The 115,343-nt window shown below is 28.7% G+C and carries 115 protein-coding genes and 3 pseudogenes (2 of these 118 running past the window's edge); 94 read left to right on the top strand and 24 right to left on the bottom strand.

What is annotated here, in order from left to right; all coding sequences use genetic code 11:
- From AB8B22_RS06795 to AB8B22_RS06780, 4 genes are all read left to right on the top strand, one after another.
- On the top strand, positions 1-680 hold the 3' end of the coding sequence (locus AB8B22_RS06795) for a glycoside hydrolase family 32 protein (RefSeq protein WP_369710543.1). The gene continues 781 nt to the left of window position 1, outside the view; 680 of the gene's 1,461 nt are visible here — the last part of the coding sequence; the start codon falls outside the window, past its left edge; it ends in the stop codon at positions 678-680.
- Between the two features lie 134 nt (positions 681-814).
- A complete protein-coding gene (rsmB, locus tag AB8B22_RS06790) occupies positions 815-2,143 on the top strand; it encodes a 16S rRNA (cytosine(967)-C(5))-methyltransferase RsmB (RefSeq protein ID WP_369710542.1) in 1,329 nt (442 codons plus the stop codon).
- Between the two features lie 27 nt (positions 2,144-2,170).
- Positions 2,171-3,940 carry an NUDIX domain-containing protein gene (locus tag AB8B22_RS06785; protein ID WP_369710541.1) on the top strand — a complete coding sequence of 590 codons (1,770 nt, stop codon included), beginning with the start codon at positions 2,171-2,173 and terminating at the stop codon, positions 3,938-3,940.
- Positions 3,941-3,943: 3 nt separating this feature from the next.
- On the top strand, positions 3,944-4,645 hold the full coding sequence (locus AB8B22_RS06780) for a M48 family metallopeptidase (RefSeq protein WP_369710540.1): 702 nt from the start codon (positions 3,944-3,946) through the stop codon (positions 4,643-4,645).
- A gap of 100 nt (positions 4,646-4,745) precedes the next feature.
- On the opposite strand, the gene AB8B22_RS06775 is transcribed toward AB8B22_RS06780, so the two are convergent.
- From AB8B22_RS06775 to AB8B22_RS06765, 3 genes are all read right to left on the bottom strand, one after another.
- Entirely contained in the window at positions 4,746-5,126 is a 381-nt protein-coding gene (locus tag AB8B22_RS06775) for a carbonic anhydrase (protein ID WP_237048590.1), read from the bottom strand.
- A 61-nt stretch (positions 5,127-5,187) separates the two neighbouring features.
- The gene (locus tag AB8B22_RS06770) at positions 5,188-5,418 is read right to left on the bottom strand and encodes a hypothetical protein (protein WP_369710539.1); all 231 of its coding nucleotides are present in this window, start codon (positions 5,416-5,418) and stop codon (positions 5,188-5,190) included.
- Positions 5,387-5,947: a molybdopterin-binding protein gene (locus tag AB8B22_RS06765; RefSeq protein WP_369710538.1), complete on the bottom strand. Its 561-nt coding sequence runs from the start codon at positions 5,945-5,947 to the stop codon at positions 5,387-5,389. Before AB8B22_RS06765 ends, AB8B22_RS06770 begins: the two co-directional genes overlap by 32 nt.
- 217 nt (positions 5,948-6,164) lie before the next feature.
- On the opposite strand from AB8B22_RS06765, the gene AB8B22_RS06760 reads away from it, so the two are divergent.
- The 30 genes from AB8B22_RS06760 to hpf all read left to right on the top strand — a co-directional run bounded on the left by AB8B22_RS06760 (position 6,165) and on the right by hpf (position 35,543).
- A complete protein-coding gene (locus AB8B22_RS06760; protein ID WP_094080133.1) occupies positions 6,165-7,082 on the top strand; it encodes a LysR family transcriptional regulator in 918 nt (305 codons plus the stop codon).
- Between the two features lie 159 nt (positions 7,083-7,241).
- Positions 7,242-7,826, top strand: coding sequence for a D-sedoheptulose 7-phosphate isomerase (gmhA, locus tag AB8B22_RS06755; protein ID WP_369710537.1), 585 nt, complete (start codon positions 7,242-7,244; stop codon positions 7,824-7,826).
- Between the two features lie 360 nt (positions 7,827-8,186).
- Positions 8,187-9,236 (top strand): N-acetyl-gamma-glutamyl-phosphate reductase, encoded by a 1,050-nt coding sequence (gene argC, locus AB8B22_RS06750; RefSeq protein WP_369710536.1) that lies wholly within the window; start codon positions 8,187-8,189, stop codon positions 9,234-9,236.
- Positions 9,237-9,350: 114 nt separating this feature from the next.
- Entirely contained in the window at positions 9,351-10,571 is a 1,221-nt protein-coding gene (argJ, locus tag AB8B22_RS06745; RefSeq protein WP_369710535.1) for a bifunctional glutamate N-acetyltransferase/amino-acid acetyltransferase ArgJ, read from the top strand.
- Between the two features lie 144 nt (positions 10,572-10,715).
- Complete coding sequence (argB, locus tag AB8B22_RS06740) at positions 10,716-11,606, top strand: acetylglutamate kinase (RefSeq protein ID WP_369710534.1); 891 nt, start codon at positions 10,716-10,718, stop codon at positions 11,604-11,606.
- A gap of 97 nt (positions 11,607-11,703) precedes the next feature.
- Positions 11,704-12,891, top strand: a complete 1,188-nt coding sequence (locus tag AB8B22_RS06735) for an aspartate aminotransferase family protein (protein ID WP_369710533.1) — start codon at positions 11,704-11,706, stop codon at positions 12,889-12,891.
- A 253-nt stretch (positions 12,892-13,144) separates the two neighbouring features.
- Positions 13,145-13,687 carry a hypothetical protein gene (locus AB8B22_RS06730; protein ID WP_369710532.1) on the top strand — a complete coding sequence of 181 codons (543 nt, stop codon included), beginning with the start codon at positions 13,145-13,147 and terminating at the stop codon, positions 13,685-13,687.
- 97 nt (positions 13,688-13,784) lie between these two features.
- Entirely contained in the window at positions 13,785-14,786 is a 1,002-nt protein-coding gene (gene argF / locus AB8B22_RS06725) for an ornithine carbamoyltransferase (protein WP_369710531.1), read from the top strand.
- Positions 14,787-15,145: 359 nt separating this feature from the next.
- The gene (locus AB8B22_RS06720; protein ID WP_094080140.1) at positions 15,146-15,412 is read left to right on the top strand and encodes a scabin-related ADP-ribosyltransferase; all 267 of its coding nucleotides are present in this window, start codon (positions 15,146-15,148) and stop codon (positions 15,410-15,412) included.
- Between the two features lie 102 nt (positions 15,413-15,514).
- On the top strand, positions 15,515-15,940 hold the full coding sequence (locus tag AB8B22_RS06715; RefSeq protein ID WP_369710530.1) for a hypothetical protein: 426 nt from the start codon (positions 15,515-15,517) through the stop codon (positions 15,938-15,940).
- A gap of 169 nt (positions 15,941-16,109) precedes the next feature.
- Positions 16,110-16,430, top strand: a complete 321-nt coding sequence (locus AB8B22_RS06710; protein WP_369710529.1) for a hypothetical protein — start codon at positions 16,110-16,112, stop codon at positions 16,428-16,430.
- Positions 16,431-16,667: 237 nt separating this feature from the next.
- Positions 16,668-17,183: a hypothetical protein gene (locus AB8B22_RS06705; RefSeq protein WP_369710528.1), complete on the top strand. Its 516-nt coding sequence runs from the start codon at positions 16,668-16,670 to the stop codon at positions 17,181-17,183.
- Positions 17,184-17,237: 54 nt separating this feature from the next.
- The gene (locus tag AB8B22_RS06700) at positions 17,238-17,393 is read left to right on the top strand and encodes a hypothetical protein (RefSeq protein WP_369710527.1); all 156 of its coding nucleotides are present in this window, start codon (positions 17,238-17,240) and stop codon (positions 17,391-17,393) included.
- Positions 17,394-17,398: 5 nt separating this feature from the next.
- The gene (locus AB8B22_RS06695) at positions 17,399-17,956 is read left to right on the top strand and encodes a hypothetical protein (RefSeq protein ID WP_021746559.1); all 558 of its coding nucleotides are present in this window, start codon (positions 17,399-17,401) and stop codon (positions 17,954-17,956) included.
- A complete protein-coding gene (locus AB8B22_RS06690; RefSeq protein WP_369710526.1) occupies positions 17,953-18,546 on the top strand; it encodes a DUF4291 domain-containing protein in 594 nt (197 codons plus the stop codon). Before AB8B22_RS06695 ends, AB8B22_RS06690 begins: the two co-directional genes overlap by 4 nt.
- 385 nt (positions 18,547-18,931) lie before the next feature.
- Positions 18,932-19,810, top strand: coding sequence for an RNase adapter RapZ (gene rapZ, locus AB8B22_RS06685; RefSeq protein ID WP_094080207.1), 879 nt, complete (start codon positions 18,932-18,934; stop codon positions 19,808-19,810).
- 169 nt (positions 19,811-19,979) lie between these two features.
- Complete coding sequence (gene uvrC, locus AB8B22_RS06680; protein ID WP_369711934.1) at positions 19,980-21,761, top strand: excinuclease ABC subunit UvrC; 1,782 nt, start codon at positions 19,980-19,982, stop codon at positions 21,759-21,761.
- Between the two features lie 30 nt (positions 21,762-21,791).
- On the top strand, positions 21,792-22,853 hold the full coding sequence (locus AB8B22_RS06675) for a hypothetical protein (RefSeq protein WP_094080208.1): 1,062 nt from the start codon (positions 21,792-21,794) through the stop codon (positions 22,851-22,853).
- A gap of 46 nt (positions 22,854-22,899) precedes the next feature.
- A complete protein-coding gene (locus tag AB8B22_RS06670; RefSeq protein ID WP_314080889.1) occupies positions 22,900-24,438 on the top strand; it encodes an ABC transporter ATP-binding protein in 1,539 nt (512 codons plus the stop codon).
- Positions 24,425-25,504, top strand: coding sequence for an ABC transporter permease (locus AB8B22_RS06665; protein ID WP_231724692.1), 1,080 nt, complete (start codon positions 24,425-24,427; stop codon positions 25,502-25,504). Before AB8B22_RS06670 ends, AB8B22_RS06665 begins: the two co-directional genes overlap by 14 nt.
- 55 nt (positions 25,505-25,559) lie before the next feature.
- A complete protein-coding gene (locus AB8B22_RS06660; protein ID WP_068157324.1) occupies positions 25,560-26,438 on the top strand; it encodes an ABC transporter permease in 879 nt (292 codons plus the stop codon).
- 30 nt (positions 26,439-26,468) lie between these two features.
- Complete coding sequence (locus tag AB8B22_RS06655) at positions 26,469-26,921, top strand: bactofilin family protein (protein WP_314080893.1); 453 nt, start codon at positions 26,469-26,471, stop codon at positions 26,919-26,921.
- A gap of 115 nt (positions 26,922-27,036) precedes the next feature.
- Positions 27,037-27,576: a DUF2716 domain-containing protein gene (locus AB8B22_RS06650; protein ID WP_369710525.1), complete on the top strand. Its 540-nt coding sequence runs from the start codon at positions 27,037-27,039 to the stop codon at positions 27,574-27,576.
- A gap of 18 nt (positions 27,577-27,594) precedes the next feature.
- Positions 27,595-30,420 carry an excinuclease ABC subunit UvrA gene (uvrA, locus tag AB8B22_RS06645; RefSeq protein ID WP_369710524.1) on the top strand — a complete coding sequence of 942 codons (2,826 nt, stop codon included), beginning with the start codon at positions 27,595-27,597 and terminating at the stop codon, positions 30,418-30,420.
- A 140-nt stretch (positions 30,421-30,560) separates the two neighbouring features.
- Positions 30,561-31,076 (top strand): DUF1439 domain-containing protein, encoded by a 516-nt coding sequence (locus AB8B22_RS06640; protein ID WP_369710523.1) that lies wholly within the window; start codon positions 30,561-30,563, stop codon positions 31,074-31,076.
- Positions 31,077-31,207: 131 nt separating this feature from the next.
- Complete coding sequence (locus AB8B22_RS06635; protein ID WP_369710522.1) at positions 31,208-32,494, top strand: TIGR00341 family protein; 1,287 nt, start codon at positions 31,208-31,210, stop codon at positions 32,492-32,494.
- Positions 32,495-32,802: 308 nt separating this feature from the next.
- Positions 32,803-33,312 carry a DUF1439 domain-containing protein gene (locus AB8B22_RS06630; RefSeq protein WP_094080214.1) on the top strand — a complete coding sequence of 170 codons (510 nt, stop codon included), beginning with the start codon at positions 32,803-32,805 and terminating at the stop codon, positions 33,310-33,312.
- Positions 33,313-33,827: 515 nt separating this feature from the next.
- Positions 33,828-34,553 carry an endonuclease/exonuclease/phosphatase family protein gene (locus AB8B22_RS06625; protein ID WP_369710521.1) on the top strand — a complete coding sequence of 242 codons (726 nt, stop codon included), beginning with the start codon at positions 33,828-33,830 and terminating at the stop codon, positions 34,551-34,553.
- A 79-nt stretch (positions 34,554-34,632) separates the two neighbouring features.
- A complete protein-coding gene (locus AB8B22_RS06620; RefSeq protein WP_369710520.1) occupies positions 34,633-35,118 on the top strand; it encodes a GNAT family N-acetyltransferase in 486 nt (161 codons plus the stop codon).
- Positions 35,119-35,222: 104 nt separating this feature from the next.
- Complete coding sequence (gene hpf, locus AB8B22_RS06615) at positions 35,223-35,543, top strand: ribosome hibernation-promoting factor, HPF/YfiA family (RefSeq protein WP_094080217.1); 321 nt, start codon at positions 35,223-35,225, stop codon at positions 35,541-35,543.
- 93 nt (positions 35,544-35,636) lie between these two features.
- Here hpf and rnmV read toward each other — a convergent pair whose 3' ends face one another.
- From rnmV to deoD, 4 genes are all read right to left on the bottom strand, one after another.
- Positions 35,637-36,188, bottom strand: a complete 552-nt coding sequence (rnmV, locus tag AB8B22_RS06610; protein WP_369710519.1) for a ribonuclease M5 — start codon at positions 36,186-36,188, stop codon at positions 35,637-35,639.
- Between the two features lie 72 nt (positions 36,189-36,260).
- A complete protein-coding gene (locus tag AB8B22_RS06605; protein WP_369710518.1) occupies positions 36,261-37,733 on the bottom strand; it encodes an aminoacyl-histidine dipeptidase in 1,473 nt (490 codons plus the stop codon).
- A 30-nt stretch (positions 37,734-37,763) separates the two neighbouring features.
- Positions 37,764-37,913: a hypothetical protein gene (locus AB8B22_RS06600; RefSeq protein ID WP_172826466.1), complete on the bottom strand. Its 150-nt coding sequence runs from the start codon at positions 37,911-37,913 to the stop codon at positions 37,764-37,766.
- A gap of 9 nt (positions 37,914-37,922) precedes the next feature.
- Entirely contained in the window at positions 37,923-38,633 is a 711-nt protein-coding gene (deoD, locus tag AB8B22_RS06595) for a purine-nucleoside phosphorylase (RefSeq protein WP_369710517.1), read from the bottom strand.
- A 757-nt stretch (positions 38,634-39,390) separates the two neighbouring features.
- Here deoD and AB8B22_RS06590 point away from each other — a divergent pair.
- From AB8B22_RS06590 to AB8B22_RS06415, 36 genes and pseudogenes are all read left to right on the top strand, one after another.
- Positions 39,391-43,201, top strand: a pseudogene (locus AB8B22_RS06590) (phosphoribosylformylglycinamidine synthase).
- A 20-nt stretch (positions 43,202-43,221) separates the two neighbouring features.
- Positions 43,222-43,701 (top strand): 5-(carboxyamino)imidazole ribonucleotide mutase, encoded by a 480-nt coding sequence (purE, locus tag AB8B22_RS06585; protein ID WP_018497852.1) that lies wholly within the window; start codon positions 43,222-43,224, stop codon positions 43,699-43,701.
- 172 nt (positions 43,702-43,873) lie between these two features.
- Complete coding sequence (purC, locus tag AB8B22_RS06580; protein WP_369710516.1) at positions 43,874-44,593, top strand: phosphoribosylaminoimidazolesuccinocarboxamide synthase; 720 nt, start codon at positions 43,874-43,876, stop codon at positions 44,591-44,593.
- 178 nt (positions 44,594-44,771) lie between these two features.
- Positions 44,772-46,223, top strand: coding sequence for an amidophosphoribosyltransferase (gene purF / locus AB8B22_RS06575; protein ID WP_369710515.1), 1,452 nt, complete (start codon positions 44,772-44,774; stop codon positions 46,221-46,223).
- A 24-nt stretch (positions 46,224-46,247) separates the two neighbouring features.
- A complete protein-coding gene (locus AB8B22_RS06570; protein ID WP_060918356.1) occupies positions 46,248-46,535 on the top strand; it encodes a YciI family protein in 288 nt (95 codons plus the stop codon).
- Positions 46,536-46,570: 35 nt separating this feature from the next.
- Positions 46,571-47,569 carry a phosphoribosylformylglycinamidine cyclo-ligase gene (gene purM, locus AB8B22_RS06565; protein ID WP_369710514.1) on the top strand — a complete coding sequence of 333 codons (999 nt, stop codon included), beginning with the start codon at positions 46,571-46,573 and terminating at the stop codon, positions 47,567-47,569.
- 174 nt (positions 47,570-47,743) lie between these two features.
- Positions 47,744-48,337: a phosphoribosylglycinamide formyltransferase gene (purN, locus tag AB8B22_RS06560; protein ID WP_369710513.1), complete on the top strand. Its 594-nt coding sequence runs from the start codon at positions 47,744-47,746 to the stop codon at positions 48,335-48,337.
- 30 nt (positions 48,338-48,367) lie between these two features.
- Positions 48,368-49,309 (top strand): cold-shock protein, encoded by a 942-nt coding sequence (locus tag AB8B22_RS06555; protein ID WP_369710512.1) that lies wholly within the window; start codon positions 48,368-48,370, stop codon positions 49,307-49,309.
- A 22-nt stretch (positions 49,310-49,331) separates the two neighbouring features.
- Positions 49,332-50,855, top strand: a complete 1,524-nt coding sequence (gene purH, locus AB8B22_RS06550; RefSeq protein WP_369710511.1) for a bifunctional phosphoribosylaminoimidazolecarboxamide formyltransferase/IMP cyclohydrolase — start codon at positions 49,332-49,334, stop codon at positions 50,853-50,855.
- Positions 50,856-50,995: 140 nt separating this feature from the next.
- Positions 50,996-51,772, top strand: a complete 777-nt coding sequence (locus AB8B22_RS06545; protein ID WP_369710510.1) for a nucleotidyltransferase domain-containing protein — start codon at positions 50,996-50,998, stop codon at positions 51,770-51,772.
- Positions 51,773-51,784: 12 nt separating this feature from the next.
- Complete coding sequence (locus tag AB8B22_RS06540) at positions 51,785-52,147, top strand: PH domain-containing protein (protein WP_094080230.1); 363 nt, start codon at positions 51,785-51,787, stop codon at positions 52,145-52,147.
- A 74-nt stretch (positions 52,148-52,221) separates the two neighbouring features.
- A complete protein-coding gene (purD, locus tag AB8B22_RS06535) occupies positions 52,222-53,484 on the top strand; it encodes a phosphoribosylamine--glycine ligase (RefSeq protein WP_369710509.1) in 1,263 nt (420 codons plus the stop codon).
- 147 nt (positions 53,485-53,631) lie between these two features.
- On the top strand, positions 53,632-54,639 hold the full coding sequence (locus tag AB8B22_RS06530; RefSeq protein WP_094080232.1) for a hypothetical protein: 1,008 nt from the start codon (positions 53,632-53,634) through the stop codon (positions 54,637-54,639).
- 136 nt (positions 54,640-54,775) lie between these two features.
- Positions 54,776-55,723, top strand: a complete 948-nt coding sequence (mltG, locus tag AB8B22_RS06525) for an endolytic transglycosylase MltG (protein ID WP_094080233.1) — start codon at positions 54,776-54,778, stop codon at positions 55,721-55,723.
- 55 nt (positions 55,724-55,778) lie between these two features.
- Positions 55,779-56,882, top strand: coding sequence for a tRNA lysidine(34) synthetase TilS (tilS, locus tag AB8B22_RS06520; protein WP_369710508.1), 1,104 nt, complete (start codon positions 55,779-55,781; stop codon positions 56,880-56,882).
- Positions 56,843-56,947 (top strand): annotated as a pseudogene (locus tag AB8B22_RS06515) (hypothetical protein); the annotation flags it as partial. The gene tilS and the pseudogene AB8B22_RS06515, both read left to right, overlap by 40 nt.
- A gap of 60 nt (positions 56,948-57,007) precedes the next feature.
- Entirely contained in the window at positions 57,008-57,178 is a 171-nt protein-coding gene (locus AB8B22_RS06510) for a hypothetical protein (protein ID WP_369710507.1), read from the top strand.
- Positions 57,151-59,466, top strand: a complete 2,316-nt coding sequence (gene ftsH / locus AB8B22_RS06505) for an ATP-dependent zinc metalloprotease FtsH (RefSeq protein ID WP_369710506.1) — start codon at positions 57,151-57,153, stop codon at positions 59,464-59,466. Before AB8B22_RS06510 ends, ftsH begins: the two co-directional genes overlap by 28 nt.
- A gap of 304 nt (positions 59,467-59,770) precedes the next feature.
- Positions 59,771-60,316 (top strand): ankyrin repeat domain-containing protein, encoded by a 546-nt coding sequence (locus AB8B22_RS06500; RefSeq protein WP_369710505.1) that lies wholly within the window; start codon positions 59,771-59,773, stop codon positions 60,314-60,316.
- 55 nt (positions 60,317-60,371) lie between these two features.
- Positions 60,372-62,078 (top strand): phosphoenolpyruvate--protein phosphotransferase, encoded by a 1,707-nt coding sequence (ptsP, locus tag AB8B22_RS06495; protein ID WP_369710504.1) that lies wholly within the window; start codon positions 60,372-60,374, stop codon positions 62,076-62,078.
- A gap of 87 nt (positions 62,079-62,165) precedes the next feature.
- Positions 62,166-62,732 carry a DJ-1 family glyoxalase III gene (locus tag AB8B22_RS06490; protein WP_369710503.1) on the top strand — a complete coding sequence of 189 codons (567 nt, stop codon included), beginning with the start codon at positions 62,166-62,168 and terminating at the stop codon, positions 62,730-62,732.
- Between the two features lie 270 nt (positions 62,733-63,002).
- A complete protein-coding gene (gene rsmH / locus AB8B22_RS06485) occupies positions 63,003-63,929 on the top strand; it encodes a 16S rRNA (cytosine(1402)-N(4))-methyltransferase RsmH (protein ID WP_369710502.1) in 927 nt (308 codons plus the stop codon).
- A gap of 118 nt (positions 63,930-64,047) precedes the next feature.
- On the top strand, positions 64,048-64,353 hold the full coding sequence (locus tag AB8B22_RS06480) for a hypothetical protein (protein ID WP_369710501.1): 306 nt from the start codon (positions 64,048-64,050) through the stop codon (positions 64,351-64,353).
- 164 nt (positions 64,354-64,517) lie between these two features.
- Positions 64,518-64,919, top strand: a complete 402-nt coding sequence (locus tag AB8B22_RS06475) for a hypothetical protein (RefSeq protein WP_314080971.1) — start codon at positions 64,518-64,520, stop codon at positions 64,917-64,919.
- Between the two features lie 12 nt (positions 64,920-64,931).
- Positions 64,932-66,509 (top strand): annotated as a pseudogene (gene rny, locus AB8B22_RS06470) (ribonuclease Y).
- 109 nt (positions 66,510-66,618) lie between these two features.
- Positions 66,619-67,095 carry a GNAT family N-acetyltransferase gene (locus AB8B22_RS06465; RefSeq protein WP_369710500.1) on the top strand — a complete coding sequence of 159 codons (477 nt, stop codon included), beginning with the start codon at positions 66,619-66,621 and terminating at the stop codon, positions 67,093-67,095.
- A gap of 18 nt (positions 67,096-67,113) precedes the next feature.
- Positions 67,114-67,893 carry a TIGR00282 family metallophosphoesterase gene (locus AB8B22_RS06460; RefSeq protein ID WP_314080978.1) on the top strand — a complete coding sequence of 260 codons (780 nt, stop codon included), beginning with the start codon at positions 67,114-67,116 and terminating at the stop codon, positions 67,891-67,893.
- Positions 67,894-67,958: 65 nt separating this feature from the next.
- Complete coding sequence (gene prmA, locus AB8B22_RS06455) at positions 67,959-68,891, top strand: 50S ribosomal protein L11 methyltransferase (protein WP_369710499.1); 933 nt, start codon at positions 67,959-67,961, stop codon at positions 68,889-68,891.
- 14 nt (positions 68,892-68,905) lie between these two features.
- Entirely contained in the window at positions 68,906-69,613 is a 708-nt protein-coding gene (gene cmk, locus AB8B22_RS06450) for a (d)CMP kinase (RefSeq protein WP_314080984.1), read from the top strand.
- Between the two features lie 152 nt (positions 69,614-69,765).
- Positions 69,766-70,047, top strand: a complete 282-nt coding sequence (locus AB8B22_RS06445; RefSeq protein WP_314080986.1) for an HU family DNA-binding protein — start codon at positions 69,766-69,768, stop codon at positions 70,045-70,047.
- A 90-nt stretch (positions 70,048-70,137) separates the two neighbouring features.
- Positions 70,138-71,370, top strand: coding sequence for a 3-deoxy-D-manno-octulosonic acid transferase (locus tag AB8B22_RS06440; RefSeq protein WP_369710498.1), 1,233 nt, complete (start codon positions 70,138-70,140; stop codon positions 71,368-71,370).
- A gap of 233 nt (positions 71,371-71,603) precedes the next feature.
- Positions 71,604-72,227 carry a tRNA (guanosine(46)-N7)-methyltransferase TrmB gene (gene trmB, locus AB8B22_RS06435; protein ID WP_369710497.1) on the top strand — a complete coding sequence of 208 codons (624 nt, stop codon included), beginning with the start codon at positions 71,604-71,606 and terminating at the stop codon, positions 72,225-72,227.
- A gap of 161 nt (positions 72,228-72,388) precedes the next feature.
- Positions 72,389-73,018 (top strand): hypothetical protein, encoded by a 630-nt coding sequence (locus AB8B22_RS06430; RefSeq protein ID WP_369710496.1) that lies wholly within the window; start codon positions 72,389-72,391, stop codon positions 73,016-73,018.
- 176 nt (positions 73,019-73,194) lie between these two features.
- Positions 73,195-73,458, top strand: coding sequence for a co-chaperone GroES (locus tag AB8B22_RS06425; RefSeq protein ID WP_094080249.1), 264 nt, complete (start codon positions 73,195-73,197; stop codon positions 73,456-73,458).
- Between the two features lie 63 nt (positions 73,459-73,521).
- On the top strand, positions 73,522-75,147 hold the full coding sequence (groL, locus tag AB8B22_RS06420) for a chaperonin GroEL (RefSeq protein WP_094080250.1): 1,626 nt from the start codon (positions 73,522-73,524) through the stop codon (positions 75,145-75,147).
- Positions 75,148-75,382: 235 nt separating this feature from the next.
- On the top strand, positions 75,383-75,619 hold the full coding sequence (locus AB8B22_RS06415) for a hypothetical protein (protein WP_369710495.1): 237 nt from the start codon (positions 75,383-75,385) through the stop codon (positions 75,617-75,619).
- A 53-nt stretch (positions 75,620-75,672) separates the two neighbouring features.
- Here AB8B22_RS06415 and AB8B22_RS06410 read toward each other — a convergent pair whose 3' ends face one another.
- From AB8B22_RS06410 to AB8B22_RS06370, 9 genes are all read right to left on the bottom strand, one after another.
- Entirely contained in the window at positions 75,673-76,965 is a 1,293-nt protein-coding gene (locus tag AB8B22_RS06410) for a hydroxymethylglutaryl-CoA reductase, degradative (protein ID WP_369710494.1), read from the bottom strand.
- A 98-nt stretch (positions 76,966-77,063) separates the two neighbouring features.
- Positions 77,064-77,654 (bottom strand): sugar O-acetyltransferase, encoded by a 591-nt coding sequence (locus tag AB8B22_RS06405; RefSeq protein WP_369710493.1) that lies wholly within the window; start codon positions 77,652-77,654, stop codon positions 77,064-77,066.
- A gap of 25 nt (positions 77,655-77,679) precedes the next feature.
- Positions 77,680-78,855 carry a hydroxymethylglutaryl-CoA synthase gene (locus tag AB8B22_RS06400; protein WP_369710492.1) on the bottom strand — a complete coding sequence of 392 codons (1,176 nt, stop codon included), beginning with the start codon at positions 78,853-78,855 and terminating at the stop codon, positions 77,680-77,682.
- A gap of 327 nt (positions 78,856-79,182) precedes the next feature.
- Entirely contained in the window at positions 79,183-80,859 is a 1,677-nt protein-coding gene (locus AB8B22_RS06395) for a sensor histidine kinase (protein ID WP_369710491.1), read from the bottom strand.
- Entirely contained in the window at positions 80,856-81,638 is a 783-nt protein-coding gene (locus tag AB8B22_RS06390) for a response regulator transcription factor (RefSeq protein ID WP_369710490.1), read from the bottom strand. Before AB8B22_RS06390 ends, AB8B22_RS06395 begins: the two co-directional genes overlap by 4 nt.
- On the bottom strand, positions 81,639-82,109 hold the full coding sequence (locus tag AB8B22_RS06385) for a redoxin family protein (RefSeq protein ID WP_094080257.1): 471 nt from the start codon (positions 82,107-82,109) through the stop codon (positions 81,639-81,641).
- A 108-nt stretch (positions 82,110-82,217) separates the two neighbouring features.
- Positions 82,218-82,856, bottom strand: a complete 639-nt coding sequence (locus AB8B22_RS06380; protein WP_094080258.1) for a cytochrome c biogenesis protein CcdA — start codon at positions 82,854-82,856, stop codon at positions 82,218-82,220.
- Positions 82,857-82,880: 24 nt separating this feature from the next.
- Positions 82,881-83,960 carry a peptide-methionine (R)-S-oxide reductase MsrB gene (msrB, locus tag AB8B22_RS06375; RefSeq protein WP_369710489.1) on the bottom strand — a complete coding sequence of 360 codons (1,080 nt, stop codon included), beginning with the start codon at positions 83,958-83,960 and terminating at the stop codon, positions 82,881-82,883.
- 347 nt (positions 83,961-84,307) lie between these two features.
- Positions 84,308-84,715 (bottom strand): PhzF family phenazine biosynthesis protein, encoded by a 408-nt coding sequence (locus AB8B22_RS06370; RefSeq protein WP_369710488.1) that lies wholly within the window; start codon positions 84,713-84,715, stop codon positions 84,308-84,310.
- Positions 84,716-84,969: 254 nt separating this feature from the next.
- Here AB8B22_RS06370 and AB8B22_RS06365 point away from each other — a divergent pair, with 254 nt between their 5' ends.
- Positions 84,970-85,401, top strand: a complete 432-nt coding sequence (locus tag AB8B22_RS06365; protein WP_369710487.1) for a MarR family winged helix-turn-helix transcriptional regulator — start codon at positions 84,970-84,972, stop codon at positions 85,399-85,401.
- Positions 85,402-85,546: 145 nt separating this feature from the next.
- On the top strand, positions 85,547-86,104 hold the full coding sequence (locus tag AB8B22_RS06360) for an NADPH-dependent FMN reductase (RefSeq protein ID WP_369710486.1): 558 nt from the start codon (positions 85,547-85,549) through the stop codon (positions 86,102-86,104).
- A gap of 93 nt (positions 86,105-86,197) precedes the next feature.
- Here AB8B22_RS06360 and AB8B22_RS06355 read toward each other — a convergent pair whose 3' ends face one another.
- Positions 86,198-87,640 (bottom strand): acyl-CoA dehydrogenase family protein, encoded by a 1,443-nt coding sequence (locus AB8B22_RS06355; RefSeq protein WP_369710485.1) that lies wholly within the window; start codon positions 87,638-87,640, stop codon positions 86,198-86,200.
- Positions 87,641-88,118: 478 nt separating this feature from the next.
- Between AB8B22_RS06355 and AB8B22_RS06350 the strand changes: the two genes are divergently transcribed.
- From AB8B22_RS06350 to AB8B22_RS06335, 4 genes are all read left to right on the top strand, one after another.
- Positions 88,119-89,255, top strand: coding sequence for a hypothetical protein (locus AB8B22_RS06350; RefSeq protein ID WP_369710484.1), 1,137 nt, complete (start codon positions 88,119-88,121; stop codon positions 89,253-89,255).
- Between the two features lie 66 nt (positions 89,256-89,321).
- Complete coding sequence (locus AB8B22_RS06345; protein WP_369710483.1) at positions 89,322-90,263, top strand: helix-turn-helix transcriptional regulator; 942 nt, start codon at positions 89,322-89,324, stop codon at positions 90,261-90,263.
- A gap of 123 nt (positions 90,264-90,386) precedes the next feature.
- The gene (locus AB8B22_RS06340) at positions 90,387-90,974 is read left to right on the top strand and encodes a hypothetical protein (RefSeq protein WP_369710482.1); all 588 of its coding nucleotides are present in this window, start codon (positions 90,387-90,389) and stop codon (positions 90,972-90,974) included.
- A 345-nt stretch (positions 90,975-91,319) separates the two neighbouring features.
- Positions 91,320-92,354, top strand: a complete 1,035-nt coding sequence (locus tag AB8B22_RS06335; RefSeq protein ID WP_369710481.1) for a hypothetical protein — start codon at positions 91,320-91,322, stop codon at positions 92,352-92,354.
- A 373-nt stretch (positions 92,355-92,727) separates the two neighbouring features.
- Here AB8B22_RS06335 and pcp read toward each other — a convergent pair whose 3' ends face one another.
- From pcp to AB8B22_RS06320, 3 genes are all read right to left on the bottom strand, one after another.
- A complete protein-coding gene (gene pcp, locus AB8B22_RS06330; protein ID WP_146961140.1) occupies positions 92,728-93,369 on the bottom strand; it encodes a pyroglutamyl-peptidase I in 642 nt (213 codons plus the stop codon).
- 127 nt (positions 93,370-93,496) lie between these two features.
- Positions 93,497-94,438 carry a DUF979 domain-containing protein gene (locus tag AB8B22_RS06325; RefSeq protein WP_369710480.1) on the bottom strand — a complete coding sequence of 314 codons (942 nt, stop codon included), beginning with the start codon at positions 94,436-94,438 and terminating at the stop codon, positions 93,497-93,499.
- The gene (locus tag AB8B22_RS06320; protein WP_094080267.1) at positions 94,438-95,118 is read right to left on the bottom strand and encodes a DUF969 domain-containing protein; all 681 of its coding nucleotides are present in this window, start codon (positions 95,116-95,118) and stop codon (positions 94,438-94,440) included. The genes AB8B22_RS06325 and AB8B22_RS06320 overlap by 1 nt, the downstream gene beginning before the upstream one ends.
- 281 nt (positions 95,119-95,399) lie before the next feature.
- Between AB8B22_RS06320 and AB8B22_RS06315 the strand changes: the two genes are divergently transcribed.
- The 6 genes from AB8B22_RS06315 (at position 95,400) to AB8B22_RS06290 (ending at position 103,595) form a co-directional block, all read left to right on the top strand.
- Positions 95,400-97,001 carry a type I restriction-modification system subunit M gene (locus tag AB8B22_RS06315; protein ID WP_369710479.1) on the top strand — a complete coding sequence of 534 codons (1,602 nt, stop codon included), beginning with the start codon at positions 95,400-95,402 and terminating at the stop codon, positions 96,999-97,001.
- The gene (locus tag AB8B22_RS06310) at positions 96,994-97,302 is read left to right on the top strand and encodes a hypothetical protein (protein WP_369710478.1); all 309 of its coding nucleotides are present in this window, start codon (positions 96,994-96,996) and stop codon (positions 97,300-97,302) included. The genes AB8B22_RS06315 and AB8B22_RS06310 overlap by 8 nt, the downstream gene beginning before the upstream one ends.
- A gap of 167 nt (positions 97,303-97,469) precedes the next feature.
- Positions 97,470-98,699: a restriction endonuclease subunit S gene (locus AB8B22_RS06305; protein WP_369710477.1), complete on the top strand. Its 1,230-nt coding sequence runs from the start codon at positions 97,470-97,472 to the stop codon at positions 98,697-98,699.
- Entirely contained in the window at positions 98,633-99,340 is a 708-nt protein-coding gene (locus AB8B22_RS06300) for a restriction endonuclease subunit S (protein ID WP_369711933.1), read from the top strand. Before AB8B22_RS06305 ends, AB8B22_RS06300 begins: the two co-directional genes overlap by 67 nt.
- 37 nt (positions 99,341-99,377) lie before the next feature.
- Positions 99,378-102,404, top strand: coding sequence for a type I restriction endonuclease subunit R (locus AB8B22_RS06295; protein WP_369710476.1), 3,027 nt, complete (start codon positions 99,378-99,380; stop codon positions 102,402-102,404).
- Between the two features lie 345 nt (positions 102,405-102,749).
- On the top strand, positions 102,750-103,595 hold the full coding sequence (locus AB8B22_RS06290) for an aldo/keto reductase (RefSeq protein ID WP_369710475.1): 846 nt from the start codon (positions 102,750-102,752) through the stop codon (positions 103,593-103,595).
- 116 nt (positions 103,596-103,711) lie between these two features.
- On the opposite strand, the gene AB8B22_RS06285 is transcribed toward AB8B22_RS06290, so the two are convergent.
- The gene (locus AB8B22_RS06285; protein WP_369710474.1) at positions 103,712-104,563 is read right to left on the bottom strand and encodes a LysR family transcriptional regulator; all 852 of its coding nucleotides are present in this window, start codon (positions 104,561-104,563) and stop codon (positions 103,712-103,714) included.
- A gap of 227 nt (positions 104,564-104,790) precedes the next feature.
- Between AB8B22_RS06285 and AB8B22_RS06280 the strand changes: the two genes are divergently transcribed.
- From AB8B22_RS06280 to AB8B22_RS06265, 4 genes are all read left to right on the top strand, one after another.
- Complete coding sequence (locus AB8B22_RS06280) at positions 104,791-105,378, top strand: TMEM175 family protein (protein WP_369710473.1); 588 nt, start codon at positions 104,791-104,793, stop codon at positions 105,376-105,378.
- A gap of 4 nt (positions 105,379-105,382) precedes the next feature.
- Positions 105,383-105,673: a helix-turn-helix domain-containing protein gene (locus AB8B22_RS06275; protein ID WP_314340623.1), complete on the top strand. Its 291-nt coding sequence runs from the start codon at positions 105,383-105,385 to the stop codon at positions 105,671-105,673.
- Positions 105,674-105,766: 93 nt separating this feature from the next.
- Complete coding sequence (locus AB8B22_RS06270) at positions 105,767-107,020, top strand: RNA-binding domain-containing protein (protein ID WP_369710472.1); 1,254 nt, start codon at positions 105,767-105,769, stop codon at positions 107,018-107,020.
- Between the two features lie 161 nt (positions 107,021-107,181).
- On the top strand, positions 107,182-107,514 hold the full coding sequence (locus tag AB8B22_RS06265) for a hypothetical protein (RefSeq protein WP_369710471.1): 333 nt from the start codon (positions 107,182-107,184) through the stop codon (positions 107,512-107,514).
- Between the two features lie 151 nt (positions 107,515-107,665).
- On the opposite strand, the gene AB8B22_RS06260 is transcribed toward AB8B22_RS06265, so the two are convergent.
- Together AB8B22_RS06260 and AB8B22_RS06255 are read right to left on the bottom strand one after the other, a co-directional pair.
- Positions 107,666-108,001 carry a winged helix-turn-helix transcriptional regulator gene (locus tag AB8B22_RS06260; protein ID WP_269473107.1) on the bottom strand — a complete coding sequence of 112 codons (336 nt, stop codon included), beginning with the start codon at positions 107,999-108,001 and terminating at the stop codon, positions 107,666-107,668.
- 139 nt (positions 108,002-108,140) lie between these two features.
- Entirely contained in the window at positions 108,141-108,551 is a 411-nt protein-coding gene (locus tag AB8B22_RS06255) for a cupin domain-containing protein (protein ID WP_369710470.1), read from the bottom strand.
- Positions 108,552-108,820: 269 nt separating this feature from the next.
- On the opposite strand from AB8B22_RS06255, the gene AB8B22_RS06250 reads away from it, so the two are divergent.
- The 4 genes from AB8B22_RS06250 to AB8B22_RS06235 all read left to right on the top strand — a co-directional run bounded on the left by AB8B22_RS06250 (position 108,821) and on the right by AB8B22_RS06235 (position 111,398).
- Positions 108,821-109,165: a hypothetical protein gene (locus AB8B22_RS06250; RefSeq protein WP_369710469.1), complete on the top strand. Its 345-nt coding sequence runs from the start codon at positions 108,821-108,823 to the stop codon at positions 109,163-109,165.
- A gap of 113 nt (positions 109,166-109,278) precedes the next feature.
- Positions 109,279-109,698, top strand: coding sequence for an ATP-binding protein (locus AB8B22_RS06245; RefSeq protein WP_369710468.1), 420 nt, complete (start codon positions 109,279-109,281; stop codon positions 109,696-109,698).
- Positions 109,699-110,138: 440 nt separating this feature from the next.
- Positions 110,139-110,357, top strand: a complete 219-nt coding sequence (locus AB8B22_RS06240; RefSeq protein WP_369710467.1) for a hypothetical protein — start codon at positions 110,139-110,141, stop codon at positions 110,355-110,357.
- A gap of 24 nt (positions 110,358-110,381) precedes the next feature.
- Complete coding sequence (locus tag AB8B22_RS06235; RefSeq protein ID WP_369710466.1) at positions 110,382-111,398, top strand: EVE domain-containing protein; 1,017 nt, start codon at positions 110,382-110,384, stop codon at positions 111,396-111,398.
- A 101-nt stretch (positions 111,399-111,499) separates the two neighbouring features.
- Here AB8B22_RS06235 and AB8B22_RS06230 read toward each other — a convergent pair whose 3' ends face one another.
- Positions 111,500-112,888: an MATE family efflux transporter gene (locus tag AB8B22_RS06230; RefSeq protein WP_369710465.1), complete on the bottom strand. Its 1,389-nt coding sequence runs from the start codon at positions 112,886-112,888 to the stop codon at positions 111,500-111,502.
- A gap of 320 nt (positions 112,889-113,208) precedes the next feature.
- Between AB8B22_RS06230 and AB8B22_RS06225 the strand changes: the two genes are divergently transcribed.
- The 4 genes from AB8B22_RS06225 to AB8B22_RS06210 all read left to right on the top strand — a co-directional run.
- Positions 113,209-113,466 (top strand): type II toxin-antitoxin system Phd/YefM family antitoxin, encoded by a 258-nt coding sequence (locus tag AB8B22_RS06225; protein WP_021766441.1) that lies wholly within the window; start codon positions 113,209-113,211, stop codon positions 113,464-113,466.
- Entirely contained in the window at positions 113,466-113,723 is a 258-nt protein-coding gene (locus tag AB8B22_RS06220) for a Txe/YoeB family addiction module toxin (protein WP_369710464.1), read from the top strand. The genes AB8B22_RS06225 and AB8B22_RS06220 overlap by 1 nt, the downstream gene beginning before the upstream one ends.
- 256 nt (positions 113,724-113,979) lie before the next feature.
- Entirely contained in the window at positions 113,980-114,957 is a 978-nt protein-coding gene (locus tag AB8B22_RS06215; RefSeq protein WP_369710463.1) for a tetratricopeptide repeat protein, read from the top strand.
- A 31-nt stretch (positions 114,958-114,988) separates the two neighbouring features.
- Positions 114,989-115,343, top strand: the 5' portion of a protein-coding gene (locus AB8B22_RS06210) for a hypothetical protein (protein WP_369710462.1). It continues 44 nt past the right edge of the window; only the first 355 of its 399 coding nucleotides appear in the window; the start codon lies at positions 114,989-114,991; the stop codon falls past the right edge of the window.

The following is a 115,343-nucleotide window of genomic DNA, read 5'->3' as shown; positions in this document are numbered from 1 at the left end:
TTTTTGGCAAATTGGATTATGAAAAACCAGAATTTGAAATTCGCTCGGAATTTGTGGAAATTGACAGAGGGCACGATTTTTATGCACCGCAATCAATGGAAGATAATAAAGGAAGAAGAATTGTTGTCGGATGGATGGGAGTTCCAGAAGATGAAGATTTTCCTACAGTTAAAAATGAATGGATACATTGCTTGACTTTGCCAAGAAAGTTGAAAGTGAGAGATGGAAAACTTTATCAAGAACCAATTTCTGAAATGGTTTCAATAAGAGGGGAAAAAATCGAATTTGAAGGTTTTGTTAAAGGTGAAAAAGAGATTGGAAAAGGGAAAACTTATGAATTAATTGTCAAATTTAGTGATATTTCTTCAGATTTTGGATTAAAATTGAGAGTTGGAAAAAATAGTGAAACTGTTGTGAAATTTGACTTTGAAGATAAAAAACTAGTTCTTGACAGAAGTTGCGGTGCACAAGCTGATAAGAGCGTAAGAAAAGTTTTTTTAGGCGACAGAAAAGATTTGGAACTTAGAATTTTTGTTGATAATTCTTCCATAGAAGTTTTTGTAAATAATGGAGAAGAAGTGTTTTCTTCAAGAATTTTCCCTTTAGAAAATGCTGATAAAATTATTGTTTTTGCTGAAAATGAAACAAAAGTAAAACTTGAAAAATGGGAATGGCAATAATAAATAAAAATAAAATTATTATAATATAAAATATGAAGATAAAACTTAAAATATAAAACATAAAACACAAAATATGAAAGACATAAAGATAAAGATATAAATATAAAACATATAAAGATAAGGAAATAAAAAAATTGATTAATACTGAAAAAAATAATATAAAACTTGATATAATAAATCTTTTGGATGATATTTTGCATGAAAAAAAATATAGTAATATTCAGATTAATTACTATTTTTCTAAAAATAATTATTCAAAAAAAGAAAAATTATTTGTTACAAATATTGTAAATATTGTGATAAAAAATTTAATTTATATTGATTATTTAATTGAAAGATGTACTAAAAATATAAAAAAGAGAAAAATAAAACAACTTTTGAGAATTTCTGTAGCGCAATTGTTTTTTATGGATTCTGACAACTCAGGAGTTATTTTTGAGGCGGGAGAAATTGCTAAAATAATTAATTCACATCAAGTTGGATTTGTAAATGCAACTTTACAAAATGTTTTGAAAAATAAAGAAAAATTTGATCAAGAAATTCCAATGGATAAAAAAGACGGAATAGTTTATTCATATCCGCAGTGGTTTGTGAATAAATTGAAATTGGATTTTCCAGATGACTATTTAAAAATTATGAAATCTTATAAAAAAAGAAGTTTTCTTTCCGTGAGATACGATAAAAACAAATTTACAAAAGAAGAATTTGAAAATTTATTAAAAAAAATTGACACTCAAATTTTATTTTCTGTGGAAGAAGTTTATTATTTGTCCAATGCAAATATTTTTGAAACTGAAAATTTTAAAAGTGGAGAAATAGTTGTTCAAGATGCTTCTTCATATTTAGCGGTAAAAAATCTTGAAGTTTCACAAGATGATGTTGTTTTAGACGCTTGTAGTGCACCTGGTGGAAAATCACTTGCGATTTTACAGCTTTTTAATCCCCAAATTTTGATTTCTACTGATATTCACCATCATAAAATTAAGATTTTAGAAAATTTGAAAAATAAATATGGATATAAAAATTGGAAAATAGAATTGAATGATGCCACAAAAATTGAAAATTTAGACAAAAAATTTGATAAAATACTTTTGGATGTACCTTGTAGCGGACTTGGCGTACTTCGTAAAAAACCTGAAAAAATATATGAATTGGAATCGAATAATTTTAAAAGTCTTAAAAAAATTCAAAAGAAAATTTTTGAGAGCGCATTTAATTCGATAAAAAATGGTGGAGAAATTATTTACAGCACTTGTACTTTTTCAAAAAATGAAAATACTAATAATGTTAAATATTTTTTGGAAAAATATAAAAATTTGGAAATTAAAGAAGTTGCAATTCCAAAAAATATCAAGATTCTAAAAGACGAGTTTGGTGGCGTTTATATTTCTTATGAAAATGAATATTTGGATGGATTTTATATAGCAAAATTTAAAAAAGTAAAAAAATGTGATGGTGATTAATTAATAGAACAGAAAGGATACGTTAGTATGCAATTTAATTTTAGTGACGACATAAAATTTATAATGCAAAAGTTAAATGCAAATGGAAGTGGATTTCTTGTCGGAGGAGCGATACGAGATTTAATCTTGCGTCGTGATCCTGGAGATTATGATTTTGCTACTGATATTGAATATTCAACGCTAAAGGCGATTTTTTCCGATTATTCACCAAAAGAAGTTGGCGCTCACTTTGGAATTTTGATGATTCATTTAAATGGCGTAGATTATGAAATTGCAAAATTTCGTCGTGAAACTGGAGTTTATAACAGCAGATACCCAAAAGAAATTAAATTTGTAAAAAAAATTGAAGATGACTTATCTCGTCGGGATTTTACGATAAATGCAATGGCATATAGCCAAAAAACTGGGGTTATTGATCTTTTTGGAGGTTTAAAAGACTTAAAAAATAAAACTATTAAATTTGTTGGAAATCCAAAGTTACGAATTGAAGAAGATGCGTTAAGAATTTTGAGAGCTTTCAGATTTATGGCAAAACTTGGGTTTAATCTTGATAAAAAGACAGCTGAAGCGATTTGTGAAAAAAGAAAATTTTTGAATAAAATTTCGCATGAGAGAATTTTTGATGAATTTAGTAAAATTTTGATTGCACCATACGCCATAAAAGCGTTAAAAAAGATGAAATCGCTAAAAGTTTTGGAATTTATAATTCCTGAATTTCGCTACGCTTATAACTTTGACCAAAATAATCTACATCACACCGATGATTTGTTTCATCACATAATTAAAGTTGTAAATCTTTGTGACAAAGACTTGATTACAAAATTTGCAGCGCTTTTTCATGATTTGGGAAAAATTAACACAAAAAGTATTGATGCAAAAGGGATTTTTCATTTTTATGGACACGAAAAGGAGAGCGCACTTATTGCTGAAGAAGAACTTAGGGAACTTAGAGCGCCAAAAGAGTTTATAAATTCTGTAAAAAAACTAATTTTAAATCATATGTTAATCTATCAAGAGGTTTCTGACAAAACTTTGAAAAAATTAATAATTAATTTTGAAGAAAAAAATTTAAAGCGGCTTTTTAATTTATTTTCCGCCGACTTAAATTCTAAAAATATAAATTCTAAAGAAGAAAATCAAAAAATTTTGGATAATTTTTTGCAAAGAATTGAAAATTTGAAAAAACAGGGAAATATTCCTAGCATTAAAGATTTGGATTTGACGGGAATTGACCTGATAAATTTGAAATTTGAAAATAGAGAAATTGGAAAACTAAAAAATGAATTGTATGAATTGGTTTTATCAGATGAATTAAAAAATGAAAAAGAGGAATTGATAAAATATTTAGCAAAAAAATATGATTTGTGTCAAAATTTTAAATATGAAAATTCTTGCGGTGCGATTGTTTTTAATAATAAAATTAAAAAATTTCTGATTGTGAAGATGTTTAATGGAAATTGGGGATTTCCCAAAGGTCACATCGAAGAATATGAAACTCAAGTTGAAACAGCAAAAAGAGAAGTTTTTGAAGAAACTGGAATTGAAATTAATATTGTTTCTGACAAAAAATATGAGATAAAATATATTCCGAATGAAACAACAATCAAAAAAGTTACATTTTTTATTGGAATAACGGAAAATGAAGAAGTGACGGTTGACGAGCAGGAAATTGAAGCATATAAATGGTGCTCTTATGAAGAAGCACTAAAAACAATAACTTATCGACTGCAAAAAGAAGTTTTGGAAAATTCTTACAAAATTTTGAAACAGAAAAATTTGGAAAGTTTGGAAAATTAAATTATGAAAACTGAGAAAATATTGGGTTATGAAGTTCATAGAAAAAAAGTTAAAAATATAAATTTGAGAATAAAAGAAAATATGGAAATTTACATTTCCGCTCCAGAAAATTTGCACAGCGATTACATAAAAAACTTTTTGATTTCAAAAGAAAAATGGATAAAAAATGTCTTAAAAAAACTTGAAAAAATAAAAGAAGAACGAAAAGAAAAAGAATATATTACTGGGGAAATTCATAATTTTTTAGGTCAAAAATATATTTTAACTGTAAAAAATGGAAATTTCAATCGAGTGGCTTTAAAAAATGATAAAAAAAATGAAATTATTCTGACAGTCTACAGCGATATTTTTGACAATTCAGAAGAAAAAAAGAAAATTTTGGAAAAGTGGTATTTTGAAAATGCTAAAAAAATTTTTTTAGAATTATTGAAAAAATGGATGAAAATTTTGAATGAAGATGTAAAAAAATTTTTGATAAAGCCGCTAAATAAAAAATGGGGATTTTGCAATTATGAAAAAAAATATGTGGCTTTAAATGTGGAACTTATAAAACGAACTCCGTTTGAAATCGAATATGTAATTTTGCATGAACTTGCTCATTTAAAGTATCCCAATCATGGCAAAGGATTTTACAATTATGTTGAAAAATATATGCCAAATTATAGAAATGCTGAAAAAATGTTAAATGCAAAACATCATTATTAATTTTTTTAAAATAATAAATCTTAAATATTATAAAAAAATAAAAAATCCCGTTTAGAATTTTAAAGGGATTTTTATTTTAATTATTTATTTTTCTACTTCTCTAATTTTTCTTAAAATCAGATAAAACTTCAACTTTTCCGTCTTCATAGACAAATAAGCCAGTCACAGCTTCGTGGGGCAAATCAAAATGCATTTTTTCTGAAGCTTGAATTATGTAATTTTTTTGGGTTTCATCGTCTATTGGGCATCCTGCACAGTCACTGTGTCCAGCGATGAAGATGTGATCAGATTTATGTTTTTTGACAGAAATCAGAACGACTTTATCTTCCACAGATTTTAAGTAATCTTCGTATACAATTTTATTTACAGGTCCAGCATCTGTAATTGTATCTACATAATTATATTTATAATTATTTCTTATGTATTCATTTATAATATGAATAAATCTTCCGTCCATACAGCAGATTAATGTGCAAAACATATTTTTTCTCCTTTTTTATGTTTTTTATTAAATTTTCAAATTTTTGTAATTTAAGTTTAAATTATTTTACTTCTGTTGCCTGTGGATAAATATCTTTTATGTCATTTATTATTTTGTCCACTTTTCCCCATAAAACATCTTCTTTTTGTCTATTTCCTTTTACAGCAACTCTCACATGCACACATTTTTCTTTGGCATATGGTGCAACTGTTGGATTGGTCATCTGAAAATAATCTTTTAGTCTATCATCAATTTTCCCTTCAGGAACACCTTTTATCTCCAAAGTTTTCATAAGTAAAATTGAATCGGAATATTTCTTTAAAAGCGGCAATGCGTAATCGTCTAGCATAGCAGTCATTTCTTTTGGCGGATAAAATTATTATTTTTTTTTCATTTTTTTCAAAAAAACATCCTGGCGCAAGACCGACTTCATTTTCCAGAAGAACGGATCCTTTTAAAATCGAAGCTTCTTTTTCTGCGCCGCTTGCCACTTCAAAAAAACCACGCTCGTTGTATTTTTTTATAATTAAATCATAATATTTTTGTATCATTTCTAAGTCAACATTAAAATAATTGGCGACAACTTCTTTCGTGATGTCGTCAATCGTAGGTCCAAGTCCTCCAGTTGTAATGACCAAATCCACTCTGTTAAATGCAATTTTAAGACATTCTTTTAATCTTTCAAAATTATCTCCAACAGTAGTTTGATAATATAAATCAATTCCTATATCTGTAAATTTTTTGGAAATGTATTGTGAATTTGTGTTGACGATATCTCCAACAAGTAGTTCTGTTCCCACGCAAATAATTTCTGCTTTCATTATTTTCTCCCATTTTTTGTTTATATATTTTTTATATTTCAAAAATAATTATTTATTTTTTCAAAATTATTATATCACAATAAATCGTTTGGCACAATATTTTCATTTTTTGAAAAAATTGAGTAAAATGGCGAGAAACAAATGAAAAAATGTCTGTGGACAAAAAATAAAAAATAAGTTATAATATAAACAAAATATATGATTGGAGAAGGTTTGAATGGATATACATCATTTGAAAATTTTTTTTGAAGCGTGTCGGGAAAAAAGTTTTACAAAAGCAGCAAAAAAACTGTATATTAGTCAATCAGCGGTGTCTATACAAATAAAAAAATTGGAAACAAAATTAGATATACAACTTATCGAAAGAAATTCAAAAAATTTTAAGTTGACATTTGCAGGAAAAGAACTGTATCGAATGTCTAAAGATGTCTTTGATAAAATTTTGCGAATGGAAACAGAGATGCAAAGAATTGCTTATTATGGCAAAGGAAAAATTTCAATTGGAGCAACTCACAATATTGGGGAACCGGTTTTACCTAAAATAATGGTTGAGTTTAAAAAGAAATATCCTGAAATAGAGTTTGACTTATATATAAAAAATAGGGAATCTCTTATGCGTCATTTGAAAGAAGGAACAGTTGATGTAGCTTTAATGGAAGAATATTTTATTGAAGATAAGGAACTGAAAATTATTGAAACTGAAGAATATCCATTCGTGGTTGTCGCAGGGACTCAGATTTTCGATTATGAAGAGTTAAAAAATTTAAAATTGTTAAAGCGAGATACAATACTTACAAATAAGTATTTGGATTTATTTGAGAAAATTATCGGTTTTAATTTAGAAGATCGAATTGTAATTAATGGAAGTATCGAAACGATGAAAAATATGATAAAAAATGGAATTGGATTTGCAGTGCTTCCTTATTACAGCGTTTATGAAGAAATACTTCGAGGAACATTAAAAATTGTTCATAGTTTTGAGAAATGGGAAGAAAAATTTCAAATTGTGTATATAAAAGAAAATAGCGAAAAAGAAGGAATTGAGAAATTTGTAAATTTTGTGAAAGATTATAAAATTAATGGGAATTATTCTGACGAAAAAATAAATGATCTGATATTTAAAAATTTTGAATAATAATTTAATCTTATTTGTTGTTGCAGTACAGTTAAATTTCTATAAACTTTTTAAAATAAAAAATAAAAATTTTTTAGAAGTATAATATTTGAAATATAATTTTTAAGATAAGTTTTAAAATTTATTTTAAATAAATTTTTAAATCTGGAGGTAAAATAAATGTTAAAAGAAAATATAAAAAATTCATATTTAACAGCTTACAAAACTGTCAAAAATTTTGTGGAAAATGACGAGAATATTGAAAAAACGGTTAAAATTTCAGAAGAGTTGGCAGCTGCTTACAGAGATGGAAAAAAGTCGTTGATTGCTGGAAATGGTGGAAGTAATTGTGATGCCATGCATTTTGCAGAAGAATTTACAGGAAGATTTAGAAGTGATAGACGTGCTTTGCCGTCGATTAGCATAAGTGACAGTTCACACATCACCTGTGTTGGAAATGATTTTGGATTTAATTTTATTTTTTCAAAAGGAGTGGAAGCCTTTGGTCAAGAAGGAGATTTTTTCTTTGGAATCTCAACTTCAGGAAACTCTCAAAATATTATTGAAGCAATGAAAGTGGCAAAAGAAAAAGGTTTAAAAACAGTTGCACTTTTGGGAAAAGATGGCGGAAAATTAAAAGGTGTGTGTGATTATGAATTTATTATTCCAGGAGAAACTTCCGACAGAATTCAAGAAGTTCATATGATGATTTTACATATTATTATTGAAGGAGTGGAAAGAATTTTATTTCCAGAAAATTATTAACAAATTTATTTTTTAATTTAAAGCATAAATAAAATATATGTATTTATATAAAATTTATATATTTAAATTATTGAAATTTTGTGAAAAATATGGTATATTAATGTTGTAAAATAAATTAAATGGAATGGAGTGAAATATTATGAAATTAGTTAGAAGGATAAGGGAAAGAAAAATAATGACAATTTATTTGTGCAATCCTTTATCATTGCTAATTTTTTAATATTTTTTAGGAATATAATATAAAAGTCAGCAATTTTGAGGTTGCTGGCTTTTTTTCCTTTAATTTAAAAATATTTAAAGAAAAAGGCCTAAAAAAATAGGCTTTTTTTATTTAAAATAAAAAAGTAGGAGGAGAAAGAGATGATAAAAGCAGGAATTGTAGGAGCAACAGGGTATGCAGGACAGCAGTTATTATGGATTTTAAATAATCACAAAGAAGTGAAAGTGGAATTTATTTCATCGCATTCATTTGCAGGAGAGAATATTGGAAATATTTATAAAAATTATAAAAAATATTTTGAAAAAAAATTGATTTCGTTGGAAGAAATTAAAGAAAATCTGGATAAAATAGATGTACTATTTTTAGCACTGCCTCATGGAATGTCAGAAAAGATAACAAAATCAGCGCTTGAAAACAATGTAAAAGTTATAGATTTGGGGGCAGATTTTAGATTGGATGATTCAGAAATTTATGAAAAATGGTACAAGGTAAAACATAACTATCCAGAAATCAATAAAAATGCGGTTTATGGGCTTCCAGAACTTTATAAGGAAAAAATAAAAAATACGAAAGTTGTGGCTTCACCTGGATGTTATCCCACTTCTGCTATTTTAGGTGTGGCACCGTTATTAAAAAATGGACTTGTTGATACAAAAAAAATTGTTGTTGATTCGAAGTCGGGAGTTTCGGGAGCTGGAAGAAGTGCTAAATTGGATTTAATTTATGCTGAAGTCAATGAAAATTTTAAGGCTTATAATGTTTTGAAGCATAGACATACACCTGAAATAAAGCAAGAGATGGATAAATTAGCGAATGGGAATATTAATTTAGTATTTACTCCGCATTTGTTGCCGATAAATAGAGGGATTCTTTCGACAATTTATTTAGATGTGAAGGATGAATTTAAGGAAAGTTTGACGGAAGAAAAAATTTATGAAATTTATAATGAATTTTATAAAAATGAGTATTTTGTGAGAGTTACTGAAAATTTGCCAGAGATAAAAAATGTGAAAAATAGTAATATTTGTGAGATTGGGGTTCGATATGACAAGGAATTTGGGAACATCGTTGTAGTATCAGCAATTGATAATTTGATAAAAGGGGCTGGTGGACAGGCGGTTCAGAGTATGAACATTTTATTTGGATTTGAAGAAAATGAAGGATTGGAATTTTTGTCGATGTATTTATAAAAATATTTTGTTAATAAGATTTTATTAATAGGATTTTACAGATAAAAAAGAAAGGAGCGTGTGATTTATAATTTTTAGAAAATAATTGAAAATTATTTATCATACAAAAGTTATATGAAAATAATAGAGAATGGTACGATTACTGACGTTAAAGGGATTAAAGCAACTGGAATATCGGCAAAATTGAAAAAAAGTGGAAAAAAAGATATGGCTTTGATTTATAGCGAGGAAAAGGCGGTTTCAGCTGCGGTTTTTACAAAAAATTTGGCAAAGGCTGCACCAATTATTTTGGATATCAAACATATAAAAAATGAGAATACACAGGCGATTGTGGTAAATAGTGGGAATGCAAATTCTTGCACGGGAAATACTGGACTTGCGAATTCTAAAAAAATGACTGAGCTAGTTGCGAATAAATTGGGACTTAAAGCTGAGGAAGTTTTAGTTCAATCAACTGGGATTATTGGAGTTCAGCTTGATATGGAAAAAATTGAGAATGGGATTGAGAAAGTTGTGGAAAACTTGTCGGAAGATGGCGGAATTGATGCGGCTAATGCGATTATGACTACTGACACTTTTGTTAAGCAGATTTGCTTGGAAATTGAGATTGATGGGAAAAAGGCGAAAGTGGCTGGAATGTGTAAAGGGTCTGGAATGATTCATCCGAATATGGCGACAATGCTTTCATTTACTGTAACTGATGTGAATATCGAAAAATCTCTGTTGCAAAAAATGTTTTCTGAAATTGCTGACAACACTTTCAATATGATTTCAGTTGATGGAGATACGAGCACAAACGATATGGCTTGTGTTTTAGCGAATGGACTTGCTGGGAATGAAAAAATTGTTGATGAAAATTCATCTGGATATAATGAGTTTAAAAAGGCGTTATATAAAGTGAATGAGGAATTGGCAAAATTAATTGCGAAAGATGGAGAGGGTGCGACAAAGTTGATTCAAGTTACAACAAATGGAGCAAAAACGCTGGAAGATGCGAAAAAAGTTTCAAAATCAGTTATCACTTCGAGTCTTTTCAAAGCGGCAGTTTTTGGCGGCGACCCAAATTGGGGAAGAATTTTGTGTGCGGTTGGATATTCAGAAGCTGATTTGATGATTGATAAAGTTAATATTTTCTTAAAAGCTGGAAATGATATGGTTCAAGTTGCAAAAAATGGGATGGCACAGGATTTTGATGTTCCAAAAGCTGAGAAAATTTTAAAGTCTGAGACAGTTGAAGTAATTATTGAATTAAATGATGGGGAGTTTAAAGCGACTGCTTGGGGATGTGATTTAAGTTATGATTATGTGAAAATTAATGCGGAGTATCATACTTAATATTTTTTAAAATAAAATTTATGATTTTAAGAATTTTTTATTAGTAAACTTTTCAAGATAAATTTTGAAAAAAATTATTTTTAAAATTAAATTTTTGAAAAATTAAAAAAGAAGAAAAATTTTAATAATAGAGAAAGGGAAAATATGATTTCAAATTTAGATAAAGCGAAAATTTTGGTAAAGGCGTTGCCGTTTATAAAAAAATATCATAATAAAACGATTGTGATTAAATATGGCGGAAGTGCGATGGTTAATCCTGTTGCGCGTGAGCAGTTTATTCAAGATGTAGTTCTTATGAAATATGTTGGGATAAATCCTGTGATTGTGCACGGTGGAGGGCCTGAGATAAACGAGATGCTTCAAAAAATTGGGAAAGAGAGCAAATTTGTTGCAGGAAATCGTGTAACTGATGAGGAAACAATGGAAATTGTGGAAATGGTGTTATCTGGGAAAGTCAATAAAGGAATTGTGTCGGACATCAATAAATATGGTGGGAAAGCTGTTGGTCTAAGTGGAAAAGACGGAAATATGGTGTTTGTTGAGAAGAAGTTTGTTGAAGTTGATGGAGAAAAGGTTGATATTGGGTTTGTCGGAGAGATTAAGGAAATTAATACAGAAGTTATAAAATTGTTGGAGATAAATGATGCAATTCCTGTGATTTCATCGATTGGAGTAGACAAAAATGGTCAGACATACAATATTAATGCGGATTATGTGGCAGGTGCGATTGCTGGGAAATTACAGGCGGATAGATTGATATTTTTGACAGATGTTGATGGAATCTTGCTTGATTACAATGATAAACAGACACTTATTGATGAAATCGATGTAGAAAATGTGAACGATTTAATCGAACGAGGAATTATTAGTGGCGGAATGTTGCCAAAAGTTACGACTTGCTTGAATGCGATTGAAAATGGAGTGGAAAATGTTGTTATTCTAAATGGGAAATTGGAACATTCTGTGATTCTTGAGTTGTTTACAGTCGAAGGAGCTGGAACATTGATTAAGAAGGATGAAAATTTAGAGAGTTAAAATTATTTGAGAAAGTAAAAATATCTGAAAAGATTTTGAAGTTGAAAATTAGAAAATTATGGAATATTTTCAAAAAAAATAAGAAGGAAGTGATTAAATGTTATTAAATGTATATAGCCGTTATAATAAAATATTTGAAAAAGGAAAAGGGACGTATATTTATGACAATGAAGGAAATGAATACTTAGATTTTGTATCAGGAATTTCGGTAAATTGCTTGGGACACACAAGTCCTGTGATTACAAAGGCTTTGACGGAGCAAAGTCAGAAATTGGTGCATATTTCTAATTTGTATTACAGTCAGCCGCAATTGGATTTGGCGAATAAACTTACTGAAAATAGTGAAATGGAGAGCGTATTTTTTACAAACAGTGGAACTGAAGCGATTGAGTTGGCTTTGAAAATTGCTCGAAAATATGGGAATAATTTGTCGTACGATGAAAATGGAAACAAAATTGCTGATAAAACGGAAATAATTTATATGAAAAATTCATTTCATGGAAGAAGTACTGGAGCCTTGGCAGTTACCGGTCAGCCGAAGTATCAAAAACCATTTGAGCCGTTGATGAAAAATGTTACTGAGTGTAATTTTAATGATATTAAAAATTTAAAAGCTAAGGTAAGCGAAAAAACTGCTGCCATTATTTTAGAGCCAATTCAAGGAGAAAGTGGACTTGAGAGTGCTACTCCTGAATTTATGGAAGCTATAAAAGAATTGAGCAAAAAATATGATGTGCTTGTGATTTTTGACGAAATTCAATGCGGAATGGGAAGAACTGGAAAATTATTCGCTTATGAGAATTTTGATTTAGTTCCAGATATAGTTACAATTGCGAAATCACTTGGTGGCGGAGTTCCGATTGGAGCTTGTCTGACAAAAGGGAAAGCAAATGATGTGCTGGTTCCTGGCGACCACGGTTCAACTTATGGTGGAAATCCTTTGGTTTGTGCCGTTGCAAATGCTGTTTTACATGAATTAATTGACAACAAATTAATTGAAAAAAATGTTGTGGAAAAAGGTCAGTATTCTATGGAAAAATTGAAAAAATTAAAGGGGAAATTTGATTTTATCGAAGAAATTCGAGGAAAAGGACTTCTTTTGGGAATAAAATTTAATGAAAAGAAAGTTTTGGCAAAAGACGTTGTTTTAAAAGCACTAGAAAATGGGTTGTTGCTAGTTGGAGCTGGAAATAATGTCGTGAGATTTTTCCCGCCGTTTAATGTGACAGATGGGGAAATTGACAAAGCTATTTCGATTTTGGAAAAAGTTTTGAAAACATTTTAATTAATTTTAGAAATTTTTGATAACTCAATTTTTGATTTTGTTATGATTCAAGTTCCATTTTTTATAATATTTGTCGTATTAAATTTTTAATTTTTAAAACAATAGTAATTTCTGAATGATTCTATTTCAAAAGACAAAAGTTTTCGAAAAAATTTCTTTTTAGTAATTGCAAATTATAATTGTAAATTAAAAATTATTAAGGTAAAATTATATTGAAAGAACGAAAAAATTTAGAGTTAAAGGGGAGATTTTTATGAAAACCTTTAGAAAAATTTCAATACTTTTTCTTTTGGTAAGTTTGGTGAATTTTAGTGCGTCGAATATTGAAGGAAAAATTGCTCAGATTAGGAAGGATTTCGCAAGTACTAATGCTGTGAAAAATTATGTTATTAAGGAAGTTGAAGATTTAGAGCAAAGTACAGATGGCGGCGTTGTGAAGTATTATTTTCAAAATGGAGTTGTTAAAAAAATTGTGGTTGAACATTTTGGGGAAAGTTGGAATAGTTTGACAGAATATTATGTAAAAAATGGAAAAGTTTATTTTATTTTTGATAAGACTGAAAAATATAATGTGCCATATTATGTGGATTCTAAATGGTATAAAGAAAATGAGATAAAAAATGGAGAAGTCTTTGATAAAAAAAAGTCAAAATTTTCTGAACAACGATACTACTTTGATGAAAATGAAAAATTGATTCGGTATATTGGTGAGAATAAAAAAATTGTTGAAAATGGACAAAAATTGAAGGAAATTGAGAAAGATATATTGAAAGAATATTATAGAATAAAAAATTAATATCGAGTTATAAAAATAAAAATTGGAAAAATTAAACAATAGCAAGGGACAGAATCTCTTGTCATAATATGATAAAAATAAAAATTAAGGAGAAGTTATGCTAAAAGGAAAATCATTTTTAAAATTATTAGATTTTACAACGGAGGAATTGCAGTATTTGCTGGATTTGGCGAAAAAATTGAAGATGGATAAAAAAAATGGGACTGAGAAAAAAATGATGGTTGGAAAAAATATTGCTTTGATTTTTGAGAAAACTTCTACTAGAACGAGATGTGCGTTTGAAGTGGGAGCTTATGACCAAGGGGCAAATGTCACTTACATTGGGCCTTCTGCATCACAAATTGGAGATAAGGAGTCTATGGAAGATACTGCGAAAGTTTTGGGAAGATTTTATGATGGAATCGAATATCGAGGATACGGTCAGGAATTAGTCGAAACTTTAGCTGAGTATTCGGGAGTGCCTGTTTGGAATGGGCTTACAACTGAGTTTCATCCGACACAGGTTTTAGCGGATTTTTTGACTATTTTGGAAAAAAAGGGAACTTTGAAAGGAATTAAGTTTGCATATCTTGGAGATGGGAAAAATAATATGGCAAGTTCACTTATGATTGGTGCAGCAAAATTTGGCATGGATTTTACGATTGTTGCTCCAAAAGAATATTTTCCAGATAAAGAACTAGCTGAAACTGCTTTGAAACTGGCTGAGGAAAATGGAGGACGTATTTCATTTACGGATGATAGAATTGGCGGAGTAAAGGATGCGGATGTTATTTATACGGATGTGTGGGTGTCGATGGGAGAATCTTATGATGTATGGGAAGAAAGAATAGATCGGCTTTCATATTATCAGGTAAATAGAGAGCTTATAAAACACGCAAAGGATGATTACTTGTTTATGCACTGTCTGCCTGCATTTCATGACTTGAATACAAAAGTTGCAAAGGAAATTGAGAAGAAGTACGGAATTAAGGAAATGGAAGTTACCGATGAAGTTTTTAGAAGTAAAAATTCTGTTGTGTTTGATGAGGCGGAAAATCGGATGCATACAATAAAGGCTGTGATGGTGGCGACATTGGGGGATAGAGAATATCCGATGTAATTTAAGAAAAAATGTATCTGATATATCGAAAAAATGCAGTAGTTATTTTATATTGAACTTAAATAAAATGGAATTTAAGAGTCAAATGAATAAATCGGAGTTTTATTTAGAACTACAAAAAAAGGACTATCAAAAGAAAAAATGCCTTTTTCAAAATTTATAAAAAAATATGGTAAGAGACTCAATTGTTCCAAAGTTACGTGCAGTTTTAGTAATTGGGTATATAACACCATATGTAGAATTAGGAAATAAAGGGCAAGGATTAGTTTCTGTTCCAACTTACTAATGCTGTTAACAATAATTACACTATTACTGTGGATAAAGGTAGTATTTTTTATTATAGAGGTCATAGTGCTTCAATGAAACCAAAAATTGTTTTTGAAAAAGATATTTTACCGAAAGGGAAACACGATGATTTGTCTAAACATATTCGTGGACAGAGAGAAAATTTTGCGTCTACTTCTTCAGATTTTGATATTAGTGATAGTTTTGCTGGAAAAAATGGGTATAACTACATAATAGACACTGATAGAGGAATAAATACTGTAAAATTTTTTGGAGAAAGACATCCTTTTCCAGAACAAAAAGAATTTTCTATTCCTAATGGAATAAAAATACGGAAATAAAAGATGCTTATCAATATAAGGATAATCAAACTATTAAATATATAGAAAATCCTAATTATAAACAAAAAATAATTAGAATTAATATTTTAAAAGGTAATTATAATGGAAAGTTTTTGGAAAAAAGAAGAAAGTGATATAGAAATACAAAATATTGAAATTTTAAACAATGGAAAAATAGCAAAAAATAAACTATTTTTATTAGAAATTGAAGATGAAATTAATTTGAAAATAGAAATTGAAAATATGGTATATTTTTCAAAAAGTGATAACATATTTGATTCTGTTGTAGAATTACGAAAAAAATTAGAATTAAATAATATTTACTTACTTTGTAATGCTTCAGCTATTAATGTTTATTCTTCTTTGATGCAAAAAGAGTTTGGAGGGACAAAAGCGTATAAATTACAAATGGGGAAACAAGCAACTTTAAATGATGTAGTAGATATTTTTGATTATGATAGTGAATTAAAAATTGGTAGTGTTAAAGAGCAAGAGGAATTTTATGAAAATTGGATAGAAAGTTTTTAGTGAGAAATTGTTGCTTTGCGTTAGGACATATTACCAAATATGAACAAAAATAACAATACATTGTCAATACAACGAAACCATAGAGAAAGTTTAAAATGAAATTTACCAAAATAATAAAGAAATATACTTAATCCAAATAAAATATTCCAAACTAAGAAAGGGATGTAAAATGAGAATAATAAAAAGAGATAAAAATGGAGAGGAAATAGCAGAGATTTTTGGTATTTATTGGGATGAAGAAAGAAATCAAACACTTTTTTTGGGGATGACAGATAAATATAGTGGAATGTATGTTTATTCAGAAAGTGAAGTTGAGATTATTGACCCAAATATAAATTTTAGAACAATTTATCTTTCTGGGCATCTTCCAGGGATATTTCATTGGGCATTAATAGAAAAAGATTTATTAGATGAGGTTATTGACGGTAATTTAGAATTAAGAAAACAATTTTTGGACATATTGCGTTCAGAGAATGTAATAGATTGGTAATTTTTATATAAAAATATTATGTATTTTTTTTTATATGTGGAGTGTGTCCAATCAAATAAAAAATGGGTAGGGATTAGTTTTTTATAAATTTTAATTTTACATTCTTAAAATCACAACTAAAAATAAAATTAAGATGATAAGATAATTAGATAACTATAAATTTAGGTAAAGGTAGTGGTTTAGAAATATTTAATCAACGGATTAAACAGATAAACATTAAACAAGGAGATATTCATAATGGAAAAAATAAATGATTTTAATGAAGCTAAAAATTTGCTAGAAAAATATTTAGATAAAAAAATATCAATAAATAAATTAAAAAAAAATTATTTTATTGATGATATAAAATTTATAAAAGAAGAACTAGAAAAAGTCTATTTATTTAAAGATAAAACAAAATCAGATATTTTATTTTGGTTAATATTTACATTTGATTTGTATTCTGAGGAGTTCATAAATATCTTATGTAAGATTTCAAAAGAAGAATGGCATTGGAGACATGAGGATATTGCTATTTACTTCATGGAAATGGAGTTACCGTCTACGGTAGAATGTCTTTATGAATTAGCAATTTCAGATTTTAAAAAATATCGTGATGACGAATACTGTCAATTAGTTGAAAAATGTTGCTATGCTTTAGGAGCAATAGGAACGGAAGAGGCAAAAGAAAAACTTAAATTGTTGGCTAAAAGTGATAAAGATATTATACGAGAACATGTTGAAGATACATTTGAAATGTATAAATTATCTTAATTAGGAAAGAGAAATTGCACTCAAGATAATGTTGTTAAAGATAAGTATCCTGATATGCCAATGCCTGAAAAAAGTTCTGGCTGGGGATATAAATTTGTACGTTTTAAAGAAGAAAAAAGACAAATAAATATACAATTAGGACAAGAAGATAGAAAAGCACTGGAGATATTTAATAATAATATCATAGACTATAAAGTAATAGGAGAATAATAATTATGAACAAATATCTTAAGGAAATTATATTATTATCAAAATGGTATAATAAAGAATTGACTGATGATGAGTTTTTAGAAAAATTTAAATTAAAAAAAATCAGATATAGAAGAGAAGTTCCTAAAATTGCAAAGGAAAAATTAAAAGAAGCTTGTACATTAAAAAATGGAGATATGATGATGTATTATTCTTCTTTAGTCTTTTCTTTAGTTTTTTCTTCAAAAATAGATTTTGATGAAATCAAAGATTGTATTGAGGAAATTATAACAGGAGATTGGCACTATGACCATGAAAATATAGCAGGTGCATTTGAAGATATAGCTTCACCAAAAACAATAGAATGGGTGTATTATTTAGCATTGGCACATCAGTTTGAAGGATATGAAGGGGGAATTGCAATGGCTAGAAAATGTATTCATGCACTAGGGAAAATAAATACTCCTAAATCAAAAGAAAAATTGGAACTTTTGGCTAATAATTTAAATGAAACTGAAGAATTAAGAGAATCAGCAAAACGAGAATTAAACAGACATAATTTTACAAATAAGGATGTTGAATGAAAGGAATAATTATGAAAAAAGAAGAGGAAAGAAATATTTATGCAGTATTTGATGAAAAGACGATAAGAGTTTATCAGGCATATAACAATGAAATAGCAGATGAGGCTTTAAAATTAGGAAAGTTTGGAAGTAAGTTCAGTTTAAACAGAATGACTTGGATAAAACCGTCGTTTCTCTGGATGATGTACAGAAGCGGCTGGGCTACTAAACAAGGACAGGAAAGAATACTGGCAATTGACCTGAAAAGGGAAGGATTTGATGAAATAGTGAAAAATTCTGTACTTTCATCTTTTAGAGAAGTTTCTGATTTATCTAAGGAAGAATGGAAAGAAAAATTGGAAAATTCAGAAGTAAGATGTCAATGGGATCCGGACAGGGATATTTATGGCAATCCAATAGGAAGAAGGGCGATACAGTTAGGCATAAAGGGAGAAATGGTGAAAAAATATATAAATGAGTGGATTGTAAATATAACGGATATAACTGATAAAGTTATTGAGATGAGAAACAGTATTCAAAATGGAACTTTTTCGGAGTCTATACTTCCTCAAGAGAAAAAATATATATTGTTTAATTATACTTCCAAATAATCGTTGTTGTAAAAGACAGCGGTTATTTTTAAATATTGATTTTTTTAAAATAAAAATTGTAAAATATTGAAATTTTCCTTAAAAAAAGGATTTTTAAAGGTTGAGTGAAAACTTTTGGATGGGAAAAATTCAAATGAAATGTATAATATTGAACTAAAACAATATATTTCATAAAAAATGACATTTACTCTTGCATATTTTATCCATATATTAGAAAAAATATTTATATTTGATACTAGATGTGGTATAATAATTAAAATATGTAAAATGTTATCAAAAATTAATAAATTTATTTAAGAATTTTTTCAAAAGATAGGAATTTTTTGATATAATAGAATTGAGAGTGAAAACAAATTTAATTAAAAATTTGAAAGGAAAGTAAAAAATGGAAGAAATAAAAAAAGAACTTATTATAATAACAGGAATGAGTGGAGCTGGGAAATCGGAAGTAATTAACTTTTTTGAAGACAGAGAGTATTTTTGTATTGACAATTTTCCTATAAATCTTTTTCAATATTTGAATGAAATTTTCTTAAGCAGCAAAAAAAGAAATAAAGTTGCTGTTGTGATAGATGTGAGAAATCAGGAATTTATGGAACAGCTTACAGAGCAGTTGAAAATATTAGACGAAGAAGAAATATCCCATACGATGATTTATTTGGATGCAAGAAACGATGTGCTGCTTAGCAGATATGAGTTGTCCCGAAGAAAACATCCGTTAAATTTGTACGATACTTTGCTTTCTAATATAAAGGCAGAGCGAAAAATGCTTAAAAATTTTATGTCTTTAGCGGATTTGGTAATTGATACTAGCACTCTTAAAGTAAAAGATTTACAAAAACTTTTGGAAAAAGAGTTTTCAGGAAAATTGAAAAAAATAAATATAAATTTAACTTCGTTTGGATTTAAGTACGGAATACCACTAGATTTACATTTGATGTTTGATGTGAGATTTCTTCCAAATCCTTATTATATTGATAATTTAAAGAAAAAAACTGGAAATCATATAGATGTTCAAAATTATGTGATGGGACTTTCTGAAAGTCAAAAATTTTATGAGATGCTATTGCAAATGCTTATTTATCTGATACCTTGCTATGAAAAAGAAGGAAAATCACATCTTAGAATAGGAATAGGATGTTCTGGAGGGCAGCACCGTTCTGTAACTTTTGTAAATAAACTTTTTGAAGATCTTACAAAAAGAGAAGATTATAAAATTGGTAAATACCATAGGGAAGTTGGAGAAAAAACAGAAATTGAATAAATTTTATAATAAAAAATTCGGATTAAAATTTAAAATTAAATTTTAGTTGTGGTTTTGTAAAAAATTTTTTTTAAATAAAAAATGAAAAAATTTGATATTTTTTAGTGAAGAAATCGGGGGATTATCTGGGAATGAAATAAGTTTATTTGAAAAATTGGAAAGGCAAAAGATGGAAGAGATAACTTCACCTGTAAGATATAAGGATATTCCTAAAAATCCTGGAGTTTATTTGATGAAAAATTCTCGGGGGAAAATAATTTACGTCGGAAAAGCAAAAAATTTGCAAAACAGAGTAAAGTCATATTTTATGAATATTAAGTCGCATAATGCGAAAACGCTGGAACTCGTGAAAAATATAAAAGATATTGAGTTTTTTATTTGTAAAACTGAAGTTGAAGCGCTTATTTTAGAAAATAATCTTATAAAGAAAAATATGCCAAAATATAATATTTTGTTAAAAGATGAGAAAACTTATCCATACATAAAATTTACAAAAGAAAAATTCCCTAAAATAGAAGTCGTGAGAAGTACAAGAAAATTAAATGAAAATGCAAAATATTTTGGACCATATCCAATGGGAATTTATTTTGCGCTAAAGTCTTTGATAAAGATATTTCCTGTAAGGGATTGTGCTAGAAATATGGACAAAGTAACTAAACCATGTTTAAAATATCATATGAAAACTTGTCCTGCTCCCTGTAAATTTAAAAATATTTCTTCTGAGTACAATACAAATGTTAAAAATTTTCAAAATTTTCTTTCTGGAAATAGTGATGAAGTATTAAAAAGGCTAGAAAATAAAATGAATGAGCTAAGCCAGAATATGGAATTTGAGCGGGCAATTGTCGAGCGGGAAAAAATAACCGTATTAAAGAAAATGCTGCAAACTCAGATTATTGAATACAGCCGTGAAATAGATGAAGATATATTTGTATTTACACAAAAACTGGAAAATATATTTTTGTGCGTGTTAAATGTGCGGGATGGTAAGATTATTGGGAAAAATCATATTGTTATAAAAGAAGTCGCAGGAAATCAAGAAAATATTTTTGAGCGCCTGATTACAGCTTATTATGAAAAAAGAAATATTCCAAAAAATATTATTTTTGATGAAAAATATTTGGAAAAGGAAGAACTTATTAAAGAATGGGCTAAAATTGAGAAAAAGAAGGAAATTAAGATGTATTTTCCAAAAATTCAAAGTCGCAGAAAACAGCTTTTAGAAATGGGATATTTGAACTTGAATGAAGAAGTGGAAAAGTTTTTCAGAAAAAAACGGTTAGTGCGTGAAGGATTATTAAATTTAAAAAGAAAACTTAGATTAAAAAAAATGCCGCATAGGATTGAATGCTTTGATATTTCCAATATTCAGGGAGTTGATGCTGTTGCTGCGATGACAGTTGCGATTGATGGAGAAGTTACGCCAAAGGAATACAGACATTTTAAGATTACAGTAAAAGATACGCCAGATGACTTTGCTATGATGAGAGAGGCTCTTACAAGAAGATATTCTAAATTAGGCATGGAAGAATTGCCTGATTTGATTTTAATTGATGGGGGAAAAGGACAGCTGGGAATTGCGGTAGATGTTTTGGAAAAATTGAAAAAATTTGAATATTTGGATATAATCAGTATTGCAAAAAGAGAAGAAGAAATTTTTAAAAGTTATGAGAGTGAGCCATATATTTTTGAGAAAAGCGATGAAACTTTGAAAATTTTACAAAGACTTAGAGATGAATCACATAGATTTGGAATAACGCACCACAGAAAATTGCGAAGTAAAAGAAATGTTAAAAGTGCGCTAGATAGTATTTTGGGAATTGGACCGAAAAGAAAAAAAGAATTGATTAAAAAATTTGGATTAATAAAAAATATAAAAAATGCGAAAATTGAAGAACTTATGGAAGTTGTTCCAGAAAATGTGGCAATTTTGATTAAAGAAAAACTGTAATTTTTGAAAATTTTAAAAGGAGGAAAAATTTTGAAAAAAGGAATAATTCTTATGCTTTTAGGCTGCAGTCTGATTAGTTTTTCAATGTTTGATAAAATAAAAAAAGAAATTAAATGGGCTAGTGAAGAAGAACCTAAATTTAAAAAAGTAAAAGTCAACATTGATGGAGAAGAAAAAATGCGAAAAGTGATTCCTGGAAGATATGAGATAAAATTATTTGAAATAACATATCCAAGTGATTTATTTGGGAAAAATAGATTTTTTAATGAATTTAATACTTTTTTGAAGGGGATTGAGCCGATTAAAACGAAGAGTGGAGAGCCAAAAGTTGTAAATATAAGAGCAACTAGAAAATATTCGCTACTTTTAGAAAGCCGATTTTATGAAGAGATGCAGCAAATAAAAGAAGATCTTTTATCTGATGAAGAAAAAATCTTAGAACTTCCAGCGTCTTCATTGGAAGACTATTATAGACAGCAATTAACTTCGATGTCAGGTAGAATGGGTGCAACTGAATACGCTGGAACTGATCAGGAATTTTTAAATAGACAAATTTATGTGTTATATCAGCTTTTGGATAAACCTAAATTTAATCCAAACAATGTCTATTCTGAGCTGGACAAGGAGTTTTTGATTGAAGAGCTGAAAAAAAATCGGAAAGAAGTTGTTGAAAATTTTGAAAAGTCAAAAGTGGAATATTTTATAAAAGAAAGTTATGAAAATTCAGGAATTGGAAAGTTGCAAGATGACTCAATTTATAAGTTTGATAAAGATGTTGTGATTTCGGATAAATTGGAAGATCAGGCAATTTTGCCAGAGATGGAAAAAAATGTCTATTTGACGGGCTTTCCTGAAAATATTATAGAAGAACTTGCAAAAAATAAGCTAAAGTTGAAAAGAACGCCGTTACTTTTGGAAAATAGTGATTATCATGGGTATATGTTTAATGAAGATAACACAGTCGTGTTTATTGGTGGAAAGGAGCCGAAATATTATTACAAAGACTATAAAATTAATGTTGTGAAAAAACCAATTGAAGTTTTGGATTTGCTGAAAACTGATTCTAATTACTATGTTTCAGATTTTTTCTAAAAAATAAGTAAATTTTGTGAATGAAATAATTTTAACAGGAGGAAAAATGAGTGATTATATTTTGGAAATGAAAAATATTCGAAAGGAATTTTTGGGTGGAAAAATTGTTGCAAATGATGACATTACCTTGAAGGTTAAAAAAGGGGAAATTCACGCAATAGTTGGAGAAAACGGAGCTGGAAAGTCAACACTTATGAAAATATTAAATGGGCTTTATGCACCGACTTCAGGTGAGATTTTTTACAAAGGGAAAAAAACTGAAATAATTAGTCCAACAATGGCAGCAAAACTTGGAATTGGAATGGTTTATCAGCATTTTATGCTAGTTGACACTTTAACGGTTGCAGAAAATATGGTGCTTGGATTTGAGCCAAAAAAAGGCGGAATATTTTTTGACTTGAATAAAGCTAGGGAAAAAGTTCGGCAAGTTTCTGAAAAATATGGTTTAAATATTGATCCTGACGCAAAAGTTTCAGATTTATCGGTTGGAATTCAACAGAGAATAGAAATTTTGAAAGTTTTGTTTAAAGGAGCAGAACTTCTAGTATTTGATGAGCCAAGTGCCGTACTTACGCCGCAAGAAGTAAAAGAGCTTTATGAAATTATGAAAAATTTGGTAAAAGAAGGAAAAACTATAATCTTTATTTCGCATAAATTGCAGGAAGTGCTGGATTTGTCGGATAATATCACGGTTATCAGAAGAGGAAGCGATGTTGGAAGACTTGCAACAAGTGAAGCAACTAAAGAAAAAATTGCAAATCTTATGGTTGGAAGAGTCGTTTTGTTTGAAGTAAAGCGTCCTGAAGTAAAACTTGGGAATGTGCTTGTAAAAGTTGAACATTTAACTGTAAAAGATAAAAAGGGCGGAAAAGATGGAATTGAAAAAGTCAGCGATGTTTCTTTTGAAATAAGGGAAGGAGAAGTTCTAGGAATTGCAGGAGTTCAAGGAAATGGACAAACTGAGTTAATTGAAGCTCTGGCTGGGCTTGTAAAGATTGATGATGGAAAATATTCGATAGGAAATAAGAGTTTGGAAAATCAGACGCCAAAGGAAATTAAAAACTCGGGATTTGCACATATCCCAGAAGACAGACATAAAAGAGCCGCAATTGACAATTTTACCATGGAAGAAAATATGGCGCTTGGACTTCAAGATGAATATTCAAAAGGGTTTTTGATGAATTATGGAGAAATTGAAGCTAAAACTAAAAAATATATTGAAAAATATGATATTCGTCCGAATAACGGGAAAATTAAATTTGGCGGACTTTCTGGAGGAAATCAGCAAAAAGTCGTAGTTGCACGGGAATTAGAGCGGGAAAATAAGTTTATAATTGCGGCACAGCCAACCCGAGGAGTCGATATTGGTGCGATTGAAATGATACACAACACGATTTTGCAGGAAAAAACTAAAAAGAAAGCAATCTTGGTTGTTTCAGCTGAATTATCGGAAATAATGGCATTAAGCGATAGAATTGCAGTTATGTATTCAGGAAAAATTGTAGGAATTTTGAACAGAAGTGAAGCAACAGCGGAAAAAATTGGGATATTAATGGCAGGAGGGAAATTAAATGATGAAAAGTAATGAGATAAAATCAAAAATAATAGATTTTATTCCAACAATAGTTTCAGTTTTTATTGCTCTAATTATCGGTGGAATAATAATGATTTCAAAAGGATTAAATCCATTTGTGGCATATTTTGATATGGTAAAGGCAGCTTTTTATCAGAGTTCACCTCGTTCACCATTTTTTAGTGGACTTGCCAAAACTTTATTTATAGCGACACCGCTTATTTTTTCGGCACTGTCGGCAATGGTAGCTTTTCGTGCAGGACTTTTTAACATAGGAATGCAAGGGCAAATGATTGCTGGAGGACTGACTGCAGCATTTTGGGCTGTTGCGTTTAAAAATCAGTTTTTGGGAAATGTTGTAATTGTAATAATTGTTGCGATGGTTGCAGGATTTATTTGGGCGGGGATCGCAGGGTTTTTAAAATCTAGATTTGGCGTAAATGAAGTAATTAGTACAATAATGTTAAATTATATAATTGTTGAAATTCAGAATTTTTTGATAAATGGACCGTTAAAAGATCCGTTATCACAGATTCCTCAAACTGTAAAAGTTGTGAAAAATGCAAGACTTCCACTGCTTTTTGCAAAAGTTACAAAACAAAATTTAAATTTTGGATTTATCTTGGCAATCTTATTAATTATCGCACTTTACTGCTTTTTCAAATATTCGAAAAAAGGTTATGAGATAAAAGCTGTTGGACAAAGTGAAACAGTCGCTGAAAATGCTGGAATTAATCCAAAGAAGATAATGTTTTTAGCAATGGGAATCGCAGGAATTTGTGCTGGACTTGGTGGTGCGGAAAGAGTTTTAGGTGGAGCATCCCAGTATGCCTATACAGAGTTAATTATGGGAGACTACGGTTTTACTGGACTTGCGGTGGCTTTACTTGGAAAAAATAATCCTTTTGGAATTTTAGTTGCGGGAATTTTTTATGCGGCGCTTGAAGTTGGTGGACAGATGTTGCAGCAAAGATATCAAGTTGATAAGGACATTGTATATATAATTCAAGCATTAATTATTATATTTGTAGCATCAGAAAATTTATTTAAGTTTTTTATAAAAAAAAAGAAAAAGTAACTAAAAATTTTAAATATTAAAATTTAAATTTAAAAGGAAGGAAAAAATAAGAAAAATGAAAGAAATAGGGAATTTAATACAGCAAACAATAATTATTGCGCCACCAATTTTAATAACAGCGGTTGGAGCGTGTATTTCAGAACGAAGTGGTGTTGTAAATATTGGTCTTGAAGGAATTATGTTAAGTGGAGCTTTTGCCGCAGCAGTTGTAAATATAGCCACAAGTAATCCATATTTAGGAATTGTGGCAGGAATGGCCGTAGGGGTTTTAATCTCGTTAATTCATGCAGTAATTAGTATAAATTTAAAAGGAAATCAGATTATAAGCGGAGTTGCAATAAATTTATTTGCAGTCGCAGTAACTTCATTTTTAATAAAGGCACTATATAACACAGCTGGAAGTACTCCAATGGCAAAAGATGCCGCTGGAAATCCAATTCTTGCAAACCAGCCTCTGATGTTAATTATTATTTACGCAATCGCAATTTTGACACATTTTTTTCTGTATAAAACAGTTTTAGGACTTAGAATAAGAACGGTTGGAGAGCATCCACTTGCAGCGGATACAGTTGGAATAAGTGTCTACAAGATAAGATATATAAGTGTACTTTTGTCGGGAGCACTCGCAGGACTTGGTGGAGCATATTTGACAACTGTACTGCTTCCATCATTTTCAAATAATATGTCAGCAGGTCGTGGATATATCGCATTGGCGGCGATGATTTTTGGAAAATGGAATCCAATTGGAGCAATATTAGCAAGTTTACTATTTGCCTTTGGTCAAGCATTTGCTGATTATGCCAAAGCGACAAGAATTCCAATACCTCAGCAATTTTTGACGATGATACCGTACATTTTGACAATATTGGCATTAGTAGGATTTGTTGGAAAAGCTAGAGCGCCGAAGGCATCTGGTTTGCCGTATGAAAAATAAAAAATAAATTTTTAGAAAAGAGGTTGAAAAATGGGATTATTTGATAATGGAAAAAAGGTAAAAGAAAAAAATTTAGAGTCTGTAACTTCAAGTTCTGTCACTTCAGAAGAAGATGATTTAAACGGAGTGAGTATAATATCGATGGAAACTTCAATAAAAGGAACAATTGAGACAAATTCAATGTTTCAAATCGATGGAGTTTTAGAAGGTGATATTAAAGCTGGAAGTTTAGTTCATGTAGGAACAGAAGGAAGAGTTAAAGGGAATATCACAGCAAAATCAGTTTTTATTGAAGGCGAAGTTTCTGGAGATATAGTTGCTGATAAAGTTGAAATCGGTTCAAAAGGAAAAGTTCGATCGAATATTACTTCATTAACATTAGTTATTCAGGAAGGTGGAATGTTTGAAGGAAGCAAGAAAATGAAAGTAGCTTTAGTTAAGGATGAGCCGAAAGTAGAAGTTTTAGAAGATAAAGAATTATAAGGAAAGTATTTTAGTAAAAATATTGTGATTTAAAAAATCTGTTTCATAGATTTTTAAATAATTTATGGGACAGACTTTTTTGTGTAAAAATTTTTGTGGACTGGAGTACGAAAAAATGGTAATATTAGATGATGAAGAATATGATAAAGTCTGGGATATAGTTTATGATAGATTTAATTTTAATCCTAGTGTTGATAAAAAAGAAATAGCGTTTGAATTTAAAGAACCATATATAGTTTATGATATTAGTTATCATTATGAAAATCTAGAGGAAATTAAAGGGTTTGTAGTTTGGGGATTAAAAAAAGAAATTCGGGATAAAATAACAGAAATTTTTTTGAAATGTACTAAGGAAAATGGGGAATTGTATGCATTGGATTGGCAACATTCTTGTTTTAGATATAATCCTCGTATTAAAGATGAGCCTAAAATTATAGAAGTTAAAGATGAATGCTACTGGGGTGGCGGGTATACTGCATATTTTCCAACATATTTTCCAAATGGGGATTATTATTTTTTTATTGATGTTAATTTTAATTTTGGATATTTAGGACATCCTTGGCAACAAAAGGTTTGGATATATGGAAAAAAATTGATTGAAGAATTTAAAAAAGCTGATTTAGAGGAATTTAAGTTAATTGAGGAGAAAAATTAGAGAGGAACATTGAAGAGAATGAAAGACAACAAAATAAAGATTACTGGAGCTAGAGAGCATAATTTACAAAATATTGATATTGAGATTCCAAAGAATGAGCTGGTTGTAATTACTGGGGTTTCTGGGAGTGGGAAGTCTTCGCTTGCGTTTGATACGATTTATTCAGAAGGGCAGAGAAGGTATGTTGAGAGCTTGTCGGCTTATGCGAGAATGTTTATTGGGCAGATGCAGAAGCCTGAATTGGATAGTATTGAAGGGCTTTCTCCTGCGATTTCGATTGAACAGAAAAGTGTGTCAAAAAATCCTCGTTCGACTGTTGGTACAACTACTGAAATTTATGACTATATGCGGCTTTTGTGGGCACATATTGGGGAAGCGCATTGTCCAATTTGTCATAGAAAAGTGGAAAAACAGTCAATTCAGGAAATTGTTGATAATTTGATGAGTTCTCGGAAAGAAAAGGATAAAATGATAATTTTGTCGCCAGTTGTGATTGATAAAAAGGGGACTCATAAAAATTTGTTTTTGAATTTACAGAAAAGAGGGTTTCAAAGGGTTCGAGTGAATGGCGATATTCTTGATTTGAGTGATGAAATTGTTTTGGATAAGAATAAAAGGCATCATATTGAAGTTGTTGTTGACAGGGTTGTGTTTAAAGTGGATAATAAGGAGTTTTTGAGTCGATTGACGGAGGCGATTGAAACTGCGAGTGAGCTTTCTGATGGGAAAATAATTGTGAATATTAATGGAGAAGATAACAAATTTAGTGAAAATTTTTCTTGTCCAGACCATCCAGATGTTGTATTTCCAGATGTTGTGCCAAGACTTTTTTCATTTAACGCACCGTATGGGGCTTGTGAAGTTTGTAATGGGCTTGGTTCAAGATTGGAAGTGGATGAAAATAAATTAATTGTAGATGAAAATTTATCAATTAATGAAGGTGGAATTGTTTTTCCAGGAGCAACGACTAAAAAGGGCTGGAACTGGGATTTATTCACGGCGATGGCAAAGGCGCATAAAATTGACTTGGATAAAAAGGTTTCTAAATTGACTCGAAAAGAGAAGGATATAATTTTTTATGGAAGTGATAAGCAATTTAAATTTTCTTGGAGCGGAGACAGTTTTAGCTATAACGGAAAACGAGGATTTGAAGGGGTTGTGCATGGAATTGAACGAAGATACAAGGAAACTGCTTCTGAATCAGCAAGAGAAGAGATGGAAGCAAAATATATGACAGAGAGAACTTGTAAAACTTGTCACGGAAAAAGGCTTAAAGATGTTGTGTTGGCGATAACAGTTAATGATAAGAGTATTATTGACTTGACTGAAGTGAGCGTTGTTGATGCACTTGATTTTTATGAAAAAATTCAGCTTACAGAAAAACAAATACAGATTGCAGCTGAAATTTTGAAGGAAATAAAAGAGCGGCTAAAATTTATGATAAATGTCGGACTTGATTACTTGAGTCTTGCTAGAATGACAAAAACGCTGTCTGGTGGAGAATCGCAAAGAATTAGGCTTGCAACTCAAATTGGAAGCAGGCTTACTGGCGTGATTTATGTGCTTGATGAACCGAGTATTGGACTTCATCAGAGGGATAATGACAAGTTACTTGCGACTTTGAAGGATTTGCGTGATATTGGGAATAGTTTGATTGTCGTAGAGCATGATGAGGATACGATGAGAGAAGCGGATTATTTAATTGACATAGGTCCAGGTGCTGGAATCAATGGAGGAAAGGTTGTAGCACAAGGAACGCCAAAACAAGTTATGAGAAACAAAAAATCATTGACAGCACAATATTTGAACGGAAAAATTAAAATTGAAGTGCCTGAAAAAAGAAGAAAGGCGACGAAAGAAATTGTTTTGAAAAATGCAAAAGGAAATAATTTGAAAAATGTGACGGCACATATTCCACTTGAAGTTTTGACGGTTGTAACGGGGGTTTCAGGAAGTGGAAAGTCGACATTGATTAATCAGACATTGTTCCCGGAGCTTCACAACAGGCTAAATAAAGGGAAATTGTATCCACTTGAAAATGGTGGAATCGATGGGCTTGAAAACTTGGAAAAAGTTATTGACATTGACCAGTCGCCGATTGGGAGAACACCGAGATCGAATACTGCGACATATACAAAAATTTTTGATGATATTCGTGATTTATTTGCACAGACAAACGATGCGAGAGTGCGTGGATATACGAAAGGAAGATTTTCATTCAATGTAAAAGGTGGACGATGTGAAGCGTGTAGCGGTGCTGGAATCAATAAAATTGAAATGAATTTTTTGCCAGATGTTTATGTGGAATGTGAAGTTTGTAAAGGAAAACGGTACAATCGAGAAACACTGGAAGTTCAGTACAAAGGAAAAAGTATTGCAGATGTGCTAGAAATGACAGTTGAAGAAGCATACGAATTTTTTAAAAATATTCCATCACTTGAGAGAAAACTGCAAACATTGATGGATGTAGGAATGAATTACATTCAATTAGGGCAACCTGCGACAACTCTTTCAGGTGGAGAAGCTCAACGGATAAAACTTGCGACTGAATTATCAAAAATGTCAAGAGGAAAAACCATTTACATTTTGGACGAACCTACAACAGGACTTCACTTTGAAGATATCAGAAAATTATTAGAAGTATTAAATAGATTGGTTGATAAAGGGAATACAGTCTTAGTAATTGAGCATAATTTAGATGTAATTAAAGTTGCGGATCACATTATTGATATAGGACCTGAAGGTGGTTATAAAGGTGGACAGATTATTGCAGAAGGGACTCCTGAAGAAATTGCAGAGAATGAAGGGTCTTGGACTGGGAAATTTTTAAAGAAGTATTTGTAGTGTTTAAAAAAGATAATACATATTTTTTTTCATACTATTTTAATTGTTGTGTGATATAATAAACAAAGATAAACGTTAAAAAGGAGATGTAAAAATGGGAAAAAAGAAAAACAGTTTTCTAAAAAAAATTGGCATTAATCATGATTCTAGTATTTGTAGTTGCATTAGGAATAGTTTCTTGCACTTTTTTGGAAAATAAAACTTTAAGTGTTCCAAAGTCTATAATACAAGGAAAAGTGGATAAGAAATTTTCAATTACAAAAAATTTCTTGTTTGCAAAGGTTACTTTGAAAAATCCTAAAGTTGATTTCAAAGGTGATAAAATGTATATTGACGCTGATTATTCAGCTTCACTTGTTGGAAGTGGAATTAGTGGAAAAATGTATTTGAGTACAAATGTCAGATATGATACAAATAAAGAAGAATTATATTTAGTGGATTTGTCGATTGATAAGATTTTAGATGAAAATGGTAAGGAAGTGGCAGATTCTTCGGAAGCAAAAATGTTGAAATCTTTATTGAGTAATTATATTGAGACTACGCCAGTGTATAAATATGGTGAAGAACATGAAGAGAAAAATAAAGATAGAATAAAAAAACATGTAAAAATTAAAAATATGTACATTAGAGATGGTAAATTATTTGTTCAAACTTAAAAAATATAAAAGTAGTGAAATTTTAGATTTATTTAGAAAAATGGTAATGGTTACAGCTATTTTATATTATTAATTTTAAGTATTATGAAAAATAAATTTTAGAAAATTTAAGATCAAAAGGAGAATATAAAATGGAAAAAATAAAACATGAGAAATACAAGATTTTAAAAAGAAATATTATTGAAGATTCTGATTTTACAAAGGAAACAATGTTTATTCTGATTTGTGCAATGATTATAGCTTCAATAGGATTAAATACAAATTCTGTTGCAGTAATTATTGGAGCAATGTTGATTTCGCCACTAATGTCGCCAATTCAGTCGCTAGGATTGGGATTATCAAATGGAAATTTAAAAAGAGTTTATGTGTCACTTTTTAGATTGGGAATTTTTATATTAATAAGTGTAGTAAGTTCCACTTTTTATTTTTTAGTAAGCCCTATAAATGATGCAACACCACAGATACTAGCAAGAACTTATCCTACTTTATGGGATGTTTTAATCGCAATTTTTGGTGGAACTGCAGGAGTAATTGGAAAAACTGAAGAAGATGGTGGAAATGTAGTTCCTGGAGTAGCTATTGCAACAGCATTAATGCCTCCTTTGTGTGTAGTAGGATTTGGGATTGCTCATGGGAATCTGAAAATTTTTCTTGGAGCAGGATATTTGTTTATAATAAATGTATTTTTTATAATGATAGCAACATTAGTTGGTTTGATAGTTTATTCTGGAAATATTTTTGAAGCAAGAAATAAAATTTCAATAAAAAAACAAATAATATTTTATATAGTAAGTTTAATCATAATTATTCCAAGTATATATACAGCAACAACTTTAGTTCAAGATACAGCGAGAGAAAATTCATTAAAAAAATTTATTTCAAGGGAATTAAAAAATCATTATGTTTTTGATAATTCTATTAATAAAAAAGATAAAACTGTTACTTTAAAAATTGTAGGAGATGCCTTTAAAAAACAGGATATTGAGAAATTAGAAAAAAAACTGGAAAAATATAAATTGAAAAACTATAAATTAAAAATACAGCAGTTATCCAATGAAAAGTATTTAACAGCACAGGACTTATCAAAATATCTGAACGAAGAAAAAATAAAAGAAAATGCTGAAGATGTTTCATTACCGATTGAAAATAAAAATCAAGAAATTTTGGAAAATGATTTAAAAACTGTTGAAAATATTTTATATAAAAATTTTTCAAATAATATTAGTGAAGTTAAAATTGGGAAATTGATAGATGCAAATAATAATGAGAACTTTGTTGTTTTAGTTGTTGGGAATGAAACAATGACAGATGAAATTTCTGAAAAAATAAAAAATCTTGAGTTTAATACTGAGAAAAAATATGAAATTATTGTAGAAAAATCAAAATCTATTTCAATGAATGAAGAAACATCAAATTAGAAAAAAATACTTGAAAAAAAATAAAAAAATTTATTATTATTATTATAGTTAAAAATTTTATTGAGAGAATATTAACTTTAAAGTTTTTGAAGAAGTATTTATAATGTAATTAACTTAAATATTTTGAGTTTTTGACTGGCTAAATTTTCTAAAAAAATTTTTTATAAAAAAATGAAATTATTGATAAAAAATAGTTGAAATAATAAAAAAAATACGGTATTATAAGAGTAGAAGGATTTTAAAAAAAATTGTATTTTAGTAAAAAAATCTGATGTTAAAGCGTTAATTTAAAATGAAAAGAGGTAAGAATGAAAAAATCATTTTTCAAATTAATATTTCTTGTGGTAATTGTAGTTGCTGGAATTATATCTTGCGATTTCTTGGCAAATAAGACATTAAGAATACCAAATTCTATGATTACAAAGGAATTAAATAAAAAATTTCCAATTGAAAAAAATTTTTTACTTGGAAAAGTTGGACTTAAAAGTCCTGCGATGAGTTTTATAGGTAATAGACTTTATTTTTCAGCTGATTATGATGTTTCACTTTTGGCAGGAAAAGCGAAAGGTTCAATATTTTTAAACAGTCAAGTAAAATTTGATCCAAAAACAAATAAATTGTATTTAGTAGATTTAGACATCACTAAAATTACTGATGAAAAAGGTAATAAAATAGATGATTCAGTCATGGCACAGTCGCTAAAAGCACTTGTTTCAAATTATTTGGAAACTAACGAAGTTTATACTTATGATGAGGACAAAAAAGTAAAGGTAAAAAATATGTACATAAAAGACGGAAAATTGTTTGTGCAAACTTAAAAAAATTAGTTTTGGAAATTTTTTATAGTATAAAAAAAGTATGAGGAGGAATCTTTGTACTTTTTTATTTCAAAAATAGTTGGGAAATGAAGAAAAATAAGGTATAATTAATAGAGAAGAATATTTAAAATTATAATAATAGTTGTATAAATTTTGTATAAAATATAATTTAATAAAATATTTAAAAAAATTTAAAAAAAGATTGCTTTATAAAAAAATTTAAGTTATAATTTTAAAGAATTAAAATTTTGCTATTTTGAACATTGGAATTTTATGTAAAATTTCATTATTTTGATAATTTTTAGAAATATTGAAAAGTTTCTGAAAGGGGTGATGAAAATGGAGATAAAAAATTATTTAGATTGTATTTAAAAAATATATTGAATCGTAAATCAAAAAAATTATCATAATTTTTTTGAAATTGGAATAATAAGTGGGTTCTTGGTAAAAAATAAAAATTATTAAAATAAAAATATTGTAAAAAAAAGAAAATTTGAAGAAGGATAGGAAAAAAAATGGAATTTAGACTTATGACATATAATATTTTTGGAGCGAGATTAACTGATGGACGAGAACTTGCACGAAGCATAAAAAAGTATAAACCTGATTTTATTGGGTTACAGGAAGTGGATAGAAATACAAAAAGAAGTAAATTTCGAGATGTTACTCAAGAAATGGCACAGGAATTGGGATACAATTATTATTATTTTCAAAAAGTGATGGATTTTGATAAAGGAGAGTATGGAATTTCCTTTATTTCAAAATATGATGTAAAAATTATATATATTCACGAATTGCCGGGAAAAAGCAAGGAAAAAAGACAAGTTTTGGCAGCCAAATTAAGTCCAGGGAAATTTAAAAGAAAAATTTTGGTTGTAAATACTCATTTGGACAATAAAATGGATAATAAACATGAGGAATTGGATGACTTGTTTTCAGTAATTAATAAATTTAGAGGAGATGTGAAGTTTTTGTGCGGAGATTTTAATCTTTTACCAACGACAGAACATTACGGAAAAATTAGAGAAACTTGGAATGATAGCTACTTTGAAGGAAAAGATTTACATGGAAACAAAAACGAAGCGATAAGGGACTTGGAAACGGCAAGAATTGATTATATAATGGCTCAGAAAGATGCTAATTACAAGGTAAAAGAAAGTTTTTACATCAATGATAATTCTCGAGATTGGACAAAATTGTCAGATCACTTGCCTTATATGGCGGTTTTTGACGTGAAATAAAAATTTGTAGATTGTTTAAAAGAAGAAGATATAAATAAAAAAGTTTGCAAAACAGAATAAAAAAACATCAGGAGAAAAAATGAAAATTAGAAATGCGACAATAAACGATTTGAAAGAATTGACAAAAATTGAGGCAAAGTGTTTTCCTTCTGAAGAAGCAGCAACAGAAGAAGATTTTAAGGCAAGATTAAAAGTTTATCCAAATTATTTCTGGATTTTAGAAGATGATTTTGGGAAAATAATCTCATTTGTGAATGGAATGGTAGCGGGTAGCAAAAATTTGATAGATGAAATGTTCGAAAATCCTAATTTACATGATAAAAATGGGGACTGGCAAATGATTTTTGGAATAAATACACTGCCTGAATATAGAAAAAATGGATATGCAGGTTTACTTTTAAAACAAGTTATAAAAGATGCAAAAAAACAGAAAAGAAAAGGAGTTGTACTTACTTGTAAAGAAAAATTGGTCAATTATTATGAAAAATTTGGATTTAGAAGTTACGGGATTTCAGAATCTTTGCATGGCGGCGCAGTTTGGTACGATATGAGAATAGATTTTTAGAAAAAATAAAAAAAGATAATTTAATTTTTTTTTAAATTTTTCTATTGACTTATTATGTTTTTGAGGGTAAAATATTATTGACATAGATGAAAGGGAGTGATTTTATGAAAATCATTATTAGCGGAAAACAACTTAAAGTTACAGATGCAATCAGAAAATATGCGGAGGAAAAAATTAATAAAATTTCTAAATATTCAGACGCTATAACAGAAGTCGATGTTGTTCTGACTGTAGAAGATACGAAATCTGAAGGACCAGTTCACAAAGCTGACGGTTTAGTTTATGCAAGTGGTACAAAAATAAAAATTGAAGCTGAAGACAAAGACTTGTATGCAGCAATTGATGAATTATCTGACAGATTGGAAAGACAAGTTAGAAAATATAAAGAAAGACAAAAAGACTACAACAAAAAAGGAACTCGTTAATTCAAATAAAACTTTGAAATAAAAAAAATTTATATATAAAAAAGACTGTTTCATATTAGAGACAGTTCTTTTTTATTTTTTGTAAAAAAATAATTACTTTAATTTTTTTAATGCGGAATCAAATTGTTCTTTTGTGATACTAAAGGAATTTAGTGCGTTTAAAAGTTGTTTTGAATTATAGTAGCCTATCTTTAAATAGTCTCCCAGTTCTATTCGACGTTCTTTAGCGTTTTTTCCCGAGCAAAGCTCATTTTCTATCAAATCTTGCATTGTAAATGTGTAACCGTTATTTTCATTTTTTTCCGTAATTAAATTTTTCAGTGCATCTAAAATAGCTTTGTCGTTTGCATTTTCCACGCCGACATTTTTATTTTTAGTTGCATCTTTTCTTGAGATAAAAGCATGTTTTATATTCGGAATATATTTTCTTAACGTATCTCGAATTTTTTTTCCCGCATAATCTGGGTCGGTAAATAAAATCAGTTCATTTTCTTTAGACAAATTTACAATTTTATTTATTGTTTTTTTTGAGAGAGCGGAAAATCCATTTAATGCTATAATGTGTGCGTCAACAACCCTTTTTATCGCTGTAATGTCATCTCTTCCTTCAACAATTATAATTTCTTTTATTTTGATCTTTTCCATTCTTTTATTTTTTTTTCCTTGCTTCTTTTTTTCTTTTTTTTTAAACTTCAAACTTTAAATTCAAAATTTTAATTATTTAATATTGTAATCTTTTAAAACAGTCAAAAGTAAATCCCAAGTTTTTCCGACTGAACTTATTTCCATTCTTTCTTCAGGTGTGTGAGCACCATAAATATTTGGTCCAATGGAAGTGATGTCCACATCCATATTTGCATCAAAAATTCCGCATTCAAGTCCAGCGTGAATCGCTTTTATTTCTGGCTCAGAATTATTAATTTTTTTAAATGAATTTATCATAAGTTCTCGTATTTTTGAATCTTTTCGGTATTCCCAAGATGGATATGGAGCGCTAACTTTCATTTTTACATCGTATTTTTTACAAAGTTCTTTAATTTCTTCGATTAATTTTTCAAGTGAATGATTTACAGAACTTCTCGGTAGCGACTGAATTTTTATTCTTAATTGGTTTGAAATTTCTTCAGACTTTATAACGCCTAAATTAATTGATGTTTCCACAAGATTTTCGACATCTTTGCTCATCGAAATTACGCCATTTGGAAATTCGTGGAAAAATGAAAGAACTCTGTTTGTGTCAGCGGTTGATATTTTTTTGAAATTTTTAACGTTGCCTATTTTTTTTATTTCTAAAACTGGGTTTTTGTCAATTACACCAAAATCAGTTAAAATATTTTTAAAAGCTAAATTTGCCAATTCTTCAAGTCTATGTCCCGGCTCATCTAATTTTACGCTAATATGGCATATCGCTTCACGAGGAATTGCATTGGTTTTTTCACCGCCATCAAAGTTAATTAATTCCATAAAATATCTTTTGTTTAAATGATACAGCACCTCATTTAATATCTTGTTTGAATTCCCAAGCCCCAAATGAATTTCAGCCCCAGAATGCCCTCCATCTAAGCCTTTTACTTCGATTGAGAAAACTGTATCATCATTTTCACAGTCCTTTTTGATAAGGTTAAACTCATTTTCAATTCTAGCTCCACCTGCGCTGCTTACATACACTTGACCGTATTCTTCAGTATCTAGATTAATTAAAGTTTTTCCTGAAAAAAGGCTAAAATCCAAGTTATTTACTCCTGTCATTCCTTCTTCTTCATCAGTTGTTAAAATAACTTCGAGTGCTGGATGAGCTATATCATCACTATCCAAAATTGCAAGAGCTATCGCAACAGCAATTCCGTTATCAGCGCCTAATGTGGTTCCATTCGCTGTTAAAAATCCATCTTTTACAGCAAGTTCAATTCCACAATTTTCAAAGTCAAAGTCAGTATTTTTGTTCTTCTCCCAGACCATATCCATATGCCCTTGTAAAATAAGGGGAGAAAAGTTTTCGTAGCCTTTTGTGGCTTCTTTTTTTATTAAAACATTTAATGCTTTATCTTGTATAACTTCAAGATTTCTTTCTTTTGCGAAATTTACAAGAAAATCACTGATTTTTTTTTCTCTTTTTGAACCTCTTGGTATTTTTGAAATTTCACTGAAATAGTGAAAAACTTTTTGAGGATATAAATTTTCTAATTCCATTTTAAATTCCTGCCTTTTTTATAATTTTGGCTATAAAATACTATCCAATAATTCTTCTAATTCATTCATTTCTCTTTGAGTCAAATCATAGCCACTTTTTAGTTTTTCTAAAAGTCTGTTGTCAGATCCAACCGAACTTTTTTCCAAAATTTTTATAATCAGTCTTTTATAAAATTCCATTTTTTCTCCTTAAAGCGATATTGCGGTTTCAAGTGCAACTTTTATCATGTCGTTAAATGTTGTCTGTCTTTCCTCAGCACTGGTAACTTCGTGAGTTATAAACGAATCACTTATTGTGAGTATTGTTAGTGCGTTTGCTCCCAATTTTGCAGCGGTTGTGTAAAGTTGTGCAGTTTCCATTTCTACACACAACACTCCAAATTTTGCCCATTTTTTCCAAGCGTTAGGGTCATCTCCATAAAAAGTGTCACTTGTAAATACATTTCCAGCTTTTACATTGAGCCCTTTTTGTTTTGCAATTTCATACGCTTTAAAAAGCATTTCGGCATTTGCAGTTGGTGCGTAATCTGCTCCGTTAAATCTAAGTCTATTGATAGCTGAATCAGTTGAAGCCGACATGGCAAGTACAACATCTCTCACTTTTACATCTTTTTGATAAGACCCCGCTGTTCCAACTCTGATTAAGTTTTTCACTCCAAATTCAGAAATAAGTTCATGCGAGTAAATTCCAATTGAAGGAACTCCCATTCCAGTCCCTTGAACCGAGATTTTTTTCCCTTTATAAGTTCCAGTAAATCCCAACATTCCACGAACATTGTTATATTGAACAGCATCTTCTAAAAAAGTTTCTGCAATATATTTTGCCCTAAGTGGATCTCCTGGTAGTAATATAGTTTGTGCAATATCTCCTTTATTTGCCCCAATATGTGGTGTAGCCATTTTTACCTCCTAAATTTTTTATATCTATTAAAGTAGTATGTCTCTGTATTTTACAATATTTGGATTTAAAAATCAAATTATTTATTTTATTCTAGTATTTTTTTAATTTCTTGATTTTTTTCACTATAAAAATAATCGTTTCCCTGTGACAAGTCAATTTATGCTTTTTTTCTTTGAATTAATTTTTTTTGATGCTATAGTAAAAAAATGGAAGTGTTTCCCAATTTATCACAGATGCTTTCAAAGCCAGATTTTAAATTATCGTCCAATTTAAAAGCATAAGTTGATTTTCCTATTTTTTATCACTTTTATATAATAATATATAATAATTAAACTATAAAAGTTATGAAAATCAAATTTTTTTAAATAAGTTATTTGGCAAAATAAACTTTTAATTAAAAAAATAAAAAAATATTCAGATTCTCTAAAGTTTTTTTTCTTGAAAAATATCAAAATTTTTGTTATACTTTTTATATATAAGTTTTTTTGCAAAAAAAGAAATCCATAATAAATTTTATCCAAAAATTTTTATCTTTAGTAAAATACTTAAAATTAGTTTTATTTGGAGGAAAAGATGAAAAATAATTTTTTTATCAAAAGGGCAACAACTAAGATAAATTTTATTGTCAGACAAATTATTACATTGTCTACTTTGTTATGGAGAAAATATATACTAAAATCTGAGCATTTTTGTTTGCTTGGATTTTTTTTGTAAAAAAATTTTAAAAATTGTATTTAAACAAAAGGAGAGAAAAAAATGAATTACAGAATCTTTGTTGAAAAAAAAGAAGATTTTAGAGTGGAAGCACAAAATTTATTTAGTGATTTAAAAGAAAATATCGGACTTGCTGGACTTTTGGATGTGAGAGTTTTAAACATTTATGATATTTTTAATTTAGGTAAAAATGATTTGCAAAAATTAGAAAAAACTGTATTTTCAGAAATAAATGTTGACAATGTTTACAAATCATTGGAAGAGAGTTTAGGGGCGCATAAAAATAAAAATTCAAAAGAAGTGTACTTTTCTGTTGAATTTTTGCCAGCAATACGATCAAAGGGCAGATTCTGCAATTCAATGTATAAATTTACTGATTGACCAAGATAATAACATCAATGTAAAAAGTGGAAAATTAATAGTTTTATATGGCAACATTTCTTCAGAAGAGTTAAATAAAATAAAAAAACATTGTATAAATAATGTAGAAGCCAGAGAAAAAAATTTAGATATCTTGTCTGAAAATGTTGAATTACCAAATAAAGATAAAGTCATTGTTTATGATGGATTTATCAAAAAAAACAAAGAAGAAATTGTTAAAATGAGAAATGATTTAGAATTAGCAATGACTGCAAAAGACTTACTGTTTATTCAAGAATATTTTAAAAATGAAGAAAAGAGAAATCCGACAGAAACTGAAATAAGAGTGCTTGACACTTACTGGTCAGACCACTGTAGACATACAACTTTTGAGACAATTATTGATGATATAAAAGTTGAGAATGAAGTTTACAGAGATTTGTTTAATAAAGCAATAAATGAATATGTTGAAAGTAGAAAATATGTTTATGAGGAAAGAGAAGCTAAAAGACCGATGACTTTAATGGATTTGGCGACTGTTTTTGGGAAAGAGCAGAGAAAAAATGGGTCACTTCCAGATTTAGAAGTTTCTGATGAAATTAATGCTTGTTCAATTTACATTGATGTTCCTGTGGAAAGAATTAATGAAGATGGAAAAGCAGAAGTAACTGAAGAAAAATGGATTTTACAATTTAAAAATGAAACTCATAACCATCCTACAGAAATTGAACCATTTGGAGGAGCTGCAACTTGTATTGGGGGAGCAATTAGAGACCCGTTATCAGGAAGAACTTTCATTTATCAAGCGGTTAGAATAAGTGGAGCTGGGGATCCAACTGAAAGAATTGAAGATACGATAAAAGGTAAATTACCTCAAAAAGTTATTACAAAAACTGCTGCACATGGATTTTCATCTTATGGAAACCAAATTGGACTTGCGACAACTCATGTAAATGAAATTTATGATGAAGGTTATAAAGCGAAAAGAATGGAATTAGGACTTGTTGTAGGAGCTGCACCAGCTGAAAATATTATTCGTGAAAAACCTGAGGCGGGAGATATCGTAGTGCTTTTAGGTGGAAGAACAGGAAGAGATGGAATTGGTGGAGCTACTGGTTCATCTAAAGAACATACTACAGAATCATCAGAAAAATCAAGTGCTGAAGTTCAAAAAGGAAATGCAGTTACTGAAAGAAAAATTCAAAGATTATTTAGAAATAAAAATGTTACGACATTGATTAAAAAATGTAATGATTTTGGAGCTGGAGGAGTTTCAGTTGCGATTGGAGAATTGGCTGATGGACTGGTAATTGACTTGAATGAAATTAGAGTTAAATATATTGGACTTACTGGAACTGAATTGGCGATTTCTGAATCACAGGAAAGAATGGCTGTTGTAATTAGAAAAGAAGATTTAGATAAATTCGTTGAATATGCGACTGAAGAAAACTTGGAGGCTTACAAAGTTGCTAAAATCAATGATTCTAACAGATTGGTTATGACTTACAATGGAGAAACAATTGTTGACATTTCAAGAGATTTTTTGAATACAAATGGAGCGTCTTCAAATATCAATATTGAAATTGAAAATTCTGATAAATTGGTGTTGGATAGAAAAATTGCTGGAAATACATTTAAAGAAAAATTTGTTAATAACTTGAAGGACTTGAATGTAGCTGCTCAAAGAGGATTAGTTGAAACTTTTGATTCGACAATTGGAGCAAGTACAGTATTAATGCCGTTTGGTGGTAAATATCAATTGACACCAGCTGAAGTTTCCGTGCAAAAAGTATCGGTAATGAACGCTGAAACAGATGTTGCATCAATGGTTGGATATGGATACAATCCTTACATTGCAAAACAAGTTCCATTCCACGGAGGAGCTTATGCGGTAATTGAATCTTTAGCTAAAGTTGTGGCAGCTGGAGGAAATTACAAAAATGTAAGATTTACATTCCAAGAATATTTTGAAAGATTAGGAAATGAGGCTAAAAAATGGGGAAGACCATTATCAGCGTTATTAGGAGCGTTACACATTCAAAAATCTTTTGGATTGCCTTCAATTGGTGGAAAGGACTCAATGAGTGGAACATTTAATGATATTTCAGTTCCGCCAACATTAGTTTCGTTTGCTGTAAGTGTTGTAAATGCTGAAGATGTTGTTTCGAGTGAATTTAAAAAAGCAGGAGATAATATTTACTTGATTACGACTAAATTAGATGAAAATGACTTGCCAGACTTGAAAGAATTGAAAGAAAACTTTGATTTCATCGAAAAAAATATTAAAGATAAGAAAATTGTTGTGTCAGTAGCTGTTAAAAATGGTGGAATTGCTGAAAGCATAGCAAAAATGACATTTGGTAACAAGTTAGGTGTAAATGTAAACTTTGCAGAAAATGCAGAAAATGAATGGTTTAAAGTTAATTATGGAGCATTTATAATTGAAACTCCTGAAAAGATTGATTATAAAAATGCTACATTGTTAGGAAAAGTTACTGAAGAAGCGAAAATTGTTATAAATAATGACACAGTGATGGATTTGGATGAATTGATTGCTGAATGGGAAAAACCGCTTGAAAAAGTGTTCCCAACTAAAAAAGAAATTAAAAATAAAAAAGTTTCTTGCGGATTGATTTATGAAAAATTGAAGAGAATTGAGCATGAAAATGTGATAAGCAATATCGCAAATAATTATGCAAAACCAAGAATATTTATACCAGTATTTCCTGGAACAAACTCAGAATATGACTTGGAGAGAGCTTTTAACCGAGAAGGAGGACTATCAAAAATTGGAGTGTTCAATAACTTGACACATAAAAATATTTTGAATTCAATAGATACTTTTGTTAAAGAGATAAATAATTCTCAAATATTGATGTTGCCTGGTGGATTTAGTGCGGGAGATGAACCAGATGGATCGGCGAAATTTATGGTAGCTGTGTTAAAGAATAAAAAAGTTAAAGAAGCGGTGGAAAATTTACTGAAGAGAGACGGGTTGATTTTAGGAATTTGTAATGGATTCCAAGCGTTGATTAAATCAGGATTGCTGCCATATGGAGAAATCAGAGAATTAAATGAAGATTCGCCAACATTAACATTTAATACAATAGGAAAACATATGTCTAAAATCGTTCAAACTCAACTTATGACAAATAATTCGCCTTGGTTATCAGATATGGAAGTAGGAGATATTCATTCTGTGGCGATTTCTCACGGGGAAGGAAGACTCGTTATAACTGAGAATGAGTACATTAAATTGTTTGAAAATAACCAGATTGCAACAAAATATGTGGATTTGAATGGAAAAGTTACAATGGATTCGCAATTTAATCCGAATGGTTCTTATTACGCAATTGAAGGAATGTTAGCTTATAATGGTAGAATCTTTGGTAAAATGGGACATTCTGAAAGAAAAGGAAAGAATGTTTACAAAAATATTTATGGAAATAAAGAGCAGAATATTTTTAGAAATGGAATAAAATTTTTTAAATAGAGAAAAGGAGAAAATAAAAAATGAAAGTAGCAATATTTTTTGGAAGTCAGTCAGATACTGACAAAATGAGAGGTGCAGCAAATTGCTTGAGAGAATTTGGGATTGAGTTTGAGGCTTATGTATTGTCGGCTCATAGAGTTCCTGAAAAATTGGAAGAAGTTTTGGCTGATGTTGAAAAAAGAGGTGCAGAAGTGATTATTGCTGGAGCTGGACTTGCGGCACATTTACCTGGAGTTATTGCTTCAAAAACAATACTGCCTGTAGTTGGAGTGCCTTTAAATGGTGCACTTGAAGGATTGGATGCACTTTATTCGATTGTTCAAATGCCAAAATCTATTCCAGTGGCAACTGTTGGAATTAATAATTCATACAATTCAGGAATGCTAGCTGTGCAAATTCTTGCGGTAAAATATCCTGAAATTAGAGAAAAATTGATTAATTTTAGAAAAGAGATGAAAGCTAAATTTATTGCTGACAATGAGAAAAAAGTTGAGTTATAATTTGTAATAGACTTATTCAAAAATTATATGTATTTATAATTTAATAAAACAAATATTTTGAAGCAAGGGGTATTGATATTGACCCCTTGTGGAAATAAAAGAAATTCAAGTTATTGAACAATATAATATTTATTTGATATGATTTAAAAATAAAAAAATGGAGGAAATAAAAATGGAAAAAAGAGAAAAAATTTACGAAGGAAAAGCAAAATCAATTTTTGCAACAGACAAAGCGGATGAAATAATTATGTATTTTAAAGATGATGCAACTGCATTTAATGGAGTTAAAAAAGATCAACTGGAAGATAAAGGGATTTTGAATAATAAAATTTCTACATTACTTTATGAATATTTGATTAAACATGGTGTAAAAACTCACTGGATTAAAACTTTGAATGAAAGGGAACAACTTTGTAAAAAAGTGGAAATTGTGCCTTTGGAAGTAATTATTAGAAATAGAGCAACTGGAAGTTTTGTAAAAAGATATGCGGCTGAAGAAGGAAAAATCTTTAAAAGACCTACTTTTGAATTATCTTACAAAAATGATGATTTGGGAGATCCGTTGCTAAATGATGATCATGCTTTGGCATTGGAATTGGTTACTGAAGAAGAACTAGCTAAGATTAAAGAACAAACTTTTTTGATTAATGATTTGTTGTCTAAATTATTTGATAAAATGAACTTGATTTTAGTGGATTATAAAATTGAGTTTGGAAGAGATAAAGATGGAAATATTTTACTTGCAGATGAAATTAGTCCAGATTCAATGAGACTTTGGGATAAAGATACACTTAAAAAATTGGATAAAGATAGATTTAGACAAGATTTGGGAGATGTAATGGGTGCATATCGTGAAGTTTTAAGACGTTTAGAAAAAACATTGGCAGAATAAATTTTTAAAATCAATTTATGGTTCATATCTAAATAAAAAATTTTTTATAAGTTTTAAATCGGCAAGGGGTATTAACTCCTTGTCGTAAAATAAATTAAAAAGTAATTTTTATGGTAAAAATATTGATAAAATTATAAGCTAGAATAGTTTATGATAAAAAATGGAGGAAACTAACAAAATGATTAAGAGTTTGAATGAGGAATGCGGAGTATTTGGAGTTTTTGGACATCCTAATGCAGCAAGGCTTACTTATTATGGACTTCACAGTTTACAGCACAGAGGACAGGAAGCGGCGGGAATTGTGGTAAGTGATGGAGTTCGTGTAAATGGTCATCGTGGACCTGGACTTGTGTCAGAAGTGTTTAATGATGACAGGATATTTAATAGATTGGAAGGGAACAGCGCTATTGGACATGTTAGATATGCGACTTCTGGAAGCAGCAGCGGTCGTAATATTCAGCCATTCCTATTTCAATTTTTTGATGGAAGCATCGCTTTGGCACACAATGGAAATTTGATTAATGCGAAAACGTTAAAAAGAGAATTGGAAGAGCATGGTGCGATTTTTCATTCTACATCAGATACAGAAGTGTTGGTTCATTTGATTAGAAGAAGTAAAGAAAAAGATTTTTTGAGCCAATTGAAAGATGCGTTAAGACAAGTAAAAGGTGGATTTTCTTTCTTAGTTCAAACTCAAAAAGAATTATACGGCGCAGTTGACCCTTTTGAATTTCGTCCTTTAATTTTAGGGAAAACAAAAAATGGAGCGTATATTTTGGCAAGTGAAACTTGTGCGTTGGAAATTGTCGGAGCAGAATTTGTTAGAAATATTAGATCTGGAGAAGTTGTAATCATTGATAAAAATGGATACAGAATTGAAAAATATACCGACAATACTTCGACTGCGATTGCGGCGATGGAATATGTGTATTTTGCAAGACCTGATTCAGATATTTCAGGAGTAAATGTACATTCAGCTCGTAAAAGATGTGGAAGAAGATTAGCACAAGAAGCACCTGTTGAAAATGCAGATATTATAATCGGAGTTCCAAATTCGTCATTGTCGGCAGCGAGCGGTTATGCAGAAGAAAGCGGAAAACCTTATGAAATGGGATTAATCAAAAACCAGTATGTAGCAAGAACATTTATTCAGCCAACTCAGGAACTTAGAGAACAAGGTGTCAGAATGAAACTTTCTGCTGTAAAAGGCGTTGTAAAAGATAAAGTTGTCGTTATGATTGATGATTCAATAGTTCGTGGAACGACTTCAAGCCGTATCGTTCAGTTATTGAAGGAAGCTGGAGCAAAAGAAGTTCATGTAAGAATTGCCTCGCCAGAATTTAAGTTTCCTATTTTTTATGGAATTGATGTGTCAAATTCATCAGAATTGATTTCGGCAAATAAAACTGTTGAAGAAGTGAGAGATTACATTGGTGCAGATTCATTAGCTTTTTTAAGTATTGACGGATTAATTGATTCGATTGGACTTAATTTTGATGCACCATATACAGGACTTTGCATGGAATGCTTTAATGGAGATTATCCAGCTGGATTAGGAGATTATGAGGAAGAATTTTACGCTTTGTTGACACCGATTCAAAAAGAGGCTTTGAAAGAATTGAAAAAATAAAGAATTGAAAAATAAGGTGAAAAAATGTATATAGTGAGTTTAAATTATGTAAAAGCAGTAGGTGAAGTTGAAAAATATTTAGAAGAACATATAAAATTTTTGGAAAAATATTATGGAATGGGAAAGTTTATTTGTTCAGGAAGAAAAAATCCTAGAACAGGCGGTGTAATTTTGCTAAATGCAGAAAATTTAGAAGAAGTTAAGAAAATAATTTCAGAAGATCCGTTTAATATAAATGGAATTGCAGAATATGAAATTACAGAATTTTTCCCTACAAAATATGCAGAAGATTTTGCAAATTTTGTAAAATAAAAATAGAGATTTAATTTAAAACAGGAGGATAAAGAATGTCAATTTCTTATAAAGATTCAGGAGTAGATAAAGAAGAAGGATACAGAAGTGTTGCAAAAATAAAAGAAAGAGTAAAAGCAACTTACAACAAAAATGTTATGAACGAATTGGGAAGTTTTGGAGCTTTATACAAATTAGGAGAATACAAAAAACCAATTTTAGTATCTGGAACTGACGGAGTTGGAACAAAATTAAAAGTTGCATTTGAAACAAATAAATATGATACAGTTGGAATTGACTGTGTTGCGATGTGTGTTAATGATATTTTGTGTCACGGAGCACAACCATTATTTTTCTTAGATTACCTAGCTTGTGGAAAATTGGACTCAAATGTTTCTTCTGAAATAATTAAAGGTGTTGTAGAAGGTTGTCTTCAAGGAGATTCAGCTTTAGTAGGTGGAGAAACTGCTGAAATGCCAGGATTTTATGCAGACGGAGAATATGACATTGCAGGATTTGCAGTTGGTGTAGTTGAAGAAGAAAAAATGGTCAATGGAAGTAAAGTTCAAGAAGGAGATGTAATTGTTGCAATTCCTTCAAGTGGAGCTCACAGTAACGGTTTCTCATTATTAAGAAAATTATTCACTGATTTTAGCGAAGAATTCAATGGAAAAACAATTGGAGAATATTTATTGACACCAACAAAAATTTATGTAAAACCAATTCAAAAAGTTATGGAAAAAGTGAAAGTGAATGGAATGGCTCACATAACTGGTGGAGGACTTATCGAAAATGTTCCAAGAACTATACCAGATGGACTTTGTGCAAACATTGAAAAAGCAAAAGTAAAAGTTCATCCATTGTTTAAACACGAAACATTCTCAAGAGTTCCAGAAGAAGAAATGTGGGGAACATTCAACATGGGAGTTGGATTTGTTGTTATTGTAAATAAAAATGATGTGAAGACAGTTATCGATATTTTGACTGAAAATGGAGAAGAAGCCTATGAATTAGGAACTATTGTTAAAGGTGACAAAAAAATTAATTTGTATTAAAAAATATTGATAAAAATTATTGATGAATAAGGCAGGGACTTAATTTTAGTTACCGTTCCTGCTTTTAATTCTAGTAAATTTTTATAAATTTTACTTAAAATCTATAATTTTTGAAATTTAGTGATTTGTCTGAAAAATAAAGATAATAAAAATAAATTTAAAGAGAGTGAAAAAATGTCTAATAAAAATAAAAAAAAAATAGCAGTTTTAGTTTCTGGCGGAGGGTCGAACTTACAGTCAATTATTGACAACATTGAGCAAGGAAACTTAAATTGTGAAATTTCTTATGTAATTGCAGATAGAAAGTGTCATGGATTGGAAAGAGCAGAAAAACATGGCATAAAAAATATTTTGCTTGACAGAAAAGTATTAAAAGAAAAATTGTCAGATGAAATTAGCAATGTTCTTGAAAATGATGACGAAAAGACAGATTATATCGTATTAGCAGGATATTTGTCGATTTTATCGCCAGAATTTATAAAAAAATGGTCAAGAAAAATTATAAATATTCATCCGTCATTGCTTCCAAAATTTGGTGGAAAGGGAATGTATGGAATGAATGTCCATAGAGCAGTTATCGAAGCAAAGGAAACTGAAAGTGGTTGCACAATTCATTTTGTTGACACTGGAGTCGACACTGGGGAAATTATTTTGCAGATAAAAGTGCCTGTTCTTAGTGATGACACGCCTGAAATTTTGCAAAAGAGGGTGCTTGAGAAGGAACATGTTTTATTGATCGAAGGGATTAAGAAGTTGCTTGAAAATTAAGAAAAGCAGAAAATATACGGGAGAATAACGATGAGAAGAAATTACGGTAAAATTAAATCTTTGAATTTAGAGAAAAAGACAGGGAGTATAGAAAAAATAGGAAATGAAGGTGAAAAAGATTTTTATTTTGTAGAAAAAGAATTAAAAGGTGTTAAATTTGAAAAGTTAAAAGAAGGACAAATTGTTTCATTTGAACCAAATATTTCTGAAAAAGGAAATTATGCAAATAAAATTTATACGAGAATTATCAGTAAAATTAAAAGTTTAGATTTTGAGAAAAAAAGAGGGTATATTGAAAAAGGAAATTCAGATTTTGAAAAAGATTTTTATTTTGTGGAGAAAGAGTTAAAAGGTATTAAATTTGAAAAACTAAAAGAAGGACAAACAGTTTTGTTTGAACCAAATATTTCTGAAAAAGGGAGTTATGCAAATAAAATAGAAGTTTACGTTTCAAATGAAAAAAATTTTGTAAAAAAATTATCTGAAGAAATAGTAGATGTTCTTAATCAAAAAGTTGATAAAATAGATGATCCAGCTGTATTTGAAGATTTTTGCTTTACAGTTTTTAAATTATTAGGAATAGAAACAGTTTATCAGTATCCTAGAAAAAATCAAGGAGGCAGAGCAGATGGACTGTTCAAATATAATTCACTTGAAGTTATTTATGATTGTACATTAAATGAAGATTATAATGGTAAAGAACATGATAAAAAAGAACAAATCACTAATTACACAGAAAGCATAAATAGAACGCAGACAACAATAGGAGATAGAACTATTAAATTTAATAGTAATAATGAAAAACAAGTTTGGATTATAACAAAAGGAGAAACTAAAAAAATTAGTCAAATTGAAAATGTTAAAGTAATAGAAGTTGATATAAGAGACATAATTAGTATTTATGGTAAAAAAATATCAGAATTAGAATATACTAGATTGCAAAAAGATTTATTGGATTTAGTTAAAGACTAATAAAAAGAAAGGAAATTTTAAAATGAAAAAAAGAGCATTAATAAGCGTTTTTGATAAGACGGGAATTTTAGAATTTGCACAGTTTTTGGATAAAAAAGGTGCGGAAATTATTTCGACAGGAGGGACTTACAGATATTTGAATGAAAATGGTCTTTCTGTAATTGATGTTTCAGAAGTTACGAATTTTAAAGAAATGCTGGATGGTAGAGTAAAAACTTTGCATCCGAATATTCATGGTGGAATTTTGGCAATCAGAGATAATAAGGAGCATATGGAAACAATAAAAGCTGAAGGTATTGAACCGATTGATTTTGTTGTTGTTAATTTGTATCCGTTCTTTAGGGAAGTTCAAACTGACAAAACTTTTGACGAAAAAATCGAATTTATTGATATAGGTGGGCCTACAATGCTTCGTTCAGCTGCAAAATCATTTAAAGATGTTACGGTTATTTGTGAAACTGAAGATTATTCAGCAGTTATGGAAGAAATGAAAAAAGATGGAGAAGTTTCTTATGAAACTAAAAAAAGATTGGCTGGGAAAGTATTTAACTTGACATCGGCTTATGATGCGGCAATTTCTGCGTTCTTGTTAGAAGAAGATTATCCAAAATATTTGAATGTTTCTTATGAGAAAAAATTTGACTTGAGATATGGGGAAAATCCTCATCAATCTTCAGCTTACTATGTTTCAACTACTGAAAATGGAAGCATGAAAGATATTAAGCAATTGAACGGAAAAGAATTGTCATTTAACAATATTAGGGATATGGACATCGCTTGGAAAGTGGTTGGAGAATTTGATGGTCCGGCAGCTTGTGCAATAAAACACTCAACTCCTTGTGGTGTGGCTGTTGCAGATGATATTTTCACAGCGTACAAAAAAGCTCACGATTGCGACCCGGTATCAATTTTTGGTGGAATTGTGGCACTTAACAGAGAAGTTAATAAAGAAACTGCCGAAGAATTGAAAAAAATTTTCTTGGAAATCGTAATTGCACCTTCATTTACAGATGAAGCGTTGGAAATCTTGAAAACTAAGAAAAACTTGAGAGTTATCGAATGTAAAACTCCAAAACCTCAAGATAAATTCGATTATGTAAAAGTTGACGGCGGAATTTTGGTTCAAGGAACAAATAACAAGATGATTGACGAAATGAATGTTGTTACTGAAAAACAGCCTACTGAAAAAGAAAAAGCTGATATGGAATTAGGAATGAAAGTTGTAAAATATGTAAAATCAAATGCAATTGTAGTCGTTAAAGACGGAATGGCAATCGGTGTAGGAACTGGTCAAACTAACAGAATCTGGTCAACAGAACATGCATTACAGCATGCTCAAGAAAAAGTAGGAAAAGACTTGACAGGAGCAGTATTAGCATCAGACGCTTTCTTCCCATTCAGAGATTGCGTAGACACAGCTGCAAAAACAGGAATCAAAGCAATTGTACAACCTGGTGGTTCAATTAGAGATAAAGAATCAATTGACGCTTGTAATGAACACGGAATAACAATGGTATTTACTGGAATTAGACATTTTAAACATTAATTTTTTATGCAGGGAGATTAAAAAAGTTTAGTTTCTCTGCATAGCTTTAATATATTAAAAACCAATGTTATTTTCTAAATTAGTCAAATCATTTATAAAATAATTTAATCTTAAAAATAAAGAAACTAGGAGTTTAAAAAATGATAGAAAAAATTTTAGAAAAATTTAAAAATGACGAAAGAGTAGAAGCAATAGCGCTTGGAGGTTCAAGAGCGGGAGAAAATTTTGATGAAAAGTCGGACTATGATATCTATGTTTATTACAACGAAATGATACCTGAAAAAGAGCGTAAAGAAATTTATTTGGAAATCTGTTCAAAAATTGAAATTGGCAATCATTATTGGGAATATGAAGATAATGGAGTTTTGAATGACGGAGTGGAATTCGATGTGGTTTACCGAAAACTAGACGATTTTATAAATGGAATTTCTTATGTAGTTGATAAATGTAATTCTCATAACGGATATACAACTTGCATGTGGCATAATCTGATAAATTGTAAAATTCTTTTTGACAAAAACAAAAAGCTTGAAAAATATCAAAAACAGTACAGCATAGATTATCCTAAAAAGTTGAAAGAAAATATAATTTTACGAAATATGAATTTATTGTCTGATGCTCTTCCAGCATATAAAGGTCAGATAAAAAAGGCGACTGGAAGAGCTGATGTCGTGAGTATAAATCATAGAATAACAGAATTTTTGGCTTCATATTTTGATATTATTTTTGCATTGAATGAATTAACTCATCCAGGAGAAAAAAGACTTGTGGAAATTTCTTTGAAAAAATGTAAAAAATTACCGAAAAATTTTTCTCAAAATATAGAAAATTTATTAAAAAATATTGCCGTCAATAATGAAAATGTAAATTTGTATATACAAGAAATTGTGAGAGAATTAAAAGAGATTTTAAAATAGGCGGGAGCAAAAATGGAATTAAAAGTGTTAGAATGGACATTTTTTAGAGAGTGTAAAGTTTCAAAAGATATAGAAAATATTTTGGTGGATGGCGAAAGTGCCACGGTTGTGTATAAAACAATACGGGATTTAGCGGTATTTACGAATAAAAGATTAATTGTAAAAGATAAACAAGGAATAACTGGACATAAATCTGAAATTTTTTCATTGCCATATAAATCAATAATTATGTGGTCAATTGAGAATGCTGGGAAAATTGTAGATTTTAATTCTGAAGTTGTGCTTTGGACAAGAATTGGAAAATTTAAAATAAAACTTGGAGCAGATATAGATGTAAAAAAAATAGATTATTTACTCGCAAGTTATATTCTATAAAAAAAATTGCTTAAAATTTATAAATTTATTAAAAAAATTTAAAATATAAATATAAAAAAGTTTAGGAGGCTTTAATGAAAGTACTAATTGTGGGAGCAGGTGGAAGAGAACACGCAATTGCTTGGAAAATTTCACAAAATGAAAAAGTTGAAAAAATATTTATTGCACCTGGAAATGCGGGAGCGGAGTTATTGGAAAAAGCTGAAAATGTGAATTTGTCAAACAATATTGAAGAATATGTAAAATTTGCAAAAAATAATAAAATTGATTTGACATTTGTTGGAAGCGAAGAATTATTAGTAGCTGGGATTGTTGATGAATTTAGAAAAAATAGATTAAAAATATTTGGTCCTGACAAAAAAGCGGCAATTCTTGAAGGAAGTAAAGCATTTTCAAAAGATTTTATGAAAAAATATGGAATAAAAACAGCGGTTTATGAGATTTTTGACGATGCCAACAAAGCAAAAGAGTTTTTAAATAATTGGAGCGATTTCCCGGTAGTTGTAAAAGCGAGTGGACTTGCAGCTGGAAAAGGTGTTATTATCGCTCAAAATCACGATGAAGCAATTAAAGCTGTTGAAGATATAATGGTTGACGAAAAATTTGGAAGTGCGGGAAATCAAGTTGTAATCGAAGAATTTTTGGACGGAGTGGAAGCGTCAATTTTATCGTTTACAGATAGTAAAGTTATCGTGCCACTTTTATCGGCGAAAGACCACAAAAAAATAGGAGAAAATGAAACTGGATTAAATACAGGTGGTATGGGGGTTATAAGTCCAAATCCTTATGTGACTAATGAAGTTTTTGAAAGTTTTAAAAACAACATTATGAATCCGACTTTAAAAGGTATTCAAGCGGAAGAAATGGATTTTGAAGGAGTAATTTTCTTTGGACTTATGATTACGAAAAAAGGTGTTTATTTGCTGGAATACAACATGAGATTAGGAGATCCTGAAACTCAGGCGGTTTTGCCGCTTTTGGAAAACGATTTATTGGAATTGGTGGAATACTCATTTGACAAAAAATTATCAGAATTAAAAGTTTCTTGGAAACCACTTCATTCTTGCTGTGTCGTAGGAGCAGCAAAAGGTTATCCTGAAAGTTATAAAAAAGGTGATGTGATAACTGGAATTGAAAATGCTTCAGATGATGAATTGGTATTTATCGCAGGAGCAAAATTTGAAGACGGGAAATTCAAAACTAATGGTGGAAGAGTTTTAAATGCAGTTGCATTTGGAAAAACATTGGATGAAGCTAGAAAAAATGCTTATAAATTATTATCAAAAATTAAATTTGATGGAATGTATTTTAGAAAAGATATTGGAAATGTGAAATAAAAAAATTATAAAAGTCCCTGAACTATTTTATTTTTGCTATAAAGTAGTTATGGGATTTTTTATTTATCTGTATAAAAACTTTTTTTCTATCAAAAATTAAAAATATATGCTATAATTAATAAAAATTGAAATAAAAAGGTGAATATCTTGAAAAAAAATAAAATATATAAATTACTTTTGTTTTTTATAATTTCAACGATAACAATACCGAAACAAAAGTCCGAAATCGACAAGCAAAATTTTAAGGATGGTGTCATAGATGTTGATATTATAATTAATAGAGATGAAAATTACAGAAAAAATGATAATGATGATGAAAATTATCCTGATGATGATTTGAATCGTGAGCCTGAAGATGGGGAGCTTATTTACTTAGATCAGATTCGGGAAGATGAAGAGGATATAAAAAAGGAAAAATCGGATAAATTGAATAGATTGGAAAAATTTATAAAAAAAATTGATTTGAAGGTCAATCCACTACTGAAATTTAAAGTTGAGAAAAGTTATGGTGCTTGGTATGTGATAAAGACAAGTGATCCGCAAGAAAAAGATTTTCAAAATATAACTTATAACTTTAAACAGGAACAAGATGGCTATAGATTGTCTAAAAGCTATTTGGATCCTCAAAGTAATATTTGGTCAGAGGATATAAAGAGGGCTTGGATTGAAGAAGCAAAAGGAAATGTTTATTTAGATATTGAAAAAAAATATTTTAAACATTTTCAAAATCAAATTTTATTTTTTGATAAAAATTACAGATATATGATTATAGAATTTGCTGACGGAGTAACTCGAGTCTTATCCCGCTATCCGAATAATAATAAAATTTCGCTTGAAGGGGAGGAATTGAATGAGTTTGAAGATTTTTTGCAAAGCAGGAATGATTTAATAAATGTTTATTATGATACAAAAATATTTGGCTTGGAACAGACTGAAGAAAATAGAAAAAAAGAGGCGCTAAGACAAAGAACAAGTCAGTTGGAAGAGCAGTTAAAAAAAGATCCATCAAGTGTTTTTCAAATTGACACAAAAGGGTATTGGAAGGCAAAAGAAAAAGAGCGAAAGGATCTTAAAAAAAATCCGAAAGATCCAAATAATAAGTTGGATGGAGTGAAAGCTATTGAAATAAAAGATGGAAGTGAAATAAAAAAATAATTTCTTGCTAAATTAAAAATATTTATAAATATTTATTAAAAAAATTTTTTAGATAAATAATAAATTTTTGTTTTTTTATAAATAAATTATGAAAAATTTTAAGAAAATAAAATTTAATGAAATAGGAGAAAAAAATATGAAAAATACAATAAAACTTTTTAATATATTTTTGTCTATATTGTTATTTCTGTTTTTAATATTTTTTTACAGTTTTTTTGTTTCAAAAAGAGAATACAAAAATGTAAATATTGATGTAAAAAGAGGTACTACTTTTAGTCAAATTTATAAAAATTTAAAGTTAAATTACGGTATTTTAGATAGAATATATTTAAAGTTAAGTGGAAGAAATAATTTAAAAATAGGTGTTTATCGTTTTGATGGAAAACTTTCCAAATATGAAGTTATAAGAAAAATTAAAAGAAGTGAAATTAGTGGTATAAGGCTTACTATTCCTGAAGGGTTTACTTCAAAACAAGTTTTTGAGAGAATGAATGCACTTGGACTTGGAACAGAAGAAGAAATCAAAAAAAATCTTGCGGAAATAAAGTTTCCATATCCACATAAAGATAACAATTTTGAAGGATACTTTTATCCAGAAACATATATTTTTGCGGAAACTGTTACAACTAAAGAAGTCTTAGAAACTGTATTAAAAGAATTTCTTAGAAGATTCCCGCCTGAAAAATATCCAGATAAACAAAAATTTTATGACAATCTGAAATTGGCTTCAATAGTTGAAGCAGAAGTTTCGGATAGGGAAGATAAGCCAAAGGTTGCTGGAATATTTTTAAAACGACTTCAAATTGGAATGAGATTGGAATCTGACGCAACCCTAAAATATGTCTTGCGAAGACAGGCTAAAAGTGGTGAATTAAAGGCAAATATGTCGCCCTACAACTCTTATAGATTTTCTGGACTTCCGCCAACTCCAATTGGAAATCCGCCATACGAAACTTTTGAAGCAGTTGAAAACGCTGAAATAACTGACAATTTATTCTTTTTCACACATGACGGAAAAACCTATTATTCTAAAACTCATGAAGAACATCTACAAAAAAGAAAAGAAAGTGGGCAAATGAAATAAGAAAAAGATAAAAAAATAAAAAAGAAATCAAAAAGTGAAAGTTGGAAAAAAATAAATGAATAATTTCAAAGAAAAGATAAGAGATTTGAGAAAAAGTGAGTTAATAAAAAAAAGAGATAAAATTTTAATCGCTTTTTCAGGTGGACCTGATTCTGTATTTTTATTTTTTTTATTAAGTTTTTTAAAAAAAGAATATGAGCTTAAAATTTCTTTGATTTATGTAAATCACAATTTGCGAGATGATGTAGAAAATGATTTAGAATTTGTAGAAAATTTTTCCAAAGAAAATAAAGTTAAAATTTTTATTGAAAATCTGAATGTTTTGGAATATTGTAAGAAAAATAAAAAATCAGTTGAACTCGGTGCAAGAGAGTTGCGATACAAAGTTTTGAATGAAAAATTAAGAGAGTTAAATTTTGACAAAATTGCAACTGGACACAATTTGGACGACAATGTGGAAACACTTGTTTTTAGACTTTTAAGAGGGACTTCGGTAAAGGGGTTAAAAGGGATTCCTGCCAAAAGAGAAAATATTATAAGACCGATTTTACAGTTTGAAAAAATAGAGATTTTAAATTATTTGAAAAAAATTGACCAAAATTATATAGTTGATTATACAAATAATGAGAGCAACTATTCAAGAAATTACATAAGGAATGAAGTTTTTCCAATGTTTTCAAAAATAAATAAAAATTTTAAAAATAAAGTGAATGACTTGATTTTGGAAATCAATGAGCGGGAAAATAAATTTGGCAAAATTAATGTAAAAAATAAAAAAAAAGATGAGTTCGTCAAATTTTTGAATGAAAATGATGTGGAAATTTCAAGAAAAAAAATTGACCAAATTTTTTATTCTCTTTTCGATAATTTTGGAAATTTAAAAAATGATGGAGAAAAAGAATTTAATTTGGGAAAAAATAAAATTTTGAAAAAAAATTATTTCGGCTATAAAATTGTTGAAAATGAGGAAAAAAATTTAAAAAATCAAAAGAAATTTGAAATTATAAAGAAAAATCAAAGTATAGAGTGGTATAATTCCAAGACAATAAGTTTTTTTGAAAATATATTGGAATTTGATAATTTTTTTGTTGAAAAAAGGATTTTAAGTACACATTTCTTATTTTTGAAGACAATTTTGCGAGTGATAAAAGTAAAATAATTGTAAGGAACAGGGAAAATGGCGACAGAATTTGGCTTAGAAATTTAGGTCAAAAAAAAATAAAAAAAATTTTAATAGATAAAAAAATATCGAAAAGTGAGAGAGATTTTGTTCCAATTGTAGAATTGGTTTTTGAAGATGAAAAGAAAGAAAATATTATTTTAACAGTTTCAGATATAAAATTTTCAAAATTTGTAAAAAAAATTTTTAAAACTGATATAAAAAATTTTAAAAATAGTAATAAAATATTAGTAATTGGGAGGAAGAAATGGCAGACAGAGATAAAAATGACATAAAGAAAAGATTGGAAGAATTGAGAAAAGACAACAACAGAAAAAATAAGCAAGGGAATGAAAATTCGCCGTTTTCTGGTTTTTTATTTGTTTTACTTGTAGTTTTACTGTCTTTATTTACATTTTTGTTTCAAAGAGATATTCAAAGTTATTTCCAAGAAAAGAAAAATGTATCGTATTCCGAATTTTTAGACAGAACTAGAAGAGGAGAATTTAAGGAAATTGATGAAAAAGATGACAAATTGGTTGCAAAAGGTAGAGTTACTGGAAAAGATATTCTTTTTTATACTAAAAAAATTACTGATCGTGTGGGGAATGAGCCGCAAATAATTAACGCTGTTGAAGCAAAAAATGTAAAATTGAATTCAATGCCTCCATCAGGTGGCGGATACTTTTTAGCAATACTTTTAAATGCACTTCCGCTTATTATAATGATTGGACTTATGGTTTATTTGGCTAAAAAGATGAGCGGTGGTGGTCAAGGTGGACCTGGAAATATTTTTGGATTTGGAAAATCTCGTGTGAATAAAATTGACAAAAAACCTGATGTAAAATTTGAAGATGTTGCAGGAGTTGACGGTGCCAAAGAGGAATTAAAAGAAGTTGTCGATTTTTTGAAAAATCCTGACAAATATACAAAAGCTGGAGCTAGAGTTCCAAAAGGTGTGCTTTTACTTGGAAGACCTGGAACTGGAAAGACATTACTTGCAAAAGCTGTTGCTGGGGAATCTGGAGCTTCGTTTTTTAGCATTTCGGGTTCGGAATTTGTGGAAATGTTTGTCGGAGTTGGAGCTTCTCGTGTGAGAGATTTGTTTGAAAAAGCAAAAGAATCTAGTCCATCAATAATTTTTATAGATGAAATTGATGCAATCGGACGAAAAAGAAGTGCGGGAAAAAATAGTGGAAGCAACGATGAAAGAGAGCAGACATTAAATCAGTTGTTAGTTGAAATGGATGGATTTGATACAGATACAAAAGTAATTGTACTTGCTGCAACAAACCGTGAAGATGTACTAGATTCTGCACTTTTAAGAGCGGGAAGATTTGATAGAAGAATTACAGTTGATGCACCTGATTTACAAGGAAGAATTGCAATTTTAAAAGTTCATTCAAAAAATAAAAAATTAGCTAGTGATGTAAATTTAGAAGATATTGCAAAAATAACTCCTGGATTTGTTGGAGCAGATTTAGCAAACTTATTAAATGAAGCAGCAATTTTAGCGGCTCGTCGTGCTGCTGACACAATTACAATGGCAGATTTAGATGAAGCTGTGGATAAAATTGGAATGGGACTTGGTCAAAAAGGAAAAATAATAAAACCTGAAGAGAAAAAATTACTTGCATATCACGAAGCAGGACATGCTGTGATGACAGAACTAACTGATGGAGCGGATCCAGTTCACAAAGTGACAATTATTCCAAGAGGTGAAGCTGGAGGATTTATGATGCCGCTTCCAGAAGAAAAATTGGTTACTTCAAGTAAGGAATTACTTGCGGAAATAAAAGTTTTATTTGGTGGGAGAGCTGCAGAAGAACTTGTACTAGATGATGTAAGCACAGGTGCTTATTCGGATATCAAAAGAGCTACAAGAGTTGCCAGAATGTATGTGGAAAGCGTTGGAATGAGCAAAAAATTTGGACCTATAAATCTTGAAAATCCAGATGATGAATTTGCATTTATGACAAATAAAAGTGATGAAACAATGAGAGAAATTGATTTGGAAGTTAGAAAAATTTTGATGGATGAATATTTGAATACATTTAATACATTACAAGAAAATATGCATATATTGGAAGGTGTCGCTCAACTTCTTCTTAAAAAAGAAACAATTACTGGAGATGAAGTTAGAAGAATTATCAAAGGTGAAACTTTTGAGGAAATTTTAGAAAAAGAATTTGGAAATAAAAAAGAAGATAAAGAAGAAACTTTGGTTGTAGATGAAAAAAATTTAGAAGATGATTTTGATGCTAAATTTGGAGAATCGAAAGAAAAATCTGAAATTGAAAAACTTGAGGAAACTGTAAAAGAGTTGACAAACGATGGCGAAACTTTGGAAGAAAAATTGAGAAAAGATGATTTTTTTACTAGAGATGAAGATAATAATGACGACGACGAAAAGGATAACCAGAAAGAAAATGCTGAAGATGAGAAACAGAATGAAGATGAAAATAATGATAGTGGCGATGATGAAACTGATGATTTTGGAAGTTCTAAAAAAGACAATGATGATAGTTTTTCAAATGGGAAAAAGAAAAAAAATAATTTTAAATTGCCAAGTTTTATGGAATAATTAAGCATTAAAAAAAATGGAAAGATGACGTAATGTTATTTTTCTATTTTTTTAAAAAAATTTGATTTTTGAAAATCATATGGTATAATTATAAAGTGAGGTATAGAAATGAAATTTTTTCTTTAAAAAGTGTTTTAGTAGGTATTCTAATGACTAATTTTTTTCATTTTCGTCAATTTATGATTACAAAAGGGAAAGTTCAAGAAAAATAAATGAAATTAGTGATTCAAAAAAGCGAGAAAATAGATTAAGTGCTTTATTTAAAGCTATTAGACAACACAATAACAACTTTGTAAAATTTTCTTTGTTGACCAAGGAAAATATTGACAGAAGAAAAGAAGCAATTGAACAAAATACTCCTGGTAATGGAAAATATGGAGTTGCAATAAATGTTTTTGAAATTTTTGGAATTGACGGTACATTGATAGATGTAAATGCTAGAGATGAAAAAGGATATACACCCATTATCGTGGCAATAGAATCTCAAAATAATGAAATTTTAGAATATCTTATAAAAAATGGTGCAAACTTGAGAGAAAAACATCCACTTTTTAAAAGAAGTGTGCTAAATGTGGCGTGTTATTATGAAAATGAAAAAGCTGTAGAAATGTTACTTTCTGCTAATCCAAAATTAATAAATGAACAAAGTGGAATTGATGGATGGACTGCACTACAAGATGCAACATTAAAAGCAAATATTGATATAATCAAAGTTTTATTAAAAAATGGTGCAAATCCTCAGTTAAAAGATTACAATGGAGGAACCGCAATGGATATGGCAACAGATTTTGGAAAAGGTCAAATTGTTAAATTGTTTCGTGATAATGTAAAGGCTAATAGAAAATATTAGTAAATATTATCAAAAAATGTTATTTATAATAAAATTTATACATAAGGAGAAAAAAATGAAAAGATTGACAGGAATTGGTGCTTCTGAAGGAGTATCAATAGGAAAAGTATTACTTTTTGTAGAGGGAAATATAGTTATTCCTCAAGAGATAGACGCTAATTCAACTATTGAAGGAGAATTGGCAAAATTGGAAAATGGATTGAAAAAGTCAAAGACTCAATTAATTGCAATCAGAGAAAAAGTAAAAGAAAAAATGGGTGAGGATAAAGCTGCAATTTTTGATGGTCATATTATGCTTCTTGAAGATGAAGATTTGATTGAAGAAGTGGAAGCTAAAATAACAGGTGATAAATTACCAGCAGCAAGAGCTCTAAGAGAAGGACTTGACGAATATTGTGAAATGATTTCTCAGTTAGACGATCCTTATTTGAGAGAGAGGGCAGCTGATTTACAAGATATAGGAAAAAGATGGTTAAAAAATCTATTGGAAATTAAAATTAATGATTTTAGTAATTTAGAACCAAATACAATCGTTGTTACTAAAGATTTGACACCGTCAGATACAGCTCAACTAGATTTGGAAAATTGTGTCGGATTTATTACAGAAATTGGAGGAAAGACAGCTCATTCGGCTATAATGGCTAGATCTCTTGAATTACCCGCAGTAGTTGGAGTAAAAGGTGTTTTAGGAGAAGTTAAAGACGGAGAATTAGTCATAATGGATGGAGAAACAGGAGAAATTTTCCTAGAACCAACTGAAAAATTAGTTGAAGAATATAAAATAAAACAAGAAAAAATTAGAGTAGAAAAAGAAGAACTTAAAAAATTAATTCATGAAGAAGCAGTCACATTAGATGGAAGAAAAGTAGACATTTGGGGAAATATTGGAAGTCCTAACGATGTTGATGCAGTAATCGAATCAGGAGCAACAGGAATTGGATTATATAGAACAGAATTTTTGTTTATGAATTCTGATCATTTTCCAACAGAAGAAGAACAATATCAAGCATATAGAGTAGTAGCTGAAAAAATGCAAGGAAAACCTGTCACAATAAGAACAATGGATATAGGTGGAGATAAGGAGTTACCTTATTTAGATTTACCAAAAGAAATGAACCCGTTCCTAGGATACAGAGCAATCAGAATATCACTAGAAAATAAAGATATGTTTAAGACTCAACTAAGAGCTATTTTAAGAGCTTCTCAATATGGTCAAATTAAAATTATGTACCCAATGATAAGTTCTATAAATGAAATTAGAAAAGCTAATGCTATTTTAGAAGAATGTAAAAAAGAATTAGATGAAATTGGTAAAATTTATGATAGAAATATAAAAGTTGGAATTATGGTGGAAACTCCTTCAACTGCAATAGTTGCTTATAAATTTGCCAAAGAAGTTGATTTCTTCTCAATTGGAACTAACGATTTGACTCAATATTTCTTGGCAGTAGACAGAGGAAATGAATTGGTATCTAGTTTATACAATTCGTTTAACCCAGCTGTCTTGGAAGCTATTCAAAAAGTAATTGATGCTGCACATCATGCAGGGATTAGTGTAAGTATGTGTGGAGAGTTCGCAGGAGATAAAAGAGCGACTAGATTACTTTTAGGAATGGGACTTGATTCATTTAGTATGAGTGCTTCATCAGGACTTACAGTTAAAAAAATAATTAGAAATAGTAATTATGTGGATGCGCAAAAGTATAGAGATTTAATTTTAAAACAGGATACACCTGAAGATGTAATTGAAAAATTGAAATAAAATAAATAAAAAAGGGCTATTTTTTAGCTCTTTTTCATTATTTTTCATGAAAAATAAAAAGATTAAAATAGAAAAGAGGAAAATATTATGAGTAAAAAAGTTGCAGTTTTTTTGGCAGATGGATTTGAAGAAGTGGAAGCAATCGCTCCGATTGATTTACTTAGAAGAGCTGAAATTGAAGTAGATACAGTTTCATTAACAGATGAAAGTTTAGTGACAAGCGCAAGAAAAGTTAAAGTGGTCGCAGATAAAGTTATAAATGAAATTAACTTTGACAAATATGATATGTTAATTTTGCCGGGAGGACCAGGGCACGAAAATTATTTCAAATCGCAGTTGCTTTTAGATAAAGTTTTGGAATTTTCTAAAGATACTAAAAACAAAAAAATTGGTGCAATTTGTGCGGCTCCGTTGATTTTATCAAAATTAGGAATTTTAGAAAATAAAAAAGCTATTTGTTTTCCAGCTTGTGAAAATGGCTTATTAGAAGGAAAACCTATTTTAACTCGTGAAAGGGTTGTTGTAGATGGAAATATTGTAACTAGCAGAAGTGCGGGAACAGCTATAGATTTTGCACTTGAAATTATTTCACAGCTTTTAGGCAGCAAAAAATCGAAAGAAATTAAAGATGAAATAGTTTATTCAAAAAAGTAAAAAGATAAAATATTTATAAAAAATCAAAAGAACTCATTGAAAAAAGTAAAAAAATCTTGACATAAAACAAAATTTAAAGTACAATTAGCTAAATTGCTTATTATAATTTTGAATTTTAATACATTCTAAAAATAAAAATTAATACATTTATTTATTACTTCAAATAAGAATATAATGAACTTGTAGTATAATACAATAATTATAGTATTATTGTAATAATTTGTAAATTAGATTAATTTAAAAGTGTAAAATTGAGGGAGGAAAAGTTTTATGGAATATCATAAACCAGTGCTATATGATGAAGTTATTGGAAATATTGTAACGGATAAAGATATAGTTTATGTTGACTGCACACTTGGTGGCGGAGGTCATACACAAGGTATTCTTGAAAACTCTTCAAAGAATTCAAAAGTTATTGCAATAGATCAAGATATTGAAGCAATTGAATTTGCAAAAAAAAGATTGGAAAATTATGATAATTTTACAGTATTTCAGGATAATTTTAAAAATATAGACACAGTTGTTTATTTAGCAGGATTTGAAAAAGTTGATAGAATACTTATGGATATTGGAGTTTCTTCAAATCAGCTGGATAATGCGAAGAGAGGTTTTTCTTACAGATTTTGTGCAGAGCTTGATATGAGAATGGATAAATCTCTAAAATTAAGTGCTTATGATGTTGTAAATACTTTTTCTGAAAAAGAAATAGCGGATATAATTTATAAGTATGGGGAAGAGCCAAAATCTAGGAAAATTGCTAGAAATATAGTGGAATATCGTAAAGATAAAAAAATCGAAACTACGACAGAATTAGCTGACATTGTGATAAAATCAATAGGAAAAAGTATGAAAAGGCATCCTGCAAAAAGAACTTTTCAGGCAATAAGAATTTTTGTAAACAAAGAATTAGAAGTTTTGACACAGACTTTGGATAAAGCTGTTAATTTGTTAAATGACAACGGAAAGCTTTTGGTAATAACATTTCATTCGCTGGAAGACAGAATAGTTAAAGAAAAATTCAGAGAGTATGAAAATCCTTGTACTTGTCCAAAGGATATACCAATTTGTGTGTGTGGAAAAAAAAGTTTGGGAAAAGTTATCACAAAAAAGCCTATCGTAGCAAAGGAAATTGAATTGAAAGAAAATAAGAGAGCGCATTCAGCTAAATTAAGAATTTTTGAAAGGAGAGAAAAGTAGGAATGAGTAATATTTCTAAAGAAAAAAAAATGCAAGTGTTGAAAGTTCCTAAAATAACTAATACAGCTAGAAAAATTGCAAAACAAAAAAAGAAAAAGAGATTACAGTTCCTAGAAAAATGAACAAAAGACTTTCAAAAACTGCAGGACTTGATAGAGCAGTAATAAGTAAATTCGCTATTTATATTGGAATTGCAGTAATTGTAGCTTCGATAAAAATTGTAGCAGTAAACAGTGTTAGTTCTTTAGATAGACAGTATAAGGCAAAAAATAAGGAATTGAAAGATTTAAGAAGGCAAGTTTCAACTTTAGAAAATAAGTTTTATGATGGAATTGATAGAAAAAAATTAGAAAAAAAAGCATATGAAGATGGATTTGTCCCCAATGATCCAATAAGGTATATAAAAATAGAAAATAAAAAATAAGATAAAACAAAAAAATATAAAAGATAAAAGATATGCATTTTGATTTTAAATTGAATAATGCGTGTCTTTTTTATATAAATTTTTTCTTAAAAATTGATTGTTCAGACTTGAATAAGTAAAAAAATTATGATAAAATTAATAAGCGAAGTTTTGGAGGTAGAACTATGAAAAAGTGTTTATGTCTAATAATTTTGTTAATTTTTGTAAGTTGTACATCTTTGAATGGCTATAACAAAAATATTTCTCAAATTGAAATTAATGAAATTAATAATGAAATAACAAATGTTATAACAAATTTTAAAAAAGATGCAAACTCAAATAGATACGATAAAATCAAAGAGATTTTTTTAACTACATTTAAAAATAATATTATTGTAAAAAAATTACAAGAATACGACCTTTCAAGATTAACATTTATTTTTTCTGAACCAAAAGTAAAATCTAATAATAAAGCAACTAGTGTCATGGCTGTAAATTATGGCACAGAAAGTGATTATTTTAATATAACTTGGAAAAAGATGGATGATGGGAGCTGGAAGATTTCAAATGTAGCTGAAAAAAAATAAGAAAGGAGAAAAATGAGTGTAACAATAGTAGTATTTGTTTTATCAATTCTTCTTTTTTCTATTTTAGTTTTTTTTATAGCTTATTTCTTGGTAAGTTCTGTATTTAAAAAGAAATATGGAGAGCTAAGTGAACTTGAACTAAGAATAGTTGATGTCAAAAGAAGACTTGAAACATCGAAAAGAGAAGTTGAAATAGAAATTGAATCTTTTAAGAAAGAAGAGACATTAAAAGTAAAAGAAGAATTGTTAAACGAAAAAAAGTAGCAGATGATGAAATAAAAAAATTAAATCAGAGTTGGCTATTAAAGAAGAGAGAATTGCAAAAAAGAAGAGACATTGGAAACAAAAATGGAGCGTCTGGAAGAAAAAGAAATAAGAAATGAAAAATATAAAGACAGACTTGCAAAAAAAGAAAAAGATTTAGATGAAATGATTGTGAATCAGGAGAAAGAATTGGAGAGAATTTCAGAGCTTACTCAAGATGATGCAAGAAAAATTATATTAGAAAAATTAGAAAACGAATTGGATCATGATAAAGCAGTGTTAATAAGAGATTATGAGCATAATTTAGATAGAGAAAAAGATAGAATTTCTAAAAGAATAATTTCTACTGCAATTGGAAAAGCTGCGGCTGACTATGTTGTAGATTCAACAATTTCTGTAATTCAACTACCTAGTGAAGAGATGAAAGGTAGAATTATTGGAAGAGAAGGTCGGAATATTAGAGCAATTGAAGCTGTGACTGGAGTGGATTTGATAATTGATGATACGCCAGAAGCTGTTGTCCTCTCTTCATTTGACGGAGTTAGAAGGGAAGTTGCTAGAATCGCGCTAGAAAAATTGATTTCAGATGGAAGAATTCACCCAACAAAAATTGAAGAAGTTGTGGCAAAAGCGCAGTTAGAAGTGGAAGAAAGTGTATTAGATGCGGCAGAACAGGCAATTTTAGAAGTTGGAATTCCAACTCTTCCAAGAGAAGTCTTAAAAGTGTTTGGAAGATTGAAATTTAGAACATCGTTTGGTCAAAATGTTTTGCAGCACTCAATAGAAGTAGCTCATATTGCAGCTGCACTTGCGGCAGAAATTGGAGCAAATGTGGATGTGGCTAAAAGAGCGGCTCTTCTTCACGATATTGGAAAAGCGTTTTCGCATGAGCAGGAAGGTTCTCATGCACTAAACGGTGGAGAATTTTTGAGAAAATTTTCTAGAGAGAGTGAAATCGTTATAAATGCGGTGGAAGCTCATCACAATGAAGTTGAACAGTTGAGTATAGAAGCAGTATTAGTTCAAGCAGCTGATTCAATTTCAGCGTCAAGACCAGGAGCTAGAAGGGAAACATTGTCCAATTATTTAAAACGATTGGAGCAATTGGAAGAAATAGCAAATAGTCACGAAGGAATTGAAAGCTCGTACGCTATTCAGGCTGGAAGGGAACTTAGATTAATTGTTCATCCTGACAATATTGACGATGATAAAGCTACAATTTTGGCAAGGGATGTTGCAAAAGATATCGAAGAAAAAATGCAGTATCCAGGACAGATAAAAGTAACGGTAATAAGAGAAACTAGAGCGGTAGAATATGCAAAATAGATAAATTAAAGACTGAATTAGTTTTCAGTCTTTTTTATAACAATTTTTGTTTTTTTCCTAAAATAATGAATATTATAAAATATAAATTTTTTTTAAGGAGGTTTATTTTGTGAAAATAAAAATTAGAAGAGCTAATAAAGATGATATTGATGGATTAAATATACTTTTATATCAAGTCCATGGAGTTCATGTAAATGGCAGACCTGATATTTTTAAAAAAGGCGAAAAGAAATTTAGTGACGAAGAATTAAAGAAATTATTAAAAGATGATACAAAGCCAATCTTTGTGGCAACCGATGAAAATAATAATATTTTGGGACATTGTTTTTGTGTATTTCATGAAGTGAAAAATGATAAAAGTTTGTGCGACAGAAAAGTTTTGTATATTGATGATTTATGTGTGGATAAAAATATTAGAAATAGTGGAATTGGAAAAAAAATGTATGAATATGTGCTAAATTTTGCAAAAGAAAATAATTTTACTAGTGTTACATTGGATGTTTGGAATTTTAACGAGAGTGCACTTAAATTTTATGAAAAAATAGGTTTTTTGCCATTGAAAACATTGATGGAAAAACAAATTTAAATTTGAGAGGAAGATAGAATGAAATTTTTGATAATTGGAGATGTAGTTGGAGAGCCTGGAAGAAATACTTTGTTTAAATTTTTGGAAAAAAGAAAGAAAAATTATGATTTTATAATTGTAAATGGAGAAAACTCAGCTGGGGGATTTGGAATAAATATAAAAATAGCTGAACAGATTTTTTCTCGTGGAGCAGATGTAATTACGCTGGGAAATCATAGCTGGGACAAAAAAGAAATTTATCCGTACATAAATAATCATAAAAATTTGATTAGACCGATTAATTTTTCAAAGGAAGCTCCGGGAAATGGATATACAATGGTTGAAAAAAATGGAGTAAAAGTGGCAGTTATCAATGCACAAGGAAAAATTTTTATGCCACCGATTGCCTGTCCGTTTTTAACCATAGAAGAAATTTTGCCTGAAATAAAAAAAGAAACAGATATAATCGTACTTGATTTTCATGCTGAAGCAACTTCGGAAAAACAAGCTATGGGATGGAATTTAACTGGAAAGGTATCTGTTGTATATGGAACTCACACACATACACAGACTGCTGATGAGAGAATTTTACCAGGAGGAACAGCTTTTATCTCGGATGTTGGAATGACTGGTGGACACGATGGAGTTTTGGGAATGAATAAGAAAGAAAGCATTCAAAAATTTAAAGATGGAATGCCAAACAGATATTCAGTTTGTAAGGAAAATCCTAAAATAAACGGAATTGAAGTGGAAGTAAATGAAAAAACTGGAAAAGCAGTTGCGATTAAAAGAATAAATATGAGTTATGATGAAATTTAAAAAATAAATAAAAATAAAAAATTAAAAAAATAAAAAAATTTAAAAAAAAGAGGAAATAAAAATAGATGAAATGGATAAAAGTAAAAATTGATTATTTTTCAGACAATTTGAAAGAAACAAAAGCAAAATTAATTAATATTTTTGAAGAAGTTGGGATAAAACAGGTGGAATTTGTCGATTATTTTTCTGATAATTCTTTGGATTACAGCGCAAATTTTAAAAATAAAAACGATATTTGGAGTATGATTGGCTATGTTATTGACAATAGGTTTGCAAAGACTAAATTAAATATGATTTATAATAATATAAATGAAATTTCAAAAGATGACGAAAATTTTATGTCAGAAATTTATACTTCACGATGTTCTGATGAAGATTGGCAAGATGAATGGAAAAAATATTTTCACACGGTAAATATAACAGAAAATATTGTAATTAAGCCAAGCTGGGATGATTATGAAGAAGAAGATGGAGAAATTGTGGTTGAAATTGATCCTGGACTTGCTTTTGGGACTGGAACTCACGAGACGACTTCACTGTGTGTAGAATTTTTGGAAAAATATTCAAAAGGCAAAAGTAATTTGCTTGATGTTGGGTGTGGCTCTGGAATTTTGATGTTAATTGCTAAAAAGTTGGGAGTTCATAAAGTTACTGGAATTGATATTGATGACAAAGTTGAAAGAGTTGTCCATGAAAATTTTGAGAAAAATAAGATTGAAAATAATTATAAAGTTATAATTGGAAATTTGGTGGACAATATTTCTGAAAAGTATGACTTGGTAGTTTCAAATATATTAGTCGATGTTTTGATAGAACTTTTGAAAAATATTGAAAAAACTTTGGAAGATGGTGCAGTAGTTATTTTTTCTGGGATTTTGAAAGAAAAAGAAGAAATGTTTTTGAAAGAAACAGAAAAATATAATTTGAAAAAAATTGATAGAAATGAAAAAAATAACTGGGTATCTCTAGTTTTTGAATATAAAAAAATTTATAGTTAAGGAATGGAGAAAAGATGATAATTGCAATAGATGGACCTGCTGGGAGCGGGAAAAGCACGATTGCTAAAAAGTTAGCAGAAGAGCTTGATTTTGTGTATTTGGATACGGGAGCGATGTATAGGCTTGTTACATTAAAAGCGTTAAATGAGAAAGTTTCCTTTAATTTGTTAAAAAATATTATAAATTTATCTGAAAGTAAAAATAATAATTCTGATTTTGAAATTATTCAAAATATGAAAAAAATTTTGGAAAATTTGAATATTGATATTAAAAAAAATAGATTTTTTTTAGATGAAATTGATGTGAGCGATGAGATTAGAAAACCTGTAATTTCTGAAAATGTTTCGAATATTGCTAAAATTAAGGAAGTTAGAGAAAAGCTAGTCGATTTGCAGAGAAAATTTTCAAAGTCTGAAAATGTTATTTTGGACGGTCGTGATATTGGAACGGTTGTTTTTCCGAATGCAGAATTGAAAATATTTTTAATGGCAGATGCGATGGAAAGAGCTAAAAGGCGTTATAAAGAGCTGGTTTTGAAAAATGAAGATGTGACTTTGGATGAAATTTATAAAAATATTGTTGAGCGAGATAAAATTGATTCCACAAGAAAGGAATCTCCGTTGGTAAAAGCGCAAGATGCAGTTGAAATTGATACAACTTTTAAAACAATCGAAGAAGTTAAGGAAGAAATAGAAAAAATTTTGAAAAATAAAATTAAATAAATTAATTTTAAATTAAAATTTTAAAAAAAATAAAAAAATTAAAAAAAATACTGGACAAATATTGAAAATAGTGTATAATAACTAAGTAATTTAAAAACACGAAATAAAGTGTGAGTATTAAATTCAATTATAAAATTTGGAGGTTTGATAAAATGTCAAAAAAAGAATTTGTAGATGCTTATGCAAAAGCAACAGGAGAAACTAAAAAAAGAGCTGAAGAATTAGTAAATCAATTTCTTGAAACAGTAGAAGAAGCTTTAGTAAAAGGTGAATCTGTTCAATTTGTTGGATGGGGAACATTTGAAGTAAAAGAAAGAGCGGCAAGAACTGGAATTAACCCTCAAACTAAAGAAGAAATTCAAATACCTGCAAAAAATGTAGTTAAATTCAAAGTGGGTAAAAAATTAGCTGATAATGTAGCGAATGCTAAATAATTTTTAAAAAGGCTATTTTGATGTGACAGCTGTCATTGAAAAATAGTCTTTTCTTAATTTGATAAATAAAATTTATGGAAGAAGATAAATATGTTAATAATTTATAATTTAATAAGATTTTTTTTATATTTAGTCATAATGATATTGGCGTTATTTAATAAAAAATTGCTTATATTTTTTAAAACTCGACTATTTCAAAAAATTTCAAATGAAAATTTTTGGGGAAAAGATGAGAAATCCATTTTAATTCATTTGTCATCAGTTGGAGAATTTAACTTGTCGGTTGGACTAATCGAAAAAATTTTATCAAGAAATAAAAAAATAGTCATTTCAGTTATGACAAATACAGGCTTTACAGCGATTACTAAAAAATATGGGAATAATAAAAATGTGAAAATTTTGTATTTTCCACTTGACGATTTTTTTGCTTTAAAAAAAATTTATAAAAAATATAAAATAAAAAAGACAATTATTATAGAAACTGAGATTTGGATTAATTTATATTATTTGGCGGAAAAGTTTGGAGAATTGTTTATTGTAAATGGCAGACTTACCGATAAAAAAATGAAATCTTACAAAAAATTTGGATGGTTTATAAATTCAAGTTTGAATAGAGCTAAAAAAATTTTGGTGCAAAGCGAAAAAGATGCATTGAGATACGAGAGTTTAAAAATGAAAAATAAAAAAATAAAAGTTTTTAAAAATTTAAAATATTCAATAAAATATGACATTCTTTCTGAAGAAAAGAAAAATAAATATTTTGAAGAAATTTTGGACAAAAATAAAAAAATAATAGTTTGCGGAAGCACGAGAGAAAGCGAAGAAAAAATTTGGCTTGAAGTTTTAAAAAAAATAAATAAAAAAAATGAATATCAGCTTGTGCTGGTTCCTAGACATTTGGAGCGGATAAAAAAAGTGGAAGATGAAATTTTAAAATTGTTTCCACGAGAAAGTTATTCACTGCTTTCAGATTTTGAAGTTTGGAAAAATCTAAAAAAAACTGAGATAGTTATTGTGGATAAGATGGGAGTTCTTACAGATTTTTATCAAATGGCGGATTTTGTATTTGTCGGCGGAACGCTTGTAAATATTGGTGGACATTCGATTTTGGAGCCACTTTTTTATGGAAGAAAGCCAATAATTGGGAAATATTTCCAAAATATCGAAGAAATTGTAAATGATGCAAAAAAACTTAATTTTGTGGAAATTGTGCAAAATGAAGACAAAATTATTGATTATTTAAAAAAAGAAGAAAAAATAAATACCAAAGAATTTTTTGAAAAAAATAACGAGATAGATAAAATAATTAGTGAAATATTTTGATTTGGAGTGTGATTTATGGATAATAAAAAAAGAGAAAATAAATTAAGAGAAAAACAAATTAAAGCTGAAAAAAATAAAAAAATCTTGTCAAAAGAAGAGCTTGAGAGAAGAGAAAAAATAAAAAAATAAATGATGAATTTAAAATAAAAAATTACGAGAAAAGTCAAATTATAAACGAAAAAGAAATTTGGAAATATTTTTTTGAAAAACCTAAAAAAAATTATAACAAATATATGTGTGAAATGTTGGATTATCCTGAATATTTAATGTACGACAACGAAAAAGTAAATGAGTTTCGTGGAAAATGGAATAAGTTTTTTAAAAATGAAAATGACATATATTTGGAAATCGGTTGTGGAAGTGGGAATTTTACAGTTCAGAATGCACAAAAATTTCCAGATAGAAACTATATTGCACTTGAATTGCGATTTAAAAGACTTGTTTTGGGAGCAAAAAAAGCTACTAAAAGAAATTTAAAAAATATACTTTTTCTGAGAAAAAGGGGGGAAACAATTTTAGAATTTTTTGGTGAAAAAGAAATTTCGGGAGTTTATATAAATTTTCCAGATCCTTGGGAAGGTGAAGAGAAAAAAAGGGTGATTAGCGAAGATTTGTTCAAAAAATTAGATGTTGTGTTAAAGTCAAAAGGGAAATTGTTTTTTAAAACGGATTATGAGCAGTATTACAGAGATGTTTTGAAGTTAGTTGAAAATCTTGAAAATTATGAAGTCATTTTTCATACGGATGATTTGCATAATTCGGAAAAAGCACAGCAAAATATAAAGACAGAGTTTGAACAGATGTTTTTGAGTAAACATAATATGAATATTAAATATATTGAAATACAAAGAAATTAGAGTTAAAAATTTAAAAATAAAGTTTATTTTTCAAAAAGAATTTAGGTTAATTCTAACAAAATAAAAAAATTTCCTTGAATATTTGTGAAAATAATAGTATAATAGTAGTTAGGAAGGTTTTTAGATAGTTTTTATTAGAGAAAATAAATCTGGAGGTTTTTATGAAAAATAAAAAAAAATTAATTTTGATAAGTAGTTTGATAGTAGGAATACCACTGTTAGCAGTTGGTACAAATGTGATATTAAAACAAGCAAGAGATAATTATTATAAAGAGCAAAAGATAAAGTTGGAACTGGAAAGAGCACAGCAAAAGGCGCAAAAAGAGCAAGAATTAGCACAGCAAAGAGCTCAAGAAGAAAAGTTGGCTGCTCAAGTTCAAGAGCAGGCAGAAAAAAATAAAAAAGAAATAAGAGTCGTTGAAGATAACTTAAAAAAGCAAAAAGATGTCGTACCACAAGCAAAGAAAAAAATGACTTCACAAGAAAAGGATAATGAAAAAGTAAAACAAGTTATAGCAAATGCAAGAAAAGAAGTAAAACCTATGGTTGTTTACGAACCTGTGTCAAATGTCGTGGCAAAATCTGAGCTTACGGCAAAGGACCGAGCAAGAGCTCGAAAAGCTCTAAAAAATATAAGGGCGGAATATTTTGCAAAAAATAAATCTCAGAAAATAAAAAGCAATGAAACACTTATAGTGAAAACTAGTACCGATGGAATTGAAACAAGAAAATATTCCAATGCAGAAATCCAAAAAGTTTTAAAAGAAATTAGAGAAAATTATAAGAAATAGACATTTTTAAAGTACATTTTAAATATGAGTTTAAGATGTACTTTTTATTTTTTAAATAAAATTTTAGATTTTTTATAAAAAAAAACTTGAAAAATTTTTAAAAATGTATTATTATATATTAGCAATCAAGAATAAAGAGTGCTAAAAAGATACACAATATTTTAGGAGGTAAAGAAATGAAAATTAAACCATTGGGAAAAAGAATTTTAATAAAACAAACTGAACAAGAAGAAGTAACTAAAAGCGGTATTGTACTGCCGGGAACAGCTTCAAAAGAAAAACCTATAATTGGAGAAGTTTTGGCAGTTGGAAAAAAAATTGAGGAAGTTTCTGTTGGAGATAAGGTTATTTTTGAAAAATATGCAGGAACTGAAGTTAAAGATGGGGAAGAAACTTATTTAATTTTAGAAAAAGATAATGTACTTGCCATTGTTGAATAAAGACATAAAGGTGTTTAAAATTTGAATTTTTGATTTATAATAAATAATTTGGAGGAAAATAAAATGGGAAAAATAATAAAATTTAATGAAGAAGCTAGAAAATCACTAGAAGTAGGTGTTGATACACTTGCCGATGCTGTAAAAATAACACTTGGACCAAAAGGAAGAAATGTTGTATTAGATAGAGGATTTGGAGCGCCAATGATTACAAATGACGGTGTTACAATCGCAAAAGAAATTGAATTAAGCGATCCAATCGAAAATCTTGGAGCACAAATTGTAAAAGAAGTTGCAACAAAATCTAACGATGTGGCAGGAGATGGGACAACTACAGCAACAGTGCTTGCTCAAGCTTTGATAAAAGAAGGACTAAAAATGGTTTCAGCAGGAGCAAATCCAGTATTTATCCGTCGTGGAATGGAACAGGCTTCAAAAAAAGTGATTGAAGAGCTTTCTAAAAAGGCTAAAAAAGTTGAGGCAAATGAAGAAATTGCACAAGTTGGAGCAATTTCAGCGGGAGATAAGGAAATTGGAAAATTGATTGCACAGGCGATGGAAAAAGTTGGAGAAGAAGGAGTAATTACAGTTGAAGAAGCTCGTTCGCTTGACACAACTTTAGAAGTGGTGGAAGGAATGCAGTTTGACAACGGTTACTTATCACCATATATGGTTTCGGATTCTGAAAGAATGGTCGTAGAAATGGACAATCCTTACATCCTTATAACAGACAAAAAAATATCAAATATGAAAGAATTGCTTCCAATTTTGGAAAAAACAGTGGAAACAAGCAGACCAATGCTTATAATTGCTGAAGATGTTGAAGGAGAAGCACTTGCAACATTGGTTGTAAATAAACTTCGTGGAACATTAAATGTGGCTGCTGTAAAAGCTCCAGCTTTCGGAGATAGAAGAAAAGCTATGTTACAAGATATAGCAATTTTAACAGGTGGAGAAGTTATTTCTGAAGAAAAGGGAATAAAATTGGAAGAAGCTGATATTACATTCTTAGGACAAGCTAAAAAAGTTAGAATTACGAAAGACAATACAGTAATTGTGGATGGAATGGGTAAAAAATCTGAAATTAGCGCAAGAGTTGGACAGATTAAAAATTCTATTTCAGAAACTACATCTGACTATGATAGGGAAAAATTACAGGAAAGACTAGCAAAACTTGCAGGCGGAGTTGCAGTGATAAAAGTTGGTGCTGCAACAGAAACTGAAATGAAAGAGAGAAAATTGAGAATAGAAGATGCGCTAAATGCAACAAAAGCGGCAGTTGAAGAAGGAATTGTAGCTGGTGGAGGAACAGTTTTAATTGAAATTGCAAATGCGATTGAAGACTTTAAGTTAGACGGTGAAGAAGGATTAGGAGTAGAGATAGTTAAAAAAGCTTTATTTGCACCACTTAGACAAATTGTTGTAAATGCTGGAATTGATGCTGGAGTTGTAATTGAAAAAGTTAAAAACTCTGAAAATGGAATAGGTTTTGACGCTGCAAAAGAAGAATATGTAGATATGGTAAAAGCTGGAATAATTGACCCAGCCAAAGTAACTCGTTCAGCAATCCAAAATGCTATTTCAGTATCTTCAGTTTTACTTACAACAGAAGTAGCGGTTGCAAATGAAAAAGAAGAAAGTCATGCAGGTGCAGGAATGCCAAATGGAATGGGAATGCCAGGAATGATGTAATAATCTTAAAAATATAAATAATTTAAAGTTAAGAATAAATCACAGTTAAAAAATTAATAACTGTGATTTTTAATTATTTTATAATAAAATTAATGATAAAATAATTAAAAACAAATTTTAATGGGTTAAACTATTAGTGAAATATATAATTTTTTTTTCACAAAGAAAATAATATATTAGAAAGCATCCTAATTAAAATATGTAGCAAAAATACAATTTTAAGGAGTGATATATTATGAAAAAATTAATATTCGGAGCATTTTTGTTATTTAGTGTAATTGGGTTTTCAAGATATGTAGAAAGATGTAGCATAACATCTGAAGATAGTTGTGTAAGTTTAGAAAGCGGTAAAAAATTTACATTCAGAGGTTATCCTTTTGAAGGATTTAGATATGGAGCTGTTTATAGAGTTTACTTTGAAGGTCAAGGAAATAGAAAACTGTACTATACAACTTCGACATATCTTTATTAAAAATATATAAAATTAGGATGTTTAAAGTTTAAAAATAAACTACACTCTTTAATTTATGTGTAGTTTTTTTTGTATATATTCCTAATTTCTTTTAAAATTTTTTTTATATTTTCAGAATTAATTATAATCTTTTTTTCTAAAATTCTATTTACAACTAAATCGACTTCACAGTCTTTTGCTCCAGAAAATAAAGCCAGAGTACGGGCCTGTAATTTCATGTGTCCTTTTTGAATTCCAGTCGTAACAAGCGCCTTTATAGCGGCAAGATTTTGTGCAAGTCCAACCGAAACTATTATTTTGGCTAATTCTATAGCATTTGGTTTTTTTAAAATGTTAAAAGCTGCGGCTACACTTGGATTTAAGCCGATGGAACCACCAACACTTGCAACAGGCATAGGAAGTGTTAATTCTCCTTTTAATTTTCCAATTTTTTCATCAAAAATCCAAGTTGTAAGTCCTTCATATTTTCTATTTTTTGCTGCAAAAGCATGTCCTGCTGCTTCAATTCCACGCCAGTCGTTTCCAGTCGCGATAACCACGGCATCAATTCCGTTAAAAATTCCCTTGTTGTGAGTAGCTGCTCTATAAGTATCAATTTTAGCAAATTTAGAAGCTAAGCTGATTTTTTTTGCCACATGAATTCCACCAAGTAATTTAGAGTCTATTTCGCAAGTGGCGGTAACTAAAGACTTCGTTGCATAATTTGATAAAATTCCCATTAGTGCAGTTGAATTTGTAAGTTCTTCAAGCAGTGGCTTAATTCCTTCTAGCATCGTATTTAAGATGTTTGCACCCATTGCTTCTTTTACATCAACAGTCAAATAGACAACCAAAAATTCTTCCAATTTTTTAATTTCCAGACAAACCGCACCTCCACCTCTTTTTACAATTGATGGATAAGCTTCGTTTGCCATTTCTAAAATTTTATCTTCATTTTTCAAAATCAAATTTTTAGCTCTTTCAAAATCAATTATATCGTAAAGCGCAATTTCTCCAATCATTTTTCTATCTAAAACAGTCGTTTTAAAACCTCCACATTTCGCAACAATTTTTGCAGCATAACTTGCAGCGGCGATTACAGACGGTTCTTCAGTAATCATCGGAACGGCATATTCTTTTCCGTCAATTAAAAAATTTGGTGCAATTCCCATTGGCAGTGAAAAAGTTGCGATGTTGTTCTCAGTTATCTGATTTGCAGTTTCCAGTGATAAATTTTCATTTTTTTTCAAAATTTGTTCAAATTCATCAGTTAAATAGCCATTGTCCTTTAACATCTGTATTCTTTCAATCCGTTCTTTTTTTTGAAATCCGAGCCATTTTAATTTTTTCTGATTTTCTTTTTTCATATTAAAAATTAGTTCCTTCCATTTAGAGTTTATAATAAAACCCAAGCACTTAAAAGATTGTTAAATTTTAATACCTGAGTGAATATATGTTTTAAATTTTAAGGCTTGTAACCAGTTTTATCTTTTTCTGTTATTTTTCTGATAACTTTGCACGGCACTCCTGCTGCAATTACATTATCTGGAATATCTTTTGTGACAACGCTTCCAGAGCCAATAATAGTATTGTTTCCGATTGTAACTCCTTGATTAATGTGGACTCCTGCACCAATCCAGACATTATTGCCGATTTTTACAGGTTTGGCATAGCAGCCTCCATTTATTCGCTCTTCTACATCAATACTATGATTTGAAGTGTAAATTCCTACTCTTGGACCAAAAAGTACGTTGTTTCCGATTTCAATTCCGCCACCATCAAGCATTACACAGTCAAAATTTGCATAAAAGTTATTTCCAATTGTAATATTAAATCCAAATTCACATCGAAATGTTGGCTCAAAATGCACATTTTTCCCAATTGACTTTAAAAGTTCCTTTAAGATTGCTTCACGCTCTTCAGATGGCTTTCCAAAACTTTCGTTATATTTATTTGTCAAAAAAACAGTATTTTCTCTAGCTTTTACAAGTTCCGGCGTTAAATCGTTATAGACTTTTCCTGATAAAATAAACTTTCGTTGTTCCTCTAAATTCATATTAATTTACTCCTTCCAGATAAATTTATTTTATTTTTTTATAAATTCTTTTATGATTCTCAATTTTTTCCAAATAAAAAAGGCTGTCATCTTGTGGCAAATTAATACTGTTTCCATCTTTATCAAGTTTTATTTGCTCAAAAAACATTTTTTCATATTCAGAAGTATTGAGTCTTTTTCTTTTGTCAAAATCCTTAATTCTATCGTTTGTCAACTGATTTTTAAATCCATCGACAAGCGTAATACTAAAAATTTCACAAACTGCACCACTTCCGTAACTGTACATTCCGATTACATCGTTAGATTTTAAATTTTGGCAATTTTCCAGTAATGAAAGTAAGCTTAAATAGAGAGAGCCTGTGTAAATATTTCCAATTCGTTTGCCGTAAATTATTGAAGAATAAAAATTATCTAAAAATTCTAATTTTTTTTCTTTTGTCAAATTTTCAGTTTTTGAAAAAAGTGAATTTAAACCTTTCAGTCCAAGTTTTGGGAAAGGCAAATGGAAACAGAAGGCGTTAAAATCAAGTAAATTTTTATTGTGGCGTTTTTTGTATTCGCAGAAAGTTGTAGTAAGGAAGTCCAAGTACTGTTTTGAAGAAAAATGTCCATCAACAAATGGAAAGTCAGCATAATTGGGACGCCAAAAATCCATTATATCCCTTGTTTGACAGACGCTGTCATCATTCAAAACAGCAATTTTGGGGTCTTTTTTTATAAGCAGTGCTACACTTCCCGCACCTTGAGTGGATTCTCCAGCAGTACCAATGCCGTATTTGGCGATGTCCGAAGCTATGACTAAAACTTTTGATTCGGGATTTTCTAAAATGTGATTCTTTGCAAAATTTAGTGCAGCAGTTGCGCCGTAGCAAGCCTCTTTTATTTCAACACATCTTGCAAAAGGCTGAATTTCAAGTAAATGGTGAATAAAAATTCCAGCAGATTTGCTCTGGTCAATCCCCGATTCCGTTCCAACTATTATTAAATCAATGTCTTTTTTATCCTTTTCGCTCAAAATTTTGTCTGCAGCACTAGCTCCCAATGTTACAATATCTTGAGTAATTGGAGCAACACACATTTCACTTTGCAGCAGTCCCTTTGTAAACTTATTTTCATTTTGTTCCCTAGATAACGCTAAATCTCTAATATCCAAAAAGAAATTAGGCATTGCAAATCCAATTTTATCTATTCCAATTTTCATATGAAATTCACCCTTTCGTTGTATTATTTATATTTTAAATTTTAAGTTTTTTAAAATGTATTTTGTAAGCATTTATTATATTTTACTACAAAAAAAATGAAATATCAAATATATTCTTAGACAAGATGGAACATTTGCAAGAGAAAAACTTTAAAGTCTGAATAAATGATTTTTAAAGAGTTTGAAATAATATTAAAAAATTTTTTTATAAAAAGTTAGTTTATTTATTTTATTCGATAAATAAAGAGTTTTATAGAAAATGAGAGTGTAAACTTTTTTGTGTAAATAAACTAGAGAATTCTTATATTGCTGGATTTATACATACATTTACACAAAATTATGGACACTCTCAGGAATTTTTATAACTACTTCTGCTCCTTTGGTCTTGCTGTCTTTATTTATAAATACTCCGTAATTTTTGCCGTAATAGAATTTTATTCTTTTATCGACATTTTTTATTCCTACACCGCCTGTCTTGCTTTTTTTGAACTGTTTAGCTTTTTCAAAGCCTATTCCGTTGTCTTTGACAGAGATATTGACAGTGCTGTTTTGTCTGTAAACGTCTATTGTGATGATTCCGTTTCCAGAAAGATTTTTTATTCCGTGATAGATGGAGTTTTCTACAATTGGCTGGATTATTATTTTTGGAACTTCAATGGAAAGAAGGCTTTCATCTTCTATGTTGAAAAAATAGGAAAGTTTTTCTTCATATCTCTGCTTTTGTATGAATAAATATTCTTTAGTGTGCATAATTTCATCTTTTAACGATATTTTTTCGTGTCCGTTGCTAAGGGAAAGCCTAAAATAGTTTGCAAGTGATTTTGTAATGCTGATTACTTTTTCATTATCTTCAAATTCTGCCATCCAAATTATAGTATCTAGCGTGTTGTATAGAAAATGGGGATTAATCTGGCTGTGGAGAGCCTTTATTTCATATTCCCGCAAATATTTTATTTTTTCAACCATTACATTAAAATGTTCTACAAGGTTCTGAATTTCATAGCCTGTTTTTTCACTTAAATGAAATTCCCGTAGATTATTTTCAAAGTTTTGCATATGATTTTCCAGTTTTATTAAAGGTCTTAGAATCTTTGTTATTACGATAAATGTAATAATAGAGGAAAAAGCTAATGAAACTAGGAAAATGATAATAACTATGTGAGAAAAATTTTTCTTTAAGGTAATTAAGTCATTTGTGTTTGCAAGGCTTCTTAAATTCCAGTTTGTATTCTCAATCTGTGTTTCGTATAAGTATGTATCTTTATTTTTATTCTTTTCTGAAAATTTTTCAAGACATTTTTTATCAGCAAAGCATTTCACATCTTTATAGTAAATAATATTGTTGTTTTTGTCTACTATAATATTGTCGATTTGTTTTCCGAAAGAAATGGAATTTAAATATCTTTCAAGAATTTCATATTTAATGTCAAAAACAATAACACCAAGATTTTCTCCCTTTGAATTTTTTATGTCACGGCTGATTGACAGAAACCAGAGAGCTGAATTCATAGAGGAGGTGGAATTTTTTCTGCTGGGATTAAAAACGGGCATATCTGAATTGTTTATAGCATCGACATACCATTTCTCTTTCATCATATTTTCTGATATTTTCATATCATTATTTTTGTCACTGGATACAATGTTACCATTTTTTCCGATTACAGTAATATTTTTAATTCCTTTATTACTATCAAGAATCGAATAAATCATTTTTTCAATGCTCTTTTTTGAATCTTCATTTCCTGATATTAAAAAATTTCTAACATCGGCATCAACAGACAAGAGATTAATTATATTTTTCAATTTATCTGCATAGAGTGTAATATAACGGGATGTACTTATAACATTTTCGTTAGTATACTCAATTTCCTTGTTCATTATGATGTATTTTGAAGTATAGTAAAAAATACTGCTTAAAAAAAGTACAAACAGAAGATTTCCAATAATATAATAAAAAAACAGCTGAAGCAGCATCGAGTTTTTCATAGTTCTTTTTAATTTCATAGTTTCTCCAGCACGCTTTTCTTAAATTCTTTCGGTGTCATTCCAAAAGTTTTTTTAAATTTTGAATTGAAATAATTAAAGTTTTCCATTCCTACAAGTTCTCCAATTTGATAATTTTTCAGATCTGTTGTCAAAAGCAGCAGCTTTGCCTTTTCCATTCGCATATTATTCAAATAGTCCTGAAAAGGAATACCAAACAAATTTTTAAAAAGTGAACTCAAATATCCAGAAGACAAATTCATTTCGTCCGCCAGAGAATTTAAGTTAAAGGAAATATCACTGTATTTTTCTTCAATTTTTTTTGTTAAAATATCTTTATACTTGCTATGAGAAATATTTTTATCAGACTTCTCAGCTTGGCTAATTTTATTAATAATTTTTCTTGCTTCGTTATATTTTCTATCTTCTTCCAGCTTATAGATAAGTTTTGAAATTATCTCATTTATATCTGTCTTTGAAACAGGTTTTAAAATATAGTCTTCAACTCCGATTTTTAAAGCCTTTTGAGCATATTCAAAATAGTCATATCCAGAAATAATGGCTATTTTAACATCACTTTTCAGCTCTTTCATCTCCTCGGCAAGAGTCAGCCCATTTTTAAAGGGAATATTTATATCCAGCAAGACAAGGTCAGGCAATACTTCAGAAAAAGTCTTAAAGGCAGAATTACCATCTTCTGCCTCATAAACATCACTTATCTTATATTTTTCAAAATCAATAAAGGTTTTAATACCTCTTCTTATAATCGGTTCATCATCAATTATTAAAATACTATACACTTATTTAACAGCTCCTTTAATTTGTGCGGCAGTCAAATGTCCCGACAAAGTTTTAACAATATTCAAGTTCCCATCCAGTACAATATTTGAAGGATATCCTAAAACTTTTGCCCTTTTTAGCACTTCTCCCTTTTCATCCAGCAATACAGTAATATTTTTATAGTTAAGCCCTTTATACCACTGAATGAATTTAGCTGTTGGTTTTTCTCCTTTTTGTCCCGGAGAAGCAATTGTTATAACTGTAAAATTCTTACTTTTATCTGCACTTAAAGAATTAATTTCGCTTAATCCCGAAAGACAGATAGGACACCATGAAGCCCACATTTTAATATATATTTTCTTACCTTTGTACTTGTTAAGGGAAACAGGTTTATTATTAATGTCCTTTAACTGAACTCCTTGCAATGTATTTCCAAATGAAATCGATCCCAAACTCAACAAAGTTACAATTGTTGCAATTAATTTTTTCATAAAAATTACTTCCTTTCTGTATTATAGCAAATTTAAAATATTTTTTGTAATTATTTTTTTAAGTTATTTTGATTACTAATTGTTTTATAAATTTTAAAAATAAAATTACTAAAACTTATTCATTATTAGCAAAATTCCCATAAATATAATTAGAAATCCTCCAAAGATTTTAAAATAGTTTGTGTATTGATTTAAAGCTCGTACTTTTTTTAATAATTTCTGAGAGAAAAAGGAAAATAGAACAAATGGAGTGGCAAGCCCTAAGACGTATATAAACATCATTAACCCTCCATAGACAGCAGATCCTTTTTCCCCTGCAAGAGCTAGCACTGAGGCAAGAATAGGACCTACACATGGAGTCCACCCTAGACTAAATGTCAGTCCTAGCAAAAAAGCCTGTAATGAAGAATTTTTACCAATTAAATCCAAATTTACAGATTTATTTTTTTCTAAAAAGTTAAATTTTAAAATTCCTGTCTGATGTAATCCCAGTATTATTACAATTATTCCTGCCAAAACTTTTATGGCATCATTAAAGAATATTCCCGTAAGGAAACTAAAACTAAAGCCTATACTTACAAAAGTAAGTGAAAGACCTGAAATAAATAAAAAGGTATTAAGCACAGTTTTTTTTCCTTTGCTTAAAATTCCCAAATATACAGGAACAATGGGAAGAATACATGGAGATAGAAAACTTGCTACCCCTCCTAAAAATACACTTCCTACCAGTAATGGCTGATTAAACATAAATTATCTCCTATCTTGTTCATTTTACTGAACTAATTTTATTAAATATCCGTAATGTTCTTTTTCCATATCTTTTAATGGGATAAATTTAATTGAAGCACTGTTTATACAATAACGAAGCCCGCCTTTATCTTTAGGTCCATCATCAAAAACATGTCCCAAGTGGGCTTTTCCGCTTCGACTAAGCACTTCTGTCCTTACCATATTAAAACTTGTATCATTTGCATAAGTTACAACATCTTTTGAAATAGGTTTTGTAAAACTTGGCCAGCCACAGCCAGAATCATATTTATCCTTTGAGGAAAATAATGGTTCTCCTGTTGTTATGTCCACATAAATTCCAGCTTCATGATTGTCCCAGTACTCATTTGAAAAAGAATGTTCAGTATTTTTTTTCTGTGTAACGCTGTATTGCAGAGGAGTAAGCCGTTTTTTCAATTCTTCGTCACTTGGTTTTGGATAATCTTTTGGATCAATGATAACTTCATCTGCTTTAGTAATATCAATGTGACAATATCCGTTAGGATTTTTTCTTAAATAGTCCTGATGGTATTCTTCTGCGAGAATATAATTTTTCAAAGGCTGAACTTCAACTTGAATTTTATCTGTATATTTTTTCTGCTCTTCTTCAATTTCCTGTAAAATAATTTTTTTATCTTCGGGATTAGTATAATAAATCCCTGTTCTGTATTGTCTACCTCTATCATTTCCCTGCTGATTAATGCTAGTAGGATCTACAACTTGAAAATAATATTTAAGTAGCTTGCTCAAAGAAATTTTGTTTGCGTCATATTTTACGTGAACTGTTTCTGCATGATCCGTTGATGCGACAATGTTGTAACTCGTTTTTTCAGTTTTCCCATTCGCATAGCCAACTGTAGCATCCTTTACCCCGTCGATTCTTTCCATATATGCTTCAAGTCCCCAGAAACACCCGCCAGCAAGATAGATTTCCCTGATGTTTTCGTTTCCTGCCTGAATCATATTTTCTTTTTTTGTTTTATTTTCATTTCTGTTTTTACGATTTTTATTTTTATTTGACAATACTACTGAAAATAAAGCTAAAGATAGTATTAAAAATAATAGTAGACTTCTAGATTTCATAAAACCGCCTCCCGATTTATATTTAAATATTTTTTGTATCTACAAGAATAGTATAGCCCAAAAATTGATAAAAAAAAATGAAATATAGTAATATTTTTCTATAATTTTATAATATTTGTTTATTTACTAATCAAATTTAATATAATTTTAAAAAAGTGTTAAGTTAAAATATAAAATCAATATTTTTAAAATAAAAAATAAAGGGTCTTGTGATATATTAAAGAACTATAATTAAAAAATAGATTAAAGAAAAATATTAATAAATAGTGTCTTGAAATATAGATTATCTAGGAGGAAGAATAGTGGGTAACATCGCTTGTAGGAACACAGAGGTCGGGGGACTGATATTAAAAATACGTTAAATGCTGTAAAAGTAAAAATAGTGGCTTTGGGAAAAACAGGAAGTAATGTAATAAATAAAATGATATTAAATAACATTGTAAAGTATGAACAATTAAATCGCCACTCAATGTGTCAAACACGATTTTATCAATATTTTTTTCATAAAAATTAGTTATCACAAAAGCTGTCGCCAAAGTAGCATGTCCACAAAGGTCGATTTCTCCGCCAGGAGTGAACCAACGCAATCTATATTTCTCATTTTCCTTTACAGCAAAAGCTGTTTCTGATAAATTATTCTCTCTTGTAATCGAAAGCATCAAGTCGTCATCTATCCAAGAATCCATAATGCATACAGCAGCAGGGTTTCCTTTAAAAACTGTATCTGTAAAGGCGTCTACAATATATTGCTTCATATTTTTCCTTTCTGTTTATTTTTACATAAAACTTAAAAAATTAGTTTTGAATACTTCAGAATATTGTATAGTAAAATGGGGAAAAATTAAAGGTTTAAATGAATTTTTGTTTACAATGCTATAAATTATAATATTGAATAAAATAATTTATAGATAAAATATTTTAAAATAAAAATAAAATTCACTTGACAATATCACTAACTAGTGATAAAATAAATTATTACTAATTAGTGATAAATTAGGAGGAGAAAACTATGAATACTGACTGGGAAAGGAATTCAGATATCCATTTGCAGATTGTATTGCAGAGGGCTGTGAGAAAAATTGATGGCAAAATTGGAAAGGATTTTCGGGAAAAAGGGATTACGAGTTCGCAGTTCAGCGTTTTAGATGTGCTTTATACTAAAGGTGAGATGCGTATTTGTGAATTGATTGAAAAGGTGCTTTCTACTTCGGGGAATATGACGGTTGTTGTGAAAAATATGGAGCAAAAAGGCTGGTTATACCGAAAATCTTGTCCGAAAGATAAACGTGTATTTTTGGTAGGGCTGACAGATGAAGGGAAAAAATTATTTGAGAATCTTTTACCAGAGCATCGTAAGGAAATAGAGGAGACCTATGGAATTCTTTCGGATGAGGAAAGGCGAGAGTTAATCAGGATTTTGAAAAAATTTAAAGATATTTAGAATTAGTAACTTAATGAAGAAGTCAAAGCAGATTGTTATAAAATTTGAAGGAATTAAAAATAGATATAAATTGAAAAATTTTAAAAATTGTTGTATTAGATAGTGTAATTTATAAATTAAAAAACAAAAATTGGAGGAAAATAAAATGTCAAAAAAAACAGTATTATTAATCGTAGGATCATTTAGAAAAAATTCATTTAATCAAATAATTGCGGATTATATTGCAAAAGAATTGAAAAAGGATGTGAATGTGGAATTTTTAGATTATAGAAATGTACCATTATTGGAACAAGATACAGAATTTCCAGCACCTCAATCAGTTAAAGATGTTCGTGACCAAGTTGGAAAAGCAGATGCTGTGTGGGTAGTTTCGCCAGAATATAATGGTTCTTACCCAGCTGTATTAAAAAATTTATTGGATTGGCTATCTCGTCCGTTAGTGGCTTTTGATAGGGAAACACCAACAGTAATAACAGGAAAGCCAGTAACTGTAAGTAGTATTGCAGGTTCAACTGCAGGAAAATTTTTAAGACAAAATCTTTCAACATTATTTTCATATATCCGTATGAATCCAATGGAAGGAACTGGAACAGGGTTAATCATACCAGCAGAAGCATGGAGAACAGGAATATTGAATTTGACTGATGAGCATAAAGAAGCCTTGAAAAAACAAGTAAAAGAATTTTTGGAATTTATTAAATAGACTTGAATTTTGAGAAAATTTGATATTTAATTTATTAAAGAAAAAAACAAAAGAAGAATAGCTTTTATGAATTATCCTTCTTTTTTTATTAATTTAACTGTTATATTCAAAATCTAAAATATCTTTTCTAATATCCCTTATCAAAAATTTTATTAAATTATCTGATTCTGTTTGAATTAAAAGAAACAATCTTGCTAGTATTTTCCCAACAAAAACTTTTTTTATCTGATCCATCTCATTTAATGTATGATGTTTTAGAAAACTGATTAAATCGTCTACTTTATTAACAATATTATTTACAGATATATTTTCAAATCGTTTATCCAAAATAAATCTTTCATAAATCGTAGAATTTTTATTAATTCGGATTCCCTCCTTCTTTTCCACAGCCGTAGCTTTTGAAAACTGATCATAAATTTCTGAATAAAGCATATCATTTGGACCTTCAAAGATAGTAAATGGTCTAAAGTCAATTGCCACATTACTCATTGGATGCCCAGCTTCAAATCCTTTTGCCCCTAGAAGTTTTTGTGCGATTCTCGCTGCCTTGTAAGTATATTCAGTAGCAAGGCTCTTTATAATATTTGCTTCCATTAATTTATCTGAAACAGACTTATCTGGAGAGACATTATTGCAAGTATAGCTATACATAATTTTTGATACATCGTAAGTATTTTCGATTTCATCTAATTCATTTTGAACAAATGGTATTTCTTTTTTAGCAAATTTATTTATATTTTTTACAATATATTCCATAATTCCATGTGTCATTCCAACTAGTTGCAATCGACTTCTTATAAAGATATTTTGAAATTCTCTAAGACAATGTGCCCTGCTTTCTGAAAGTTTTATTATATATTTTGCAGGAATCTTTGTATCAACATGATTTACAGCATATCTTACTGCTTTTAAACCTTCCGAATTTAGCACATCATAAGTTATATATTCTCTTGGAACTAAAATTAAGCTAATTACTTTTGATAATTTTCCTTCTTTCTTTTCCTTTGCTGCAATTAATAAAAAATCACTTTGAGAATTTCCTTGCCAATATTTATCAGCTTTAACATGAATTGTATTTTCATCAACATATTCATAGTAAGACTGCATTTCTTTTGCTATGGCAGATCCAGAAGTTTCAGGCTCTGTTATAGCCAGTCCTCCACCTTCTCCGTTAAATATCATTTTCAAGACCTTTTCAATTTGCTCCTCATTCCCATATTCAACAAGCGGTTGTAATACTAATGCCCCTTCAATTCCTGTTCTAAGTGTAACCGGTACGCCATAGTTCCCAGCAATTCTAAGCACTTCCTGAATTTCAAGCTGACTATTTTTTCTTCCTCCAAATTTTTCTGGTAGAAAGGGCAGTAAAAGTCCACATTTTTTTATACTTAACCATTTCTTCTCTGACAAATAGTTCATTAAATTTATTTTCTCAATATTTCCATTTGAAAAAACATCATTGAAAGCCTTCTTTATATTAGACAGAAATTCTTCTGTATTCATTTTTAGCAAATTTTCATTTATAAATTTATTCATTTCTCTCCTCCCAAGTAAGTAATTTAAATCAAAATATTTTGATTTTAAAATAATTTGTTTATATAACAGTTGTTATTATAACATAAATGAAAAAAAATGACAATTTATTAATAAAGTTATTTTAATAATTTGCTTTAATACAGTTTGAATTGAAGCGTAAAAAGATATTTTTTTTAATTGACTGAAAAAATTAATTTAATATACTGAAAATAACAAAAAATTGAGTATAGGAGTAATGAAATTAAATTTGAGGAAATCTAAAAAAACATTGCATTTAGTATTGAAATTTATGATTTTAGTTATAAAATTTAAGAAAAATCTGAATATAATAAAAATTTAAAATTATTTAAAATTCTGAAAATTTAGGAAATTACATAATTTTTTTTGAAAAAATAAATTTTTATTCTAAAGGGACAAAAGATGTCTCATATAAAAAGTATAATTAAATAACAAAAATAAAGTTGAGGAGATGGAGAAAATGAGTAATGTAAAATTAGTTAAAAATGATGCTTTTTATAACGCTGAGTTTGATATCGATATTTTTTTGTACTGGATGATAAAATGGTTAAATGTTGAGACTACAAATAATAGCAGTAAAATGGCTTTAAAAAATATGGCAAAAAAATTTATTGAGGAAATTTTAGAAGAAAAATTAGATACAGAAGATATTGAGATACATTTTTCAAATAAAAATTATTATTCTGAAAATGGAAGTTTTATTGATAGAATTTTAGGTGATTGTCCGATTTTGTTAATTTTAAATAGGAATCAAAATGGAAACAGAAAATATATATATTTTAGAGATTTTAGTTATTATGAGTATTCAAAAGATTTTAATGAATACAATGGGAAATTAATTAAATTATTAAAAAAATATGAGAATTTAAAAGAAAACGAAGAGAATAATGTAAAAATTGTTCATTTTTCATCTGATTTAATTTCTAGGTATGAAAAGGAAGAAGTAGAGGAAATAAGTATTTTATACGATAAAGAAAAGTTTTTAACTTTATTTGAAAATTCAAAAAAATATATTGATGACAGTATTTTTGACAGTTATTACAATCAAATTAAACAAGAAAATAAGAAAAATTTCGGTGTAAATATTAACGAAAATTTATCTTTATATTTAGTTTTAGAAAGTTATATAAATAAAAAATTTGAAGATTATGATGTATATCGTTGTTTTGATTATATAAAATGGTTGAAACATGAATTTTTTATAGAATGTTTTTGTGTAAATTTAATTGTAGAAGATAAAAAAACAAATAATTATTTTTTGTTAAAATGGTTTAATGATAATAAAATCGAAGAAAAGACAATAAAATTAATTCAGAAAGAATTAAAAGATATATTTCCTAATTTTAAGGAAGTTAATTATGAAGATATTGATTGTGAAAATAATGAAATTCCATTAATGTGTTTTACAGTAAATCTAGATAGTTCATTAAAAGATATAAAAAAAATGGTTGATAAAATAACGGAAAAAATTGAGAAATTTAATAAAATGAAAAATTGTAGAGACATAAGAGAGGAATATGTAGAATATTTTGAAGAAAAGAGATTAAAGAAAAGATTTCAAGCAATAGAAAAATTAGGAAAAAGTTTTAAATTTTGAAAAAGTGATAAATCAAGGTATAATTAAAACGTTGAGAAGAATTTTTAGAAAGGCTTAATCTTAATCATGAAAAATGAAAATTCTGAGGAAAAATCGATTAGAATATTAAAAATAATGAAAAGGTTGAATCAAAAAGAGATAGTGAATAGAAGTGATTTAGCTAATGAATTTAGAGTCGATAAAAAAACGATACAACGAGATATAGCTACTTTGAGGAATTATTTTTTTGAAGAAGGTGAATCGGATATAAAATATTCTAGTTCAAAAAAAGGTTATTATCTTGAAAAGAATGACAAGATAGCTTTTACAAACGAAGAACTTTTGGCTATAAGTAAAATTATCCTTGAAAGTCGGGCTTTTAATAAAGAAGAAACTGAAAAATTAATAACGAAACTAGTTAATAATTCCTCAATAAACGATAGGGAGATAATAAAAAATTTGATAAATAGTGAAAAGGCGAATTATATTCCTTTACAACATGGACAGAAACTACTCGAAAGTATTTGGAAATTAGCGCAATGTATAAAAAACCAAGAATGGGTGCATTTAAATTATACAAAAAAAGATAAACAATATAAAGAATACAGAATAAAGCCACTGTCAATAATGTTTTCTGAATATTATTTTTATCTAATTGGATATATTGAAAATAAAGAAGAATATCCTGCCATTTTTAGAATTGATAGAATGGAAAAGATAGAAAATACAGGCAAGAAGTTTAAAATCCTAAATTATTCTGACAAATTTAAAGATGGTGAATTTAGAAAATATATACATTTTATGCATTCTGGACCTCTCACAAAAATTAAATTTGAGTACAAAGGTTATATCGAATACGTTCTTGATAAATTTCCAACTGCAAGAATATTAAAAGAGGAGAAAAATGAAAAAGAAAATGGAGAATATATAATTTATACGGTTTTAATTGAGGTCTATGGAAGTTTTGGAGCAGAAATGTGGCTAAAAAGTCAAGGAGATTACGTTATTAAATTTGAGATTTTAAAATAAATTATTGAAATTAAGGAGGATTACTGTGAAAAAATAAAAATAATCAATTTAGGAGAAGCACCATTAGATGTAGTTGAAAATGAAAATTTAGAAATTATTGGAACAAAAGATAATTATGAAAATTTGAGAATAGATTTTCAAAATACAGATGCAATTTTTATAGTTTTAAATACGAATTTGGAAAATGAAAGAAACATTGCTTTAAAAGTAATTGAGGATGCTAAAAGAAATAATTTTATAGGAATTTTTGATACTGGAAATGGCGATGCCGAATTGTTTGATTCAAAAATAAATTTTATCACAAATTGTGAAACTGCTGAAGAGATAAAAATAGGTCTAAATGGAATAGTCAGTAGTTTGATAAATGAAGGACTAGTAAATATTGACCTAGATGACCTAAAAGTATTATTTGAAAAAACGTCAAAAGTTTCTTTTGTTTCTGAAGTGGGAGAATTGAAAGATATTGAAACATTTTTAGAAAACTTGAAATCAAAATTGGAAACTTTACAAAAAAATAAAGACGGTAGAGTCTTTATTAATATAACAGGAGGACCTGAAATTTCGTTGCATCAAATAAGAGATATAGTTGAAGTTGTGTCAAATATTTTTGAGAAAGCAACAATTATTTGGTGTTGTCTTTTGAATCCAGAATATGAAGAAAGCATAGAGGTTACTGTTTATGAAATAGTGCAAGAACACTCGCAACTTTAGTTGTGAGATAAATTGCACGAAAATTTAGTAAGCATATGGAAAAATTTTAGTAGATAAAATGTAGAATATATAATATAATATCTTTGATTGAAGACTGTAATGGAGTATTAATATTCTAAAGAAAAGTAAAGTTGTGGACTTAAATGTTGTCCTATACAATAGGGGCGAGCTGAACACGCCTAAAAGAATAAGGATAGTTGTTGTGCTATCAAACTTCTTAGAAAATTTTTAAATACTTTTAAAGATTTTAGAACCCTGCGACTTTAGTCGTGGGAGGTTCAGAGTATGTAGTTAGGAATGGGAAATTGAAGAAATAGGATTAATACAGGAAAGAAGGGATTTTAGATGGAAAATAGAGAAAAAAATTATTGGGGCTACAGAATTGATGTAAAGAATCAAGATTTCTTTTTTAAGGAATTACAGCAAGGACGTTTACGACAAGGTTGGGGGTATGCTGAAAATCAAAAATTGCCTGAAACAAAAGACAGCGGTGCTAGAAAAAATTTAAGCATGTATCATAATGTAAAAAAAGGAGACATGTTACTAATACCTAGATTACCAGATTGGGGTAGTGTTGCTATAGTTGAAGCAACTGATGATTGGGATGATAAAGAAAAAGGATATAAGTTTGAGATTGATGATGAAAAGAAAGATTATGGACATATTTTTCCTGCAAAATATATTGGATGTTTTAACAGACACGGAAAAGATGTTTCTGGAAATATACAAAGTACGTTAAAAGCAAGAAATAGATTTTGGAATATTAGCCGTTTTTCAGAAGATATTGAAAAAATTATGGGAAATTTAGAAGGAAATAGGGAATCAACAAGTGTTATTGAAAATATAAAAAATATTGTATCAGAACAAGTAAAATCTCATTTTGATTTAAAGGGATTTTCTGAAAAAGTTATTGATGAATATAATCGAAAATTTACAGCTTCTCAGTGGGAAGAAGTAATAAAAAATATTTTAGAAAAAATCTATCCTGGATATGAAATTGAAAGAATTGGTGGTAGTAAAGAAGAAAAACATGGGACGGATATTTTGGTAACTATATCAGGACTTTCAAATTTGGAAAAATACAATATAGCTATGCAAGTAAAAAATTACAACGATGTGATTTCTGATAATAATATTGATAATATTATAAAGCAAATAAATAAAGCCGAGGAATATGTATGGGAAAATAATGGTAAACTAATTGATAAAATTTTGGTCATAACTTCAGCAAAAAAAGAGGAAAATCCAAAATTAATTAAGAAATGTAAAAAAGAAAATATTAAAGTTATTTTTTCAGAAGAACTAAAAAAATTAATTCTTCGATCAATTATTGAAAGTATTGATTTAAAAGAAATTTTTGATGAGATGTTACAGGAATAATAGTATATACAAATTATTAGAAGATTAAATACTTGAATTTAAGGATTAATATCAGTAGAAGGAGTTATCTTAATTGGTTTTAGAAGTATGGACTTTAGGGGGAATTGAGTATGTAATAATTTTTGTGTAAATCTCTAAATAATATATGATAAAATAACTATATAATATTTGGAGTTTTTTGTTATAGCTAAAAAGAAAATTGACAATAAAATTTTGACTTCTTAACAGCAAATGAATAAAATTTAGTTTCTGTTTTTTAAAAGAAAGTTTACCTTTTACAAGTAAAAAATAAATAATAAAACCTGCTTTAGAATTTTTTTAATAAAAGCAGGCTTTTTATTTTTAATATATCTAAATGTTTAGAAGAATGTTGCTAACAAATAGTTCCCCCAGTTTCTTTAATATCTTTATCATTTTTTACAATAGCTTCAATTGCGGCAATTAAACCTTTTACAATAGTATTTAATTCCATTGATGGTGTATTTTTTTTATTAATAACTTGTTCTGGTAAAAATGGAATATGGATAAATCCAGATTTTTTGTTTTTATATTTTTTATTTATTAAATAAAGTGTACCGTAAAGAACGTGATTACAGATGAAAGTTCCTGCAGTGTACGAAACTGAAGCTGGAATTTTATTTTTTTGTATGTTTTTTACCATAGCTTTTACAGGCAGATCTACAAAATATGCGTTTTCTCCATCTGGAAAAATTGGCTCATCAATAGTTTGGTTTCCTTCGTTGTCAGGTATTCGGAAATCATCAAGATTTATTCCAACTCGTTCAACGGAAATATCAAATCTTCCGCCTGCTTGTCCGATTGACAAGATGACATCTGGATTGTGCTCTTCAATAGCTTTTTCAATTTTTTTAATAGATTTTCCTTTTACTGTCGGAATTTCCAATTTGATAATTTGTGCTCCTGCAATATTATCAGGCAATTTTTTAACTGATTCGATGGCAGGATTTATGGGCTCACCTCCAAAAGGGTCAAAGCCAGTAACTAATATTTTCATAGTATTTTTTGTATGATTTTATAAAAATAGATTGAATTTATAATTTCATACTCTCCTTTCTAGATTTTTTTTTAATTTACTTGTTTGTAAAAATTTAGAAATCTCAATAAACATAGTATTTTCAGTTTTATTTTACTCCAAATAACAGCAGCATAAGTATAATATGTGTTACAAGCAGTAATAAAGCCATTGGAGCTTGGACTTTTATAATTCCATATTTATCTTTTATTTCCAAAATTGAAGCAGGGACAATATTGAAGTTTGCTGCCATTGGAGTCATAAGAGTTCCGCAATAGCCGGCGGTCATTCCTAAAGCACCAATAATAGCTGGATTTCCACCATTTTTGATAATAAATGGGATTCCAATTCCTGCAGTTATTACTGAAAATGCAGCAAAGGCATTTCCCATAATCATAGTGAATATAACCATTCCAATAGCATAAATAACGATTCCTACAAAGATATTTCCAGTTGGAACAACAGATGAAATGCTGGCGGCTATTACTTTTCCAACTCCAGCTTTAGTGAATACAGCACCTAATGCAGCAAGAAGCTGTGGCAAAATGGCAGTTGCACCAATTTGCATAAGAAGTTTTGAAGTATCTTCATTTGTTTCGCTGAATTTTGGTTTTATGATAATTGCAGCTGCTAGAAGAGCGACAAGTGACCCTCCACCGATACCTAATGCGGGTGGTATAGCAGTTTTTCCAATTTTAAATTGAAGTATTAGAAAAGCGGCAATTCCAATTAATACAGCTGGGATGAAAATTTTATTTTTTAATTTTTCACTTTGTGCGATTTTGAATTGTGAAGAAATATTTTCAAATTTTCCAATATGTAATTGTTTTGTTACAGTAATTATGGCAAGAATTACAAGAAGTCCGCCAGTAACCTTATATGGAATAGCTTCTCCAAAAATAAATATTATCCCAAGAATAGTCCAAAACAAAAATGTTCCTATTTTTGCCTTTTCATTTTTCAATCCTCTAATTCCAGTACTTATACTGACAAGTCCGCAAAGAATATAAATAATTTGTGTCAAAAGTTTTAAAAGAACTTTTATTTCCATTATTTTTTACCTCCTTTGCTCAAAATTATTTTTTTGTCATAAATATATACTTGAATAAAAGTAAAGATTATTGCAATTATTCCAATTGGTATTGAAGATAGCGCCAATTGCTTCAAAGATACAGCATATCCATTTTCCTTCAGTGTAGTCTGAATCAAAAGAAGTCCCGATGCACCGACAAATATGTTTTGTGAAAAGAAATTTCCATAATTTTCAATTGCAGCACTTAAACTTTTTAATTCTTCAGTTTGCTTTTCTGATAAATCCTTATTTTTATGAGCTTTTGCAGCAGCTTCAGACATTGGGTAAATAAGAGGACGTATAAACTGAATGTGCCCACCAATTCTAATTGACAATGCACTCGCAATCGAACGGATTACCATATAAAGTCCTAAGATTCTACCAGCAGTTGCATTTTTTAATTTTTCAATTAAAGCTGCACTTCTTTCTCTAAGTCCATATCTTTCAAGCACTGCAATAACTGGCAAGCTAATCAAAAAAATTGACATAAGTCTATTATCCACAAAAGCCTTTCCAATAATTCCAAGAATTTCAAAAAAATTCATTTTTGCAGCAATTCCAGTAGCTATACCAGCAGTAAGCACCACAGCCAGCACATCTAGCTTCAAAGAAAATCCCGCTACAATAATAACAATACCAATAAGTATCCATAAATTCATAAGTATTCCTCCTAATAAAGTTTATTATTTTTTTTAAATTATCATATAATCCTAATATGATTTTACCTTGAAATAGTGAAAATGCAATAGTTTTAGAGAAAAAATAGATTTCTAATTTTATACTGCTTTTTAAGTTTTGAAAAATAGACAATAAAATTAGTTTTAAATATTTTAAAGGATTGCATAGTAAAATGGAAAAAAAAATCAATATTTAAAAAAAGTTTTGTACTGAAAATAAATTTTATGTGAAATTATGGTATAATATTAACAAAAAATAAATTATGAATAGATATAAGGAGAAAGAAGTGGCAAATACAAAAGAATCAAATGAAACGGCACAAAGAGCAGAATTGCATCGTAAAATCTGGGCAATTGCAGATAATGTGCGTGGAGCGGTGGATGGTTGGGATTTTAAACAGTATATTTTGGGAATATTATTTTATAGATTTATTTCAGAAAATATGACAGAATTTTTCAATAAAGCAGAACATGAAGCTGGAGATTTGAAATTTAATTATGCGGATATTTCTGATGAAGAAGCCAAAGAAGATTTTAGAGCTGGTACTGTGGAAGATAAAGGATTTTTTATTTTACCAAGTCAACTTTTTGAAAATGTAGTAAAAACAGCGAGAACCAATGAAAATTTGAATACAGATTTAGCAAATATTTTTAAAGCTATTGAAGCAAGTGCTGTTGGTTTTGAGTCGGAAGATGATATTAAAGGATTATTTGAAGATATCGACACTACGAGTAATCGTTTAGGTGGAACAGTAGCAGAAAAGAATACAAGATTAGCAGATATTTTAACAGGAATTTCAGAAATTAATTTTGGAAGTTTTCAGCATAATGATATAGATGCTTTTGGAGATGCGTATGAATATCTGATTTCAAATTATGCCAGCAATGCTGGTAAGTCAGGAGGAGAATTTTTTACTCCACAAACTGTTTCAAAACTTTTGGCACGGCTTGTGATGGAAGGAAAAGACAGCATAAATAAAGTTTATGATCCGACATGTGGAAGTGGTTCGTTGCTACTACAAATGAAAAAGCAGTTTGAGGAACATATTATTGATGAGGGATTTTTTGGGCAGGAAATAAATATGACTAATTTTAACTTGGCACGTATGAATATGTTTTTACACAATGTAAACTACAATAATTTTTCAATAAAACGTGGAGATACTTTACTTAAGCCGTTGCATAATGATGAAAAGCCTTTTGATGCGATTGTTTCAAATCCGCCGTATTCGATTAAATGGATAGGAGACGGAGATCCGACACTTATTAATGATGAACGATTTGCGCCAGCAGGAAAACTTGCACCAAAATCTTATGCAGATTATGCGTTTATAATGCACTCTCTGAGTTATCTGTCAAGCAAAGGACGGGCAGCAATAGTATGTTTTCCTGGTATTTTTTACCGTAAAGGAGCAGAAAAAACGATTCGTAAATATTTAGTAGATAATAACTTTGTAGACTGTGTGATACAGTTACCGGAAAATCTATTTTTTGGAACATCTATTGCAACATGTATTTTAGTAATGGCAAAGAATAAAACAGAAAATAAGACACTCTTTATAGACGCAAGCAAGGAGTTTAAGAAAGAAACAAATAATAATGTTTTAAATCCTGAAAATATTGAAACGATAGTTAAGGAATTTAAGGAAAGAGCAGATGTGGAATATTTTGCAAGATTGGTAGATAATAGTGAAATTATGGAAAATGACTATAATCTGTCAGTTTCTACATATGTTGAGAAAGAGGATACACGTGAGATAATTGATATTAAGGTATTAAATAAAGAAATAGAAGAAACAGTAAAAAGAATAGATGTACTCAGAACCTCCATAAATAAGATAGTAAAGGAGCTTGAAAATGAGTAATGATATGATTATTTATAATACAGAAGATGGAAAGTCAAAGATAAGTCTAAAATTGGAAAATGGAACAGTATGGCTGAATCAGCTGGAAATTGCAGAGCTTTTTGAAACAACGAAACAGAATGTGAGCAAGCATATAAAAGCTATATTTGAAGATGGAGAATTATTAGAAAAAGTGGTTGTAAACTATCAGTTGACTACTACTCAATATATATTTAAATGTACAGAAGAGGCTTTTATTCAGCAAATAAAGAAAATGCTTGTTAGACTAAATGATGAGATAAAAAATTTAAGTACAAATTAAATTAATCTCGAGAAAAAATGTTAATCTCGAGATAAAAAAAACTAGAAAAATATAGTAAGTACCAAAAAAGTAATAAAATCAAGGTTTGTTATAAAAAATTAATATAACTAATCTCGAGAAAAACTAAATATTGAAATAAAAAAATAAACAAAATAAGGAAAAATGTTATGAATAAAATAGAAAAATTAATAAAAGAATTTTGTCCTGATGTAGTTGAGTGGAAGAAATTGGGTGAGGTTTGTGAATTTAGAAGAGGTCAAACTATTACCAAAAAAGAAGTCTTAGAAGGTGAAATTCCTGTGGTTGCTGGGGGGCAAAAACCTGCATATTATCATAACGAATATAATCGAGAAGGAATTACTATATCTGTAGCCGGAAGTGGTGCTTATGCAGGTTTTGTCAGTTATTGGGAACAACCTATTTTTTTAAGTGATGCTTTTTCTGTTGAACCTTCTGATGAATTAAATATTCGTTTTTTATATCATTGGTTATTAAGTAAACAAATGAAAATTTATAGCCTAAAGCAAGGAGTTGGTATTCCACACGTATATAGTAGAGACTTAGCTAAATTTGAAATTCCAATTCCTTCACTAGAAACACAAGAAAAAATTGTAAAAATACTTGACAATTTCACAAAATATGTTACAGAATTACAGGCAGAATTACAGGCAGAATTACAGGCAAGAAATAAGCAGTATAACTATTATAGAGATATGTTATTAAGTGAAGATTATTTAAATAAAATTTCTGAAAAATTAATAAAAGAATTTTGTCCTGGTGGGGTTGAGCGGAAGAAATTGGGAGAAGTTTGTGAAATTTTAGATAACAAAAGAAAACCAATTACTAAATCTAAAAGAATTATAGGTAAGTATCCATACTATGGAGCCAATGGAGTTCAAGATTATATAGATAATTATATTTTTGATGGAACTTTTATTTTAATGGGAGAAGATGGTTCTGTAATAAATAAAGATAATACACCTATTTTACATTGGATTAATGAGAGTAAGATTTGGGTTAATAATCATGCACATGTTTTAGGAGAGTTAGATAAACAATATAAATTAAAATATATATATTACTATTTATCAAATGTAGATGTATCATCTATTGTAAAAGGAGTTCCTCCTAAAATAAATCAGGCTAATATGAAAAATATTAAAATCCCAATACCTCCAATAGAAATCCAAAATAAAATTGTAAAAATTTTAGACAGATTTCAAGAACTTCTTTCTAATACAAAAGGACTACTTCCTTTAGAAATAGAACAAAGAAGAAAACAATATGAATATTATCGAGAAAAACTCTTGACATTTGATAAAGAAGAAGGATATGCTCTAAGCACAGCACAGCACAGCACAGCACAGCACAGCACAGCACAGCACAGCGACAAATAACGAGTGAATTTTTTGAATTACTTAAAGAAGCAGCAAAAATTGCTGGCGTTAATATAAAAGATAAAATCGAGTGGAAAAAATTAAGTGAAGTAGCAAAATATCATGATGGTACACACCAAACTCCTAATTATACTCAATCTGGTGTTCCTTTTGTGAGTGTACAAAATATAAAAGATTTATATTCTACAAATAAATTTATTTCATTAGAAGATTTTCAAAAGTATAAAGCAAAACCAGAAAAAAATGATATATTTATGACTAGAATAGGAGATGTAGGAACTTGTGCTTTAGTAAAAAATAATGAAAATTTAGCTTATTATGTAACTTTGACATTGATAAAACCAAATTGTAAAGTAGTGTTAAGCAAATTTCTAAAATATTTTATTGAAAGTTCATACGGTAAAATGGAGTTATCTAAAAGAATACTGCACAATGCAACACCAATAAAGATAAATCTAAATGATATAGGAAAAATAAAAATCCCGCTACCTCCAATGCCAGTACAAGAATATATCATATCAATTTTAGATAAATTTGACACTTTAGTCAATGATTTATCACAGGGATTACCAAAAGAAATAGAATTAAGACAGAAACAGTATGAATATTACAGGGAAAAACTATTGAATTTTGAAAAATAGACATTTAAAAGGGGGAAGATAAAGGAAGTGAGTTTAAATGTCGGAAAAAAGTGCGATTTATGAAAGATCAACAATTGCTGAGATGACGAATGGAATTATTTTAGCTAATTATGAAGAAATACTTCAAGTTCAAGATACATATCAAAGTGAAAAAGAACTTGAAGATGGGATGATAAGGGATTTAGAAAGCCAAGGGTATGAAAGATTTTATGGGAAGACATCGGAGGAACTTTATAAAAATTTGAAGATTCAAATTGAAAGATTAAATAAAGTTGCTTTTACAGATAAAGAATGGGAAAGATTTTTAGTGGAATATCTTGATTGTCCAAATGACGGAATGATTGAGAAAACTAGAAAGATTCAGGAAAATTATATCTATGATTTTATTTTTGATGACGGACATTTGAAAAATATAAAAATTATTGATAAAAAAAATATACATAATAATATTTTACAGGTTTGTAATCAAATTAAGCAAAAAGGTAAGCATAAAAATCGTTATGATGTAACAGTATTGGTTAATGGATTGCCGCTTGTTCATATAGAATTGAAAAAACGTGGAGTAAGTCTTCATGAGGCATTTAGTCAGATTGATAGATACGGCAAGGAAAGTTTTAATACTGAAAATTCACTTTATAAATTTGTTCAGATTTTTGTAATTTCAAATGGAACGTATACTCGTTATTTTGCAAATACTACGGCACAGAATAAAAATCATTATGAATTTACATGTGAGTGGGCAGATGCGAAAAATAAAGTTATTAGAGATCTTAAAGATTTTACAGCAACATTTTTTGAAAAGCGAACTATTTTAGAAGTTTTGACAAAATATTGTGTTTTTGATTCAAATGATAATTTGCTAATAATGCGACCGTATCAAATAGCAGCAACTGAACGAATTTTGTGGAAGATAGAATCTAGTTATCAAAATAAGAAATGTGGAAAAATTGAAGCTGGAGGATTTATTTGGCATACTACAGGTTCAGGAAAAACTTTGACTTCTTTTAAAACGGCAAAACTTGCTACAGAGCTTGAATATATTGATAAAGTGTTTTTTGTGGTTGATAGAAAAGACTTGGATTATCAGACAATGAAGGAATATCAGAAATTTCAGCCTGATAGTGTAAATGGTAGTAAAGATACAAAAGAACTTAAACGAAGCATTGAAAAACAGGATAACAAAATAGTTGTTACGACAATCCAAAAATTAAATGAATTTGTCAAAAAAAATCCAAGCCATGAAATTTACGATAAACATTGTGTTATAATTTATGATGAATGTCATCGTTCGCAATTTGGAGATGCACAAAAAAATATTAGGAAATCTTTTAAAAATTATTATCAGTTTGGATTTACAGGGACACCAATTTTTCCTGAAAATGCTCTTGGAAGTGATACAACAGCTGGAATTTTTGGAGCTCAATTACATAGTTATGTTATAACAGATGCTATTCGTGATAAAAAAGTTTTAAAATTTAAAGTGGATTATAATGATATTAGGGCAAAATTTAAAGCAGCTGAAACAGAAACAGATGATAAAAAGCTCAAGGAACTTGAAAAAAGAATGTTATTACATCCTGAGAGAATTTCTAAAATAGTAGAATATATTTTAAATGTATATAATACAAAAACTCATAGAAATGAATATTATAATATAAAACAGAAACGGCTAAACGGATTTAATGCTATGTTTGCTGTTCAAAGTGTAGAAGCGGCAAAACTTTATTATGAAGAATTTCAAAAACAGCAAGAAAATTTGCCTGAAGAAAAAAGACTGAAAGTAGCGACAATTTATAGTTTTGCTGCGAATGAAGAGCGAAATGCGATAGGAGATATTCCTGATGAAAATTTTGAGCCAAGTGCAATGGAATCGACAGCGAAAGAATTTTTGGATAAAGTGATATCTGATTACAACGATTATTTTAAAACAAATTTTTCAACAAATGGAAATGAATTTCAGAATTATTATAAAGATTTGTCTAAAAAGGTTAAGGATAAAAAAATTGATATTTTAATTGTTGTGGGAATGTTTTTGACAGGATTTGATGCACCAACATTAAATACTTTGTTTGTTGATAAAAATTTGAGATACCATGGATTAATTCAAGCATTTTCAAGAACAAACCGTATTTTGAATAAAGTTAAAACTTTTGGAAATATTGTATGTTTTAGAGATTTGGACAAGGCTACAAAAAATGCTATTAAAACTTTTGGAGATGAAAATAGTGTAAATATAATTCTTGAAAAAAGTTATAACGATTATATAAATGGATTTAAAGACGAGGAAACAGGGAAATCAGTAAAAGGATATATAAATTTGTGTAATGAAATAGTTGAAAAATTTCCAAAGCCTGTTGAAATTGAAAAAAATCAAGATAAAAAGGAATTTGCAGAATTATTTGGAGAATTGCTTAAAACAGAAAATATACTTAAGAATTTCGATGAATTTGAAAATTTTGAGAAAATTATATCTGATAGACAAATGCAGGATATGAAGAGTGTTTATGTGGATATTTGTGAAGAAATAAGAAATGCTGGAAAAGATGATCAAAATAATAGTAACGAACAAGGAATTGATTTTTCTGATATTGAATTTCAAATTGATTTGCTGAAAACGGATGAAATTAATTTAGATTATATTTTAGAGTTAATTTTAGAAAAGACAAAAGAACATGATGATATTGAAACATTGAAATCTGAAATAAGAAGAATTATACGTACAAGTTTAGGAACTAGAGCTAAAGAGAATTTAGTTATAAATTTTATTAACAAAACAGATTTAAAAAAATTGAAAAATAATGGAGAAATTCTTGACGCTTTTTATAAATATGCAAAAGAAGAAAAGAAGGAAAAAATTGATGAATTAGTTAAAGATGAGAATTTAAAAGAAGATTCTAGAAGATTTATTGAAAAATCTATAAATAAAGGTTTTGTTGATTATGCTGGCTCTGAATTAGATAGTATTCTTCCGCCGACTTCACGAAGAAAAGGGGCAAGAGAGGTAAAAAAACAATCTGTATTAGAGAAAATACGGAAAATGGTAGAAATTTTTATAGGGATTTAAAATAACAAATTCATTGATTATATTAGATATTTATTATTTAAGTTATGATAAATTTAGGGAGAAAATTGCATCAATAGTGGTGCAATTTATGTTATAAAAAAATTTTTAATTCTTTATTTTTCTCTAATATATTGTATCTCAAAAATTGTTGTTGTCAAGATAAAAAGAATGTTGTATTTAATATTACAATTTATGATGGATAACTTTATAGTATACATTTTAGTTATAGTGAATTTGCAAAATTGATATTAGACTTCAGAGGAAAAAATTGATAAAATAAGTTCAAGAAAATTAAAAGTATAACTGTAATTAAAAAATGACATATAAAAATTAGGAGGAAATATTATGAAATACGTAACTTTAAACAATGGAGTAAAAATGCCTATATTGGGATTTGGAGTATTTCAAATTGATGATATGAAAGAATGTGAGGAAGCAGTCTATAATGCGTTAAAAACAGGATATAGATTAATTGATACAGCAGCGGCATACGGAAATGAAGAGGCAGTGGGAAGAGCTATAAAAAGAAGCGGTATATCTAGAGAAGAAATTTTTGTTACAACAAAATTATGGGTAAGTGATGCAAATTATGAAAAGGCAAAATTGGCATTTGAAACTTCTTTAAAAAAATTGGATTTGGAATATATTGATTTATATTTGATACATCAGCCATTTAATGATGTTTATGGAGCTTGGAGAGCAATGACAGAGTTGTATAAGGAAGGGAAAATAAAGGCAATTGGTGTAAGTAACTTCTATCCTGACAGACTTGTTGATTTTATTATGAATAATGAAGTAGTGCCAGCTGTAAATCAGGTGGAAACACATCCTTTCAATCAGCAGGTTAAAGCAAATGAAATAATGAAGGAATATGGGGTTCAAATAGAATCATGGGGACCTTTTGCAGAAGGGAAAAATGGAATATTTACAAATGAAATTTTGTCTGAAATTGGTAAAAAATACAATAAATCTGTGGCTCAGGTAATTTTAAGATGGCTAATTCAAAGAGATGTAGTTGTAATACCAAAATCAGTCAGAAAAGAAAGAATTGAAGAAAATTTTAATGTATTTGATTTTGAATTAAGTACAGAAGATATGAAGAAAATATCTGAACTTGATAAAAAGGAAAGTTTATTTTTAAACCATGATGATGTAGAAATAGTAAAATGGCTTAATGGAAGAAAATTATAATAAGAGTTTTGAAATCAAAAATTTAGTTTTCTTGATTTGCAGAAAAAATGGCTATAGGATAAATTAATGAAAATAGAAATATATAAAAATATGAGGGAAAGGACCCCTCTTATTTTTTAAGAATTTTTACTAAAACTATCAAAAAGTTTATCAATTTCATTTTTTATATTTTTCTTACAGACACAGTAGAAAGTCATTTTTGCTTCTTTATCAATAATCGGAATTGAAATATTATTTTTAAAATTATCTTCACGTTCAAGTGTGAAATTTGAACGGAAATGTAGTAAATTTTGCATTTCAGCTAATTCCTGATAAATAATCCTATCGTTTTGGATAAGAAAGTTCATATTAGGCATTTTTTCTAAAACTACATCCTTCCATATTCCGATTGGATTGAATAAGAGCATTCTGTCATCTGTAATATCTGAAAAATGTATTTCCTTCTTTTTAGCCAGCGGATGACTTAGAGGAACTGATAAAAATAATTGTTCAGTTTTATATTTTATGCAGAAAAATTCAGAATTATCAATAGGCTCAGAAAGAATAATCATCTGATAACTGTCATTTTTAAGTTTTTCAAATAACTGAAGATTATTTTCTATTTTATGAAGAATATATTTTTCAGGATAAAATCTTCCAAATAATGAAATCATATCCCACAATGGAGCGGGAGCACATGAACCAATTGAAAAATTATTTTGAACCTGATTATTTTTATTAACTTTTTCTTCCATTTCATCTACAAGATTCAATATTTTTTCTGCGTACTGGATAACAGTTTTTCCATTTTCATTTAATTCCATCTTATTTTTTTTCCTGTCAAAAAGTTCAACCCCTAAAGTTTTTTCCAGCTTTTGTATCGAACGGGAAAGGGCAGGCTGTGAAATATACAATTCTTCAGCAGCTTTTGATAATGTTCCATGTGTTGCAAATGCAATAAGCTGTTTAAGTTGTTCCAATTCTATCATATAAATCACCTCATATAATTTTTATTTCTAGTATGCATTTTAATTATAGCACATTTTATAAATGGTATTGTACTTTTATCTTAAATTTTAATATTATGATTATATAAAGATAAGCAAATAAAAATAAGAAAATGGAGGAAATTATATATGAAAAACTGAAAATTTAAATTCCTTACTGATTTATGATATAATTGTATTATTATAAAATCATGGAATGGAGTTTAACTATGAATAAAGAAAGATTGGCAGCTTTTATGGATGCTGTACTTGCAATTATTATGACAATTCTTATATTAGAACTAAAAAAACCTGAAACAGCAACTTTAAAAGCGCTTTGGAATTTGAGAATAGATTTTTTTGCATATACGATTTCATTTTTTTGGCTTGGAACAATGTGGGTAAATCTGCATAATGAATGGCATAAAATAAAATATATTACACCGTTAATTGTCTGGGTAAATGTAGTACTACTTTTCTTTTCCTCATTTTTTCCATATGTGACTTCTTTTGTCACTTCATATTATAACAGTAGTGTAGCGCAAGGATTTTATGGCATAATAGTTTTGGCTGTTACATTCTGCAACATAATCTCGTTGTATCTGATAGAAAAGGTGAATAAACATGATAAAGAATTGCAGGAATCATTAAAAACAATGATAAGATGGATAAAAGTTGATATAAGTATAAAAATAATTGGGTTAATAATATCGTGTATATTTTATCCGCCTGCAATGATGATAAGTGTTTATATTACTTTATTTGGAATTGCATTTCCGGAACAGTATAAGGCAATAAAAAGAAGAAGGGAAAAATAGAAATATGAAATTTTTTCAGCTTATTCCTAGTGGACAGTTTAGCTTAGAAAATGTAGCAGAAGAGTTTGGGATAAGTGGAAGGACTCTTCAAAGAAATCTGTCGGCAGAAAATACCAGTTTTAATCAGCTGGTGAAAGATATTCAGAAAATAATGACTTTCAACTATTTGGAAGCAGAGGAACTTTCAATTGATGAAATAGCCTATCTGGTTGGATACACAGAGATTTCGTCCTTCTATCGAGCATTCAAAAATTGGACAGGGAAAACAGTTTCTCAGTATCAAAAAGAGAAGTAATAGATATTAAAATGCGTCAGAAAACCGACGTATTTTTTTTTGTCGTATTTTTGACGGAATTATGGTATAATTTTTTCAGGAGGATTTAAAGGTATGAAAGAAAATAGAGAATTAGAATTAAAATTAACGATAACAAATACTTTTTTAAAAACAGTGAGTGCTTTTGCTAATTATGGTTCAGGTAGAATAATTTTTGGAATTGATGATAATGGAAAAATTGTAGGAATAGATGATTTGGATGAGACATGCTTAAATCTTGAAAATAAAATAAATGATAATATTGTACCAAAACCTAATTTTAGTTTTATAAAAAATAATAGGGATAAAACTATAACACTTGTAGTTAAAGAGGGACTTGATAAACCGTATTTATACAAAGGAAAAGCCTATAAAAGAAACGATGCATCAACTATTGAAGTTGACAGATTAGAATTGAATAGACTTACTTTGGAAGGAATGAACAGATATTTTGAAGAATTACGATCAAATGATCAAGATTTAAAATTTGAAGTATTGAAAAAAGAATTAAAGGAAAAACTTGCAATTGAAAATTTTTCTGTTGATTTACTTAAAACATTGAATTTATATGATGATAAAGAAGGTTATAACAATGCTGCGGCACTTGTAGCAGATAAAAATTCATTTTCAGGAATAGATATTGCGAGATTTGGTAAGGATATAAATGAGATTCTTGACCGAAATACATTTGTCAATATGTCTATTTTTTCTCAATTTCATAAAACTATAGAAGTATTTGAAAGATACTATAAATATGAGGAAATTCAGGGTTTTGAAAGAATTGAAAAAGAATTAATACCAGAAAAAGCTTTTAGAGAAGTGATTGCAAATGCGATAATTCATAGAACTTGGGATATAAACTCAAATATAAGAATATCAATGTTTGAGAATAGAATTGAAGTTGTTTCTCCAGGAGGATTGCCTTCGGGAATAACTGAAAAAGAATATTTAAACGGACAAATTTCACAACTTAGAAATCCTATTTTGGGAAATGTTTTTTTTAGATTGAAGTATATTGAAATGTTTGGAACAGGAATAAGAAGAATAAATGAAATTTACAGAAATTATAGCACAAAACCTATTTATGAAATCAATGAAAACTCAATAAAAATCACACTTTTTACAATTTTTAATAAAATATTTTTGTCTAAAGATGAAAAAATTGTATTTGAAACATTAAAAGATGGAAATATTTTATCGAATAAAGAAATATCAGAAATAACAGGGTTTAAAAAGGACAAAAATTTGAAATTATTGAAATCTTTGGTTGAGAAAAAATATATTGTAACTATTGGAAATGGAAGAGGAACTAAGTATTATAAAAACTAAAAAACCACAAAAAAACGATGTAAATATTTTCGTCGTATTTTAAATTATAAATTTTTATGATTTAAATTATATTCTAATCAAAAAAAAAAAAATAATAATAATAATAGTGGTGTAAAATAATATAAAATTGAAAAAGTATATTAAGAAAGGTGTTGATTTTTATGAAAAGAATTGTAGTTCTTTTATCATTAGTTTTAGGAAGTTTGAGCTTTTCATTTGGACTTGGTTATCCTCAGATTACAGTTGAAAAAGGATATTGTGAAGGAGGAAAAGTTATAAGAAAGTATACGATGGGAGAAGAGGTACACGGAGGAGGAGGTACGAGAACTGTTATGAATTTCAAATTATGTAGAATTAATGGATTAAGATATAGAAATATAGGAGTAACAATACTTGGATATTATAAAAATTCGACTTTATCTATGAACGAAGGGATCAATATAGCAATAGATTATGATAAGAGAATTATATTTTATGATCCAGCAGGTCTTTAATTTTTATGTAAAGTTTATATTTTAGTAAAAAATGATTGAAAAATGAAAAAGCTGTTTCATAAAATAATCCTCATGAGACAGCTTTTAATTCAAAATATAGTTTTCATAATATTATATTTAGAGAGTGTCCAAAATTTTAGGTGCAGTATACTTATTTTTTCTTATATTTATTTCCATATTCGTTCATTAAATCAAAAATAGGTTTTAGTTCACTACCTTTCTTTGTAAGAGAATATTCTACTTTTGGTGGAACAACTGGATATACTTTTCTTACAACTATTCCATCACTTTCAAGTTGTCTTAAATTTTCAGTTAAAACTTTTGCACTGATTCCGACTATAGATTTTGTTAATTCATTATATCTTTTTGTACCAGTTAATAAATCCCTCAATATTAGTATTTTCCATTTATTAGCTATCATTGAAGCAGTATATTCAACTGGACATTCTGTATATATTTTTCTCATAAAATCACCTCTTGCATTCATTATACCATCATATGATACTTTAAGTAAGTACAAAAAAAAGAGCTGTCTCAAAATAGTAAAATTTTAAATAATTCAAAAATACAGTTTCCACATTATTTTTTAAATTTTTTTTTGAGACAAACCCTATTAATATATAATATTAATATATAATGGCATCATTTTCAGTATATGAAGTTAATGAATTTTCTTTTACTTGAACACATACATAGCTGATACCTTCATCATCTGCGGCTGCAAATTGTCTTTTACCATTAGGGGATATTTTAATTACATTTCCTTTTTTTATTTTAACAACTTCACCATCAATTGTCAGAGTACCTTTACCCTCTGTAATTATATATATTTCTTCATTTTCTTTATGTGAATGAACAAATGGTACGCTTACACCTGCAGGTAAACTGTTAAAACTTACTTCCGCTCCTGTTAATCCTAATGTTTGATGAAACTCTGTTCTTGCTCCATCTGCAATTCCTATTGAATAATTTTTCATATATGATTCCTCCTTTTTCTTTTGTATGTTTATTTTATAACATAATGAAACAAATGGCAAGAATGCACTTTTTTGTTATATAGTTACCTTTTTGTATAAATTGTGGAAATATAAAGAAAAATGATTGAATAAATCTTAAAAATAGCTCTATACACAGATTATATAATATATTACGACAAATAAAAAATGGAACGAAAAGATTTTCGTTGCAAAAAAAGTAGAAATGAAGTATAATTAATTTATAAAATGTTATTTTAAATTAAATATATGGATTGTAGTTATTTTTATGAATTTAAATAAAGTTATGATTAGAAGAATGGATGGTTTAAATGAGAAAAGATTATGAGGCAATTGAAATAGAAAATGAGAAATTAGAATTTAAGTTTTTAGAAAAGAAAATGAAAGAAGTAGTAGGAATAAAAGAACTAAATTTAGATATATTAAAAACATTGAATTTATATGAAAATAAAAAATTTAATATAGCTGCTGAACTTTTTGCAGACAATAATAATAGAAAATTTTCTGGAATCGATATAGTAGTTTTAGGTGAGAATATAGCAGAGAAAAATAAAAATAGGATATTATTTAGGAAAAATATTGAAAAAAGTCAATACTTGAACAATATTTTGAAGTTATTAGTATATTTGAAAGAGGTTATGAATATGAAGAGATAGAAGGTGCTGAGTGTATAAAAAAAGAAAAAATTTCAAAAGAGGCTTTCAAGGAATCTGTTGCAAGTGCGATAGTTCATAGACTGTGGGATATAAAAGCAAATATAAAAATAGTAATGTCAAATGATAAAATAGAGATTATATTACCAGGAAATTTATCATCGGGAATGTCTGAAGATGAATATATGAGAGGATATACCTCAACTTTGACAAATCCCATAATAGCAAATATTTTTTATCAGCTAAGAATAATTGAAAAATTTGGAATAGGAATAAAAAAAATAAAATATGAATATCGAGAAAATATTGTAAAACCATCTTTTGAGACACATAAAAATAGCATAAGGATAACTTTGCCAATAATTAAAACAGTTCTAAGTAATTTAGTTAATAGAGAAGTAAAAGTTTTTGAAATTCTTAAAAAATATGAAAAATTAAGTAGGAAAGAAATCAAATATTTAAGTGGATATAGCAAATCAAAAGTCATAAGATCAGTAAATAGCTTAATTGAAAAAAGTATTGCTGAACAAGTGTGAAAAGGACGTTCAGTAAAATATCAATTAAAAAAATAGGACAAAAATTAATTTTTTCGTTGCAAAATGAAACGTAAAATGGAATGAAAAACTTTTCGTTGCAAAAATATTATAAAAAAACTTCTACTGAGGAATATTATTTATTTTTCCTAAATTTCAATATTAAATGCAATATTTTTTAAATTTCCTTAAATTTAATTTCATGTAAAAATTTTTCAAATGGTGTTACATAGTTTAAACATTATTTTTATTTTAGAAAAATTTTATGTAAATCTATTAATAGAGATAAATTATCCATAATTAATTTTTAAATATTTCATTTTAAATCAATATTCTAATTAAAAAAATGGACAAATAAAATTTTGTTTGGTATACTTTAATATAGAAAATAAAAATATCTTAAAGTTTATTTACATGCATCTCATAGAGAAAATGAAACGGAAATGGGAATAGTAGTGTATGAAGATATTCCTGAGATTAAAGGGATAATCGCATATTCTGATGATGTTAATTCAGCATTGTATTATCGAGGATATACTTATACAATTAACCGATTCATTGCAGATTACGCAGGAGATATAGATGGAGAATCTTATGATTGTAGTACAGAATCTTCAAGAGCCTATGTAGAGTTATTAAGTGAAGGAGAGTATTGTAAATAATAGTTATAATAGGAAAGGAAAATTATGTTATACGAAATAGATAAAAATAAAACACTTCAACCACTTGAATTTTATGGTGTTGGGGATTTAAATAAAAATGAAAAAGATTTAGAAAATTTATTGGTAAAAAATCTTGAAATTTTATTTACTGAAAATAATCAATTAATGCCAATTTTTCAGGAAAGACAATATCAAGAAGAACCAGATTTATACGCTATAGATAAATATGGGGATTTAGTGATTTTTGAGTTAAAGATAGGTAATATCAAGAAAAATACAGTTAATCAAATTATGAGATATGCTCAAAAATTTGGAAAAATGAAATACAAGAAACTTAATGAATATTTTAAAAAATTTAATAAGAAATTTGATAATGATTTACAAAAGAGTCATCAGGATAATTTTGGACTTGATGAACCTTTATCTATTGAAAGATTTAATTTACATCAGAAAATGTATATTATTGGAAATTCATCAGATTTAGAATTAATTGAAACTATAGACTATTGGAAAAATAGAAAAGTAGATATTGATTTTCTTCCTTATAGAATTTATAAGATTAATAATAAAAACTATTTTGAATTTTTTGCTAAACCCTATGATTATAATCAAAATATAAAAGATAGAAAAGGAATAATATTTGACACTAATAAAACATACAATACTAAAGCTGTTTTTGATATGATGAAAAATGAGAAAATAAGTGCTTATGGAGATGCAAGAAAATTTATAGATTGTTTTAGAAAAAATGATTATGTTCTGTATTATCATAAAGGTTTCGGAATAATAGCAATTGGACAGATAATTTCTGAAAAACCACAAGAAAACGAAGAAAATAAAGAAAGATTTCATAAAGTAAGAATTTTAACGACAAAAATTGAAAATGAAAAGGAAATGAAATTTTTAAAACCTAGTGAAATTACTCAAATTCTTGAAAAAAATTTTTATTATGCTTCTACTGTTAAAAAGCCATATCTTACAATAGAAGAAGTGAAAGTTCTTGAAGATGAGTTATTAAGAAAATATCAAGAAAATGAATAACGAATAAAAAGCTGTTTCATAAAATAATCCTCATGAGACAGCTTTTAATTCAATAAAAATCTAATTTTCAAATTTCTAACTTTTTATAATTTTTCAATTTTTTATTTATCTTCATTTACTTTTGGAATGCTCTTCATTTCCCCTTTCAAAACAATAACCGATACAACAAAAGCCATGAAATCTGCTATTGGGAATGCGAACATAATTCCATCAATACCCATAAAATGTGGCAAAATTATTAGTAATGGCAAAAGTGATATAATTTGTCTTACAAGTGACAAAAAGGCTCCTTTTGAGGCCTTTCCAATTGATGTTAAAAACATTGTAATAGCACCTTGAATACCATTTAGGAATATGAAGAATAAAAATACTCGCATATATTTTGTTCCATATTGAAAGTAGAGTTTGCTTCCGTTACCGAAGACAGAAATTATTTGAACAGGGAAAAGCTGGGCGATTGCAAATGCTACTAAAGAAATAATAAAAGCCACTTTTAGAGATAATTTTAAAATTTCTCGAACCCTTGCAAATTTTTTTGCTCCATAATTAAATCCAGCAATAGGCTGAGCTCCTTGCGTCAATCCCAATAAAATCGCTATAAATATGACATTTATTTTCATAACAATTCCAGCAACGGCAATAGGAATTTCGCTTCCATAAATAGATTTTGCACCATAAATTTTCAATAAATTATTTGTCACAATTTGAACAATTAGTGCAGAACATTGGAAAATCAAAGGCGATGTTCCCAACATAAACAAAATCCAAATTTCTCGTATTTTTATCTTAAAATCCTTCAATTCAAATTTTACACTTTTAAATCTGAAAAAATATAGCCCTAACATAACTGTCGAGATAAATTGCCCAATTACAGTCGCCCAAGCGGCACCGTCCATTCCCATATCAAATCCAAACATAAACAGCGGATCAAGAATCGTATTTGTAATAGCTCCAACAACTATTGCAAGCATTGAATAAAAGGAATTTCCATCAGCTCTAACCATAGGATTTGCTCCTATCGAAAATAGTAAAAACGGTATTCCAAGAGATGTAATTTGAGTATATTCAATCGCATAATCAAAAATTTGATCAGTAGCTCCAAAGACCGTCAACATTGGTCTTAAAAAAATATTAATTAATATGCACAAAATAATCCCACTTAAAAGTAGCATTGTAGCCGCAGTTCCAGCCACGCTTTTTGCCCTTTTCGGACGCTTTCTTCCCAATTCCAAATTAAAATTAGTCGCAGCTCCAACTCCAGTCATAAGCCCAATTGCAAGACAAATCGTCGTAAGCGGAAAAGCCACATTTGTAGCCGCATTCCCAAGAAACCCAATTTTTTGCCCAATAAAAATCTGATCCACAACATTGTAAAGAGCATTGACCAAGTTAGCAATGATAGCAGGAACCGCAAGTGAAACCAGCAATTTTCCAACTGGTTCTGTACCAAATTTAGTTTTTCGTTCATTTATTGCTTTCGTTTTTCCCATTTTTCCTTCCTTTCCAAAATTTTTAAATATGATAAAATTCTCTCTAAAAAAAGAGAAAAATATTTTTTGTAACAAGAAAACTGAGATAAAATCCCAGTTTTAAGCCATCATATTAGCATGGTAAAAAATAATAACTTATGAGTATTTTACTACATTTGGTAAAGGTTTTCAAATTTTTTTATTTAATTCTGAATATTATGGTGAATTTTAGAATAAAAGAATTTATTGTAGAATAAACTGACTTTAAAAATAAAAAAAATTGATATAAAATATGTAGATTTTTTGTCAAAAATATTGTACAATAAGTAGAGGTGATTAGTATGATAGCTACAAATTATTCAAATGTGAGAAATAATTTAAAAAAATATTGTGATAAGGCAACTGATGATTATGAAACAGTCATTATAACAAGAAAAAACGATAAAAATGTGGTACTGATGAGTGAAGAGGAATATAATAATTTGATGGAAAATCTTTACATCATGTCAAATAAGAAATATTATAATGAGCTATTAAAAAGTAAAGCGGAAGCGGAAGCGGGGAATGTACAAATACATGATATAATTGAGGTGGAATAATGAATTTAACATGGACAGATATTGCATGGGGGCAATATGAAGAATGGCAGAGACAGGATAAAAAAATAGTCAAAAAAATAAATGAAATAATAAAAGACATCAAAAGAAACGGAAATGAAGGGATAGGAAAGCCCGAGCCTTTAAAGCATGAACTGAGCGGATACTGGAGCAGAAGAATTACAGATAAGCACAGGTTTATATATAAACGGACAGAAACAAGTATAGTAATTATTGCCTGTGCAAATCATTATGAATAATGGAAATTATGAAAAATAAAGTCATGATTAAAAAACAGACTTTTTTAAAATTGAGAGGAAATCTTAATTTAAGAGGTCTTTTTTTTGTCTTTTTGAAATTTGTATAACAAAATTTGTAAATATTATTGTGTAGAGTCATTTTGATGAAAAATTCTATTTAAAGAAAATTTATGAAAAAAAATAGGGTATAATATTACTGTATAAAATTTAAAATATAAATTTTGTTAATATTGAAAAAATATAGAAAGGGCAAGTTATGAAAAAGATAATTTTAATTTTGGTAAGTGTATTATTTTTAGTGAGCTGTAGTGGGCATATTCCCTTCTCGGAGGAGGAAAAAGGAGCTTTAAAAAAGGCAAAAACGGAAATTGCTGAAATGAAGAAGAATCCGACAATGGCAGAAAAAGAAAAAATTTTGCAAAAGGGGCTAGAAGTTCAGAGAAAATATTTACGAATTGGGATAGTGTATTTTAAAAGTGTGGAAAAGGATATTCCAATAGCAGATTATTATCTAGCAAGAAACTATAGTGCGAGAGGGGAAAAAGAAAAGGCACTCAAATGGGCAAGAAAAGGCTCGGACAGAGGAGTGAAGGAAGCAAGTGCATTTGCAGGACATATTTATGCTAATCAGAGAGATGAAATGAATGCAAGAAAATATTATATAAAGGCAATGGATCAGGGAGATTATAAGGAAGATACCTTGTTTAGAGTGTGGGTGTATGGAGAAAGGAAAGAAATTAATAGCGAAGTGGTGGAAGCATTTAAAAGAAATTTAAATAAAAATATTGAGGTAAAAAATGCTTTGGCTTTTTATTATCAGAGGCACGATTACTTTGATGAAGCTGAAAAACTCTACAAGGAGCTTGTTAATGAAAAATATCCGAATGCAGAAAGACTTTTAGGGGAACTTTATATGTGGAAAAAAGATTATGACAAAGCTGAAGAATGGTTATTAAAAGAATCGGAAAAATTATTTTCACATTCAGAAGACAATGTGAAACGGATTGAAGAAAAAAGAGCAAGATTATTGCGTCTGTTAGCAGAAGTTTATGAAATGAAAGGAGATTACGGCAAGGCTGAAAATAACCTTTTAAAAGCAAAAGAACTTGCACACAAGGAATTTGCATTAAAAAGTTTAGCCAAATTGTACGAAAAGCAAGGGAAATATAATCAAGCTATAAAAATAAATGAAGAATTAGAAGAATTGAAAAAAACAAAGAACAGAAAAAATTAAATCATAAAAGAAATAAAAAATGGAGAATTTTATGAGAATAGAGAAACTGGAATTTGTAAAAAATATTGATAAATTTGAAAATAATTCTGATGAATATGTGGAGATTAATTTAAATAGGAAGGTAACGGAACTTTCAAGCGTTTCGTATGAAAAAAAATTATACAGTTTTTATTTATTAATAGGAGAAGATGGGAGAATAAATTCGCTGGAAATTCTCAATATATTGAAAATGGCTAAATTTACACATAAAATAGAAGTTCCTGAAAATATAATAGAAGGCGATATTTATTTTAAGAGGGAAGAATACAATGAAGATGGTATAAAAGTTAAAGAATTAGATTTTTTGGAAATTGATATTTCTAAAAATATTATCGGATGTTATTTTA

The sequence above is a fragment of the Leptotrichia rugosa genome (genome assembly GCF_041200005.1).
GTDB lineage: Bacteria > Fusobacteriota > Fusobacteriia > Fusobacteriales > Leptotrichiaceae > Leptotrichia > Leptotrichia rugosa.
The sequence above is the reverse complement of the archived record's forward strand: the minus strand, read 5'-3'. Positions and strand labels throughout refer to the sequence as shown.

What these genes read in the sequence shown, in the direction of transcription:
- AB8B22_RS06785 (WP_369710541.1), top strand. Translation starts at nt 2,171, where the DNA reads ATGCAATTTAATTTTAGTGACGACATAAAATTTATAATGCAAAAGTTA.
- AB8B22_RS06780 (WP_369710540.1), top strand. Translation starts at nt 3,944, where the DNA reads ATGAAAACTGAGAAAATATTGGGTTATGAAGTTCATAGAAAAAAAGTT.
- AB8B22_RS06775 (WP_237048590.1), bottom strand. Translation starts at nt 5,126, where the DNA reads ATGTTTTGCACATTAATCTGCTGTATGGACGGAAGATTTATTCATATT.
- AB8B22_RS06770 (WP_369710539.1), bottom strand. Translation starts at nt 5,418, where the DNA reads ATGAAAACTTTGGAGATAAAAGGTGTTCCTGAAGGGAAAATTGATGAT.
- AB8B22_RS06765 (WP_369710538.1), bottom strand. Translation starts at nt 5,947, where the DNA reads ATGAAAGCAGAAATTATTTGCGTGGGAACAGAACTACTTGTTGGAGAT.
- AB8B22_RS06760 (WP_094080133.1), top strand. Translation starts at nt 6,165, where the DNA reads ATGGATATACATCATTTGAAAATTTTTTTTGAAGCGTGTCGGGAAAAA.
- gmhA (WP_369710537.1), top strand. Translation starts at nt 7,242, where the DNA reads ATGTTAAAAGAAAATATAAAAAATTCATATTTAACAGCTTACAAAACT.
- argC (WP_369710536.1), top strand. Translation starts at nt 8,187, where the DNA reads ATGATAAAAGCAGGAATTGTAGGAGCAACAGGGTATGCAGGACAGCAG.
- argJ (WP_369710535.1), top strand. Translation starts at nt 9,351, where the DNA reads ATGAAAATAATAGAGAATGGTACGATTACTGACGTTAAAGGGATTAAA.
- argB (WP_369710534.1), top strand. Translation starts at nt 10,716, where the DNA reads ATGATTTCAAATTTAGATAAAGCGAAAATTTTGGTAAAGGCGTTGCCG.
- AB8B22_RS06735 (WP_369710533.1), top strand. Translation starts at nt 11,704, where the DNA reads ATGTTATTAAATGTATATAGCCGTTATAATAAAATATTTGAAAAAGGA.
- AB8B22_RS06730 (WP_369710532.1), top strand. Translation starts at nt 13,145, where the DNA reads ATGAAAACCTTTAGAAAAATTTCAATACTTTTTCTTTTGGTAAGTTTG.
- argF (WP_369710531.1), top strand. Translation starts at nt 13,785, where the DNA reads ATGCTAAAAGGAAAATCATTTTTAAAATTATTAGATTTTACAACGGAG.
- AB8B22_RS06720 (WP_094080140.1), top strand. Translation starts at nt 15,146, where the DNA reads ATGAAACCAAAAATTGTTTTTGAAAAAGATATTTTACCGAAAGGGAAA.
- AB8B22_RS06715 (WP_369710530.1), top strand. Translation starts at nt 15,515, where the DNA reads ATGGAAAGTTTTTGGAAAAAAGAAGAAAGTGATATAGAAATACAAAAT.
- AB8B22_RS06710 (WP_369710529.1), top strand. Translation starts at nt 16,110, where the DNA reads ATGAGAATAATAAAAAGAGATAAAAATGGAGAGGAAATAGCAGAGATT.
- AB8B22_RS06705 (WP_369710528.1), top strand. Translation starts at nt 16,668, where the DNA reads ATGGAAAAAATAAATGATTTTAATGAAGCTAAAAATTTGCTAGAAAAA.
- AB8B22_RS06700 (WP_369710527.1), top strand. Translation starts at nt 17,238, where the DNA reads ATGCCAATGCCTGAAAAAAGTTCTGGCTGGGGATATAAATTTGTACGT.
- AB8B22_RS06695 (WP_021746559.1), top strand. Translation starts at nt 17,399, where the DNA reads ATGAACAAATATCTTAAGGAAATTATATTATTATCAAAATGGTATAAT.
- AB8B22_RS06690 (WP_369710526.1), top strand. Translation starts at nt 17,953, where the DNA reads ATGAAAGGAATAATTATGAAAAAAGAAGAGGAAAGAAATATTTATGCA.
- rapZ (WP_094080207.1), top strand. Translation starts at nt 18,932, where the DNA reads ATGGAAGAAATAAAAAAAGAACTTATTATAATAACAGGAATGAGTGGA.
- uvrC (WP_369711934.1), top strand. Translation starts at nt 19,980, where the DNA reads ATGGAAGAGATAACTTCACCTGTAAGATATAAGGATATTCCTAAAAAT.
- AB8B22_RS06670 (WP_314080889.1), top strand. Translation starts at nt 22,900, where the DNA reads ATGAGTGATTATATTTTGGAAATGAAAAATATTCGAAAGGAATTTTTG.
- AB8B22_RS06665 (WP_231724692.1), top strand. Translation starts at nt 24,425, where the DNA reads ATGATGAAAAGTAATGAGATAAAATCAAAAATAATAGATTTTATTCCA.
- AB8B22_RS06660 (WP_068157324.1), top strand. Translation starts at nt 25,560, where the DNA reads ATGAAAGAAATAGGGAATTTAATACAGCAAACAATAATTATTGCGCCA.
- AB8B22_RS06655 (WP_314080893.1), top strand. Translation starts at nt 26,469, where the DNA reads ATGGGATTATTTGATAATGGAAAAAAGGTAAAAGAAAAAAATTTAGAG.
- AB8B22_RS06650 (WP_369710525.1), top strand. Translation starts at nt 27,037, where the DNA reads ATGGTAATATTAGATGATGAAGAATATGATAAAGTCTGGGATATAGTT.
- uvrA (WP_369710524.1), top strand. Translation starts at nt 27,595, where the DNA reads ATGAAAGACAACAAAATAAAGATTACTGGAGCTAGAGAGCATAATTTA.
- AB8B22_RS06640 (WP_369710523.1), top strand. Translation starts at nt 30,561, where the DNA reads ATGATTCTAGTATTTGTAGTTGCATTAGGAATAGTTTCTTGCACTTTT.
- AB8B22_RS06635 (WP_369710522.1), top strand. Translation starts at nt 31,208, where the DNA reads ATGGAAAAAATAAAACATGAGAAATACAAGATTTTAAAAAGAAATATT.
- AB8B22_RS06630 (WP_094080214.1), top strand. Translation starts at nt 32,803, where the DNA reads ATGAAAAAATCATTTTTCAAATTAATATTTCTTGTGGTAATTGTAGTT.
- AB8B22_RS06625 (WP_369710521.1), top strand. Translation starts at nt 33,828, where the DNA reads ATGGAATTTAGACTTATGACATATAATATTTTTGGAGCGAGATTAACT.
- AB8B22_RS06620 (WP_369710520.1), top strand. Translation starts at nt 34,633, where the DNA reads ATGAAAATTAGAAATGCGACAATAAACGATTTGAAAGAATTGACAAAA.
- hpf (WP_094080217.1), top strand. Translation starts at nt 35,223, where the DNA reads ATGAAAATCATTATTAGCGGAAAACAACTTAAAGTTACAGATGCAATC.
- rnmV (WP_369710519.1), bottom strand. Translation starts at nt 36,188, where the DNA reads ATGGAAAAGATCAAAATAAAAGAAATTATAATTGTTGAAGGAAGAGAT.
- AB8B22_RS06605 (WP_369710518.1), bottom strand. Translation starts at nt 37,733, where the DNA reads ATGGAATTAGAAAATTTATATCCTCAAAAAGTTTTTCACTATTTCAGT.
- AB8B22_RS06600 (WP_172826466.1), bottom strand. Translation starts at nt 37,913, where the DNA reads ATGGAATTTTATAAAAGACTGATTATAAAAATTTTGGAAAAAAGTTCG.
- deoD (WP_369710517.1), bottom strand. Translation starts at nt 38,633, where the DNA reads ATGGCTACACCACATATTGGGGCAAATAAAGGAGATATTGCACAAACT.
- purE (WP_018497852.1), top strand. Translation starts at nt 43,222, where the DNA reads ATGAAAGTAGCAATATTTTTTGGAAGTCAGTCAGATACTGACAAAATG.
- purC (WP_369710516.1), top strand. Translation starts at nt 43,874, where the DNA reads ATGGAAAAAAGAGAAAAAATTTACGAAGGAAAAGCAAAATCAATTTTT.
- purF (WP_369710515.1), top strand. Translation starts at nt 44,772, where the DNA reads ATGATTAAGAGTTTGAATGAGGAATGCGGAGTATTTGGAGTTTTTGGA.
- AB8B22_RS06570 (WP_060918356.1), top strand. Translation starts at nt 46,248, where the DNA reads ATGTATATAGTGAGTTTAAATTATGTAAAAGCAGTAGGTGAAGTTGAA.
- purM (WP_369710514.1), top strand. Translation starts at nt 46,571, where the DNA reads ATGTCAATTTCTTATAAAGATTCAGGAGTAGATAAAGAAGAAGGATAC.
- purN (WP_369710513.1), top strand. Translation starts at nt 47,744, where the DNA reads ATGTCTAATAAAAATAAAAAAAAAATAGCAGTTTTAGTTTCTGGCGGA.
- AB8B22_RS06555 (WP_369710512.1), top strand. Translation starts at nt 48,368, where the DNA reads ATGAGAAGAAATTACGGTAAAATTAAATCTTTGAATTTAGAGAAAAAG.
- purH (WP_369710511.1), top strand. Translation starts at nt 49,332, where the DNA reads ATGAAAAAAAGAGCATTAATAAGCGTTTTTGATAAGACGGGAATTTTA.
- AB8B22_RS06545 (WP_369710510.1), top strand. Translation starts at nt 50,996, where the DNA reads ATGATAGAAAAAATTTTAGAAAAATTTAAAAATGACGAAAGAGTAGAA.
- AB8B22_RS06540 (WP_094080230.1), top strand. Translation starts at nt 51,785, where the DNA reads ATGGAATTAAAAGTGTTAGAATGGACATTTTTTAGAGAGTGTAAAGTT.
- purD (WP_369710509.1), top strand. Translation starts at nt 52,222, where the DNA reads ATGAAAGTACTAATTGTGGGAGCAGGTGGAAGAGAACACGCAATTGCT.
- mltG (WP_094080233.1), top strand. Translation starts at nt 54,776, where the DNA reads ATGAAAAATACAATAAAACTTTTTAATATATTTTTGTCTATATTGTTA.
- tilS (WP_369710508.1), top strand. Translation starts at nt 55,779, where the DNA reads ATGAATAATTTCAAAGAAAAGATAAGAGATTTGAGAAAAAGTGAGTTA.
- ftsH (WP_369710506.1), top strand. Translation starts at nt 57,151, where the DNA reads ATGGCAGACAGAGATAAAAATGACATAAAGAAAAGATTGGAAGAATTG.
- ptsP (WP_369710504.1), top strand. Translation starts at nt 60,372, where the DNA reads ATGAAAAGATTGACAGGAATTGGTGCTTCTGAAGGAGTATCAATAGGA.
- AB8B22_RS06490 (WP_369710503.1), top strand. Translation starts at nt 62,166, where the DNA reads ATGAGTAAAAAAGTTGCAGTTTTTTTGGCAGATGGATTTGAAGAAGTG.
- rsmH (WP_369710502.1), top strand. Translation starts at nt 63,003, where the DNA reads ATGGAATATCATAAACCAGTGCTATATGATGAAGTTATTGGAAATATT.
- AB8B22_RS06480 (WP_369710501.1), top strand. Translation starts at nt 64,048, where the DNA reads ATGAACAAAAGACTTTCAAAAACTGCAGGACTTGATAGAGCAGTAATA.
- AB8B22_RS06475 (WP_314080971.1), top strand. Translation starts at nt 64,518, where the DNA reads ATGAAAAAGTGTTTATGTCTAATAATTTTGTTAATTTTTGTAAGTTGT.
- AB8B22_RS06460 (WP_314080978.1), top strand. Translation starts at nt 67,114, where the DNA reads ATGAAATTTTTGATAATTGGAGATGTAGTTGGAGAGCCTGGAAGAAAT.
- prmA (WP_369710499.1), top strand. Translation starts at nt 67,959, where the DNA reads ATGAAATGGATAAAAGTAAAAATTGATTATTTTTCAGACAATTTGAAA.
- cmk (WP_314080984.1), top strand. Translation starts at nt 68,906, where the DNA reads ATGATAATTGCAATAGATGGACCTGCTGGGAGCGGGAAAAGCACGATT.
- AB8B22_RS06445 (WP_314080986.1), top strand. Translation starts at nt 69,766, where the DNA reads ATGTCAAAAAAAGAATTTGTAGATGCTTATGCAAAAGCAACAGGAGAA.
- AB8B22_RS06440 (WP_369710498.1), top strand. Translation starts at nt 70,138, where the DNA reads ATGTTAATAATTTATAATTTAATAAGATTTTTTTTATATTTAGTCATA.
- trmB (WP_369710497.1), top strand. Translation starts at nt 71,604, where the DNA reads ATGTGTGAAATGTTGGATTATCCTGAATATTTAATGTACGACAACGAA.
- AB8B22_RS06430 (WP_369710496.1), top strand. Translation starts at nt 72,389, where the DNA reads ATGAAAAATAAAAAAAAATTAATTTTGATAAGTAGTTTGATAGTAGGA.
- AB8B22_RS06425 (WP_094080249.1), top strand. Translation starts at nt 73,195, where the DNA reads ATGAAAATTAAACCATTGGGAAAAAGAATTTTAATAAAACAAACTGAA.
- groL (WP_094080250.1), top strand. Translation starts at nt 73,522, where the DNA reads ATGGGAAAAATAATAAAATTTAATGAAGAAGCTAGAAAATCACTAGAA.
- AB8B22_RS06415 (WP_369710495.1), top strand. Translation starts at nt 75,383, where the DNA reads ATGAAAAAATTAATATTCGGAGCATTTTTGTTATTTAGTGTAATTGGG.
- AB8B22_RS06410 (WP_369710494.1), bottom strand. Translation starts at nt 76,965, where the DNA reads ATGAAAAAAGAAAATCAGAAAAAATTAAAATGGCTCGGATTTCAAAAA.
- AB8B22_RS06405 (WP_369710493.1), bottom strand. Translation starts at nt 77,654, where the DNA reads ATGAATTTAGAGGAACAACGAAAGTTTATTTTATCAGGAAAAGTCTAT.
- AB8B22_RS06400 (WP_369710492.1), bottom strand. Translation starts at nt 78,855, where the DNA reads ATGAAAATTGGAATAGATAAAATTGGATTTGCAATGCCTAATTTCTTT.
- AB8B22_RS06395 (WP_369710491.1), bottom strand. Translation starts at nt 80,859, where the DNA reads ATGAAATTAAAAAGAACTATGAAAAACTCGATGCTGCTTCAGCTGTTT.
- AB8B22_RS06385 (WP_094080257.1), bottom strand. Translation starts at nt 82,109, where the DNA reads ATGAAAAAATTAATTGCAACAATTGTAACTTTGTTGAGTTTGGGATCG.
- AB8B22_RS06380 (WP_094080258.1), bottom strand. Translation starts at nt 82,856, where the DNA reads ATGTTTAATCAGCCATTACTGGTAGGAAGTGTATTTTTAGGAGGGGTA.
- msrB (WP_369710489.1), bottom strand. Translation starts at nt 83,960, where the DNA reads ATGAAATCTAGAAGTCTACTATTATTTTTAATACTATCTTTAGCTTTA.
- AB8B22_RS06370 (WP_369710488.1), bottom strand. Translation starts at nt 84,715, where the DNA reads ATGAAGCAATATATTGTAGACGCCTTTACAGATACAGTTTTTAAAGGA.
- AB8B22_RS06365 (WP_369710487.1), top strand. Translation starts at nt 84,970, where the DNA reads ATGAATACTGACTGGGAAAGGAATTCAGATATCCATTTGCAGATTGTA.
- AB8B22_RS06360 (WP_369710486.1), top strand. Translation starts at nt 85,547, where the DNA reads ATGTCAAAAAAAACAGTATTATTAATCGTAGGATCATTTAGAAAAAAT.
- AB8B22_RS06355 (WP_369710485.1), bottom strand. Translation starts at nt 87,640, where the DNA reads ATGAATAAATTTATAAATGAAAATTTGCTAAAAATGAATACAGAAGAA.
- AB8B22_RS06350 (WP_369710484.1), top strand. Translation starts at nt 88,119, where the DNA reads ATGAGTAATGTAAAATTAGTTAAAAATGATGCTTTTTATAACGCTGAG.
- AB8B22_RS06345 (WP_369710483.1), top strand. Translation starts at nt 89,322, where the DNA reads ATGAAAAATGAAAATTCTGAGGAAAAATCGATTAGAATATTAAAAATA.
- AB8B22_RS06335 (WP_369710481.1), top strand. Translation starts at nt 91,320, where the DNA reads ATGGAAAATAGAGAAAAAAATTATTGGGGCTACAGAATTGATGTAAAG.
- pcp (WP_146961140.1), bottom strand. Translation starts at nt 93,369, where the DNA reads ATGAAAATATTAGTTACTGGCTTTGACCCTTTTGGAGGTGAGCCCATA.
- AB8B22_RS06325 (WP_369710480.1), bottom strand. Translation starts at nt 94,438, where the DNA reads ATGGAAATAAAAGTTCTTTTAAAACTTTTGACACAAATTATTTATATT.
- AB8B22_RS06320 (WP_094080267.1), bottom strand. Translation starts at nt 95,118, where the DNA reads ATGAATTTATGGATACTTATTGGTATTGTTATTATTGTAGCGGGATTT.
- AB8B22_RS06315 (WP_369710479.1), top strand. Translation starts at nt 95,400, where the DNA reads ATGAATAGATATAAGGAGAAAGAAGTGGCAAATACAAAAGAATCAAAT.
- AB8B22_RS06310 (WP_369710478.1), top strand. Translation starts at nt 96,994, where the DNA reads ATGAGTAATGATATGATTATTTATAATACAGAAGATGGAAAGTCAAAG.
- AB8B22_RS06305 (WP_369710477.1), top strand. Translation starts at nt 97,470, where the DNA reads ATGAATAAAATAGAAAAATTAATAAAAGAATTTTGTCCTGATGTAGTT.
- AB8B22_RS06295 (WP_369710476.1), top strand. Translation starts at nt 99,378, where the DNA reads ATGTCGGAAAAAAGTGCGATTTATGAAAGATCAACAATTGCTGAGATG.
- AB8B22_RS06290 (WP_369710475.1), top strand. Translation starts at nt 102,750, where the DNA reads ATGAAATACGTAACTTTAAACAATGGAGTAAAAATGCCTATATTGGGA.
- AB8B22_RS06285 (WP_369710474.1), bottom strand. Translation starts at nt 104,563, where the DNA reads ATGATAGAATTGGAACAACTTAAACAGCTTATTGCATTTGCAACACAT.
- AB8B22_RS06280 (WP_369710473.1), top strand. Translation starts at nt 104,791, where the DNA reads ATGAATAAAGAAAGATTGGCAGCTTTTATGGATGCTGTACTTGCAATT.
- AB8B22_RS06275 (WP_314340623.1), top strand. Translation starts at nt 105,383, where the DNA reads ATGAAATTTTTTCAGCTTATTCCTAGTGGACAGTTTAGCTTAGAAAAT.
- AB8B22_RS06270 (WP_369710472.1), top strand. Translation starts at nt 105,767, where the DNA reads ATGAAAGAAAATAGAGAATTAGAATTAAAATTAACGATAACAAATACT.
- AB8B22_RS06265 (WP_369710471.1), top strand. Translation starts at nt 107,182, where the DNA reads ATGAAAAGAATTGTAGTTCTTTTATCATTAGTTTTAGGAAGTTTGAGC.
- AB8B22_RS06260 (WP_269473107.1), bottom strand. Translation starts at nt 108,001, where the DNA reads ATGAATGCAAGAGGTGATTTTATGAGAAAAATATATACAGAATGTCCA.
- AB8B22_RS06250 (WP_369710469.1), top strand. Translation starts at nt 108,821, where the DNA reads ATGAGAAAAGATTATGAGGCAATTGAAATAGAAAATGAGAAATTAGAA.
- AB8B22_RS06245 (WP_369710468.1), top strand. Translation starts at nt 109,279, where the DNA reads ATGTCAAATGATAAAATAGAGATTATATTACCAGGAAATTTATCATCG.
- AB8B22_RS06240 (WP_369710467.1), top strand. Translation starts at nt 110,139, where the DNA reads ATGGGAATAGTAGTGTATGAAGATATTCCTGAGATTAAAGGGATAATC.
- AB8B22_RS06235 (WP_369710466.1), top strand. Translation starts at nt 110,382, where the DNA reads ATGTTATACGAAATAGATAAAAATAAAACACTTCAACCACTTGAATTT.
- AB8B22_RS06230 (WP_369710465.1), bottom strand. Translation starts at nt 112,888, where the DNA reads ATGGGAAAAACGAAAGCAATAAATGAACGAAAAACTAAATTTGGTACA.
- AB8B22_RS06225 (WP_021766441.1), top strand. Translation starts at nt 113,209, where the DNA reads ATGATAGCTACAAATTATTCAAATGTGAGAAATAATTTAAAAAAATAT.
- AB8B22_RS06220 (WP_369710464.1), top strand. Translation starts at nt 113,466, where the DNA reads ATGAATTTAACATGGACAGATATTGCATGGGGGCAATATGAAGAATGG.
- AB8B22_RS06215 (WP_369710463.1), top strand. Translation starts at nt 113,980, where the DNA reads ATGAAAAAGATAATTTTAATTTTGGTAAGTGTATTATTTTTAGTGAGC.